72 protein-coding genes, 1 tRNA gene and 2 pseudogenes are annotated in these 91,601 nt (G+C 75.1%); 35 read left to right on the top strand and 40 right to left on the bottom strand.

What is annotated here, in order from left to right; genetic code table 11:
* Window positions 1-517, bottom strand: a pseudogene (locus ABZ249_RS27625) (hypothetical protein); the annotation flags it as partial.
* A 356-nt stretch (window positions 518-873) separates the two neighbouring features.
* Between ABZ249_RS27625 and ABZ249_RS27620 the strand changes: the two are divergent.
* Window positions 874-1,290 carry a hypothetical protein gene (locus tag ABZ249_RS27620; protein WP_355268664.1) on the top strand — a complete coding sequence of 139 codons (417 nt, stop codon included), beginning with the start codon at window positions 874-876 and terminating at the stop codon, window positions 1,288-1,290.
* A gap of 81 nt (window positions 1,291-1,371) precedes the next feature.
* On the top strand, window positions 1,372-3,546 hold the full coding sequence (locus ABZ249_RS27615) for a CRISPR-associated protein (RefSeq protein ID WP_355268662.1): 2,175 nt from the start codon (window positions 1,372-1,374) through the stop codon (window positions 3,544-3,546).
* A gap of 83 nt (window positions 3,547-3,629) precedes the next feature.
* On the opposite strand, the gene ABZ249_RS27610 is transcribed toward ABZ249_RS27615, so the two are convergent.
* The gene (locus ABZ249_RS27610) at window positions 3,630-4,391 is read right to left on the bottom strand and encodes a hypothetical protein (protein WP_355268660.1); all 762 of its coding nucleotides are present in this window, start codon (window positions 4,389-4,391) and stop codon (window positions 3,630-3,632) included.
* A 222-nt stretch (window positions 4,392-4,613) separates the two neighbouring features.
* Between ABZ249_RS27610 and ABZ249_RS27605 the strand changes: the two genes are divergently transcribed.
* The 3 genes from ABZ249_RS27605 (at window position 4,614) to ABZ249_RS27595 (ending at window position 8,845) form a co-directional block, all read left to right on the top strand.
* A complete protein-coding gene (locus ABZ249_RS27605; RefSeq protein WP_355268658.1) occupies window positions 4,614-6,446 on the top strand; it encodes a serine/threonine-protein kinase in 1,833 nt (610 codons plus the stop codon).
* A 129-nt stretch (window positions 6,447-6,575) separates the two neighbouring features.
* Window positions 6,576-8,231, top strand: coding sequence for a serine/threonine-protein kinase (locus ABZ249_RS27600; protein ID WP_355268656.1), 1,656 nt, complete (start codon window positions 6,576-6,578; stop codon window positions 8,229-8,231).
* Window positions 8,228-8,845 (top strand): hypothetical protein, encoded by a 618-nt coding sequence (locus ABZ249_RS27595; RefSeq protein ID WP_355268654.1) that lies wholly within the window; start codon window positions 8,228-8,230, stop codon window positions 8,843-8,845. Before ABZ249_RS27600 ends, ABZ249_RS27595 begins: the two co-directional genes overlap by 4 nt.
* Window positions 8,846-8,848: 3 nt before the next feature.
* Here the strand turns inward: ABZ249_RS27595 and ABZ249_RS27590 are convergent, their stop codons facing one another.
* On the bottom strand, window positions 8,849-9,865 hold the full coding sequence (locus tag ABZ249_RS27590) for an AraC family transcriptional regulator (protein WP_355268652.1): 1,017 nt from the start codon (window positions 9,863-9,865) through the stop codon (window positions 8,849-8,851).
* Window positions 9,866-9,993: 128 nt separating this feature from the next.
* On the opposite strand from ABZ249_RS27590, the gene ABZ249_RS27585 reads away from it, so the two are divergent.
* Window positions 9,994-10,413 carry a DUF6069 family protein gene (locus ABZ249_RS27585; protein ID WP_355268650.1) on the top strand — a complete coding sequence of 140 codons (420 nt, stop codon included), beginning with the start codon at window positions 9,994-9,996 and terminating at the stop codon, window positions 10,411-10,413.
* Window positions 10,414-10,726: 313 nt separating this feature from the next.
* On the opposite strand, the gene ABZ249_RS27580 is transcribed toward ABZ249_RS27585, so the two are convergent.
* From ABZ249_RS27580 to tkt, 6 genes are all read right to left on the bottom strand, one after another.
* Window positions 10,727-12,001, bottom strand: a complete 1,275-nt coding sequence (locus ABZ249_RS27580; protein ID WP_355268648.1) for an MFS transporter — start codon at window positions 11,999-12,001, stop codon at window positions 10,727-10,729.
* A gap of 177 nt (window positions 12,002-12,178) precedes the next feature.
* Complete coding sequence (pgl, locus tag ABZ249_RS27575) at window positions 12,179-12,925, bottom strand: 6-phosphogluconolactonase (protein WP_355268646.1); 747 nt, start codon at window positions 12,923-12,925, stop codon at window positions 12,179-12,181.
* A complete protein-coding gene (locus ABZ249_RS27570) occupies window positions 12,922-13,842 on the bottom strand; it encodes a glucose-6-phosphate dehydrogenase assembly protein OpcA (RefSeq protein WP_220560054.1) in 921 nt (306 codons plus the stop codon). The genes pgl and ABZ249_RS27570 overlap by 4 nt, the downstream gene beginning before the upstream one ends.
* Before the next feature lie 28 nt (window positions 13,843-13,870).
* Window positions 13,871-15,418 (bottom strand): glucose-6-phosphate dehydrogenase, encoded by a 1,548-nt coding sequence (zwf, locus tag ABZ249_RS27565; protein ID WP_355268672.1) that lies wholly within the window; start codon window positions 15,416-15,418, stop codon window positions 13,871-13,873.
* A gap of 112 nt (window positions 15,419-15,530) precedes the next feature.
* Entirely contained in the window at window positions 15,531-16,637 is a 1,107-nt protein-coding gene (gene tal, locus ABZ249_RS27560) for a transaldolase (RefSeq protein WP_355268644.1), read from the bottom strand.
* A gap of 68 nt (window positions 16,638-16,705) precedes the next feature.
* Window positions 16,706-18,799: a transketolase gene (gene tkt / locus ABZ249_RS27555; protein WP_355268642.1), complete on the bottom strand. Its 2,094-nt coding sequence runs from the start codon at window positions 18,797-18,799 to the stop codon at window positions 16,706-16,708.
* Window positions 18,800-19,423: 624 nt separating this feature from the next.
* On the opposite strand from tkt, the gene ABZ249_RS27550 reads away from it, so the two are divergent.
* Complete coding sequence (locus ABZ249_RS27550; protein ID WP_355268640.1) at window positions 19,424-20,386, top strand: heme o synthase; 963 nt, start codon at window positions 19,424-19,426, stop codon at window positions 20,384-20,386.
* 98 nt (window positions 20,387-20,484) lie between these two features.
* Here the strand turns inward: ABZ249_RS27550 and ABZ249_RS27545 are convergent, their stop codons facing one another.
* Entirely contained in the window at window positions 20,485-21,054 is a 570-nt protein-coding gene (locus tag ABZ249_RS27545; RefSeq protein WP_355268638.1) for a DUF1203 domain-containing protein, read from the bottom strand.
* Window positions 21,055-21,184: 130 nt separating this feature from the next.
* Here ABZ249_RS27545 and ABZ249_RS27540 point away from each other — a divergent pair, with 130 nt between their 5' ends.
* From ABZ249_RS27540 to ABZ249_RS27520, 5 genes are all read left to right on the top strand, one after another.
* Complete coding sequence (locus tag ABZ249_RS27540; RefSeq protein WP_355268636.1) at window positions 21,185-22,069, top strand: DUF4132 domain-containing protein; 885 nt, start codon at window positions 21,185-21,187, stop codon at window positions 22,067-22,069.
* A complete protein-coding gene (locus ABZ249_RS27535) occupies window positions 22,066-27,012 on the top strand; it encodes a hypothetical protein (protein ID WP_355268634.1) in 4,947 nt (1,648 codons plus the stop codon). The genes ABZ249_RS27540 and ABZ249_RS27535 overlap by 4 nt, the downstream gene beginning before the upstream one ends.
* Before the next feature lie 94 nt (window positions 27,013-27,106).
* The gene (locus tag ABZ249_RS27530) at window positions 27,107-28,249 is read left to right on the top strand and encodes an AAA family ATPase (RefSeq protein ID WP_355268632.1); all 1,143 of its coding nucleotides are present in this window, start codon (window positions 27,107-27,109) and stop codon (window positions 28,247-28,249) included.
* A 1-nt stretch (window position 28,250) separates the two neighbouring features.
* Window positions 28,251-31,883 carry a DUF5682 family protein gene (locus ABZ249_RS27525; protein ID WP_355268630.1) on the top strand — a complete coding sequence of 1,211 codons (3,633 nt, stop codon included), beginning with the start codon at window positions 28,251-28,253 and terminating at the stop codon, window positions 31,881-31,883.
* Window positions 31,880-33,655 carry a hypothetical protein gene (locus ABZ249_RS27520; protein WP_355268628.1) on the top strand — a complete coding sequence of 592 codons (1,776 nt, stop codon included), beginning with the start codon at window positions 31,880-31,882 and terminating at the stop codon, window positions 33,653-33,655. The genes ABZ249_RS27525 and ABZ249_RS27520 overlap by 4 nt, the downstream gene beginning before the upstream one ends.
* Window positions 33,656-33,718: 63 nt before the next feature.
* Here ABZ249_RS27520 and ABZ249_RS27515 read toward each other — a convergent pair whose 3' ends face one another.
* The gene (locus ABZ249_RS27515; protein WP_355268626.1) at window positions 33,719-34,117 is read right to left on the bottom strand and encodes a hypothetical protein; all 399 of its coding nucleotides are present in this window, start codon (window positions 34,115-34,117) and stop codon (window positions 33,719-33,721) included.
* 153 nt (window positions 34,118-34,270) lie between these two features.
* Between ABZ249_RS27515 and ABZ249_RS27510 the strand changes: the two genes are divergently transcribed.
* Window positions 34,271-35,545: a PrsW family intramembrane metalloprotease gene (locus ABZ249_RS27510; protein WP_355268624.1), complete on the top strand. Its 1,275-nt coding sequence runs from the start codon at window positions 34,271-34,273 to the stop codon at window positions 35,543-35,545.
* Here the strand turns inward: ABZ249_RS27510 and ABZ249_RS27505 are convergent.
* From ABZ249_RS27505 to ABZ249_RS27495, 3 genes are all read right to left on the bottom strand, one after another.
* Window positions 35,493-36,599: a COX15/CtaA family protein gene (locus ABZ249_RS27505; protein ID WP_355268622.1), complete on the bottom strand. Its 1,107-nt coding sequence runs from the start codon at window positions 36,597-36,599 to the stop codon at window positions 35,493-35,495. The genes ABZ249_RS27510 and ABZ249_RS27505 overlap by 53 nt on opposite strands.
* Before the next feature lie 66 nt (window positions 36,600-36,665).
* Window positions 36,666-37,568 carry an EamA family transporter gene (locus ABZ249_RS27500; protein ID WP_355268670.1) on the bottom strand — a complete coding sequence of 301 codons (903 nt, stop codon included), beginning with the start codon at window positions 37,566-37,568 and terminating at the stop codon, window positions 36,666-36,668.
* A gap of 6 nt (window positions 37,569-37,574) precedes the next feature.
* Window positions 37,575-37,943: a hypothetical protein gene (locus ABZ249_RS27495; protein ID WP_355268620.1), complete on the bottom strand. Its 369-nt coding sequence runs from the start codon at window positions 37,941-37,943 to the stop codon at window positions 37,575-37,577.
* Window positions 37,944-38,065: 122 nt separating this feature from the next.
* Between ABZ249_RS27495 and ABZ249_RS27490 the strand changes: the two genes are divergently transcribed.
* Complete coding sequence (locus ABZ249_RS27490; protein WP_355268618.1) at window positions 38,066-38,758, top strand: RICIN domain-containing protein; 693 nt, start codon at window positions 38,066-38,068, stop codon at window positions 38,756-38,758.
* An 18-nt stretch (window positions 38,759-38,776) separates the two neighbouring features.
* On the opposite strand, the gene ABZ249_RS27485 is transcribed toward ABZ249_RS27490, so the two are convergent.
* A complete protein-coding gene (locus ABZ249_RS27485; protein ID WP_355268616.1) occupies window positions 38,777-39,580 on the bottom strand; it encodes an inositol monophosphatase family protein in 804 nt (267 codons plus the stop codon).
* A 169-nt stretch (window positions 39,581-39,749) separates the two neighbouring features.
* Between ABZ249_RS27485 and ABZ249_RS27480 the strand changes: the two are divergent.
* A pseudogene (locus tag ABZ249_RS27480) lies at window positions 39,750-40,817 on the top strand (MFS transporter); the annotation flags it as partial.
* A 121-nt stretch (window positions 40,818-40,938) separates the two neighbouring features.
* Here ABZ249_RS27480 and ABZ249_RS27475 read toward each other — a convergent pair.
* Window positions 40,939-41,775 (bottom strand): ABC transporter permease, encoded by an 837-nt coding sequence (locus tag ABZ249_RS27475; RefSeq protein WP_355268614.1) that lies wholly within the window; start codon window positions 41,773-41,775, stop codon window positions 40,939-40,941.
* On the bottom strand, window positions 41,772-42,716 hold the full coding sequence (locus ABZ249_RS27470) for an ABC transporter ATP-binding protein (protein ID WP_355268612.1): 945 nt from the start codon (window positions 42,714-42,716) through the stop codon (window positions 41,772-41,774). The genes ABZ249_RS27475 and ABZ249_RS27470 overlap by 4 nt, the downstream gene beginning before the upstream one ends.
* 318 nt (window positions 42,717-43,034) lie before the next feature.
* On the opposite strand from ABZ249_RS27470, the gene ABZ249_RS27465 reads away from it, so the two are divergent.
* From ABZ249_RS27465 to ABZ249_RS27430, 8 genes are all read left to right on the top strand, one after another.
* The gene (locus ABZ249_RS27465) at window positions 43,035-43,808 is read left to right on the top strand and encodes a MarR family transcriptional regulator (RefSeq protein WP_220560076.1); all 774 of its coding nucleotides are present in this window, start codon (window positions 43,035-43,037) and stop codon (window positions 43,806-43,808) included.
* Between the two features lie 28 nt (window positions 43,809-43,836).
* Window positions 43,837-45,249, top strand: a complete 1,413-nt coding sequence (sufB, locus tag ABZ249_RS27460) for a Fe-S cluster assembly protein SufB (protein ID WP_355268609.1) — start codon at window positions 43,837-43,839, stop codon at window positions 45,247-45,249.
* A gap of 1 nt (window position 45,250) precedes the next feature.
* A complete protein-coding gene (sufD, locus tag ABZ249_RS27455; RefSeq protein WP_355268607.1) occupies window positions 45,251-46,411 on the top strand; it encodes a Fe-S cluster assembly protein SufD in 1,161 nt (386 codons plus the stop codon).
* Complete coding sequence (locus ABZ249_RS27450; RefSeq protein ID WP_220560080.1) at window positions 46,404-46,739, top strand: non-heme iron oxygenase ferredoxin subunit; 336 nt, start codon at window positions 46,404-46,406, stop codon at window positions 46,737-46,739. The genes sufD and ABZ249_RS27450 overlap by 8 nt, the downstream gene beginning before the upstream one ends.
* A gap of 7 nt (window positions 46,740-46,746) precedes the next feature.
* The gene (gene sufC, locus ABZ249_RS27445; protein ID WP_220560081.1) at window positions 46,747-47,508 is read left to right on the top strand and encodes a Fe-S cluster assembly ATPase SufC; all 762 of its coding nucleotides are present in this window, start codon (window positions 46,747-46,749) and stop codon (window positions 47,506-47,508) included.
* A 3-nt stretch (window positions 47,509-47,511) separates the two neighbouring features.
* Window positions 47,512-48,810, top strand: a complete 1,299-nt coding sequence (locus tag ABZ249_RS27440; protein ID WP_220560082.1) for a cysteine desulfurase — start codon at window positions 47,512-47,514, stop codon at window positions 48,808-48,810.
* Window positions 48,811-48,903: 93 nt separating this feature from the next.
* Window positions 48,904-49,380 carry a Fe-S cluster assembly sulfur transfer protein SufU gene (sufU, locus tag ABZ249_RS27435; RefSeq protein ID WP_220560083.1) on the top strand — a complete coding sequence of 159 codons (477 nt, stop codon included), beginning with the start codon at window positions 48,904-48,906 and terminating at the stop codon, window positions 49,378-49,380.
* Window positions 49,380-49,757 carry a metal-sulfur cluster assembly factor gene (locus tag ABZ249_RS27430; RefSeq protein ID WP_220560084.1) on the top strand — a complete coding sequence of 126 codons (378 nt, stop codon included), beginning with the start codon at window positions 49,380-49,382 and terminating at the stop codon, window positions 49,755-49,757. Before sufU ends, ABZ249_RS27430 begins: the two co-directional genes overlap by 1 nt.
* A 59-nt stretch (window positions 49,758-49,816) precedes the next feature.
* Here ABZ249_RS27430 and ABZ249_RS27425 read toward each other — a convergent pair whose 3' ends face one another.
* A complete protein-coding gene (locus ABZ249_RS27425; protein WP_355268603.1) occupies window positions 49,817-50,710 on the bottom strand; it encodes a DMT family transporter in 894 nt (297 codons plus the stop codon).
* Between ABZ249_RS27425 and ABZ249_RS27420 the strand changes: the two genes are divergently transcribed.
* The gene (locus ABZ249_RS27420) at window positions 50,709-52,148 is read left to right on the top strand and encodes a PLP-dependent aminotransferase family protein (protein WP_355268600.1); all 1,440 of its coding nucleotides are present in this window, start codon (window positions 50,709-50,711) and stop codon (window positions 52,146-52,148) included. The two genes, ABZ249_RS27425 and ABZ249_RS27420, sit on opposite strands and share 2 nt — an antisense overlap.
* Here ABZ249_RS27420 and ABZ249_RS27415 read toward each other — a convergent pair.
* Window positions 52,145-52,906 carry a DUF2470 domain-containing protein gene (locus tag ABZ249_RS27415; RefSeq protein WP_355268597.1) on the bottom strand — a complete coding sequence of 254 codons (762 nt, stop codon included), beginning with the start codon at window positions 52,904-52,906 and terminating at the stop codon, window positions 52,145-52,147. The genes ABZ249_RS27420 and ABZ249_RS27415 overlap by 4 nt on opposite strands.
* A gap of 112 nt (window positions 52,907-53,018) precedes the next feature.
* A complete protein-coding gene (locus ABZ249_RS27410; protein WP_355268594.1) occupies window positions 53,019-55,286 on the bottom strand; it encodes a hypothetical protein in 2,268 nt (755 codons plus the stop codon).
* A gap of 739 nt (window positions 55,287-56,025) precedes the next feature.
* Between ABZ249_RS27410 and ABZ249_RS27405 the strand changes: the two genes are divergently transcribed.
* Complete coding sequence (locus ABZ249_RS27405) at window positions 56,026-56,907, top strand: SGNH/GDSL hydrolase family protein (protein ID WP_355268668.1); 882 nt, start codon at window positions 56,026-56,028, stop codon at window positions 56,905-56,907.
* A gap of 257 nt (window positions 56,908-57,164) precedes the next feature.
* On the opposite strand, the gene ABZ249_RS27400 is transcribed toward ABZ249_RS27405, so the two are convergent.
* The 5 genes from ABZ249_RS27400 to ABZ249_RS27380 form a co-directional block, all read right to left on the bottom strand.
* The gene (locus ABZ249_RS27400) at window positions 57,165-58,310 is read right to left on the bottom strand and encodes an EAL domain-containing protein (protein WP_355268666.1); all 1,146 of its coding nucleotides are present in this window, start codon (window positions 58,308-58,310) and stop codon (window positions 57,165-57,167) included.
* Between the two features lie 188 nt (window positions 58,311-58,498).
* Window positions 58,499-59,734 (bottom strand): beta-ketoacyl-ACP synthase II, encoded by a 1,236-nt coding sequence (gene fabF / locus ABZ249_RS27395; RefSeq protein WP_220560091.1) that lies wholly within the window; start codon window positions 59,732-59,734, stop codon window positions 58,499-58,501.
* A 127-nt stretch (window positions 59,735-59,861) separates the two neighbouring features.
* Window positions 59,862-60,119, bottom strand: coding sequence for an acyl carrier protein (locus tag ABZ249_RS27390; RefSeq protein WP_220560092.1), 258 nt, complete (start codon window positions 60,117-60,119; stop codon window positions 59,862-59,864).
* Between the two features lie 61 nt (window positions 60,120-60,180).
* Complete coding sequence (locus ABZ249_RS27385) at window positions 60,181-61,137, bottom strand: beta-ketoacyl-ACP synthase III (RefSeq protein ID WP_355268590.1); 957 nt, start codon at window positions 61,135-61,137, stop codon at window positions 60,181-60,183.
* A 3-nt stretch (window positions 61,138-61,140) separates the two neighbouring features.
* Complete coding sequence (locus tag ABZ249_RS27380; protein ID WP_355268587.1) at window positions 61,141-62,121, bottom strand: ACP S-malonyltransferase; 981 nt, start codon at window positions 62,119-62,121, stop codon at window positions 61,141-61,143.
* Window positions 62,122-62,376: 255 nt separating this feature from the next.
* On the opposite strand from ABZ249_RS27380, the gene ABZ249_RS27375 reads away from it, so the two are divergent.
* Together ABZ249_RS27375 and ABZ249_RS27370 are read left to right on the top strand one after the other, a co-directional pair.
* Complete coding sequence (locus tag ABZ249_RS27375; protein ID WP_355268584.1) at window positions 62,377-63,591, top strand: helix-turn-helix domain-containing protein; 1,215 nt, start codon at window positions 62,377-62,379, stop codon at window positions 63,589-63,591.
* 312 nt (window positions 63,592-63,903) lie between these two features.
* Complete coding sequence (locus ABZ249_RS27370; protein ID WP_355268581.1) at window positions 63,904-64,965, top strand: hypothetical protein; 1,062 nt, start codon at window positions 63,904-63,906, stop codon at window positions 64,963-64,965.
* 43 nt (window positions 64,966-65,008) lie between these two features.
* Here ABZ249_RS27370 and ABZ249_RS27365 read toward each other — a convergent pair whose 3' ends face one another.
* On the bottom strand, window positions 65,009-66,151 hold the full coding sequence (locus tag ABZ249_RS27365) for a hypothetical protein (protein WP_355268578.1): 1,143 nt from the start codon (window positions 66,149-66,151) through the stop codon (window positions 65,009-65,011).
* Window positions 66,148-67,800 (bottom strand): alkaline phosphatase D family protein, encoded by a 1,653-nt coding sequence (locus tag ABZ249_RS27360; RefSeq protein ID WP_355268575.1) that lies wholly within the window; start codon window positions 67,798-67,800, stop codon window positions 66,148-66,150. The genes ABZ249_RS27365 and ABZ249_RS27360 overlap by 4 nt, the downstream gene beginning before the upstream one ends.
* Window positions 67,801-67,929: 129 nt before the next feature.
* On the opposite strand from ABZ249_RS27360, the gene ABZ249_RS27355 reads away from it, so the two are divergent.
* The 4 genes from ABZ249_RS27355 (at window position 67,930) to ABZ249_RS27340 (ending at window position 69,639) form a co-directional block, all read left to right on the top strand.
* On the top strand, window positions 67,930-68,340 hold the full coding sequence (locus tag ABZ249_RS27355) for a secondary thiamine-phosphate synthase enzyme YjbQ (RefSeq protein WP_220560100.1): 411 nt from the start codon (window positions 67,930-67,932) through the stop codon (window positions 68,338-68,340).
* A 176-nt stretch (window positions 68,341-68,516) separates the two neighbouring features.
* On the top strand, window positions 68,517-68,942 hold the full coding sequence (locus ABZ249_RS27350) for a DUF3052 domain-containing protein (protein WP_220560101.1): 426 nt from the start codon (window positions 68,517-68,519) through the stop codon (window positions 68,940-68,942).
* Window positions 68,943-69,042: 100 nt separating this feature from the next.
* A complete protein-coding gene (locus ABZ249_RS27345) occupies window positions 69,043-69,501 on the top strand; it encodes a redoxin domain-containing protein (protein WP_355268571.1) in 459 nt (152 codons plus the stop codon).
* 64 nt (window positions 69,502-69,565) lie between these two features.
* A tRNA-Val gene (locus tag ABZ249_RS27340) sits at window positions 69,566-69,639 on the top strand.
* Between the two features lie 208 nt (window positions 69,640-69,847).
* Here the strand turns inward: ABZ249_RS27340 and ABZ249_RS27335 are convergent.
* Window positions 69,848-70,963, bottom strand: coding sequence for a PA2928 family protein (locus tag ABZ249_RS27335; protein WP_355268568.1), 1,116 nt, complete (start codon window positions 70,961-70,963; stop codon window positions 69,848-69,850).
* A gap of 196 nt (window positions 70,964-71,159) precedes the next feature.
* Here ABZ249_RS27335 and ABZ249_RS27330 point away from each other — a divergent pair, with 196 nt between their 5' ends.
* Entirely contained in the window at window positions 71,160-71,564 is a 405-nt protein-coding gene (locus ABZ249_RS27330; protein ID WP_355268565.1) for a VOC family protein, read from the top strand.
* 41 nt (window positions 71,565-71,605) lie between these two features.
* Here ABZ249_RS27330 and ABZ249_RS27325 read toward each other — a convergent pair whose 3' ends face one another.
* The 4 genes from ABZ249_RS27325 to ABZ249_RS27310 all read right to left on the bottom strand — a co-directional run bounded on the left by ABZ249_RS27325 (window position 71,606) and on the right by ABZ249_RS27310 (window position 82,013).
* On the bottom strand, window positions 71,606-74,044 hold the full coding sequence (locus ABZ249_RS27325; protein ID WP_355268562.1) for a M14 family metallopeptidase: 2,439 nt from the start codon (window positions 74,042-74,044) through the stop codon (window positions 71,606-71,608).
* A gap of 451 nt (window positions 74,045-74,495) precedes the next feature.
* Window positions 74,496-79,979: a carboxyl transferase domain-containing protein gene (locus ABZ249_RS27320; RefSeq protein ID WP_355268559.1), complete on the bottom strand. Its 5,484-nt coding sequence runs from the start codon at window positions 79,977-79,979 to the stop codon at window positions 74,496-74,498.
* 282 nt (window positions 79,980-80,261) lie between these two features.
* The gene (locus tag ABZ249_RS27315) at window positions 80,262-80,969 is read right to left on the bottom strand and encodes an NAD(P)-binding domain-containing protein (RefSeq protein WP_355268556.1); all 708 of its coding nucleotides are present in this window, start codon (window positions 80,967-80,969) and stop codon (window positions 80,262-80,264) included.
* A gap of 12 nt (window positions 80,970-80,981) precedes the next feature.
* Complete coding sequence (locus ABZ249_RS27310) at window positions 80,982-82,013, bottom strand: LLM class flavin-dependent oxidoreductase (RefSeq protein WP_220560112.1); 1,032 nt, start codon at window positions 82,011-82,013, stop codon at window positions 80,982-80,984.
* Between the two features lie 100 nt (window positions 82,014-82,113).
* Here ABZ249_RS27310 and ABZ249_RS27305 point away from each other — a divergent pair, with 100 nt between their 5' ends.
* Complete coding sequence (locus ABZ249_RS27305) at window positions 82,114-82,599, top strand: MarR family transcriptional regulator (protein ID WP_355268552.1); 486 nt, start codon at window positions 82,114-82,116, stop codon at window positions 82,597-82,599.
* 131 nt (window positions 82,600-82,730) lie between these two features.
* Here the strand turns inward: ABZ249_RS27305 and ABZ249_RS27300 are convergent, their stop codons facing one another.
* The 5 genes from ABZ249_RS27300 to ABZ249_RS27280 form a co-directional block, all read right to left on the bottom strand.
* Window positions 82,731-83,246, bottom strand: coding sequence for an SRPBCC domain-containing protein (locus ABZ249_RS27300; RefSeq protein ID WP_355268549.1), 516 nt, complete (start codon window positions 83,244-83,246; stop codon window positions 82,731-82,733).
* 43 nt (window positions 83,247-83,289) lie between these two features.
* Window positions 83,290-83,655 carry a VOC family protein gene (locus ABZ249_RS27295; RefSeq protein WP_355268546.1) on the bottom strand — a complete coding sequence of 122 codons (366 nt, stop codon included), beginning with the start codon at window positions 83,653-83,655 and terminating at the stop codon, window positions 83,290-83,292.
* A gap of 154 nt (window positions 83,656-83,809) precedes the next feature.
* Window positions 83,810-84,796 carry an aldo/keto reductase gene (locus ABZ249_RS27290; RefSeq protein ID WP_355268543.1) on the bottom strand — a complete coding sequence of 329 codons (987 nt, stop codon included), beginning with the start codon at window positions 84,794-84,796 and terminating at the stop codon, window positions 83,810-83,812.
* Window positions 84,797-84,926: 130 nt separating this feature from the next.
* Window positions 84,927-85,757: an ABC transporter permease gene (locus ABZ249_RS27285; protein WP_355268540.1), complete on the bottom strand. Its 831-nt coding sequence runs from the start codon at window positions 85,755-85,757 to the stop codon at window positions 84,927-84,929.
* Complete coding sequence (locus ABZ249_RS27280; RefSeq protein ID WP_355268537.1) at window positions 85,754-86,713, bottom strand: ATP-binding cassette domain-containing protein; 960 nt, start codon at window positions 86,711-86,713, stop codon at window positions 85,754-85,756. Before ABZ249_RS27280 ends, ABZ249_RS27285 begins: the two co-directional genes overlap by 4 nt.
* Window positions 86,714-86,822: 109 nt before the next feature.
* Between ABZ249_RS27280 and ABZ249_RS27275 the strand changes: the two genes are divergently transcribed.
* Entirely contained in the window at window positions 86,823-87,911 is a 1,089-nt protein-coding gene (locus tag ABZ249_RS27275; RefSeq protein WP_355268534.1) for a TetR/AcrR family transcriptional regulator, read from the top strand.
* 49 nt (window positions 87,912-87,960) lie between these two features.
* Here ABZ249_RS27275 and ABZ249_RS27270 read toward each other — a convergent pair whose 3' ends face one another.
* Genes ABZ249_RS27270 through ABZ249_RS27260 form a run of 3 tightly spaced genes read right to left on the bottom strand, consistent with a single transcriptional unit; the run spans window position 87,961 to window position 91,099 of the window.
* Window positions 87,961-88,713 carry a hypothetical protein gene (locus ABZ249_RS27270; protein WP_355268531.1) on the bottom strand — a complete coding sequence of 251 codons (753 nt, stop codon included), beginning with the start codon at window positions 88,711-88,713 and terminating at the stop codon, window positions 87,961-87,963.
* Window positions 88,714-88,730: 17 nt separating this feature from the next.
* The gene (locus ABZ249_RS27265) at window positions 88,731-89,993 is read right to left on the bottom strand and encodes a VWA-like domain-containing protein (RefSeq protein WP_355268528.1); all 1,263 of its coding nucleotides are present in this window, start codon (window positions 89,991-89,993) and stop codon (window positions 88,731-88,733) included.
* On the bottom strand, window positions 89,990-91,099 hold the full coding sequence (locus tag ABZ249_RS27260) for an ATP-binding protein (RefSeq protein WP_355268525.1): 1,110 nt from the start codon (window positions 91,097-91,099) through the stop codon (window positions 89,990-89,992). The genes ABZ249_RS27265 and ABZ249_RS27260 overlap by 4 nt, the downstream gene beginning before the upstream one ends.
* A 234-nt stretch (window positions 91,100-91,333) precedes the next feature.
* Here ABZ249_RS27260 and ABZ249_RS27255 point away from each other — a divergent pair.
* The coding region (locus ABZ249_RS27255; protein WP_355268522.1) for a ClpX C4-type zinc finger protein at window positions 91,334-91,601 on the top strand (268 nt) is incomplete at its 3' end.

Genomic DNA, 91,601 nt, shown 5'->3' with positions numbered 1-91,601 from the left:
GGGTGTTGCCGGGGGGCTGGGCGGGGGGGGGGTCCCCCCCGCCGGGGGTGAGCACGAGCTGGCCCCGCGCCTCGTGGTCGGGGGGGGGGGGGCCCCCGGGGCCCCCGGGGGGGGGGGGCCCCCCCCCCCGGGGCCGCTCGGAGAACGCGCAGCGCACCCGCCCGTCGGCGGCCGGCTGGGGGTAGACGTGGCGCAGGTTCTTGTACGACCGGTCCCGGCGCACGTCGTCCAGGGCGTCGCGCAGCCGGTGCGCGGCGGTCCGGTCGACCGCCTCTCCGACGGGCGCCGCGCGCCGCATGCGCACGGCGATGACGCCGTCGGGGTCGCCGCCGTGGTCCGGGCACGGGCAGTGCTCGGCGCACAGGTCGACGTAGTCGCAGAACTGTTCGGCGTGGCCCGAGCAGCCCTGCGCGGTTCCGTCCGCGGAGCAGGGCCCGCACCCCAGGACGCGCGTGAAGACGCGCAGGAAGGCGGCGGAGCCGAACAGCTCCCAGGCGGAGCAGTGGTGCGTGCTCACGAACTCTTCTCCCCGGGTGTTCCGGGGCCGGGTCGCTTCCCCAGCCCTCCGGAGAAGCGTGTGCGAGTACGTGAGACCTCAGGTGGCACTCCCGAGTCAACGGGAGACCAACTAACAAACTAGGACTGAGGCGACCAACTGTCAATTATCGGCCCTGGTCCCTAAGGCATATAAAACAATAGAGAAGCCCATTAAACGGACACCAGAAACACGGGTCACTGGAGCCCCAGAGGCGATCGGCGGTATGTCACTCCCGGGCCCTCATCGTCCCTGTCCGAGAGACTGCGGTGAGCCCCCCGGAAGGGGCGGGCGCGGCCGCGGGGGGCGCGCTGTGAGAGAGGAACGGAGGTCGCCGGATGCCGGTGCTCAACCTGACGCCGCATGTGGTGACAGTCGTGGACGACGAGGCGAAGGTCATCGGCACCTGGCCGGGCACGGACGACCCCGCCAGGGTCGAGGCCGAGCGGGTGCCCGTGGGCCACCTGGACGACTCCACCTGCCCGGGTCCGGTGCCGTTGATCGCCGAACGGCGCACCAGGGCCAATCTGCCCGAGCCGAAACCGGGCGTGTGGCTCATCGTCTCGTCCGTGGTCGGCTTCGCCCACCCCGAGCGCGACGACCTGTTGATCCCCTCCGACCTGGTAAGGGACAATAAAGGCGTGGTCACCGCCTGCCGTTCGTTCGTGGTCAGCGGACGGCGGCCGCGGAAACCGACCGTTTCGACCACGAGAAAAGGGGTCGGCCGAATCGACGCAACGGCAAAACGGACGTAACGGGTTCGAGTATCGCCTTCACCTACGGGATAGCGTTGACCCCCGCGAAACGAACAACGCCCCCGTGTGGAGAAGGACGCCGTGGACACTCCCCGCGTCGCCGTCGTGCTGGTCGGCCGGAACCCCACCCCGGCACTGCTGTCCTCGCTCACCCTGCCGGCCGACCGGATCGTCCTGCTGAGCAGCGACGGCACCCGCGCCCTGGCCGAACGCACGGCCGCCGCCCTGGCCAGGCTCGCCCCCGACCGCACCGTGCGGGTGGAGGGGGTGGGCCCCGACCCGCACGACCCGGCCGGGGTCGCCGCCGCCCTGGAGCGGATCCACCGCGAGCACGGCACCGCCCCCCGCCACCTCGACTACACCGGCGGCACCAAGGTCATGAGCGTGGCCGCCGCCCTGTACCGGGACGGCGGCGCGGCCGACCCGGAGGCCGCGGCTCCCCGCTGCCACTACCTCGACCCCGCCTCCGACCTGCTGCGCCCCGTCGACCCCGGCGACCCGCCGCTGCCGCTCTCCGACGACGGCATCGACCTGGGCGTCCTCGCCGGCGTCCACGGAGCGCACTGGCTCTCCGACCGCGACCCCGCGACCGTGGGCACCGCCCTGCGCGGCGGCGCCCGCGCCCTGCGCGAGGCCTTCCCCGGCCTGCACCCCACGGAGGTGCGCGGGGTCGTCGGCGAGGCCGACGTGCTGCGCCACCTGCGGCGCATCACCCGCGGCCGGGAGGGGGTGGAGGTGCTGGGGCCGCGCCGGGTCGCCGACCCGCGCCATCCCGCCGATTCCATCGCCGACTTCGACGCCCTGGTCCGTTTCCGGCACCGGGTGCTGTGCGTGGAGGTCAAGAGCGGAGCGGAGGAGGTGGTCGCCCGCGCGGGGTGGACCGTCGCCAAGGCCCGGCGCGTGTTCGGCAACGTGGCCAAGGTGCTGTTCGTGCACACCGGGCCCGCCGTGCCCGGACTGCGCGACCGCATCGCCGGGCACGGCCCCGCGCTGAGCTCCTCCCAGGTGCAGGTGTGGAGCCTGGACGACCTGCGCGCCCGCCTGACCGACGCGGAGGCGCTGCGCAGGGTGTTCTTCCCCGGACAGGCCGCCTCGGCCGCCGCGGCACCGGCCGCCCCGGCGCGGGGCGCGGAGCCCCCGGCACGGCCGGCGGTGCCCCCGGCGCCTCCCGCGCCGGTGTGCGCGGTGACCGCCGCCTCCGCGGCCCCCATCCTGGTCACCGCGCTGGGCAGCAGCCGTCTGGGCCTGCTGTCGGCCGTGCACGCCCACCGGCCCGAACGGGCGCTGCTGCTCTCCTCCCGACAGGGGGTGCGCGCGGGCGTGCGCGAGGCGGCGGCGCGCGCCCTGTACGCCGCCGAGCACCCCGGAGAGCCCGTCCCGGACGCGGACGGGCTGCGCGCCTCGGGCCACCGCGACCGCATCCGGTTCGCCGCCGACCCCGTGGACGGCTCCAGCGCCGGGGCCGTCGCCGACGCCGCGCACACCTGGATCGCGGGGATGCGCGCCGAGGACCCCGGCCGGCCGGTGGTCGTGGACGTCACCACCGGCACCAAGGCGATGAGCCTGGGCCTGGCCCTGGCCGCCCGCCGCTCGGGGGCGTGCGTCGCCTGCCAGGTGGTGCGCGACCGCAAGGTCGTGTGCCTGACCCACGGCGGCGCCGCCGTACAGGGCCGGGCGGTGGTGGACTGGTCCCTGGTCCTGGACGGGTACACCCCGCTGGCAGGGCCCCTGGCCGACGCGGTGTGCCCGCGGGGCGCCGCGCAGGTGGACGTCCCCCTGGTGGCGGCCGCCGCCGAGCACCTGGTCCGCGCGGCGAGCGGGCCGGTGGGGCTGTGGGTCGACCGCTCCCTGGCGGACCCGGAGACCGCCGACACGGCTCGGGAGCGCCCGGCACTGGTGCTCACCTTCGACGACCGGGCCCTGGGCCTGGCCGCCCCGACCTGGAGCCGCCCCGTCCGATCGGGCGCGGTCCGCAGGGTGAGCCGGGGCGCTTGGGCGCAGAGCGTCTCCGCGGCCACCGGCCACCTCAACCTGCGCTGCGACGTGGCCGGCAAGGTGATGGCGCTGACCCGGCCGGGCGGCGACGTGGGCCGGGCCGCCGAGCTGGTCGCCTGGATCACCCAGGAGGAGCCGGAGGAGGCCGGGGACCACGGCGGGGGCGGCTGGGGTTTCGGCGATCCGCAGCGGCCGGTGCTGGTGGTCGCCGACCCCGCGGCGCCGCCCCGGCTGTGGGACACCGACGCCAGCACCCTGTGAGGGGCGGCGGCCCGGGGCCGGACGTGGAGGAGACCCCGCCGTACGGCCGCTCCGCGCGACGGGGTCCCCCGGTCAGGGGGCTCTCAGGGGAGGGGGCGGCGCGGGGAGGGTACCGCCGGGCGCCGGGCGGGACCCGGCCCCGGGAGGGCCGGGCGCGTTTCGGAGGGCTCCCACAGGACCCCGGCGAAGAACACCGGCAGCCAGGTCCACAGCACCAGTGCCGCGAGCCAGGCCGCGGCGGTGGCGGCCGCGGGCGCGGAGACCGCGACGACCCCGCAGACCACCGAGACCAGGGCGCACGACCACGAGTACAGGACGGCACCGCCCCGGCCGGTGGACCGCAGCCACCCCGAGCCGCCCAGCACCGCGCGGGTCAGGGCGATCGGAGCCGCCCACCCCAGGGCGACGCGCGCCAGCGCCTTCAGCGCCGGGGCCGCCGCCTCGGTGGCCCCCGGCGACGGCGCCGCCATCGGGTCCACCGTCCACACCCCGCTCAGCAGCACGCAGGCCCCGTACACCGCGACCGAGACCGAGGTGGAGCGCTGCGACGCCCGGCCGCGCAGCGCCCGGGCCAGCCCCACCGCGCCGCCGACGGCCAGGGCACCGCACACCAGCACGGCCAGTGCCTGCGTCCAGCCCCCGCCCGAGGCGACGAACGGGTTCGCGGGCGGGGCCGCGGTGCCCGGGCCGCCCCAGGACACCTGGGCCAGCGAGAAGAGCAGCTGCGCGGGCCCCGCGGCCATACCGCAGAGCAGCAGTGAACGGGTGGTGTCCGGCCCCGGCCGGTCGTCGGCGCGCTCCGGCCGGACCGGGGTCCGTTGCGGATTCCGCGTGTTCGCGCCCATGACGGTGTCGCCCCCATCGGGAGAACGGTGTGGGAGTCGCCGGGGAGAGCCCCCGGCCTCGTCGACTGTGATCCCAGTCTCACACCCGCCACCGACAATCCGGGGACCGTCCACCGGGGATCCGGGCGGCGGAACACAGAAAATCCGGTGTACGGGGGCGCTAATGTCCCAGAAGGACACGCGTCCTCGCCGACCACACCCCTGCACACCCCCGGAGCGTCGATGACCACGCCCTCCACCGGCTTCCTCCCCCTCCTGGACGGAGACCCCGACCGCCTGGGCCCCTACCGCCTGGTGGGACGGCTCGGAGCGGGCGGCATGGGCACCGTCTACGCGGCCCTGACCCCCGACGGCACGCGGACCGCGGTCAAGACACTGCACCGCCACTACACCGCCGACCCCGAGTTCCGCGACCGGTTCGCCCGGGAGGTGGACCTGCTCACCCGGGTCCGCTCCGCCTGCGCCGTCCGCGTCCTGGCCGCCGACACCACCGGGGCCCGGCCCTGGCTGGCCACCGAGTACGCGCCCGGACCCACACTGCGCGCGCACGTGGCCGCCCGCGGGCCGCTCGGCGGCGACACCCTGCTGGCGCTGGCCGCCGGGACCGCCGAGGCGCTGCACTCCATCCACTCCGCCGGGATCGTGCACCGCGACCTCAAGCCCGACAACGTGGTGCTGTCCCCCGAGGGGCCGCGCGTGCTGGACTTCGGCATCGCCCGCGCCCTGGACGAGACGGCGCTCACCCGCACCGGCGGCGTGGTGGGCACCCCCGGCTGGCTGGCCCCCGAGCAGTACGACGGGGCGGTGCCCGCGCCCGCCGCCGACATGTTCTCCTGGGGCGCGCTGATCGCCTACGCCGCCACCGGCCGCGAGCCCTTCGGCACCGGGCCCCTCGACACCCTGGTGCACCGCACCCGGCAGGAGGAGCCCGACCTGGCGGGGGTGCCGCCGCAGCTGCTGCCGCTGGTCCGCGGCGCCCTCGACCGCAGCCCGGGGGCCCGCCCCACCGCGGCCCAGGTGATGACCGCCCTGTTGCGCGGTCCGGGAGCGGGCGGCGCGGGCGGACCCGGTCCGGCCGGCCCCGGGCACGAGCAGGAGACCCTGGCGCGGCTGCTGGCCAGCGGCTGGCGGATCGACACGCCCGTCGACCACACCCCGTGGGTCCCGCCCCGGCGCGGACGGCGCGTCTGGCCGCTGGCGGCCGCGGCCGCCGCGGTGCTGGTGCTCGTCGCCGGACTGCTCACCGCGATCGTCCCCCCGCTGCGCCAGGCCACCTGGGGCGCCCTGGCCGCCGCGACCCCGCCGCGGACCGGGACGGGGGAGGAGACCGGGGAGGGGGCCGCCGCGGAACCGGTCCCGTGCGAGCCGGACGGAGAACGGCTGGCGGCCCAGGAGGCCGTGGCCACCTGGCGGCCGTTCTCACCCGACACCATCACGGACGAGGAGTACGAGATGATGCTGGAGGCGGCCGACTCCCCGGACTCCCTCACCGTCACCGACTCCTCCGTCGAGGTGTGGCCGTTCGTCGCGCCCCTGGACCACGACACCGCCGACTTCGGCCTGGGCAACGGCGCCATCGACGGGTTCCCGGTGGCCACCGTGTGCTGGGTGTCGGCCGAGGCCGCCGCCGACGGGGTCGAGATCACCGCGAGGTTCACCTACCACCCGCACGTGGGCTCCTACACCGTCCACGCGGAGGACTTCATGGCCGTGGCGTCGCTGGACCCGGCCACCGACCCCGAGGGCCGCGACAAGGTCATCGTGCACGGCGGGGTCAACGAGGACTGGAGCGGTCCGGTCACCCCGGTCGCCACCCTGAGCCCCGACGAGCCCGTCCAGGAGGCCACCGTGCTCCTGCCCGGCGCCCCCGAGCGGGGCGGCATCGCCTACCGGCCCTCGGCGCTGTTCGGGGCGATGGTGCACGACATCAGCGGCCACTGCTACGACGTCGAGGGCACCACCGGCTGGCGCGACGACGTCCACCAGGGCAACGAGGGCTTCGCGCTGTCCGACTACCGGCCCGAGCAGAGCATGCTCACCGACTGCCCCACCTGATCCGGTCCCCGCGCCGCGGCGCCCCGCCGTCCGGACGCCCCGGTGCTTCACCGGCCCGGGCGTCCGGACGCGCCCGGCACCCGGATACCTTCGTCGTCCATAGCCGTCCCCCGAGACCCCCGAGAATCCATGACACGACTCTTCACCCACGGGCCGGTCCCGCCGGACCTGGGCCCGCTCACCCCCGAGGACCCGCGGCGGCTCGGCCCCTACCGGGTCGCGGGCCTGCTGGGCGCGGGCGGCATGGGAGCCGTCTACGCCGCCGCCGACGAGGTCGGCCGCTGCGTGGCGGTCAAGGTGATCCACGCCCACTTCGCCACCGACCCCGTCTTCCGGGCCCGGTTCGCCCGCGAGGCCGACCTGATGCGCCGGGTCGGCGGGCTGTGCACGGTGGCGGTGCGCGACGCCGACACCGGCGCCGAGAGCCCGTGGATCGCCACCGACTACGTGCCCGGGCCCACGCTGGCCGCCCGGATCCGCGACCGCGGCCCCCTGGACGAGGGCGATCTGGCCGCCTTCGCCGCGGGGACGGCGGAGGCGCTGCACGCGATCCACGGGGCCCGGGTCGTGCACCGCGACCTCAAACCCGGCAACGTGGTGCTGTCCCCCGACGGGCCGAGGGTGCTGGACTTCGGGATCGCCCGGGCGGTGGACGGCACCGCGGTCACCCGGACCGGGATGCTCATGGGCACCCCCGGGTGGACGGCGCCGGAGCTGCTGGAGGGGGCCGACCCCAGCCCCGCCTCGGACGTGTTCGCCTGGGGCGGCATGGTCGCCTACGCGGCCACCGGCCGCCCGCCGTTCGGCCGCGGCGACACCGCGGCCGTGCTGGAGCGCACCCGGAAGGAGCCGCCCGACCTGGCCGGGTTGCCCGGCTGGCTGCACGGCGTGGTGTCGGCCGCCCTGGCCAAGGACCCCGCCGCCCGGCCGAGCGCGCTGGCGGCGCTGCACGCGGTGGGCCGGGGCCGGTACGGGACCGACCCGACCCTGGTGGCGGCCGAGCCCACCGCCCTGGTCACCCGGCTGGTCGAGGGGGAGTGGTCGCCCGGGCGCGAACGGGCACCCGGGCCCGGACGCGGGCGCACCGGCCGCCGTTCGTGGTCGCCCTGGCCCACGCTCGCGGTCGCGGCCGCGGTGCTGCTGGCGGTCCCCGCGGCGGGAACGGCGGGGTACCGGCTGGGCGGCGCGCCCCCGGCGGCGGACGCCGCGCAGGCCGACCCGTCCGCAGCGGGCACCGGGGAGGCGGGAGCCGCCGCCCCGGACCCCTCCGGTGCCGCGGGCGGACAGGATCCCGACGCGGCCACCGCGCCGGTGCCCGACCCCGAGCCGTTCACCCAGGTCACCGCCGAGGACACGGCGGGGCTGGCGGCGGCGGTCGTCGGCGACTCCGCGTTCGTCTCCGAAGCCCTGGTGGTGACCCTGCGGGAGGCCGTCGCCGAGGACGGCGGGGTCCGCATCACGGGCCTGCGCACCCCCCGTTTCGCGGAGGGGCCGGTGGGGCCGATGAGCTCCACCCAGGTGGATCTGACCGCAGGGGCCCGGGGGAGCGAGATCGAGGGCGCCCTCTCCGGCCCGGGGGCCGACGACCTGGCCCCGGCCTCCGTCCCGGCCGTCTTCACCGCGTCGTTCCCCGGGGCCCCGGCGCGCGGCACGGTGGTCTTCCACCAGCGCTACACGTTCGCGCCGGGGGACTCCTACGCCGACCTGCGCCTGTGCTACGACACCGGGGCCGCGGACGGGACCGCGTTCACCGCCCCGGCCGAGGGAGAGGAGTGCCCCGCATGAGCCGAGCCCTGACCAGGTTCGCGTACCGGCTGTGGGCCCGTTCCACGGTCCTGCTGGTCGCCTCCGCGCTCGTCCTGGTGCTGGCCGCGGCGGGCGGCTACGCGGTGGCGGCGGTCGGCGCGGTGTTCACCGACCCGTCCGGCCCGCCGGACGCCGCGCCCTCCGGGGAGCCGGAGGAGGCGGTGCCGCCGAGGGTGGAGCCGGCCGACCCGGCCCTGGAGGGGCTGAACGCGCTGGTGGTGCACGGAGACGACCGGATCGTCCTGCACGTCGGCGGCACGGGGGTGTTCGGGCTGGTCGTCACCGGCGCGGAGGCGGACGCCGACGGGGTCCGGGTCACCGGCACCGCCCGCTACCACCTCGGCGAGGGCGGCTACGGGCTGCGCCCGCACCAGTTCACCCTGGGCGGGACGGCGGCCGACGGGGAGGCCTCGGAACTGCCCGCGCTCACCGCGGACGCGCCCGCGGCGCCGTTCTCCCTGGTCTTCCCGGGAGCCGGACTGCCCGAGGTGCTGGCGGTGTCGGCCCCCGAGGTCGCCACCGGCGGGATCGACGAGGCCATGCTCTGCCTGGCCGCCGACGGCGCCCCCCGGGCCGACGTGTTCGACTGCTGACCCTCACCCCGCCGACGGGGCGGCGGGCGGGGCCGGGAGCGGCGTCCCGGAGCGGTAGCGGCCCGGGGACAGGCCGAACTCGCGCTTGAAGGCGTTGGCGAACGCGAACTGCGAGGAGTAGCCGACCCGCGCGGCGATGGCGGAGATCGGATCGTCGTTCTCCTGGAGCATCCTCCCCGCCGTGGTCAGCCGCCACCAGGTCACGTACGCCAGCGGGGACAGGCCCGCCAGCGCGGTGAACCGCTTGGCGAACGCCGCCCGCGACAGGCCCGCCCGCTCGCCCAGCTCGGCCACCGTCCACGGGTGGGCCGGGTCGCTGTGCACGGCCTGCACCGCCGCGTACACGGCGGGGTCGCGCATCACCCCCAGCCAGCCCCGGGCGGCCGCGCTCCGGTTCTCCTCGATGTAGGTGCGCAGGATGTACACCAGCAGCATCTCCAGCAGGGAGGGCACGATCGCGTCCCCGCCGGGTCGGGGGCGGCCCAGCTCCGCGCCCAGCAGCTCCACCGCCGCGCCCAGCTCCGTACGGGCCCCCACCCGCGCGGGCAGGTGGACCAGCCGGGGCAGTTCCGACAGCATCGGATGCGGCCGCGCCCCGCAGGTGTGGTACGAACCGCCCAGGGTGACGCACGAGGGCCTCCCACGCCCGTCCTCCCCGACCGCGGCCGACCCGAACCGCGGCCCGGCCCCCTGCGGCCCGCACACCAGCTCGGTCACGGGGGCGCCCCGGTCCGCGCCCCGGCCGTGGGGGAGGAGGTCGCACAGGTCCCGCACGGGCGAGGCGGACTCCTCCGCCAGCACGTGCCCCTGGCCGTTGGGCAGGAACGCGATGTCGCCCACCCCCAGGTGGAGCGGCTCCCCGCCCTCCACGGTCAGCACGCAGGAGCCCTGGAGGACCACCTGGAAGCCGACGCCGGAGACCTCCGGGAAGCGCATGCCCCAGGGCGAGTGCCATTCGACGCGGGCCGCGTTGGGGCGCCCGGTCCGTACGGTGCCGATCACGTCGCTGAGCACGTCCATGCCGCCATCGTATCCCCGGAGGGTCCGGCTGTGGACGATGGAGTATAGGAACAAGCTTTTCAGGCATGGGAAGTCTCGCCCGTGCTTCTTAGTGTTGGGTCCGAACCCGAACACGAAGGAGTCCTGCCATGACCGCCGCACCCGTCGCCGCCCCGACCCGTTCCTCCTGGCCGCCCCGCCTGGCGGCCGTCGCCGCCGTGGCCGTCGCCAACGCCCTGCTGGCCCTGGTCGCGCCCCTGCTGGGCGCGGACCTGGTGGTCGCCCCGCCGGGCCAGGACCCCGCGGCGGTCTCCGCCGGCGCCTTCGCGGTGTTCAGCGCGGGCTTCGGGCTCCTGGGCTGGGGTGTGCTGGCCCTGGGCGAGCGCCTCCTGGGGCGCCGGGGGCTGGTGGTCTGGACGGTGGCGGCGGTCCTGGTCACGCTGCTGATGGTGGTGCCGCCGCTGTCCGCGGGGGGCACGGCCGCCACCACCGTCGTGCTGGAGCTGTCCCACCTGGTGGTCGCGGCCGGGGTGATCCCGGTCTTCTGGAAGTCCTCCCCGACCTCCTGAGCGGCCGTCGGGAGGGCCGGCGCCCCCGGCCGCCGGCCCTCCCGGACGTGCCGCGGCGCGGCACGTCCGGCGGAGCCCCCGCCCCGGCGAGGTGGAGCGGGCGCTGACCCCGCCCGTGCCGCGCTCCGGGCAGCGGTGCAGGACGGCTCCTGGCGCGGGCGCCCGGTGGAGCTTCCGGTTTCCGGCGGGTCGGTGGTCGGCCCCGCTTGTGTCACGCTCCGGGGACGGTGCGGGAAGGCTCCTGGTGCGGGTGCCCAGGGGAGCCCCCGCCCCCGGGGACCGGTGGTCGGCCCCGGCGGGGGCCGGCGGCGGTTCAGTCGGGGTCGGGGGACCCACGGCGGGCCCGGCGCTCGGCCAGGTCGGCGCGGGCGGCCGCCCGGCGCAGGTGGCGGAGCACCGCGAGGGTGCTCAGGGTGAACACCACGGCGCCCAGCAGGAGGGGCAGGCGCAGGTCCAGCCGGGCCAGGAGACCGCCGAGCAGGGCGCCCACGGGCACCATTCCCAGGCCGAGCATGCGGCGCACGCTCATCACCCGCCCCAACAGGCCCGACGGGACGATCTGCTGGACGATCCCGCCGGACAGCACCCCCGCCACGGCGCTCGCCCCGGCGAGCACCGCCCAGGCGGCGGCCCCGATCCACGGCGACCCGGTGGCGGCCGCGACCACCACGGCGCACACCGCCTGGAGCAGGTAGCCGCCCGTGACGGCGGCGAACCGGCCGACGCGGGCGGCGAGCCCGGCGGCCAGCAGGGCCCCGGTCAGCGCCCCCACCGCGCCGACCGCCAGGAACACCCCGAACAGCGGCGCCGGCACCCCGAGGTGGTCGCGGACCACCAGTACGAGCACCGCCGCCTGGGCCCCCGCGGCCAGGTTCACCGCCGTGGAGAACACGACGAGCGCCCGCAGCGCCCGGTCGCCGTACACGAACCGCAGCCCCTCGCCGATGTCGGCGCGCAGCGACCCGCGCCCGGCGGCCTCGCGCGCCTGCGCGGCGGCGGGCCGCCGGGCGGCGGAGGGCAGCCCCATCAGGATCAGCGCTCCGAGCAGGTAGGCGCCGGAGTTCACCGCCAGGGGCAGCGCCGCCGCCACCGCGAACAGGAACCCGGCCAGCGGAGCGCCCACGAAGTCCTGCGCGGTCTCCTGGGAGGCCGTCAGCCTCCCGTTGGCCCGGTCCACCGCCCCCGGCGCCAGGGCCGGGAGCATCGCGCGCCCCGACAGGTCGTAGACGATCTCGCAGCACATCACCGTGAACATCACGGCGTAGAGCCAGCCGACACCGGCCCGGTCCAGGGCGACGAGCGCGGCCAGGGCGGCCACGGCCCCCGCCCGGAGCAGGTTGGCGGCGACCATCGCCCGGCCGCGGTCGACCCGGTCCACCAGGGCGCCGCCCACCAGTCCGAACAGCAGCCAGGGCAGGTACCGGGCCGCCGTCAGCCCCGCCACGGCGAGGGGGTCGTCGGTCAGGGCCACGGCCAGCAGCGGGAGGGCGGTCAGCATGACCCCGTCGGCCAGGTTGCTCGCCAGGGAGCCGGCCCAGAAGCGGTGGAAGGCGGCGCTCAGACGGGGCGGGGCCTGGTCGGCGGGCACGGGGGCTCCTCGTCGGGCGGACCGGTCGGCGGGAGCCGGTGCGGGCGTCGGCCGGGCCCGGCCCCCGGGGGCGTGTGCTCAGCGGAGCATAGCCCGCCGACGGGCCCCGGCGCCCCCCGCGGCCGGTTCCGGACACGGCGGAGGGGGCCGGCCGCGCCGGCCCCCTCCGGGTACCTCCTACAGACGGGCGGCGGCCGCCTCGTCGATCCAGAACACGGTCCTGTCGGTGCCGCGGGCCGCGGCGACCGGCGCCTCGTTCGGGTCGGCGCCGGAGAGGCCCAGGCGCACCGCCTCGGCCTTCGACTCGCCGGAGGCCAGGAGCCAGACCTGCCGCGAGCTGTTGATCGACGGCAGGGTCAGGGTGATCCGGGTCGGCGGCGGCTTGGGCGAGTCGTGCACCGGGGCCGTCGCCGCCTCGTCCTCGCCGATCTGCGGCAGGCCGGGGAACAGCGAGGCGATGTGCGCGTCCGGCCCCACGCCCAGCAGGCACACGTCGAAGGCCGGCACCGGGCCTCGGCCGCGGGCCGCCACCGCCAGCTCCCGGGAGTAGCGGGTCGCCGCGTGCGCCGCGTGGTCGCCGTCCATACCGTCGGCGGCGGGCATCGGGTGGACCTGCGTGGCCGGGATGTCGATCGCGTCGATCAGGGCCGCGCAGGCCTGCGTCTCGTTGCGGTCCGGGTGCCCGGCGGGCAGGAACCGCTCGTCGCCCCACCAGAGGTGCACGTGCGACCAGCCGATGCCGGACTCGGCCGCGTGGTCGCGGACGGCTTCGAGGGCGGCGATGCCGATCCCGCCCCCGGTCAGGACGAGGTGGAACGCGCGCCCGTCGGCCTCCGCGCGCACGATCTCGTCGACCAGCCGCAGCGCGACGTCCTCGGCGAGGGCCTTGGCGTCGGCGTGCCGGACGATCTGCGGTGTGCTCATACTGCGCTCCCCGTGGGCAGCGACCCCAGGTGGCGGGCCGCGGCCTCGTAGATCTCGTCGGCGTCCAGGCGGCGCAGCTCCTCGGCCAGGGCCTGGGCCGCGCCGCGCCGGGCCAGAGCCACCGTCTGGTCCGGCTGGCCGAAGCGCGACAGGGTGGCGGTGCGGCCGTCGGCCCGGGAGATCGCGATGTCCCCCTGGTCGGTGATCAACCGCACCTCGGTCAGCCCGGGCCCGTGCGAGGTCTCGCGCTCCACGGGCACCTCCAGCCGCTCCGAGAGCCACGCCGCCAGCAGTTCGGCGCTCGGGTAGTGCGACTCGGCCGTCACCTTGGCCGAGGTGACCCACCCGCACGGCTGGTCCATGGCGCTGGCCAGCAGCGAGCGCCACGGGGTCAGCCGGGTCCAGGTCAGGTCCGTGTCACCCGGACTGTAGTGGGACACCCGCTCCACGAGGTCCCGCAACGGGTCCGGGGCGCGCAAAGCGTCGGTGATCCTTCGTTGGGCCAGGCGGCCGACCGGGTCCTGCGACGGGTCGGCGGGACCGGCGCCCGGCCACCACACGACCACGGGGGCGTCCGGCACCAGGAGCGGGGTGACCACCGAGTCGGGGTGCTCGCCCAGCGGACCGTAGAGCCGCAGCAGCAGCGCCTCACCGGGCCCGGCGGTGCCCGGGCGGCGGATCTCGGCGTCGATGGCGGGCTCGGCCTCCGGGTCGCGGCGGATCAGCGCGATCACCCGGGAGGGGTGTTCGAGCCCGGCCTCGGTGGCGGCCCGCACCGCGTCGTAGTGGTCGGCCTCGTCGGTGACGATGATCAGGGTGAGCACCATGTTCATCGCGCCGCCGCCGACGCTGAGCCGCTCGGACATGAGCGCCTCGGCGATCTGGGCGGTGGTGGTGCGCGGCAGGTAGAGGGTCATCGGTTCCTCCCGACGTGGTCGTTGCCGGTCACGGACGCCGCCACTGGCGGCCGTCGCGGGCGAGGAGGAGCTCGGCCGACTCCGGGCCCCAGGTGCCCGACCCGTACTGCTCGGGGCGGCCCTCCTTGGCCCAGAACTCCTCGACGGGGTCGAGGATCCGCCAGGACAGCTCCACCTCCTCCTGGCGCGGGAACAGCGGCGGGTCGCCGATGAGCACGTCCAGGATGAGGCGCTCGTACGCCTCCGGGCTGGCCTCGGTGAACGACTGGCCGTACGCGAAGTCCATGCTGACGTCGCGCACCTCCATGCTGGCGCCGGGCACCTTGGACCCGAAGCGCAGCGTCACGCCCTCGTCGGGCTGGATGCGCAGCACCAGGGCGTTCTGCCCCAGCTCGCTGATGTCGCTGCGCGGGAACAGCTGCTGGGGCGCGGCCTGGAACACCAGGGCCACCTCCGTGACCCGTCGCCCGAGCCGCTTGCCGGTGCGCAGGTAGAACGGCACCCCCGCCCAGCGGCGGGTGTTGACGGCCAGCTTCAGCGCCGCGTAGGTCTCGGTGACGGAGTCGGCGGGGATGCCGTCCTCCTCCAGGTAGCCGCGCACCGCCGCGCCGCCCTGCCAGCCGGTCGCGTACTGGCCGCGCGCGGTCCCGGTCTCCAGGTCCTCGGGCAGCGACACCGCCGCCAGCACCTTCTCCTTCTCGTTGCGGATGGCGTCGGCGTCGTAGGAGATGGGCTCCTCCATCGCCACCAGCGCCAGCAGCTGGAGCAGGTGGTTCTGGATGACGTCGCGCGCCGCGCCGATGCCGTCGTAGTAGCCCGCGCGGCCGCCCACGCCGATGTCCTCGGCCATGGTGATCTGCACGTGGTCGACGTACCCGCGGTTCCACAGGGGCTCGAACAGGGTGTTGGCGAACCGCAGCGCCAGGATGTTCTGGACGGTCTCCTTGCCCAGGTAGTGGTCGATGCGGAACACCGACGACGGCGGGAACACGTCGTCCACCACCGCGTTGAGCTCCTGGGCGCTGCGCAGGTCGTGGCCGAACGGCTTCTCGATGACCACCCGGCGCCAGGGGCGCACCCCCTCCGGGCCGGCCTCGGGGGGCTCGGCCAGCCCCGACCGCTTGAGCTGCTTGACCACGGTCGGGAACAGCTTGGGCGGCAGGGACAGGTAGAACGCGTAGTTGCCGCCGGTGCCGCGGGCGGCGTCCAGCTCGCGGACGGTGTCGGCGAGCCGGTCGAAGGCGTCGTCGTCGTCCAGTTCGCCCTGGACGAACCGGACGCCCTCGCTCAGTTGGCGCCACACGTCCTCGCGGAACGGGGTGCGCGCGTGCTCGCGCACCGCCTCGTAGGCCTGCACGGCGAAGTCCTGGTGCTCCCAGTCGCGGCGGGCGAAGCCGACCAGGCCGAAGCCCGGCGGCAGCATCCCGCGGTTGGCGAGGTCGTAGATGGCGGGAAGGAGTTTCTTTCGGGCCAGGTCGCCCGTGACGCCGAACAGCACCAGGACGCTGGGCCCGGCGATGCGCGGCAGTCTTCGGTCGAGGACGCTGCGGAGCGGGTTGGGCACCGCTCCCGGCATCACCGGTTCTTTCACGGTTCTCGCTCTTCCTGTCGAGAGTGGCCGGCGGGTTGTGACGCGTACCGCCCGCGCCCCGGCTCGGGGCGCGGGCGGGATGCCGTGGCCGTACGGGTCAGGCGGCCGACTCCAGCTTGGCGGAGAGCCCCTCCAGAAGGCTCTTCCAGGAGTCGATGAACTTGGTCACGCCCTCCTCCTCCAGGAGGCCGAACACCTCGGTGAGGTTCACACCGGCGTCCTCCAGGGCGGCGAAGTCGGCGCGGGCGCGGTCGTAGGTGCCCAGCACCGTGTTGCCGGTGACGTCGGCGTGGTCGGCGGTCGCGTCCAGGGTCGCCTGCGGCATCGTGTTGACGGTGCCGCGCGCCACCAGCTCGGTGACGTAGGCGGTGTCCGGGTAGGCGGGGTCCTTGACGCCGGTGGACGCCCACAGCGGTCGCTGCGGGGTGGCGCCCAGCGCCTCCAGGGCCTTCCACTCGGCGCTGGAGAAGACCTCCTCGTAGGCCTGGTAGGCCAGCCGGGCGTTGGCGATCGCGGCCCTGCCCAGCAGCGCCTTCGCCTCGTCGGTGCCGATGGCCTTGAGACGCTTGTCGACCTCGCTGTCCACCCGGCTGACGAAGAAGGAGGCCACCGACTGGATACGGGTCAGGTCGTGGCCGTTGTCCCTGGCCAGCTCCAGGCCCTCCAGGAAGGCGTCCATCACCTGGCGGTAGCGGGCCAGGGAGAAGATCAGCGTGACGTTGACGCTGATGCCCAGCCCCAGCACGCGGGTGATGGCGGGCAGGCCCTCGGCGGTCGCCGGGATCTTGATCATCAGGTTGGGCCGGTCCACCAGCCACCACAGGGCCTTGGCCTCGGCGACCGTGCGCTCGGTGTCGCGGGCCAGGCGCGGGTCGACCTCCAGGGAGACCCGGCCGTCGACGCGGTCGGTGGCGTCGTAGACGGGGCGCAGGGTGTCGGCGGCCCAGCGGATGTCGTAGGCGGTCAGGAGGCGGACGGCCTCGTCCACGGCCACGCCGCGGCGGGCCAGTTCGGCCACCTGCTCGTCGTAGGCGTCGCCCTCGGCGAGGGCCTTGTCGAAGATGGTCGGGTTGGAGGTGACCCCGGTCACGTTGTGCGTGGACATCAGGGAGGCCAGGTTCCCGGTGCGCAGGCGTTCGCGGCTGATGTCGTCCAGCCACACGGAAACGCCCGCGTCGGCCAGGGCCTCAAGCGGCTTGCTCATGGTGTGTGCGCCTTTCCTCTCGCGGGGAGTGCGGGCCCCGCCGGACGGTTCCGGCGGGGCCCGCGACGTCAGCGTCCGGCCTTGGCGGCGCTGGTACGGACAGCGGCGACGACGGCCTCGGCGGTGATGCCGAACTTCTCGTACAGAGTCTGGTAAGGCGCGGAGGCCCCGAAGTGTTCCAGGGACACCGACTCGCCCGCGTCGCCGACGTAGGCGCGCCAGCCCAGGGCGATCCCGGCCTCCACGGACACGCGGGTGCGCACCGAGGACGGCAGGACCTCCTCGCGGTACTCCGGGCTCTGCTCCTCGAACCACTCCACGCACGGCATCGACACCACGCGGGTGGGGGTGCCGTCGGCCTCCAGCTCGGTGCGGGCGGCCAGGGCCAGCTGCACCTCGCTGCCGGTGGCGATGATGATCGCCGCGGGGGTGCCGCCGGTGGCCTCGGCGAGGATGTAGCCGCCCTTGGCGGCGCCCTCGGCCGGGGCGTACTCGGAGCGGTCCACGACCGGCACGTTCTGGCGGGTCAGCGCCAGGGCGGCCGGGCGGTCGGAGGTCTCCAGGACGCGGCGCCAGACCACGGCGGTCTCGTTGGCGTCGCCCGGGCGGACCACGTCCAGGCCCGGGATGGCGCGCAGCGACCACAGGTGCTCGACCGGCTGGTGGGTGGGGCCGTCCTCGCCCAGGCCGATGGAGTCGTGCGTCCACACGTAGGTGACCGGCAGCTTCATGAGCGCGGCCAGGCGCACCGACGGGCGCATGTAGTCGCTGAAGACCAGGAAGGTGCCGCCGTAGGGGCGGGTCGGGCCGTGCAGGGCGATGCCGTTGAGGATCGAGCCCATGCCGTGCTCGCGGACGCCGAAGTGCAGCACCCGGCCGTACGGGTTGCCCGGGAACATGCTGCTGGACCGGTCGAAGGGCAGGAACGAGGGCTCGCCCTTGGGCGTGGTGTTGTTGGACCCGGCCAGGTCGGCGGAGCCGCCCCACAGCTCGGGCAGCACCGGGGCGACCGCGCTCAGGACCGCGCCGCTGGCGCTGCGGGTGGCCACGCCCTTCTCGCTGGGCTCCCAGGTCGGCAGGGACTCCTCCCAGCCCTCCGGCAGCTTGCCGGACTGGAGCCGGTCGAAGAGCTCGCCGCGCTCGCCCGCGCCGCGCCGCCAGGCCTGGAAGTGGCCCTCCCACTCGGTGCGGGCGGTGCGGCCCCGGTCCAGGGCCTTGCGGGTGTGCTCGATGACGGCCTCGTCGACGTGGAACGGCTCGTCGGTCAGGCCGAGGATCTCCTTGGTGGCGCTGATCTCGTCGGGGCCCATGGCCGCGCCGTGGATCGCGCCGGTGTTCTGCTTGTTGGGCGCGGGCCAGCCGATGACGGTCCGCAGGCGGATGAAGGTCGGGCGCTCGGTTTCGGCGTTGCCCCGCCGGATCGCCTCGAACAGGGCCGGCACGTCCTCGACGTACTCCCCGGTGGCGGTCCAGTCGACCTCCTCGACGTGCCAGCCGTAGGCGCGGTAGCGCTCGGCCACGTCCTCGGTGTGGGCGACGCGGGTGTCGTCCTCGATGGAGATCCGGTTGTCGTCCCAGATCAGGGTGAGGTTGCCCAGCTTCTGGGTGCCGGCCAGGGCGCTGGCCTCGTGGCTCACGCCCTCCTGCACGTCGCCGTCGGAGCAGATGGCGTAGACGTGGTGGTCGAAGGGGCTGGTGCCGGGACCGGCCTCGGGGTTGAACAGGCCGCGCTCGCGGCGGGCCGCCATGGCCATGCCGACGGCGTTGCCGACGCCCTGGCCGAGGGGGCCGGTGGTGGTCTCCACGCCGGGGGTGTGGCCGAACTCGGGGTGCCCCGGCGTGAGGCTGTCCCACTGGCGCAGCGACCGGAGGTCGTCCAGGCCCAGGCCGTAGCCGGCCAGGTAGAGCTGGATGTACAGAGTCAGGCTGGAGTGGCCGGCGGAGAGCACGAAGCGGTCGCGGCCCACCCACTCGGGGGCGGCCGGGTCGTGCCGCATGACCTTCTGGAACAGCAGGTAGGCGGCCGGGGCCAGGCTCATCGCGGTGCCGGGGTGTCCGTTACCCGACTTCTCTACGGCGTCCATCGCCAGGGCGCGGACCGTGTCGACGGCGCGGCGGTCGAGGTCCGACCACTCCAGGGCCTGCGGGGTGTGGGCGTTCACGGACTCTCGTTTCTCCTTCTCGGGCACGTCCCTCGGGCGCGGGCGTGCGGTCGGTGTCGCATCGGTCGCCGGCACCGTCGCCGGGCATCCCCGACGGCCCCCGCCGGGGCGGGGCGTCAGGGGGAGCGCGGGGGTGACGTGCGATTGTGCGCGGCCGCCGGCCGGCGGATCCGGGGTCCCGGCGGGATGCGCCGGGGCGTGCGGGGCCGCTGACCGGTTCGGCCGACTTCGAGCCTATCGCCCGTAACCGGGGATGTCGTTGCCCGACACCGCACATCGCGGCCGGTGGGGCGGCGGGGGAGGGGCGCGTGGCGAGTGGCGGGGCGCGGGGGCGTGTGCGACCCTGCTGTCACCCGGCGCCGCCGCGGAGCGCAGTGAGGGGCCGAAGGACCTGGGACTTTCGCATCCGAGGGGGCTGGTCATCGGGCTCTGCGAACAAGTACTACAGTATGTCGTTGACGGGGTTTCCGCCGATCCTGACGCTTTCGTCGGTCCGCCCGACCCCGCGTGGCGAGCAGTGTCGAAGACCCTAAGAGTTGTCGAGGTATCCGCGTGTCTGAAACCGAGCCGGTGCCCCCCGTGGGAACGCGAGCGAGCCGTCCGGCCGTGAGGACGCGGTGACCCATGGCCCTCGCTGACCCCGCGCCCCGCACCACGTCCGACGCCGCACCGGAGGCCCCCCGCAAGGCCTCCTTCGGCGAGTACGTGCGCGCCTACGTGGCGCTCTCCAAACCCCGCGTCATCGAGCTCCTGCTCATCACGACGATCCCGGTGATGTTCGTCGCCGCCGGCGGCGTCCCCCCGCTGTGGACCGCCGTGTACACGCTGCTGTTCGGCACCATGTCGGCGGCCAGCGCCAACGCGATGAACTGCTACATCGACCGCGACATCGACCGTGAGATGCGTCGCACCCGCCAGCGCCCCGGGGCGATGGCCGTGGTGACCCCGCGTGGCGCCCTCGTGTACGGCCTGGTCCTGGCGGTCGGCTCCACCGTGGGCTTCGCCCTGCTGGTGAACCTGCTGTCGGCGGCCCTGTCGGTCTTCGCGATCCTGTTCTACATCTTCGTGTACACCCTGCTGCTCAAGCGCCGCACCGCGCAGAACGTGGTGTGGGGCGGCATCGCCGGGTGCATGCCGGTCCTGATCGGCTGGTCGGCCGTCACCAACAGCCTGGACTGGGCGCCGTTCGTGCTCTTCCTGGTGGTGTTCTTCTGGACGCCGCCGCACACCTGGACGCTGGCCATGCGCTACCGGGAGGACTACGCGCAGGCCAAGGTCCCGATGCTGCCGGTGGTCGCGGGCGACCGCCGGGTGCTGCTGGAGTGCGTCCTGTACAGCTGGGCCACCGTGATCGTTTCGCTGGTCTTCTGGCCGGTGGCCGGGACCACCTGGTTCTACGGGGCCGTGGCGTCCGTGCTCGGCCTGCTGCTGGTCTTCCAGGCCCACCGCCTGCTCCAGCGCTCCCGCGCCGGGGTGAGCGGGGCCAAGCTCAAGACGATGGGCTTCTTCCACCTCTCCAACGCCTACCTGGCGCTGCTGTTCGCGGCCGTGACGGTGGACCCGCTGATCGCCGGGCTGCTGGCCTGACCGGCCGGTGAGCACCTCCGCGGCGGCGGCGCCCCTCCCGGGGCGCCGCCGCCGTCGCCTTTCCGGCGGCCTCCGGGGCTCCCCGGGCGGCGGGGGCCTCAGCGGAGCGGGCGCGCCTCGGCGAGGAAGCAGCCGAACACCACCGCGCGCACGTGGACCAGGGCCACCCCGGGGTCGGCGAACACCTCCGCCAGCAGCCCGTCGACCTCCCCGGCCCGCTCGACGGGCAGTTCCACCGTGACGCCCCCGCGGATGCGCCCACGGGCGTCGTAGGCGCGCAGCACCCGGAGGGACCCGTGCACGCCCACCGGGTAGCCGCCGCCCTCCGGCCCGCCGCACGGGTCCCCGTGGACGAAGACCGGCCCGACCTCGTCGTAGGCGCCCGGGTCCACGCCCCGCTCCAGGGCCCAGGCCCGCAGCGGCGCGTAGGAGACGAGCATGATGCGCTCCCCGGCCCGGCTGCGGCGCAGGCAGCAGCGCAACGGGGCGCCGCCCTCGGGGTCGGCGAAGATCTCCCGGACGCGGCCGGCGTCGTCGCCGACGCGCAGCCGCTCCAGGACGTCGGGCGCGATCGCCCGGATCTCGAACGACGGGGCCGTCCGGGTGGTCCGGGCCTTCGGCGGCGCGGCCACCGGGATGGTCGGGACATTCGCGTTCATCGTGGTCATGGGTGGAGCATCCCCCGTCCGCGGCCGGGGCACCGGCGGTCATCGGACATCTCATTCGGGCGGACCGCCGTCCGCGCGGGTCCCCCTGACGGCCGGACTCCTGTCACAGGAGCCCGCTATAACCTCAGGCATGTCCACGACTTCCCCACACGTCACGGAGCCGATCTGGACCGAGGGTCCCGACGGTTACTCCCTGGCCATCGAGGGCACGGCCCTCGCCTGCCGCAACGCCAAGGGCAAACGGCTCAAGACGGTCCCCAAGAAGGTGCGCGAGTCCGAGCAGGCCCAGCGCCTGTCCGACGTGCTGCTGTGGCTGGAGCGCCACGAGCGCGACTGCGCGGCCCGCGTCGAGTCCTGGCTGCTGGGCTCCCTCCCCGTCCCGTCCGCCGTGCTGTCGCGGGTATGGGCCGACCCCTCCTGGCAGGGCCTGCTCTCCGACCTGTTCGTCGCCCCCGAGGGCGGCGGCGAGGGCGGGTTCCTGCGCGGCGTCGACGACCGGGGGCGCATCGGCGTGCTCGACCTGGACGCCGAGAGCACCTGGCTGGACGCCGACCGGGTCGTCCCGCTGCACCCCGTCCTCATCGAGGACCTGGACGACGTGCGCGAGTTCGCCCTGGAACTGGGCATCACCCAGCGGCTGCCCCAGCTCACCCGCCAGATCCACCGCCTCCCCGGCACCCTCGACGCCGACGCGACCCGGGTGGACGACTACGCGGGCGGGCGGTTCGAGCAGCTCCGCCACGCCGCCGGGCTGGCCCAGCGCCACGGCTTCCCCGTCCGCGGCGGCTACGCCACCTGCCGCGTCGTCGAGGGCGGGCGGCCGGTGCAGGCCCGGTACTGGATCGGCTCCGACGCCCCCGACTGGGAGACCGAGACCGGCCCCCTGGTGTGGGTGGACGACGACGAGCGCGTCCTGAAGCTCACCGAGATCGGCCCCGTCGCCTGGTCCGAGGGCGTGCGGATGGCCGAACTCGTCCACGCCGGCCGCAAGAACACCGAGGAGGAGAAGAAGTGACCGCCCCCAGTGAAGCCCTCCTCGACGCCGCCCTGGCCCCCCTGGACGCCGCCGTCGACGGACACACCGACACCGTCTCCGCCCGGGTGTACACCCACACCGCCCTGGGCGACCGCGCGGTCGTGCGCCTGGTGCCCGACGCCCTGGCCCCCGCAGAGGACTCCGCCATGGACTTCCTCGGGTTCGCCGGCGGCGGGCACTCCGAGCCCCTGGCCCTGACCCGCCCGCGCGGCCTGGGCTACCCCGAGTGGGCGCTCATCCACGACCCCGACCGGCGGGCGCGGGCGCTGGCCCTGGTCCGCCCGATGGAGAAGGCCGCCCGGCTGGCCGGGACCCGGCCCGGGCCCGCCTCCGACGAGTTCGCGCGCATCGCCGCCGAGGTGCCCATCCCGCACCTGCCCGCCTACTGGGAGCAGGCCGGGAGGGCCTTCCTGGCCGCGGGGAACGCCCGCACCGCCGCCGTCATGTTCGGCCGGGCCCGTGAGGCCGAGCAGGTGTACAGTCTGCCCGTGGACGAGGCCACCCGGCGCGAGTCGTTCCTGGAGTTCGCGTTCGCCGGGGCCCTCACCGTCAAGGCCCTGACCGCCCACGCCGCCGAGCTGTCCGGCCGGTACACCGCCGACCGCGCCTACACCGAGTTCCGCGAGCTGGCCGTGCGCCGCACCCTGGGCGGGCTGCCGCCGTGGACCGGCCTGCTCAAGCAGATGCGCTCCCTGGCCAAGGCCGCCGGGATCGACCAGGTGGAGCAGGAGCGGGAGCTGCTGCGGGAGCTGCTGGCCGTGCCCGCCACCTCCTCCGCCCCGGAGGGGTTCTGGAAGTCCGCCCGCGCCACCCTGGCGGCCCTGGGCCGGGATGACGCCGAGGTGGCCCGCGCCCTGCTGGGCATGTTCGTCGACTCCAGCGGCTACGAGGACACCGGCTTCCACGCCTGGTGGCTGGAGCTGCTGTCCGACGCCGGCTCCGTGGACCTGCTCGCCGACCCGGCCCAGGCCGTGCCCGGCGGTGCCGCCGGATGGCTGAGCCGCATGATCTCCCACACCCGCGGCTGGCGCCGGTCGCTGCCCGCCGGGTTCCTGGACCTGACCGCGCGCATCGCCGACCGGCTGCGCGCCGACGGGATCCCCGTCGACCTCACCCGCACCGTCGGGTACTACACGGGGAACATCCCCGCCGACCTGCTCGACCTGTGCCTGGAACTGGGCGTCCCGGTCACCGCGGACACCGACCAGCGCGGCCTGGACCTGGAGACCTGGGTCGACCACCCGCGCGGCGGCCCCCGCCGCGACCTGCGCTTCCTGCGGGCGGACCCCGCCTGGGAGCCGCTGGTGGGCCGGGCCGTCGCCGCCTACAGCGGCGGGTACGCCCGGGTGCACGGCGGCCGCCGGGTGCTGGAGGACCTCCTGCCCTACGAGTACCTGCACCCCTACATCGGGAAGCGGCTGGACATCCTCACCGGAGCGCTGGGCGGCGGGCTCCTCCAGGTGAAGGAGGGCCTCCAGAGCCTGCGCAACGAGTGCGGGGGCGGGGTGTTCCGGGCCTTCCCCGAACACCTGGACCGGCTCGCCTCCCTCGACGTCGCCGACCTGCTGGCCGACACCCTCAACGCGGGGATCATCGACGAGTACGCCTGGCCCGCACTGGAGGAGGCCGCCCTCGAACTGGGCGCCCACGCGGGCGGGGGCGCCCGGCTGGCGGGGACCGCCAGCTGGCCGTACTACACGCTCACCTCGCAGGAGCGGACCATCGCGGTGGGACCACAGGGCCGTGTCGCCGAGCACACCCTGGACCTGCCCAAGGGAGCGCACGAACCCATCGCGTTCTACGTCCAGGACCGGTTCCTGGTCGCGTACTCGCAGAACCACGACCGGTACGGCTACTGGTCCGACGCCCCCGGTGAGCGGCTCTCCTTCGACTACTCGTCGGTGGTCGACAGCCACACCTCGGTGTCCCGCGGCAACGGGTGGCGCTACACCCTGCCCAGCGCCGCCCAGCTGACCGCGGACGGCGCCCGCATGAACGGCGAGCGCGCGCTGCGCGCCGGGGACCCCGACGGCCCCCGGGACCGGCACGTGCTCTCCGACGGCCGGACCTACTGGGCCGAGCGGGATCTCCGGGACGGGCTGGTCGAGGTCGACCCCGCCACCGGGGCCCAGGGGCGCGTCAGCCTGCCGTCCTTCCTGGAGGACCTGCGGCTCGGGGCCGGCGAGTGGCTGCAGACGGGGCTGTCCAGCCTGGCGCCGCTGCCCGGGCCCGTCACCGGCGGGCCGCTGGGAGAGGCCGCGGGAGCGGCCGGGTTCGCGGTGGTGCGGGGCGACGGCTCCTACCGCGTCGTCTCCACCGGCGGCGACGAGCTCACGGTCCGGTTCGCCGGGGAGGCCCGGGGCCGCCCCCCGGCGGCCATCGGCCTGTTCACCGTGCCCGGCGGCGACACCCGCATGCTGGCCTCCGACAACGGCATCGCCCTCCTGGACTCCACGGGCGGCCAGATGTGGAACTGCCACACCGGCGGGGCCTGCGAGTGCACCGCCAAGTGGGGCACGCCGCACCTGCCACCCCTGCAGTACTGGTACTTCATGGGTCCGCGCGACGCCGGGGCCTCGGCCCGCCTGCGCACCGTGCGCGGCGCCGACCTCAAGGACCTGGTCGCCGCCGCCACCGCCGAGCACGGCGCCGCCGCCGCGGCCCCGGTCCGCAGCCGGCGGGTCGTCGGGGCGAACCCCTCCCCGGCGCCGACGACCGTGTTCACCGTGGAGCAGAAGATGCCCCGCAGCCGGGAGGCGGCCCTGTCCGTCCTCTCCGGCGGCGACCGGAGCCCCGACACGGGCGTGGCCGACGGGGTCGTGGGCCTGACCGTCGCCGCCGTCCGGCTCCGCCGCGACCTGGACGGGTACCTCGAGGCGATCCGGAAGGTCCGGGAGGTCGTCCCCTCCGGTCCCGAGCCCGAAGCGCTCGTCGGCGGGCTCTGCCGGTTCCTGCCGAATCTGCGGCACGTGGGCGGCGACGTGCGCGGCCACATCGAGGCCACCTCCCGCTTCCTGCGGGGGGAGACCGGCCCCGAGGCGCTGGCCGCGCGGCCGCCCGCCGGTATCGACTGGTCCGGGCTGCCCGGGGCGATCGGGCTGCTGGCCTGGTCCGCGGCCTCACCGCTGACCGGTGAGGAGGAGCGCGCCGCCCTGGTGGACTTCCTCGCCCGGTGGGCGGGCACCGTGTTCGCCGACCCCGCCGTCGAACTCGACCTGGGGACCGCGGTCTCCGCGGACGAGCGCGACCCCGTCGCGGTGGGCGCCGACGGCGGCCGCCGGGTCGGCCTCGCCCTGGTCCCCGACCTCTCCGGCCGGCCCCGCGGCATGGAGGAGAAGCACGCCCAGTGGTTCGCCGAGGTCCGGACCGGGGACCCCCTCCCCCTGCCGGAGGGCCTGCGCGAGGTGGACCGCACCCGGACCGCCCCCGGCTGGGGCACCGCCGCGGCGATCACGGCGTTCCTGGCGGCCCTGGCCGAACACGGCCCGCTGACCTGGGACGAGGAGGCGGTCGAGGTGCTGGCCGAGCGCACCGGGCTGCCGCGGGAGGCCGCGACCCTGCTGCTGCACCAGCGCTTCAACGAGCTCGGGCTGCCCGCCGACCAGCGCAAGGCCATGGGGCTGACCGAGGCCCAGGTCTCGATCGGCGCCGAGGAACTCGCGGCGGGCGACGACCGCGACCTGTGGTGCGCGCTCTACCACGAAGCCCTGCCCGCCCCCGAGGAGACCGCCGGCCTGTGGTCCCCGGCGGGGGCGCGCGCCGCCGCCGAGCGGCTCGCGGACGCCTGGAACCGCCTCAGGGGCGCGCGCACGCCCCTGCCGCGGACCGTGCTGGACGCCCTCAACGCCCCCTGGCGCCCCGTCGGCACCACCACGGTGCGACTGCTGGCGGACCCCACCGGGCACCCCGCCCTGACCGAGGACGCGAGCAGCCACCTGGAGGTCGGGGAGAGGTACGGGCGCGTCGACGTCGCGCTCCGCCAGGAGCCCGAGCAGGCGGCGAGGCTGCACGACCTGCTCCGGGAGTTCGCCCTGCTGATCCCCTGGGCGTACGCCGAACTGCCCGCGGGCGACCCCGTCCGGGAGTCCGTCCCCGCCCTGCTCGAGGCGGTGCGCGCCCGCCTGGACGCCCCCGAACTGCTGCTGAGCGCGTTCACCACCTGGGGGGAGGACCACGACGGGCTCCTCGAACGGATCGGCGGCGAGGAGCGCCCGGTGCCCGGCAAGGCCGGGGCCTCGGCTCAGGCCCGCGACAACGGGACCGTGCTCGCCGTCCAGGCGCACTACTCGCTGCACCTGTTCTTCCGCCCGGCCCGGTTCGACGACGGGGTGGACGCCCGCACCCTGCGGGCCCTGATCAACAGCGGCGAGTACACCGTGTACGGCCACAACCAGACCGGGATCGTGGACCTGCTGCGCAGCCCCGGGTACACGGCGATCGCCGAGCGCATCGCCGCCGGCGCCCTGCCCGCGGGCGCACGCGAGTACGACCCGGCGGCCTGTGCGCCGGAGCTGCTGACCGAGGCGGCCGCGACGCTCGGGCTGTCCGACGACGCGGCCCGGCTGTACCTCCAGCTGCTCGCGGTCCTGGAACCCACCGACAAGAAGGTCCGCGCCTGCAACGGGTGGACCCCCGCCCGGCACAAGAAGGCCCAGGCCGAGCTGCTCGAACACGGCCTGGTCATGACCGCCAAGCGCGCCCGCGCCGGCCGCACGGTCTTCCTGCCCGGAGCGTGGACCGACATCAAGTCGGGGGCCGACCTGCCCTTCGAGACCTGGAAGGCGCCGCTGTACGGTCTCACCCGGGGCGAGCACGGTGTGTCGGGGCCGGTCCCCGGCCGCCACCTGCCCCCGCGCCCGGTCCCGGAGATCTTCGCCGAGGCGTGGCGGCGCACCCGTGAGGGCGACGCACCCGCCCTGTGAGCCGCGCCCCGGCCCCGGCGCGACCCGCCGGGGCCGGGGCGCCCTCCGCCCCTCCCCTCCGACCCCCGAACCGCAGACCTTTGAGGAGCCCGTGGTGCCCGAGCCCGCCACCGATGTGCAGATCGAACCCGCCGAGCGCAGCCACGCCGGCGAACTGGCCTTCCTGGCCGCCCACGACACCGGGCCGCGCCCGCCCGGGTGGGCGCTCACACCCCGCTCCGTGGTGACCTTCATCGCCGGCAGCGGCGGCGAGCGGCTGCGGCTGCCCGGACCCGTGGAGGGCCTGCCCGACGCGCTGGAGATCCCCGCCAAGTTCGTCGGCGACCGCTCCCTGGTCGAACGCTGCGTCGTCACCCTGGCCGGAGAGCGCGGGCTGCTCCTGGTCGGCGAACCCGGCACCGCCAAGTCCATGCTGTCGGAACTGCTGGCCGCCGCGGTCTGCGGCACCGGCGCGCTCACCGTGCAGGGCACCGCGGGCACCAGCGAGGAGCACCTGCGCTACGGCTGGAACTACGCGCTGCTGCTCGCCAAGGGCCCCGTCCCCGAGGCGCTGGCCCCCTCCCCGGTGCTCACCGCGATGCGCACCGGCCGCGTCGCCCGGGTCGAGGAGGTCACCCGCTGCCTGCCCGAGGTGCAGGACGCCCTGGTGTCGATCCTGTCCGACCGGCGCATGGCGGTCCCCGAACTGGGCGACGAGGGCACCTTCCACGCCCGGCCCGGGTTCAACGTCATCGCCACCGCCAACCTGCGCGACCGCGGGGTGTCGGAGATGAGCGCCGCCCTCAAACGCCGGTTCAACTTCGAGGTGGTGCCCCCCATCGCGGACCCCGCCGCCGAGGTGGCGCTGGTGCGCGACCGGGCCGGGGCCGCCCTGGCCCGCCACGGGCACTCGCTGCCCGTGGACGACGCCGTGCTGGAGGCGCTGGTCACCGCGTTCCGCGACCTGCGCTCGGGCACCTCGGCGGAGGGGTGGCCCGTGGAGCGGCCCACCACCGTGATGAGCACGGCGGAGGCGGTCGGCGTCACCACCTCCCTCGGGCTGCAGAGCGCCTACCTGGGCGTGACCGACCCGCTGTCGCTGCTGCCCGGCTACCTGCTGGGCGCCGTCCGCAAGGACGACCCGGAGGACCAGGGGCGGCTGCTCGCCTACTGGGACTCCACCATCCGCCACCGCGCGGAGAACGGCGCCCGCATGTGGCGCCGCCTGTACGAACTGCGCCACGTGCTGGGGGAGTGAGTTGACCACCTCCGCCGAGGCGCCCGGGGTCGTGCTGGAGGCGCTGGCCGGGTGCGCCGACCCCTTCCTGGTGGGAGTGCGCCACCACTCGCCGGTGCTGGCCGCGGCGGTGCCCGCGCTGCTGGACGCCGCCGACCCCGACGCGCTGTTCGTCGAGCTGCCCTGGGAGGCCGGGCCGTGGCTGGAGTGGCTCGCCCACCCGGACACCGAGGCGCCCGTCGCCCTGGTGTTCGGCGCCGCCGACGGGGGCGGGCACGCCTTCTACCCGTTCGCGGACTTCTCCCCGGAGCTGGCCGCCCTGCGCTGGGCCCGTGACCGCGGCGTCCCGGTCCACGCCGTCGACCTGCCGGTCGCGGTGCCCGTCCCCGGGGAGGGGCCGGGCGCCGACACCGGGCTGTCGGGGGCGCTGCTGCGCGCCGCCGGGGTCGACGACGGCGAGGAACTGTGGGACCGCCTGGTGGAGTCCCGCTCCTACGGCGCCGACCCCGAGCGGGTCCGCCGGGCCGCGCTGGCCCTGGGCTGGGCCCACCGGGCCGCCGACCCCGGCGGCCCGGGCCCGCGCGACCGCGCCCGCGAGGCGTGGATGCGCCGCCGCATCGCGGAGGTGGGCGCCGCCCGCCCGGCCGCCGTCGTGGGCTCCTACCACGCCGCCGCCCTCCTGCCCGACCCCGCCCGGGACGCCCTGCGCCGCCTCCTCGCCGCCGGCTCCGCGGACCCCGGCGCCCCCTCCCCGTCCCCGGCGGCCGTGACGTCGGCCTCGCTGGCGGTGCCGGAGAGCCCCGTCGGGCTGCCCGACTCCGGAGAGGTGCCCCTCCCCGCGCCCGGGGAGCAGACCGGCGGTGTCGTCAGCGCCCTCATCCCCTACACCTTCGCCCTCCTGGACTCCCGGTCCGGCTACCCCGCCGGCATCCGCGACCCCGAGTGGCAGCAGGACGTGTACGCGGCGGGCGGCGCGCCCCGGCGGGTGGAGGAGGCCGCGATCCGCCGCCTGGCGGGGATCGGCGCCCGGCTGCGCACCGCCGGCCACGTGTGCGGCGTCCCCGACACCACGGCCGCCTACCGCCTGGCGCGCGACCTCGCGGCTCTGCGCGGCCTGCCCGCGCCGGGCCGCCGCGAGCTGATCGAGGCGCTCACCACCGCGCTGGCCCAGGGCGAGCCGCTGGGGCGCGCCCGCGCCCTGGCCCGCGCCGCCCGCGGCGAGCTCATCGGCCTCCGCCGCGGCCGAGCGGCCCCGGACGCCCCCGCCTCCGGGCTCGGCGTGCACGTCGCCGCCCTGGTCGCCCGGCTGCGCCTGCCCGGCCCCGCCGACGACCGGCGCGAGCTGCGCCTGGACCCCGAGCGCTCCCCGCTGGACCGCGAGCGGCACATCGCCCTACAGCGCGCGTCCGCCGCGGGCGTCGCCTACGCCGACCCGGTGCAGGGCGCCGGCCCCACCACCGACGGCGAGACCCTGGGCCGCACGTGGGAGGCCCGCTGGACCCCCTCCACCGAGGCCACGCTGGAACTGGCCGCCTGCTACGGCACCACCCTGGAGCAGGCCGCCCGCGGCCGCATCGCCGCCCGGCTGCGCGAACACGAGGGCGACCTCACCCCCGGGCTCGCCGGGGACCTGCTCACCCGGGCCGCCGAGTGCGCCCTGCCCGACCTGGTCACCGAACTGGGCGCCCGGATCCTCGACGAGGTGCTGCCCCGGGCCGGCCTGACCGACGCCGTCGCCCTGCACGACCGCGTCCAGCGGATCGCCGCCGGACGCGTCCCCGGCCTGCCCGAGGCCCCCGAGTCCCTGGTGCGGCTGGGCTCGCGGCTGGCCGAGGCCGCCATCGCCTCCGTGCCGGGGATGGCGGGGGCCACCGGCAGGGACGACGCCGTGTCCCTGCTGCGGGTGGTGCGGATGGTCCAGGACCAGGCCGCCCTGCCCGGCGCGGTCGGCCCCCACCGGCTGCTGTGGCAGCTGCGGACGCTGCTCGCCGAGGGCGGTCCGCTGGCCCAGGGCGCGGCCTCGGCCGCCCTGCTCCTGCTCGAGGCCGCCGGGCCCGGGGAGACCGCCGCCCGCCTGGCCGGGTGGGCCGACGACGCCTCCGACGGCACGGCCCTGGCCCGCCGGCTCACCGGCGCCCTGGTGGTGGCCGCCCCGGTGCTGGAGGCCGACCCCGCGCTGCTGGACACCCTCACCGAACGCGTGGAGGGCTGGGACGACGCGGGCTTCCTCGCCCGCCTGCCCGCGCTGCGCGAGGGGTTCGACGCCCTGTCCACCGCGGCCCGCGGCCGTTTCCTGGACGCGGTCACCGAACGCCTGGGCGAGGTGGACACCGACCTTTCCGTGCCCGCGGCCCTGGCCGCCGCCCTGACCGACGCGGACGGTGTCGCCCGCGCCGCCGTAGGCGCCCTCCTCCCGGCCCTCCTCCCCGGCCTCGCCGCCGCGGAGCCCCCCGCCGCCGCGGCGGCCCCGGACCCCCGCCCGCGGGCGGGGACCGGTTCCGGACCGGGCGCCCCGGCCGCGGGGGCGGACGGAGCCCCCGCGGCCGGAACGGCCCCCGGGCCCCGCGCCATCGGCGCCGCCGACCGCTGGCGGCTCGTGCTCGGCCGCGAACCGCACGGCGGGGGCGCCCCCGCGCGGCGGGCGGCCCGCGCCCTGGACGAGCTCTACGGCCACGGCCACGGCGAGGGGTCCCAGGACCCCACCGGCGGCCGCGGCCGCTCCGTGCCCGCCGCCCGGGAGTGGTCCGACGAACTGGAGGCCCTCTTCGGGGCCACCGTGCGCGAGGAGGTCCTGGGCCGGGCGGCCGAACGCGGCCGCACCGACGTCCTCGACCACCTGGACCCCGACACCGTCACCCCCTCGGTCGACCTCCTCGAACAGGTCCTCTCCCTGGCCGGGGCCCTGCCCGAGGCACGCCTGGCCCGGCTGCGCCCCCTGGTCGAACGCATCACCGGCCGGCTCACCGCCGAGCTCGCCCGCCGCCTGCGCCCCGCCCTGACCGGCCTGTCCGTGCCCCGGCCCACCCGCCGCCGGGGCGGCCGCCTGGACCTGGGCCGCACCGTCCGCGCCAACCTGCACACCGTCCGCCCCGGACCGGACGGGCCGCTGCTGCTCCCCGAACGGCCGGTGTTCGCCACCCGGGCCCGGCGCAGCGCCGACTGGCACGTGCACATCGTCGTGGACGTCTCCGGGTCCATGGAGCGCTCGACGATCCACGCCGCCCTGGTCGCCGCGATCCTGCACGGCCTGCCCGCGCTGAGCGTCTCCCTGACCGCGTTCTCCACCGAGGTCATCGACCTCACCGACCGGGTCCACGACCCCCTGGCCCTGCTGCTGGAGGTCTCGGTGGGCGGCGGCACCGACATCGGCGCGGCCCTGGCGCACACCCGCTCCGCGGTGCGCGTTCCCGGCCGCACCATCGTCGCCCTCATCACCGACTTCGAGGAGGGCGGGAGCCTCGGCCGCACCCTGGGCGAGGTCCGGGCCCTGGCCTCCAGCGGGGTCCACCTGCTGGGCCTGGCCGCCCTCGACCACGGCGGCGCGCCCGTGTACAACCGCGCGATCGCCTCCTCCTTCGCCGACGCCGGGATGCCGGTGGCGGCGCTGGGCCCGGAGGAGCTGGCGGCGTGGATCGGTGAGAAGGTGCGCGGTTGACCACCCTGGAAGGACCCACGATGACCGACCGGCCCCGGATCGCCCCCGAACTGCTCGCCGCCCTGGTGGAGGCGGCGCCCGCACGGGTGCGCCGCAAGCTCGACGCCGCGCCCCGCGCCGCAGGGGAGTGGACCTGGACCCGCGGGGACGGGACGTGGACCGTCGCCGCGGGCGGCGAGACCGTCACCCTCACCGGCGCCGACCTCACCGACCCCGGCCAGGCCGTGTGCACCTGCCTGCTCTCCCCGCGCTGCCTGCACCTGCTGTCGGCGGTGTCCCTGCTCGACACCACGGCCGACGACGGACCCGCCGACCCACCGGACGCCTCCGACGGGGAGCCCTCCGGGCCGTCCGCCGGCCACGACCCCCTGGCCGAACCCGTCGAGCCGGACGCCGCCGCCCGCGCCGCCGCCCGCGCGGCCTGGGACGCCGCGGCCCGCGCCCTGGCCCGCGGGGTGCGCGCCACCGGGGCCTCCGGCCGCGCCGAACTGCTGCGCGCCTCCGCCCTGGCGCGCGCCGCCCGCCTGCCCCGCCTGTCCGCCTCCTGCGTCGCCGTGGCGGCCGGACCGCGCGACCACCCCACCCCCGACTTCGACCTGTCCGCCTACACCGCCTCCCTCGCGGCACTGCTCGACCTGGCCTGGCGGCTGGGCGGGGGGCCCGAGGGGGAGCGGCCGGCCCCCACCCGGGCCGACGTCGGGGTCGGCCGGCGCGCCTACACGGAGATCGGGTCGCTGCGCCTGTACGGCCTGGGCTGCGAGCGCGTCGTCACGGCCTCGGGGTACGCGGGCGTGGTCACCCACCTGGTGTCGGTCGCCGACGGAGCGCCCCGGACGTGGAGCGTCTCCGACATCGCGCCCGGAGGCCCCGAACGGGCGGCCGCCGCGCACGGCGCCCGGGTCTCCTTCGGCGGGACCGCGCTGAGCCACCGGGACCTGGGGCGGGCCGCCCTCGTCGCGCAGCGCGTGGGCGCCAGCGCCGACGGCCGGCTCAGCGGGATGTCGGCCACCACGGCCGCCACCGCCGACGCCCCGCCCTGGGACGAGGGGCCCCTCGCGGCACTGTGGGAGCGCCCGGCGGCCGAGCAGATCGCGGACGCGCTGGCGGCCCTGGCCGCGCCCACCCGCCGCAGCGGCGCCGACCTGGTCTTCACCGAGTTCACCGTGGTCGGGCCGCACCCGGAGGGCGCCGAGGCGACCGCGGGCGGCCGCACCCTCGTCCTGGCCGCCGACGGGGCCCGGGACCCGCTGCGCGCCCGCAACCTGGCCAGGCTCGCCCGGCAGCCGGGAACGGTGCTGCGGGTCATGGCCCGCCCGGTCCTGGAACGCCCGGGCCGCCTGGTGCCGATCACCGCCGACGGCCTGCCGGACCTGCCGCGGGCCCGCCGCGGCCGTGCCGACCTGTCGCTGGACACCCTGCGCTGGGCGGACCCGGAGCCGGCCCCGGACACGGTCCCGGCCGCGCCGGCGCCCCCGCCGCCGACCGCCTCCGACCCGGGGACGGCGGTGCTGGCCCGCGTGCTGAGCCGCCTGGCCGAGGCCGGCCGGGAGGCCGTCCCCGCCGACCCCGGGACGCGGCTGCGCGAGCGCCACCTGCGGACCGGCGCCGACCTGCTCACCGCGCTGGCGGCGGCCGCGCGCGAACGGGTGCGCACGGCGACGGGGGAGTCGGCGGCCCCGCCCCCGGACCGGCTCGCGCTGGCCTGGCTGGCCGCCTCGACCTACCTCACCGCGGTCCGCCACCGCCTGCACACCCTCGCCTGGGACCTGTGACCGGTGCCCGGCCCGGCGGCGCCACCGCCGGGCCGCGGGGGCGGTCGCAGGTCCGCGCCGGGGTCAGGGGCGGCGCCAGGCCAGCGCGGCGGCCCAGACGGCGGTGCCGGTCAGGACCAGCGCCAGGGGCACGTGCACCTGGAGGGGGCCGTAGGTGCCCAGCGCCGCCTGGGGGAAGCCCAACAGCAGCGCCAGCCCGCTGACCAGCGCCAGCGTCCGGGGGACCCCGCCGCCCCGGCCCGCCGAGTTCCAGTACCAGAGCGCCGCCGCCAGCTGGAGCACCGCCATCGTGTGCACCCCGAACGCCCCGTAGTAGTGCAGCGGCAGGGCGGCCGCGTTGAACGTCACCAGCTGGCCCGCCGTCGCCCCCTCCCACAGGATCGCGGCCAGGTGGGCCAGGGCGGCGACGCGCACCGCCCACAGCGGTGCCGGTGTCGCGGTGGTCGTGGTGGTCCTGTCCATGGCGGGCCTCTTCGTCTGTGCTCGGTACGGCCGACCCGCCCATTGTCCCCCCGCAGGGCCCCGCTTCCCCGCCCGGAGACGACACGGACGCCACACGTCCCCGGCCGGGTCCGGCCGCTTCCCGGGCCGCGAATCCCGCTACGATCGGTGCCCATGTCCCGTCTCGACAGCAAGGCCGTGCTCCAGGGCCGCCGCTCCCGCCATTCGATCACCCTGATCCTGGGGATCACCGTCAGCCTCGTCTGCATGGCGGGCATGCTCGTCTACCTGTGGCTCCTGGCCCTGGCGGGCGGCGCGGCCGCGGGCATCGACGGCGCCACCGGGTTCGTCGTCGCGCTCGTCGCCGCGGTCATCCCGGCCGGCATCCTGGTCCCGCTCATCCTCATGCTCGACCGCCTGGAGCCCGAGCCCGGCTGGGTGCTCTTCTTCGCGTTCGTCTGGGGCGCGGGCGTGGCCGTGGTGGCGGCCCTGCTGCTCAACACCTGGGGGTTCGCGGCGATCACCGTCCCGCTGTTCGGCCAGGAGGTGGGCGACTTCCTGGGCACCTCGGCGGTGGCCCCCCTGGTCGAGGAGAGCGCCAAGGGCGTGGTGCTGCTGATCCTGCTGTGGCGGCGCCGCAACGAGATCGACACGTTCACCGACGGCGTCGTCTACGCGGGCATGGTGGCGACCGGGTTCGCCTTCACCGAGAACATCCTGTACTTCCTCAGCGCCTTCTTCGACGGGACCCTGGTCGCCACGTTCGCGATCCGCGGCATCGTCGCCCCGTTCGGGCACCCGCTCTACACCGCGATGATCGGCATCGGCGTCGCCTACGCGGCCATGCGGCCGGGCTTCCTGCGCCTGCTCGCGCCGGTCGTGGGCTGGGTGTTCGCGGTCCTGCTGCACGGCATGTGGAACGCCTCCACCTACTTCGGCTGGACCGGGCTGGGCCTGGCCTACCTCGTGCTGTTCGCCGTGCTGGTGGGGGTCCTGGCGCTGGCCGCCCACGACCGCCGCGGCCAGGTCCAGGCGATCGCCCACTACCTGCCGCCCTACATCCCCACCGGGCTGGTCACCCCGGCCGACATCTCCATGCTCAGCACCCTCAAGGGGCGCCGCCAGGCCCGCGAGTGGGCGGCGCGCAACGCGGGGGCCAAGGGCCGCGAGGCGATGCGCGAGTACCAGCTCGCGGCGACGGAGCTGGCGCTGCTGCACAAGAAGCTGGACGCGGGGCTGCGCCGGGAGGACTGGAAGGTGCGCCGGGACGCGTTCCTGGCCCTCATGCACGTGTCCCGGGACGCGTTCCTGGGCCGCCTTCCCCAGCCGGTGGCGCCGGGCTGGGCGGAGCGGCCCACGGACTCGGGCTTCCTACGCCGCGCGGACTTCGCCCACGTCATCGCCCAGGCGCGGGCTCAGCAGGAGTACTCTCCCCGGCACGGTCGGTGAGGGCGTCCGCCCCGTCCGCCGGGGTCAGGCGGGTGGTGGCGAAGTACAGCCGGGAGATCGCGATCCAGGTCAGCGCCGAGCCCAGCACGTGCAGGACGACCAGGCCCTCGGGCAGGGCCAGCGCGTACTGGACGTAGCCCACGACCCCCTGGCCGACCACCACGGCGATCAGCAGCAGGGAGGCGGTCCTCGCGGGGCGGCCCGCCCCGGTGCGGAACGCCAGCACGGCGGCCAGGACGGCGCAGGCCAGGGTGAGCCAGGCCAGCGCCGAGTGGAGCTTGGTGACGGCCTCCAGCGCGAAGCCCCAGCGCGGCGCGGCGGCGTCGCCGCCGTGCGGGCCGGTGCCGGTGACCACGGTCCCGGCGATCAGCAGCAGGAAGCCGATGACGACCAGGCCGATGCTCAGGGTGTGCAGTATCGGGTTCACGCAGACACGCGGCGTGCCCTCGGGCTCGCGGGAGCGCACGTACAGCGCCACTGTGATGAAGACCATCACCATGGACAGCAGGAAGTGCGCGCCCACGGACGCGGGGTGCAGGTCGGTCCACACGGTGATGCCGCCGACCACGCCCTGGCCCAGGACGCCGAAGGGGACGATCGCGGCCAGGCGCACCAGGTCGCGGCGGCGCTGCGGGGCCCGCAGGAACGCCACGAACGTGATGACGGCCACCGCCAGCACGACGAAGGTCAGCGTCCGGTTGCCGAACTCGATGGCGGCGTTGAGCGCGGCGTGCCCGGTGTCGATCGGCACGAAGCTGTCGGGCGTGCACTTGGGCCACTCCGAGCAGCCCAGCCCCGAGGAGGTCACGCGCACGGTCGCGCCGGTGACGGCGATGCCCGCGTTGGCGGCGATGTTGCCCAGCGACCACAGGCGCAGGGACTTCGCGGTGGGCTCCCAGATGCTGCGGGCCAGCAGGACCAGGGCCAGCACGCCGGCGGCCGCGACGGCGATCTGCCATCCCCACAGGGGGACGCCGAGCAGGGCGATGTCCTCCGCCGCGAGCGGGGCGGGGGTGATCACGGCGGACGCCGCGGAAGCCGGGGAATCAGACATACGACAGAGCGTAGTACACGGCTCCGGGAGTCGTGACGCGCCCCCGCCGACGTGCGCGACCTGCGCCTACGGCGACTGCTCGGAGGTTCCGGAGGAGGCGGAGGTGCGGGTGGAGCCCGCGCTGGCGAGGATGACGCAGCCCACCGCCAGCCACTGCCAGACGGTGAGCATCTCGCCCAGCAGGACCAGGCCGACCAGGGCGGCGGCGGCCGGCTGCAGGCTCATCAGCACGCCGAACACCCGCGGCGGCATCCGGCGCAGGGCGTTGAGCTCCAGGGTGTAGGGGACCACCGACGAGAGCACGCCCACCGCCAGGCCGAACAGCAGCACCCGCCAGTCCAGCAGCGCGGCCCCGCCCTGGGCGATGCCCGCCGGGGCCATCAGCAGCGCGCCCACCACGCCGGCGATCGCCAGCCCCGACGCCCCGTCGAACCGCCGGCCGGTGGCGGCGCTGAGCAGGATGTACCCGGCCCACGACACCGCGGCCAGCACCGCGAACAGGATGCCGAGCGGGTCGAGGGAACCCGACTCCAGGCCCAGGGCCGCCACGCCCAGCCCGGCCAGGCCCGCCCACAGCAGGTCGACGCGGCGGCGCGAGCCCAGGACCGCGATGGCCAGCGGGCCCAGGTACTCGATGGTCACCGCGATGCCCAGGGGGATGCGCGCGAACGCCTGGTAGATGAAGAAGTTCATCGTGGCCAGCGCAACGCCGTAGCCGACCACCACCAGCCAGTCGCCGCGCGTGTACGCCTTCCAGGCGGGGCGCACCACCAGGCCGAGCAGCACGGCGGCGGTCAGCAGCCGCAGCCAGACCACGGCGGCGGGCGGCAGCACCTCGAACAGGTTCTTGGCCACCCCGGCGCCGGTCTGCACCGAGACGATGCCGATGAGCACCAGCCACACGGGCGGCACCGCATCCGCCGCGGTGCGCAGGGAGAACGGTGCCTTCGGTGTGGTCGGGGTGCCCATGGTCATTCATCCTATGTTTTGTGACTCGCGCTCCGGGCGCCCGCCCTCCCGTGCGGCCGCCGCGCCGTCCGGGGCGCGGGCCGGGAAGACCGCCGCCCACAGCAGCAGGCCCCAGGCCACCAGGGACACCGACGGCTGGAGCAGCGTCATCACCAGCCCGTACACCGTCCGCTCCGCCTGGTCGGTGACGGCCTGCGCCCCGATCCACAGGAACGGCAGCGCCGCCGCCAGCAGGTTCACCGCCAGCGCCGCCCAGACCGCTTTCGAGCGGCCCGGCCGCCGCCACAGCAGCAGCGCCCCGCCGACCACGAGCAGGAGCAGGGGCGGCCCGAGCAGGCGCACGGACATGAACCACGGGACTCCGAGGGCTTCCATGCGGGGACCCTACCGAGAACGCCCCGTGTTCCCCGATTCCAGGGGGAACACGAACGAAGGGAGCGAAACGGTATGACATGCTTCCTGATGGACCGTACCCCGCCCACTGGAGCCTGTTCCCCATGTCCCGATCCCGCCGCAGCGACGCCCCCCGAGCCGCAACGGAACGGTACATACCCCACTGGCCGGTGCTGGCCGGCGCCACCGCCCTGGTCCTCATCGCCGCCATCCTCGGCTACGTGGGCGGACTGTTCGCCTCCGACGGCGCGCGCGCCGAGGAGGGGGTGATCGCCGTCTCGGGCGTCCTGGTCCAGCCCGCGGAGCCGGAGGAGTCCCCCGAGCCCTCTCCGGAGCCCTCCGAGGAGCCCACCCACCCTGCGGGCATCGACCCCGAGACCGTCTACGTCCTCCAGAACGTGCACGGCGGCCGCGTCCTGGACGTCGCCCAGGCCGCCACCGGCAACGGCGCCGCGGTCCACCTGTGGGACCGGCACGACCAGGCCAACCAGCAATGGCGGTTCGCGCCGGTCGAGGGCGGGTTCTACGAGATCACGGGCGTGGGCAGCGGGAAGGTCCTGGAGGTCCCCGCCGACGCGGCCGCCCAGGCCGCGGCCACCCTGCTCACCAGCACCGGGGCGACCAACCAGCACTGGACCGTCGTCGACGCGGGCGGCGGCGTCGTCCGCCTGGTCAACCGGGCCACCGGCCAGGCCCTGGAGGGCCAGGGCGGCGCCCCGGACAACGGGACCCCCGTGGTCCAGGCCCCCGACGGAGGGCACGCCTTCCAGCAGTGGCGGCTCGTCCCCCTGGGCTGAGCACGGCCCCTCCGCCGGTCAGGGCAGCAGCAGCCCGCGCACCGTCTTCCAGCAGGTCTCGTCGGCGGCGTTCAGCAGCCCCAGCACGTCCGGGCCCTGGTCGGGCCGGTAGGGCGTCCCGTCCGGCCGCCGCGACACCCCGCCCGCCTCGGCCAGCAGCAGCGCGCCGGGGGCGTGGTCCCAGGGCAGGGTCCGGTGGAACAGCAGGAAGTCCCGGGAGCCCTCGCACAGCAGCGGGTAGTCGACGGCGGAGCAGTGCGCGCCGCCGTCCACCCCGGCGAACCGCGGCACCGACGCCTCCACGTGCCGCCTGGCCTCCGGGGCCAGGAAGCGGGTGAGCACCGAGCCGCGCAGCCGCCCGGGGTCGGTCGGCGCCGGATCGCGGCGCAGCCGCGTCCCGTCGCGCCAGGCGCCCGCCCCGCGTTCGGCGGCGTAGGCGCGGTCCCACTCGGGCTGCACGATCCACGCCGCGACGGTCTCCCCGGCGTGCACCAGGGCCGCCATCACCCCGTACTCGCGGCGGCCCTCGACGAAGTTGCGGGTCCCGTCCAGCGGGTCCACCAGCCACACCACCGGTTCGGTGCGCAGCGCCTCCACCAGCGAGGGGTCGGCGGCCACCGCCTCCTCGCCCACCACCGGGGCGTCCACCAGCCCCCGCAGCCGGGCCGTGATGACCCGCTCCGCCTCCTGATCGACGACGGTGACCAGCTCGCCGGGGCTCTTCTCCATGACCTCGCCCTCGGACAGCGAGCGGGCCCGGGGCAGGATCACCTCGCGGGCCGCATCGCGCAGGATTCCGGTCACCGCGTCCATGTCGATCATGCCCGCCATCCTAGGACCGGGCCCCGACACGCCTGGTAGCCTGGCCCCGTGTTCCACCCCCGTGCGTAGACCGACACCGGACCGCCGCGCCCTCCGCGCCCGCGGTCCCTCCGGTGTCCACGCACGCCCGCGGCGCCCGCGCGCCGCCGCCCCCTGAGGGAACACACCCATGTCCTCGCCCCACGGGGCCGACTCCTACCGTGCCGTCCTGCGCACGCCCGGAGCGGTCCGCTTCTTCGCGCCCGCCATGCTCGGGCGCCTGTCCTTCGGCCTGCTGGGCCCGGCCCTGATCCTGTCCGTCACCGCCGCGGCCGACTCCTACGCGGTGGTCGGCGCGGCCACCGCCGCCTACGGCGCCGCCGCCACGGCCCTGGCGCCGGCCCGGGCCCGTCTCATCGACCGCCACGGCATGCCGCGCGCCCTGGTCCCGATGGCGGTCCTGGCCGCCGCCGGCCTGCTCGCCCTGGCGTTCCTGACCTGGCGGCCGGGCGCCCCCGCCTGGGCCCTGATCGCCCTGCCCGCGCTCATCGGAGCGGTGATCCCGCCGCTGGGGCCGGTCACCCGCACCCTGTGGAGCCGCCTCTTCCACGACCGCGACGGCCTGCGCCAGCGGGCCTACAGCCTGGACTCGGTCGTGGAGGAGGCGGTCTTCCTCGCCGGTCCGCTGCTGCTGGGCGCGCTGCTGCCGTTCGCGCCGCCCGCGGCCGGCCTGGCCGGGGCCGCCCTCCTGCTGGTGGCCGGGGCCGTCCCGCTGGCGGGCGCGCCCCTGGCCCGGCGGCGGCCGCGGGAGGAGGGGGACCCGGCCCCGGACGGCGGCCCGCCGCCCTGGCGGGCCCTGCTGCCCGTGATGGCGACGGCGGCCGCGCTGGGCCTGACCCTGGGCGCGGCCGGGCTGGTGCACGTCGCCTTCGCCGAGCGCCACGGCGGCGCCGCGCTGCTGGTGTGGTTCGAGGCGGCCCAGACCGCGGGCGGGGTCGTCGGCGGCCTGGCCTACGGGGCCGTGCTGTGGCGGCGGGGGCCGCAGGCCCGTCTCGCCGGACTCGGACTGGGCGTCGGGGCGGCGACGCTCCTGGCCGCGACCGCGTCCGGGCCGCTCACGCTGTGCGCCGTGCTCTTCGCCGCGAGCGTCCTGGCCACCCCGGCGATCACCACCGCCTACCTGGCGGCCGACGCGGCGGCGGGACCGGGGCGGGCGGTCCGGGCGGGCACGTGGGTCAACACCGCCTACAACGCCGGGGCGTCCGCGGGCGGCGCGGCGGCGGGCGTGCTCGTCTCCCTGGTCGCACCCGCCCAGGGCTACCTGGTCGCGGCCCTGCCCCTGGTGGCCGTGCCCCTGCTCGTGGCCGGGGCCGCGGTGCTCACTCCCAGCGGAAGAGGCGGGCGGCCAGCGCCCCGCCGGCGACGGCCCACACCAGGAGGACCGCGAACGAGCCCGCCGAGGGAAGGGAGCCGTCCGCCAGCACCGCCCGCAGCCCCTCGCTCAGAGCGGTGATCGGCAGCGCCGAGGACACCGCCTCCAGCGGGCCGGGGAACGCGCTGACGGGGAAGAGCACCCCGCCCAGCCCCAGCAGCAGGATGTAGACCAGGTTGGCCCCGGCCAGCGTGGCCTCGGCCCGCAGCGTCCCGGCCATCAGCAGCGCCAGCGAGCTGAACGCGGCGGTCGCCAGCAGCACCAGGGCGGCCGCCGCGGCCGCGCCGCCGAACGACACCGCCGGGGTCCAGCCCAGCGCCAGCGCCACGGCGCACAGCACCGCGACCTGGATGACCTGCACGCCCAGCACGGCCAGCGTCTTGGCGGCCAGCAGCCCGAACCGGGACAGCGGGGTGGCGCCCAGCCGCTTGAGCACCCCGTACCGGCGCTCGAACCCGGTGCCGATGGCCAGCCCGGTGAACGACGTCGACATGATCGCCAGCGCCAGGACGCCCGGGGTGAGCGCGTCCACCCGGGGGCCCTCGCCGACGTCCAGGACGGAGGTGAGGCTGAAGCCGACCAGCAGCAGCACGGGGATGACCATGGTCAGCAGGAACTGCTCGCCGTGGCGCAGCATCACCCGCAGTTCCATCCCGGCCTGCGCGGCGACCATCCGCCACATCGGCGCGGCGCCGGGGGCGGGGGCGAACGGGGACGCGGCCCCGTCCGCCGGGCGCGCGGCGCCCGGCGCGGGCGCGGCGGTGCTGGAGATGTGCTCGCTCATGATTCGCGCAGTTCCCTGCCGGTGAGTTCGAGGAAGACGTCTTCGAGGGTACGCCGTCGCACGCGCAGGTCCTCGGCCAGGACGCCGGCGGACGCGCACCAGGCGGTCACCGTGGCGAGGAACTCCGGGCCCAGCGCCCCGGGGTCGTCGGTGCCGATCACGTACTCGCTCCGGCCGCCCGCGCCGCGCGCGGAGGAGATCCGGGTCCCGGCGGGCAGTGCCTCCCGCAGGGCGTCGGCGTCGACGGGGGTGTCGGTGGAGAAGCACACCTCGCGGCGGCCCCCGGCCAGTTCGGCGGGGGTGCCCTCGGCCACGACGGCACCGCGGTCGATGATGACCACGTGGTCGGCGAGGCGCTCGGCCTCCTCCATGTGGTGCGTGGTGAGGATGACGGCCACGCCCGCCTCGCGCAGTTCGGCGACCAGGTCCCAGGTGGCCATCCGCGCCTGGGGGTCCAGCCCCGCGGTGGGCTCGTCGAGGAAGACCAGTTCGGGGCGGCCGACCACGGCGCAGGCCAGCGACAGGCGCTGCTGCTGCCCGCCGGACAGGCGGCGGAACGGGGTGCGCGACACCGAGGTCAGGCCCAGCCGCTCCAGCAGCAGGTCCGGGGACACGGGGGAGGCGTGGAAGGAGGCCATCAGGCGCAGCCACTCGGCCGCGCGGGCCCCGGTGGGCACGCCGCCGGACTGGGGCATGACCCCGACGCGGGGCTTGAGCGCGTCGGCGTCGGAGACCGGGTCCAGGCCCAGCACCCGCACGCTTCCGCCGTCGGCGCGGCGGAAGCCCTCGCAGATCTCGATGGTGCTGGTCTTGCCCGCACCGTTGGGTCCGAGCAGGGCGGTCACCGCGCCCCGGCGCGCCCGGAAGGTGAGGCCGGAGACGGCGGTGGTGGCGCCGTAGCGCTTGACCAGGTCGACGACCTCGACGGCGGCTGTGTCCATGGGCCCAGAGTCTACGTGCGCCCGCGCGAGGCCCTTCACCGCCCCGCGCGCACCGGGGCGGCGGGGCGGCGGCGCGCCCCGCGGGAGGAGCGGAGGGGGTGTCCGCATGATGGGATGGTGGTCTCATTCAGAGAGACGAACGGTCGGAGGTGGGATGACCTGCACTTTTCCCGGGCGGGCCCCGCTGCGGCGAACTCCCAGTTAGGCAAGCCTGACCTTGGTGACGAAGGGCATGAAAGCGGGTTTGCCACGACGGACTGATTTACGCCACACTGATGTTGTCAAAACCAGGAGCAGTCGTCGAGGGGAGGGATCGTCGTGCCCGACGCCGCCAACGTACCCCGCCCCCTGACCGGGCCCGAACGCGGGGCCGAGACCGGCACCCGCGCGCGCGTGGCCCGGCTCATCCTGGAGCAGGGGCCGATCACCGCCTCCGCCCTGGGCGAGCGGCTCGGCCTGACCCCGGCGGCCATCCGCCGCCACCTCGACAACCTGACCGGCGAGGGCATGGTCGAGGCACGCGACGCCCGGCCCCCGGGCGGCCGACGCGGCAGGGGGCGCCCCGCGCGCGTCTTCGCCATCACCGAGGCCGGTCGCGACGCCTTCGTCCACGCCTACGACGACCTCGCCACCAGCGCGCTCCGCTTCCTCGCGGAGACCGCCGGCCCCGAGGCCGTCGGGGAGTTCGCCCGCAGTCAGGTCGCCGACCTGGAGAGGCGCTACGAGCCGCTGCTCGACGCCGTTCCACCCGAACAGCGCGTCCGGCTGCTGGCCGAGGCCCTGTCCAACGACGGCTACGCCGCCACCGCCGGCCGGGCGCCGGCCCCCGGAGGCGGCGACCAGCTGTGCCAGCACCACTGCCCTGTCGCCCACGTCGCAGCCGAGTTCCCGCAACTCTGCGAGGCCGAGATCGAGGCCTTCGCGCGGCTTCTGGGCACCCCGGTGCGCAGGTTGGCCACCATCGCCCACGGCGACGGTGTGTGCACCACGCACGTCACCCCCAGGGGTGACGACGGGGCGGGCGGGGACGACCACGCCCCCGCGCCCACCAGCGCCCGCCGCACGGCGGGCGGAGGATTGCAACACCACTAGGACGTCTGAGTCCAGGAGGAGTCCGCGCATGACGTCTATCGCGCATCCCGAACTCGAAGGGATCGGTAACTATGAGTACGGCTGGGCCGACTCCGACCAGGCCGGTGCCTCGGCCCGCCGCGGTCTGAACGAAGAGGTCGTCCGCGACATCTCCGCCAAGAAGGACGAGCCGGAGTGGATGACCAAACTCCGCCTCAAGTCGCTGAAGCTCTTCGACAAGAAGCCCATGCCCAACTGGGGCGCGGACCTGTCCAAGATCGACTTCGACAACATCAAGTACTTCGTGCGGTCCACGGAGAAGCAGGCCACCTCCTGGGAGGAGCTGCCCGAGGACATCAAGAACACCTACGACAAGCTGGGCATCCCCGAGGCGGAGAAGCAGCGCCTGGTCGCCGGTGTGGCCGCGCAGTACGAGTCCGAGGTCGTCTACCACCAGATCCGCGAGGACCTGGAGGAGCAGGGCGTCATCTTCCTGGACACCGACACCGCTCTCAAGGAGCACCCGGAGCTGTTCCAGGAGTACTTCGGCACGGTGATCCCGGCCGGCGACAACAAGTTCGCCGCGCTCAACACCGCCGTGTGGAGCGGCGGCTCCTTCATCTACGTGCCCAAGAACGTGCACGTGGAGATCCCGCTCCAGGCCTACTTCCGGATCAACACCGAGAACATGGGCCAGTTCGAGCGGACGCTGATCATCGTCGACGAGGGCGCCTACGTCCACTACGTCGAGGGCTGCACCGCGCCGATCTACAAGTCGGACTCGCTGCACTCCGCGGTCGTCGAGATCATCGTCAAGAAGAACGCCCGCTGCCGGTACACGACCATCCAGAACTGGTCGAACAACGTCTTCAACCTGGTCACCAAGCGCGCCATCGCCGAAGAGGGCGCGACCATGGAGTGGATCGACGGCAACATCGGCTCCCAGGTGACCATGAAGTACCCGGCCGTCTACCTGATGGGCGAGCACGCCAAGGGCGAGACCCTGTCCATCGCCTTCGCGGGCGAGGGCCAGCACCAGGACACCGGTTCCAAGATGGTGCACTGCGCGCCCAACACCTCCTCCACCATCATCTCCAAGTCGGTGGCCCGCGGCGGGGGCCGCGCCTCCTACCGGGGCCTGGTGCAGGTGCAGGAGGGCGCCCACAACGCCAAGTCCTCCGTCAAGTGCGACGCGCTGCTGATCGACACCATCAGCCGCTCGGACACCTACCCCTACAACGACCTGCGCGAGGACGACGCCGAGCTCGCGCACGAGGCGACCGTCTCCAAGGTCAGCGAGGACCAGCTCTTCTACCTGATGAGCCGGGGCATGGACGAGGACGAGGCCATGGCCATGATCGTGCGCGGGTTCGTCGAGCCCATCGCGCGCGAGCTGCCCATGGAGTACGCGCTGGAACTGAACCGGCTGATCGAGCTTCAGATGGAAGGAGCGGTTGGTTAAGTTGACCGGCCCGAGCATCGAACCCAAGGCCCACAGCCACGGCCTCGGGGACATCCCGTTCTCCAAGCTCGCGACCCACGGGTCCTTCGACGTGAACGACTTCCCCGTCCCCAACGGCCGCGAGGAGGAGTGGCGGTTCACCCCGCTGCGCCGCCTCAAGGGCCTGCACGACGGCAGCGCCGTCGCCGACGGCACCGACAAGGTCGACATCGACGCCCCCGAGGGCGTCACCGTCGAGACCGTCGGCCGTGACGACGCCCGTCTGGGCACCGCCGGCATGCCGGCCGACCGCGTCATCGCCCAGGCCTACTCGTCCTTCGAGCAGGCCACGGTGGTGACCGTCGCCCGGGGCGCCGCGCTGGAGCGCCCGGTCACGATCAGGCGCGAGGCCCAGGGGGGCACCCGCTACGACCAGTTCGTCATCGACGTCCAGCCGCTGGCCGAGGCGATCGTCGTCCTGGAGCAGACCGGCACCGGCGTGCGCGCCGGCAGCGTGGACGTCCACGTCGGCGAGGGCGCCCGGCTGACCCTGGTCAGCCTCCAGGACTGGGACCGCGACGCCGTCGACGTCACCCAGCACAACGCCCAGGTCGAGAAGGACGCCACGTTCAAGTCGATCGTCGTCACGCTCGGCGGCGACCTGGTCCGGCTCTCCCCGAAGGTGGCCTACAAGGGGCGCGGCGGCAACGCCGAGCTGCACGGCCTGTACTTCACCGGCGACGACCAGCACCACGAGCACCGCTCGCTCATCGACCACAACATCTCCAACACGCGCTCGCGGGTGGAGTACAAGGGTGCGCTGAGCGGCAAGGGCGCCCACGGTGTGTGGATCGGCGACGTCATCATCGGCGAGGGCACCACCGGCACGGACTCCTACGAGCACAACCGCAACCTCCAGCTCACCGACGACACCCGCGTGGACTCGGTACCTAACCTGGAGATCTTCACCGGTGAGGTGGAGGGCGCCGGCCACGCCGCCGCCAGCGGTCGCCTCGACGACATCCACCTGTTCTACCTGCGTTCGCGCGGCATCCCGGAGGACGAGGCGCGCCGCCTGGTCATCCGCGGCTACTTCCTGGAGCTCATCAACCGCATCCCGGTCGAGGAGCTCGCCGAGGAGATCATGGCCAAGGTCGAGCGGAAGCTGGCCGCGCATGAGTGACGCCGGTCGCTGGGTGAAGGTCGCCGAGCTCGCCGAGATCCCCGAGGAGGGGGTCCTCGGGGTCGAGACCGACGACGAGACGCCCATCGCACTGGTCCGGTCCGAGGGCGAGGTGTTCGCGCTGCGGGACGTGTGCTCGCACGCGGAGGTCCGCCTGTCCGAGGGCGAGGTCGAGGACGGCACCATCGAGTGCTGGCTGCACGGCTCCTGCTTCGACCTGCGCTCGGGGGCGCCGATCAACCCGCCCGCCACCCGGCCGGTCCCCACCTACGACGTGAAGATCGACGGCGACGACGTGCTCGTGTCGTTGGACGAGAAGAATTCCTGAGGCTGAAATGACGAAGTTCGAAATCCGCGGTCTGCGCGCCGACGTCCTGATCGGCGAGGACGAGCGCCGAGAGATCCTCAAGGGCGTCGACCTCACCATCAACTCCGGTGAGACCCACGCCATCATGGGCCCCAACGGCTCGGGCAAGTCCACGCTGGCCTACGCCATCGCCGGGCACCCGCGCTACGAGATCACCGACGGCGAGGTCCTCCTCGACGGTGAGAACATCCTCGACATGAGCGTGGACGAGCGCGCCCGCGCCGGCGTCTTCCTGGCCATGCAGTACCCGGTCGAGGTCCCGGGCGTGTCCATGTCCAACTTCCTGCGCAGCTCCGTCACCGCGGTGCGCGGCGAGGCCCCCAAGCTCCGCCAGTTCTCCAAGGAGCTGCAGGGCGCGATGAAGGACCTGTCCATCGACCCGGCGTTCGCCGCCCGCGGCGTCAACGAGGGCTTCTCCGGCGGCGAGAAGAAGCGCCACGAGATCCTCCAGCTGGAGCTGCTCAAGCCGAAGGTCGCGATCCTGGACGAGACCGACTCCGGCCTGGACGTCGACGCGCTCAAGGTCGTCTCCGAGGGCGTCAACCGCGCCAAGGAGAACAACGACCTGGGCGTCATGCTCATCACGCACTACACCCGGATCCTCAACTACGTGAAGCCGGACCACGTCCACGTCTTCGCCAACGGCCGCATCGCCGAGTCCGGCGGCTCCGAGCTGGCCGACACCCTGGAGGCCGAGGGCTACGAGCGTTTCGTGAAGGCGGGCGCATAACCCATGACCACGGTCCGCGAGTTCGGTGGGGCCCCAGGCCCGCTCGACGTCGCGGCGATCCGGAAGGATTTCCCGATCCTGTCCCGGACCGTCCGCGACGGGCGTCCGCTGGTGTACCTGGATTCCGGGGCGACCTCGCAGAAGCCCCGCCAGGTGCTGGACGCCGAACGTGAGTTCTACGAACGCCACAACGCGGCGGTGCACCGCGGTGCGCACCAGCTCGCGGAGGAGGCGACCGACGCCTACGAGGCGGCGCGGGAGACCATCGCCCGCTTCATCGGCGCCGACGCCGGAGAGGTGGTGTTCACCAAGAACGCCACCGAGGCGGTCAACCTCGTCGCGTACGCGATGGGCAACGCCGCCACGGCGGACGAGGGCCTGCGCCGCTTCCAGGTGGGGCCCGGCGACGAGATCGTCGTGACCGAGATGGAGCACCACGCCAACCTGGTGCCCTGGCAGGAGCTGTGCCGTCGCACCGGGGCCACCCTCCGGTGGTTCCCGGTGACGGACCAGGGCCGGCTGGACCTCTCGGACCTCGACACCCTCGTCGGCGAGCGCACCAGGGTGGTCGCCTTCACGCACCAGTCCAACGTGCTGGGCACCGTCAACCCGGTGGCCGACATCGTCGCCCGGGCCCGCGAGGTGGGGGCCCTGACGGTGCTGGACGCCTGCCAGTCGGTGCCGCACATGCCGGTGGACGTGGCGGAGCTGGGTGTGGACTTCCTGGCCTTCTCCGGGCACAAGATGCTCGGGCCCAACGGCATCGGCGTCCTGTGGGGGCGCCGGGAGCTGCTGGAGGCCATGCCGCCGTTCATCACCGGCGGGTCCATGATCGGCGTGGTCCACATGGAGTACTCCACCTGGGCCGAGCCGCCGCAGCGGTTCGAGGCCGGGGTGCCGATGGCGCCGCAGGCGGTGGCCCTGGCCGCGGCCTGCGACTACCTGTCGGCCGTGGGCATGGACCGCATCGCCGCCCACGAGCACACGCTGGTGGAGTACGCGCTCAAGGCGCTCTCCGACGTCGAGGGGCTGCGCCTCATCGGCCCCGCGGACGCCGTGGACCGCGGCGGCGCGGTGTCCTTCGAGGTGGAGGGCATCCACCCGCACGACCTCGGGCAGGTGCTCGACGACCGCGGGGTGGAGGTCCGGGTGGGGCACCACTGCGCCTGGCCGCTGCACCGCGCCCTGGGCGTGCACTCCACCACGCGCGCGTCGTTCTACCTCTACAACACCACGGAGGACGTGGACGCTCTCGTGGCGGCCGTCAGGGCCGCGCAGGAGTTCTTCGGAACCCGGGGCTAGGGCCCGCGTCCCGCGGACGGGTCCGGGCCCCGCAGACCCCGGACCCGCCCGCGACGGAACGCAGGGCGGAAGAACGACGAGGAAGACCCGCACATGCAGCTGGACGCGATGTACCAGGAGATCATCCTGGACCACTACCGGAACCCGCACCACAAGGGGCTGCGGGATCCGCACAACGCCGAGGCGCACCACATCAACCCCACCTGCGGGGACGAGGTGACGCTCCGGGTGGCGCTGACCCCGGCGCAGGGGGACGGAACGCTGGACGACCGGGCACTGGTCAGCGACGTCTCCTACGAGGGCATGGGCTGCTCGATCAGCCAGGCCAGCACGTCGGTGCTGACCGACCTGCTGATCGGGCGCACGGTGGCCGAGGGGATGCGGACCCTGGAGGCCTTCAACGAGCTCATGCACTCCAAGGGCAAGGGCGAACCCGACGAGGAGGTCCTGGAGGACGCGGTCGCGTTCGCCGGGGTGTCCAAGTACCCGGCCCGGATCAAGTGCGCCCTCCTCGGATGGATGGCGTGGAAGGACGCGGTAGCGCAGTCCCTGGAGAAGGAAGGCGTCTGATGTCAGCGAGCGAGAACGAGACCACGACGACCGAGGCCGCACCGGCCGAGGTCCCGCTGTCCCCCGAGGCCGAGGCGCTCGTCGAGGAGATCGGTGAGGCCCTCAAGGACGTCATCGACCCCGAGCTCGGCGTCAACGTCGTCGACCTGGGGCTGCTGTACGGGGTGAACGCCGACGACTCGGTGATCACCCTGGACATGACCCTCACCAGCGCCGCCTGCCCGCTCACGGACGTGATCGAGGACCAGGCCACCAGCGCGCTGGAGGAGTTCGAGCGCGAGGTCAAGATCAACTGGGTCTGGATGCCGCCGTGGGGTCCGGACAAGATCACGGACGACGGGCGGGACCAGCTGCGCATGCTGGGCTTCAACGTCTGATCCGTCCGACGGCCGAACGGGCCGGGCACCCCTCGCGGGGTGCCCGGCCCGTCGCCGTGTCAGCGCGCCTTCTGGGTGACGGCCACACAGGCCAGGACCACGAGGACGGTGGGCAGGGCGCCGGCGCCGGGCCGCTCGCCCAGGAGCAGCACCGCCCAGGTCAGGGTGAGCAGGGGCTGGACCAGCTGGATCTGTCCGGCCCGCGCGACGCCGATCAGGCCCATGCCCCGGTACCACGGGACGAACCCGCCGAACTGGCTGACCAGCGAGAGGTAGACCAGCCCGGCCACCGCCGAGGGGGTCGGCGCGGCCGGCTCCAGGACCAGGGCGGCTGCGGTGGCGGGCAGGCTGAGGGGCAGGGTGAGCACCAGGCCCCAGGCGATCACCCGCCAGCCGGGCATCGAGGCCGCCAGGCGGCCGCCTTCGGCGTACCCGTAGGCGCAGGCGAGCAGGGCGCCCGCCAGGAACAGGTCCCCGAGGCCGGGGGAGCCCCCGGTGCGGGCGAGGGTGAACCCGGCCACGGCCGCGGCGCCGATCCCGGCGGCGATCCAGAACGCGGGGGAGTGGCGGGTGCCGCCCAGGAGGGTGGCCAGGACGGCGGTGGTCACCGGGAGCAGGCCGACGACCACGGCGGCGTCGCCCGCGCCCGTGCTCCCCAGCGCCAGTGAGGTCAGCAGCGGGAAGCCCACCACGCAGCCCGCGCCGACCGCCGCCAGGGCGGGCAGCTGCGCGCGGGTGGGCAGCGGCGCGCGGACGGCGGCCAGGCATCCGGCCGCGATCAGCCCGGCGACCGAGGCCCGCAGCACGGCGGTGGTCCACGGGCCGAAGCCCTCCAGAGCCAGGGCGGTGGAGGGGAGGGTGAAGGAGAAGGCGACCACTCCGAGGAGGGCCAGGACGGCGCCGTGCGGAACCGCTACCGAAGAACGGGTGGTAGCGCTATCGTGTGCTTTCATGAACAAGGGTAGCAATGGCCGGGATCTGGCCGAGACCCTGCGTCGGGAGTTCGAGCGCTACGCTCCCGGGGAACGGCTGCCCGCCAGCCGGACCCTGGTGGAGCGGCACGGGGTGGGGCCCGTGACCCTCTCCCGGGCGATGGCCCGCCTGGTCGCCGAGGGGCTCGTGGTCACCCGCCCCGGCGCGGGCTCCTTCCGGGCCGGCGAGCCCGTGCGCCGGCCCGTGCGGGACACCTCCTGGCAGGAGGTCGCCCTGGACGCGGTGCCCGAGGCGGGCGGGGTCCCGCGCGGCCCGGACGACTCCGGGTTCCTCGCCACCCTCGCCCCCGCCCCGGCCGGGGTCGTCCCGCTGAACGGCGGCTACCCGCACGCCTCGCTGCGGCCGGACCGGGAGCTGGCCGCCGCCGCGGCCCGGGCCGCCCGCCGCCCCGGCGTGTGGGGGAGCCCGCCGCTGGAGGGGGTGGCGGAGCTGCGCGACTGGTTCGCCCGGGAGATCGACGGGACCTCGCTGGACGCCTCGCACGTGCTGGTCACGGCGGGCGGGCAGAGCGCCCTGTCCACCGCGCTGCGGGCGCTGGCCCGGCCCGGGGCGCCGGTCCTGGTGGAGTCGCCGACCTACCCGGGCCTGCTGGCCATCGCCCGGTCCCTGGGCATGCGCCCGGTGCCGGTCCCGGTGGACCGGGACGGGGTGCGGGTGGAACTGCTGGTCGAGGCGTTCGCCGCCACCGGTGCCCGGGTGCTGGTGTGCCAGCCCCTGTTCCACAACCCGACAGGGGCGGTGCTGGCGCCCGAGCGCCGCGCCGGGGTGCTGCGCGCCGCCCGGGAGGCGGGCGCGTTCGTGGTGGAGGACGACTACGCCCGGCGGCTGGCGCACACCGACGCCCCGCCCCTGCCGCCGCCCCTGATCGCCGACGACCGGCACGGGACGGTGGTGCACGTCCACTCGCTGACCAAGGCGTCCTCGCCCGGGCTGCGGGTGGGAGCCCTGGCGGCGCGCGGGCCGGTGCTGCGCCGGCTGCGCGCCGTCCAGGTGGTGGAGTCCCTCTTCGTCCCCCGGGTCCTCCAGGAGACGGCCCTGGAACTGGTGGGCTCCCCGGCCTGGGGGCGGCACCTGCGGGCGCTGGCCGAGGGGCTGACCCGGCGGCGCACGGCGGTGGCGGCCGCCCTGCTGGAGCGGGCACCGGCCGTGGAGCAGGAGTTCCGGCCGGGCGGCTACCAGGTGTGGGCGCGCCTGCCCGACGGCACCGACGAGGACGCCGTCGCGGAGGCCGCGCAGCGGACCGGGGTGAAGGCGGCGTCCGGCAGGCCGTTCTTCCCCGGGGAGCCGCCCGCGCCGTACCTGCGCCTGGCCTACGCCGGCACCTCGGGGCCGGAAGAGGCCGCCGAGGGGGCGGTCCGGCTGGCGGCGGCCCTGGACACCGCCCGGGGCCCGGCCTAGAAGGGGCGGCGGGCGCCGGCCGGGTCAGCCAGGGCGTGCACCTCGGCGGCGACCTCCTCGGGGCCCTCGACGGTGCGGCCGAAGGGCAGCCGGACGTCGTGGTCGCCGTCGGGGCCCTCGAAGCGCAGGGTCAGGCCGTAGCGGTCCACGCCCAGGGGGCGGGGCGGGACCGGGGGGACGTCCCCGGGGCAGACCTCGGCCAGCGCGGCGAGCAGGTCCGGGTGGTCCTCCTCCAGGTGGCGCAGCCAGGGGCCCTCCCAGCGGCCCAGCGGGTCCGGCCGGGCCCGGAGGAACTCGTCGTTGCCGAGCAGGTGGCAGCCCTCGGCGTCGGAGTGCACCACCAGGTAGGGGTCCATGGCGACCATGGTGCGGCCGTGGCCGATGTCGAGCAGGCGCTCGTCGGGGTCGTCGCGGATCAGCCGCAGGGCCCGCATGCGCGCCGTCGCCTCGTCCAGCGCGGTGAGGGTGCCGCTGATCCACAGCAGCGAGCGCGTGGGGTCGCGCAGCGCCACCGCGCTGGTGTCCGTGAACTCGACGGTGGCCGCGGTGCGCCCGCGGGACATCTCGTCCAGCAGGTGGTGGCGGTCGGGGAGTAGCAGGCTCACCGTGCCGCCGGGGTGTACGTGGCAGGCCGGGTCGACGAGGTGGAGGGTGCCGCTCTGGGTCGTGACGGTGGCCGGATTGGGCCGGGCCAGGACCGCTCTGGCGCGTTCGGCCGGGGAGGGGGCCGGGTGCCGGGAAGTATGCAGGGGAACCACCTCAACTAGGCTTAGGTAAGGCTAACCTACAAGAACGGTGAGGCGGGAGGAAAGTCCCGGAGGGTAAAAAACCAGGCCCCCGGTCGGGTGACCGGGGGCCTGGGCGGTGGTTCTAGTGGGCGGCGAACAGGCCGGCGCGCAGCTCGCCCGCGATGTCGTTGTCGCCCCGCCGGGTGAGCAGCTCCACCAGGGACTGCGGATCGGTCGGGGCCCGCTCGTCGCTGTCGGTGATCCGGCGGGAGAGGATCTTGAGCGCCTCCTCGGTGGAGGACGGCGCCGTGTAGCCGCTCAGGTGCAGCGCCCGCGCGGTCGGCGAGTAGTTGCTCAGGTCGGTCGCCGGCAGTTTGCGCGCGTCCAGCCGGTCGCCCGACACGGTGATGAAGACGCGGTCGCCGGGCTGGGCGGCCTGGCGGCGCAGCAGCGGCCGCAGCGAGTCGAACGCGGGCTGGTCGCGCCAGACCAGGACCAGCAGGTCCGCGCCGGGCGCGGTGAGGCACAGGAGCCGTCCCGGCTGCAGGCCCAGGTGGGTGGCGTACCCGGCGGGCACCGCCACCGGGGCGCCGTTGAGGTGGTCGGCGGTGATGTCGATGCGGTGCCACCACCGGCCGTCGGGCGCCCGGAAGCAGCGGGCCGCCATGGCCGGGCCGCCCGGGACCGGCCGCGCCGGGGCGACGGGCGGTGCCATCGGGGCCGGGGCGGGCGGCGGCTGCTCCGGCGGCGCCGGCATCCGCAGGCCCGCGGGGGCCGCGAACGGGGCGGGCGCGGGGCGTACGGGCTCCGGGGCCGGGCCCGGGCCGTCGGGGCGGCGGCGGATCGGCAGCCCGTTCTCCGTGGTGGCCCCCGAGTCGTCCGCGGTGTGCCCGGGCTGGCCGCCGGGCGCCTCCATCGGGACCGACGGGTCCACGAGCACGCGCCCGTCCTGCAGGCTCACCCCGGGGGTGCTGAGCAGCCAGGCGCGCAGCTCCTGCTGGCGGATGCCGATCCGGCCCAGCCGGATGCCCGCCTCGGTCAGGCCCGGCCCGTCGGCCAGCAGCTCGCGGGTCTGCCAGCGCAGCCGGCCCGGGTCGTCGGCGATGAGCCAGCCGTTGTGCATGCGCCGGTCGGTGAACAGGGTGATGACCACCCGCCACAGCGGCGTGCTCAGGGTGGGCACCTCCACCGGGTGGTCGGGGTGGGCGTTGATCAGCCGGTCGATCGTGGTGGCCGTGCCCAGCTGCTCCGACAGGTCCCGCAGGTGCTTGGTGATGGGTGCGCCCTCGGGCGAGTTCAGCCAGCGCAGCAGCCGCTCCTCGACCTTGCGCTGGGCGGCGCGGATGTCGGTGACGTCCACGGCGATCTGCTCCGACAGCACCCGGATGCTGATGGGGTCGGTGGCGAACAGGCGCTCGGCGGCCACCGTCCGCTCCAGGTCGGGCCAAGAGCGGAACATCTCCTCGACCATGTCCACCAGGGGGTGCTCGCCCAGGGCCGGGGCGGCCGGGCGCTCCTCCTGCTCGGGGCGGTGCTTGGGCGGCCCGAAGCTGGGTCTGCGCAGGGTCCGCCCGGGACCCAGCAGCGAACTGCGGAACTGCGAGCGCAGATCGCCCACGCCGTTCCCGGCCGAGACCTCGGCCTCCAGCGCCGCCCCCGGGATCATCGCGGCGGAGCTCACCATGGCCATCGGCACCGGTTCGTGCCCGCCGACGGCGACCGGCAGGGGGACCTCCTGGTGCTCCTCGTCGCGCTGGGCGCGCAGCGCCCGCAGCGTGCGGATGGCCCGGGTGGCCGGGGTCTGCGGCGGAGTCGGGTCGCCTCCGGCGCCCCCGGAGGCCGAGGCCTGGTCGGAGCCGGTGGCGGTGGTCAAGTAGTCCAGGGCGCTGCGCACGTGCTCGGGCGCGGTGTCGGGCAGCCAGTGCGCGATGGTGCGCACCGCCTCCAGCATCAGCGCGGGCGAGGGGGCGGGGCCGCCGGGCAGGTCGCCGCAGGGCTGCAGGGCCCGCCAGGCCACGGTGCTCACCACGTCCATCACGCGGCAGTCGCCCAGGGGCCAGGAGCCGATCTCCTGGGGAGGGCTGGAGATGAGGTGGTCCCAGTCGCCGGCCGTCGACAGCACGACGCTGCGCACCGGCTCGGCGAGGTCCTCGCAGTGCACTTCCTGGGAGCGCAGGTTCGGCAGGAACTCGGCCAGGGGCACGTGCGCCCACTGCTCCACGGCCAGGCGCGCGATCCCGTGCGCCAGCCAGGGCGGACCGGCGATCTCCAGGACCCTGGCGACCGGCAGCGAGTGCCACCAGCCGTCGATCAACCGGTCATGGTGGAGTAGTGGAGCCACGTCCGGCGACCTCGACCACCGCAGCGCGGGTGCGAGGTCGACGAGGCAGATCGGAGAGACGGCGTTCATCCGCTGGGGACCTCGACCTCCTGGTGTCTGCACGTGAATTGGGGAGGAACCGCACGGGCCTTCGGTTCGATGCACCACAGTACGCGCCCTTCACCCGCTGGGGGGACCCGTCCGGAGGACGGGCGGGGATGCCAGGGGTGGGCACGGCGGCCGGGGGACAGGGGTGCCGTGAGCACTTCTCGGAGATCGTACGTCCCTTGACGCCACATGGGTACCCCCAGGCCGTCCCGGTCCGGGCGGAGGGCGCCCCGGCGGCGGGCCGACCGTCTCCCCGGTACGGGAACGGCGGTACATGCGGCTGCAAGAATATGTGATCCACCTCATAAAGGACATTCGGCTCTTCCGCCGGTGTGCGGCCGTTGTTGTTCACGGAGCCTTCACGCCTGCTCCCCGTTCCCGCAACGGGGGAGGACTACCGGAGACGGAGGATGCAGGCGCGCCCCACCAGCGCGTTCGGTGACCGGCACGCCTTCGTCGGTCCCGGGTATGCTGGATGGGCACTGTCCTCGCCCGAACGACCTTCGAGCCGGGTGGCCGCCCCGCGGCCGCAGGGGTCGACGGTGTTTCGGAGACGGGGGGCGACCCACCGCGACCCGTACCAGGATTCCGTACCCGCGCACCCTACGGCGCCCAGTCGGCGTGGGACGGTCGAGCCGGATGATTGGTTGACGTGACAGACCTTGAGATGAATCCCCCCGTGACCGCTCCCGCGCGCAGACCGGAGCCCATCCGGTCCTATGTGGCGATCGGTGACAGCATCACCGAGGGGATGGAGGACGACAGCGGTCCCGGCGGCCAGTACCGCGGTTTCGCGGACCGGCTCGCCGAGCACCTGGGCCAGGTGACCGCGGACTTCCGCTACGCCAACCTGGGTGTGCGCGGCCGCCGTATGAAGCACATCTTCGGCGAGCAGCTCGACCGGACCCTGGAGTGGAAGCCCGACCTGGTCACCGTGCTGGCGGGCGGCAACGACGTGCTGCGCCCGGGCACCCACCTGGACGACCTGGCCGAGGAGTTCGAGCGGGGCATCCGCCGCCTGCGCGACGCGGGCATCCGCACCGTGATCCTGTCCGGTCACGACACCGGGTGGATCCCCGTGCTGCGCTACTACCGCGGCCGCATCGCCGTGTTCAGCATGCACATGCGCGCGATCGCCGAGCGCACCGGGACCGAGATCGTCGACATGTGGGCGCTCAACGCCCTCACCGACCCCCGGGCCTGGAGCGAGGACCGGCTCCACCTCAACGGCACCGGCCACCAGATCGTCGCGGCCCGCATCGCCGACCTGCTGGGCTTCCCGATGGGGCCGCGCGAGTCGTGGACCGACCCCTGGACCACCCCGCCCCGGCAGCTGCCCGCCATCCTGCGCCGCCGGGAGAACCGCCGCTGGGCCCGCCAGTACCTGGTGCCGTGGCTGCGCCGCCGGGCCATGGGCCGCTCCTCGGGCGACGGCCTGCTGCCCAAGCGCCCCGAGCTGGACTACCTCAACGACGAGGCGTCCCGCGAGCGCATCGCCCGCGCCATCGCCGAGGGCCGCTCCCCGCTGCCCCAGGTGGAGGAGGCCTCCGAGCAGCCGACCAACAGCCCCTCCGGCGTCAAGGGCCCCGAGCCCCTGCGCTGAACCCGGCCGTACACGCCCCGCCCCGGACCCCGGCGCGGGGCGCCGCCGTCCCCGGGCCCGTCCGCGCCCCTGCCCCCGTCTTCGGGCGGACCGGCGGGGTTCCGGAGGCCCGGAGGAGACGGTCGGGAGGAAGGGCCGCGGCCGCGGGCCGTCCGTCGAGGACACCGACGCGGGACCGAAGGGCCCTGCCTCTGAAGGGCGCCGGGTGAGGCGGCGGTGCTTCGGACACCGGGCCCGCGGGTCCGAAGGGAGACGGCCTAGCTGCGGGAGAGGGACTGGATGAGGTCGCTGATGTGGACCACGCCCAGGCACTGCCCGTAGGTGTTGACCACCACGAGGTCGTCGTAGACGCGTTCGGTGTCCTGGCCGGCGACGCGCAGCGCGGCGATCGCCGACATCCACGCCGGGACCGTGCGCGGCGACTCCGCCAGCCGGATCGCGGGGCGCTTGGCGTGCAGGGCGTGCCCGTAGCGCCCGGTCACCGACAGCAGGAACCGGGTCCGGTCGATCACGCCCACCGGCCGCTCCCGGTGGTCGATGAGGATCGCGCTGTTGAGGGCCTTGTCGTCGGTGAAGGCCTCAAGGATCTGCTCGGCCGTGGTGTCGGCGTCGAACCCCACCGGCGGGACCATGAACTCGGTGACCCGCGGGCCCTCGTCCCCCGCCCGCTCCTGCCCGGCGGTCGGCTCCGGCACCGGGGTCACCCGCTCCCCGGGCCGCCAGGCGGCGTCGGCGAAGAACGGGCCGGTGCCCACCTTCACGCCGCAGCGGCGCAGCCGCACCACGTCCTCGGCGGTGTCCACCCCCGCGGCCATGGCGTACACCCCGCTGCCGCGGCCGATCCGGGCCAGGCCCTCCACCACGGTGGCGTGCCGCTGGTCGGCCGCCACACCCGAGACCACGCCCGGGTCGATCCGCATCAGGAACGGCGCCGCCTCGACGACCAGGTCCGGGCGCACCATCGCGGTGCCGAAACCGCACCGGAAGCCCGCGCTGCGCAGCCGCGCCACCCCCGAAACGACGATCTTGCGGGGCAGGTCGGCCAGCTCGGCCCCGAGCATGAACGTGATGTCGCGGGGCCGCCGCCCGGCCCGGCGCAGCAGGCTGTCCACCAGGTCGACGAACCCGTTGCGGGCCATCAGGGTCCGCGCGGGCAGCGGCAGCACCAGCGGGAGCAGGCTCTCGGTCCCGGCGGACTCGCGCACCAGGGACAGCAGCCACTCCGCGATGGCCTCCATCTCCTCCGGAGGCATCTCCAACGGGCCGGCCCCGGTTCCGGCGGGGGCGGGGGAGATGATCTCGACGGCCACGATGGCGCCCGAGTCCAGGTCGACGATCGGCTGGAAGCCGAACGGCGTCCGGTCCGGACGGGGAGCCGGTCCGGCCGTCCGGGGAGCTGTCACCGTGGGGGCCCGGTGCGAGTGCGCTGTGGTCACCTCTCCATGGTGACGATACGCCCTGCGTACCTGAAGGCGTTTTCGCGGCTGTTCAGCTCACCTTCACGGGCCGTTGGTCGGGTCCTCCCCCGACAAGGAGAAGGGCCCCGCCGGCAGGCGGGGCCCCGTGCGTCCGCGGACGCGGTGTCACCGGGTCAGGCCCGGCGGAACACCAGCGCGACGTTGTGGCCGCCGAACCCGAAGGACTCGTTGATCGCGGCGACATCGCCGGAGGGCATGTCCCGGGGCTTGTCGCGGACGATGTCCACCGCCACCTCCGGGTCCAGCTCCTGGATGTTGATGGTCGGCGGGATGCGCCCGTCGTGCAGCGCCAGGATCGTGGCGATCGACTCCACCGCGCCCGCGCCGCCCAGCAGGTGGCCGGTCATGGACTTGGTGGAGGTCACCGCGACCCGGTCGGCGGCCGCACCCAGCGCGGCGCGGATGGCGCGGGTCTCGCCCACGTCGCCCGCCGGGGTGGAGGTGGCGTGCGCGTTGACGTGCACGATGTCCTCGGGCGCCAGGTCGGCGTCGGCCAGCGCCTGGGTGATGGCGCGGGACTGGCCGGCGCCCTCCGGGTCGGGCTGGACGATGTCGTAGGCGTCGTTGGTGTAGCCGACACCGGAGGCGTGCGCGTACACGCGGGCGCCGCGCTTGGCGGCGTGCTCGGCCGACTCCAGGATGACGATGCCCGCGCCCTCGCCCATGACGAAGCCGTCGCGGTCCTTGTCCCAGGGGCGCGACGCCGTCTGCGGGTCGTCGTTGCGGGTGGACAGGGCGCGCATCGACGCGAACGAGGCGATGTTGAGCGGGTGGATCGCGGCCTCGGTGCCGCCCGCGATGACGATGTCGGCGCGGCCGGCGCGGATCATGTCGACACCGTTGGCGATCGCCTCGGCGCTGGAGGCGCAGGCGCTGACCGGGACGTGCGAGCCGGCGCGGGCGGTGTACTCCAGGCTGATGGCGGCGGCCGGGCTGTTGGGCATGAGCATGGGCACGGTGAACGGGGAGACCCGCCGCCAGCCCTTCTCACGGAAGGTGTCGTACTGCTCCAGGATGGTCAGGATGCCGCCGATGCCGCTGGAGACCACCACGCCCAGGCGCAGCGGGTCCACCTCCGGGGAGCCGGCGTCGGCCCAGGCCTCGCCGGCGGCGATGAGCGCGAACTGCTGTGTGCGGTCCAGCCGGCGCAGCCGGGGCTTGGGGAGTTTCTCCGAGGGTTCCTGCGCGATGCGCCCGGCGAAGTGCACCGGGAGGCTCTCGTGCCACTCCTCGGGCAGCGTGCTGATGCCGGAACGGCCGTCGAGGAGCGCGGACCATGTGGTCGCGACGTCCCCCCCGAGCGGGGTGGTGGCGCCGAGGCCGGTGACGACGACATCGGTCTTTGCCATGATCCGATCGCCCTTCGTGGGTCGGTCCCGGCTGCGGGGCCGGGCGTGGCGGATGACTGGGGTGGTCCGGCGGAGTGGGCCGGTCGGGTCGCCGGGCCGGGTCATCGGTCCCCGGCGACCCGGACGATCACTTCTGGATGAAGGTGACGACGTCCTGGACCGTCTTGAGGTCCTTGAGCTGCTCGTCGGGGATCTCCACGCCGAACTTGTCCTGGGCGGCGACGGCGATCTCCACCATGGACAGCGAGTCGATGTCGAGGTCGTCCACGAAGCTCTTCTCCGGGGTGACCTCGGAGGGGTCGGTGCCGACGATCTCCTCGATGATCTCGCCGAGGCCTTCCAGGATCTCCTGCTCGCTGAAAGTCTTCTGCTCGCTGGAAGCCATGTTCTTCTCCTTGCGTGTGTTCTGTGAACGGGGATGCGGTCCGGATCTTCGGCCGCGTGCCTCAGGGGATGCGGATCACCTGTGCGGCATAGACCAGCCCCGCGCCGAAGCCCAGGGTGAGGACGGTGCTCCCCGACGGGAGCTCCCCGCGTCCGATCATGCGCGACAGCGCGAGCGGGACGGACGCGGAGGAGGTGTTGCCAGCGGTGACGATATCGCGGGCCACGAGTGCCTGGGGCGCGCCCAGCTTCTTGGCGATCGACTCGACGATCCGCAGGTTGGCCTGGTGCGGGACGAAGGCGGTGAGCTCCTCGGGGGCCACCCCGGCGCGCTCCAGCGCCTCCAGCGCGGTCTTGTAGAGCTCGGTGGTGGTCCAGCGGAAGACCGCCTGGCCCTCCTGCCAGAGGTACTTGTGTTCGCGCAGGTGGATCTTGTCGGCGCGCTCGCCGGAGGAGCCCCACACCACCGGGCCGATGGCGTTGTCCTCCGAGGCGGAGACCACGGCCGCGCCGGCGCCGTCGGCGAAGATCACACAGGTGGAGCGGTCCTCCCAGTCCACCCAGTCGGAGAGCTTCTCCGACCCGATGACCAGGACGTTGCGGGAGCTGCCGCCGCGCACCATGTCGGCGGCCACGCCCAGGGCGTAGCAGAACCCGGCGCAGGCGGCGTTGAGGTCGAACGCGCCGGGGGCGACGATGCCCAGCCGGGCGGCGACGGTCGCCGCGGTGTTGGGGATCTGGTCCTGCGGGGTGCAGGTGGCCACGATCACCAGGTCGATGTCCTCCGGGGACAGCCCGCCGGCGGCCAGGGCCTTGCCGCCCGCGGCCACGGCCATGCTCGCCACGGTGTCCTCGGGCCCGGCGATGCGCCGCTCCTTGATGCCGACGCGGCTCTGGATCCACTCGTCGCTGGTGTCGACCCGTTTCTCCAGGTCGGCGTTGGTGACCACCTGGGCCGGCTGGTACTCGCCGAAGGAGCGGATGGCCGCGCCGCCGGGGATGCTCGGGGTGGGGAACATGGGTCAGCCTTCCTGGTCGGTGCCCGCGGCGGAGGTCCCCGCGTGCTCCTTGATGAGGACGCCCGCGCGCTCGATGTCCTCGGGCGTCTTCACCGCGAGGAGGTCGACGCCGCGCAGGGCGCGCTTGGCCAGACCGGTGAGCGTGCCCGCGGGGGTCAGCTCGATGAGGGCGGTGACGCCCAGATCCGCCAGGGTCCGCGTGCAGGCGTCCCAGCGCACGGGGGAGGAGATCTGGGTGACCAGCCGGTCCAGGTACTCCTTGCCGCCCTCGACCACCGCGCCGTCGGCGTTGGACAGGATCGGCACCACCGGGTCGGAGGGCGACAGCAGGCCCGCGGCCGCGCGCACCCGCTCCACGGCCGGGGCCATGTGCTCGGTGTGGAAGGCGCCCGCCACCGACAGGGGGCGCAGCCGCGCCTTCTCCGGCGGGTTCTCGGCGAAGGCCGCCAGCTGCGAGGTGGTGCCCGCGGCGACGATCTGGCCCGAGCCGTTGTCGTTGGCCGGGGTGAGCCCCGCGGCGGCGATGGCCGCCAGCACCTGCTCGCGGTCACCGCCCAGGACGGCGGTCATACCGGTCTCGGTGCGGGCGGCGGCGTCGGCCATGCCGCGGCCGCGCTCGGCGACCAGGGACAGGGCGTCCTTGGGGGAGAGCACACCGGCCACCGCGGCGGCGGTGAACTCGCCGACGCTGTGGCCGGCGACGGCGTCCACCAGGGAGGCCTCCGCCGGCAGGGCGGGGGAGGGCGAGGTCAGCGGGCTCAGGACCGCCGACGCCGCGACCAGGCCCGCGGCGACCAGCAGCGGCTGGGCGACGGCCGTGTCGCGGATCTCGTCGGCGTCCGCGGTGGTGCCGTAGCGCACCAGGTCGAGCCCGACGACCTCCGACCACGCGGAGAGCTGGTCGGCGACGCCGGGCAGCTCGAGCCACGGGGAGAGGAATCCGGGAACCTGGGCACCTTGGCCGGGAGCAACGATTACAAGCACGACATCCACCTTGCCCTGTAGGAGATCACCGGTTGGAGGGGGAGGCACACGAAGTTCCCTCGGGGGTGCTTGTGGGAACCCCACAAACCCGTGTTCGACGTGTGTCCACAAGCCCGCAGGCCGGTGAGAGGGGTCACCCTCCGACCGTACATCCCCGCAGCCCGGGGGCTCTCCCGCCGCGGTCCGGAGGGCTTCAGCCCCGGAGCGCCGGGGTGGACCGCAGCCCCCGGGGGCGGGGGATGCGAACCTAGAGGGGTGAACACCGATGAGAACGCCGGGACCGACGAGCAGGAGCGCGTCCGCGCCGAAACGGTCCGCCGCCTGGAGCGCTCCATGGGCGCCCTGGGCACCGCCGCCGTCGCCCGCATGGAGGAACGCCTCGGCTGGTTCCGCCGGATGTCGGCCCAGGACCGGTCCTGGGTGGGCCTGGTCGCCCAGTCCGGCGTGGCGGCGTTCGTCGACTGGTTCCGCAACCCCAGGCGCGGGCGCCCCGCCATCACCGTCGAGGTCTTCGGCACCGCTCCGCGGGAGCTGACCCGGTCGGTGTCCCTGCAGCAGACCGTCGACATGATCCGCGTCGTCATCGACGTCGTCGAGGGCCAGGTCGACGAGCTGGCCGCGCCCGGCGGCGCCCAGCAGCTGCGCGAGGCCGTGCTGCGCTACACGCGCGAGGTGGCGTTCAGCTCCGCCAAGGTCTACGCCCGCGCCGCCGAGGCCCGCGGGGCGTGGGACGCCCGGCTGGAGGCGCTCATCGTCGACGCCCTGCTGCACGGCGACCGGGAGGACGGGCTCCAGACCTGGGGGTCGGCGCTGGGCTGGTCGCTCACGCCGGTGATCACGGTGGCCGGGGAGATCGCCGAGGGCGACGACGCGACCAAGGTCCTGGACGACCTGCGCGCCGCCGCGCGCCGCCTGGGGCACGACGTCCTGGCCGGCACGCAGGGCCGCCGCGTGGTCGTGGTGGTGGGCGTGGGGGAGCGCTACCCGGCCGAGGACCTGCCCGGCGCCGCCGCCGAGCCGCTGACCGGGCTGTTCGGCCCGGGGCCGGTGGTGGTCGGCCCGGTCGTACCCGACCTGCGCTCGGCCGGGGCGTCGGCGCGGGCCGCCGTCAGCGGGCTGCGGGCCGCGGTGGCCTGGCCGGACGCGCCGCGCCCGGTGTCGGCCGCCGACCTGCTGCCCGAACGGGCGTTCCAGGGGGACGCCGAGGCGCGCGCCCAGCTGGTCCGGGAGGTGTACCTGCCGCTGGCCGGGGCCGGGTCACCGCTGCTGGACACCCTGTCGGTGTACCTGGAGCACGCGTCGTCGCTGGAGGCCACGGCCCGCATGCTGTTCGTCCACCCCAACACGGTGCGCTACAGGCTCAGCCGGATCGCCGAGCTGACCGGGCACACGCCCTCCGACGGGCGGGGCTCGTTCGTGCTGCGGGTCGCCGTCGCGCTGGGACGACTCTCCGAGGCCGCCGACGGTTGACATGGGATGTGTCATTCATCCCTGATCGGCCGCGACCCTGTCCTCCGGGGAACCCGGGACGTAACCTGATCGTTAGTCCGCCATGCGTGCGCCCTTATCCGAGTTTCACCTGCGCCGGGTATGTCTATTACTGCCCGTGTGCGTCCGGGGACCGCATGAAAAGGGATAGCTTTGTAACGGTGAAGCGCGAGGTCCTCCCGGTCTGAGGGCACTCCCGGGCGGGGACCCGCGCACACCGTCGGGTCACGACGTTCTTGGGGGGTCAACGCTGTGGTCGAACGGCCGAGGAAGTGGTCCTGGACCGACAATCCTGTGACCGAGTTCGTGCTCCAACCGACGCAGGAGGGCGAGCTGCGCAGACGGGTGCTCTTCTGGCTGCCCGCACCGCTCCTCGCGGTCGGCCTGGTCGCCCTGTTCGTGGGCGGCTCGTTCTCGGCCGCGGGGTGGACGATCCTGCTGGCGACGAGTGTGGGCGTGGGCACGCTGCTGATGTCCCTCATCGTCCAGCCCACGCCGCTGCCCGAGGGCCTGGCCCCGCCGGTGTCCGCCCGCCGGGCGCTGCACCGGTTCCGCCAGTTCACCGGGCTGCGCATCGCGCTGGCCCTGTCCACGACGGCGATCGGCGCCGCCGCGGCGCTGGTGGGCGGCGGGCTGTACCCGCTGCTGGCCGCCCTGGCCCTGGCGCTGCCGCAGATGCTGCTGGCGATGCCCACCTTCTTCACCATCACCCGTGCCCGCCGCGCCATGGAGGCGTGGGGCACCACCGCCTACCTGTGGCACGCGCTCTCGCGTCCGGCCAAGGTCACCTGGCCGATCGCCACCCCGGCGTACAGGGCCTGGCGCTCCCGCCGGGCCGAGCGCTCCCGCGAGTCCATGCGGCAGAAGCTCGCCGAGCGGGCCTGGCGCAAGGCCGTCCGCGAGGAGACCGAGAACGCCGAGGAGCCGGAGGTGCGGGCCGCCAACGAGCGCACCGACCTGCTGCGCCCGGTGGTCCCGCCGACGGCCCCGCCGGCGGCCGGAGCGGACGAGCCCACCGAGGTCGTCCCGCACCTGGGCGCCGACACGGCCGGGGACGCCCCCCGGGCTACCGAGGAGGACGGCGAGGAGCCCACCGCGGCCCTGCCGCACCTGACCGAGGTCGAGCCGACCGCGGTCCTCCCGCACCTGGGCGGCGACTCCGCCGCGGAGGACGGGGAGCCCGGCGCCGGGACCGAGGACGAGGCCGAGGAGAAGCGCGGGGCCTCCGGGCCGCGCGCCACCGTCAACCGGGCCGCCCGGCAGTTCATCGAACGCGGCAGCGGGGCCCTGGGCCTGGCCGTCCGCAAGACCCGCCGCGGCCACTCCGCCACCCGGCCCCACCCGCACAAGCCCTGACCCGTTCCGGAGCCGCCGCCCCGACCCCGCGGCCCGCTCCGGATCACGGCCCCGTCCCGCCTCCCGCCGCCCCGCCCCGCGGCAGCACCCCCGGCGCGGGCCAGCGCCCCCGGACCAGCCGCCACAGCCGGTTGCCGCTGTCGGCGGCGGGCAGCTCCGACCAGGGGCCGCGCGGACGCAGGACCACCACCTGCCGCACCGCCCGCAGCAGGGAGTACAGGCGCAGCCGGTCGGTCAGCCGCGGGTGCGCGAACAGCTCCGGGTAGTGCAGGGCCAGCCCCTCCAGGAGTTCGGGCCGCCCCGGTTCCCTGGCGAGCGCCGCGGTGTCGGCCCGCTCCACCGGGGCCCGCAGCTCCAGGTCGGGCGGGCCAGCCCGGACCCGCTCCCAGCCCAGCAGCGTCGGCGCCCCCTCGTGCCACCACAGGTCGGCGGGGCGGGCGCAGCCGTGCACCGGGCCGTGCGCGGCAGGATCGTCCACCACCGGGGCCGCGTCGGCCAGGGCGGTGACCATGTCCCGTGCGGCCGCCAGCACGCCCCTGTCGACACCCGGCAGTTCCAGTGCGTGGTCCACCAGGGCCAGGCCCCGCTCCACCGGCAGCGGGACGGTGTCCGCGCCGACGGGCGGCGCCGGGCCGCCGGGGGAGGGCTCCGGGCGGGCGGCGAGCACCGCGGCGACCTCGGCCGGGGGCGACCAGGTGTGCAGGGCGCGCAGGGCGGCGGCGTACCCCCGCACCGCGGAGCGCCGTCGGGCCGCGTCCAGGGACGGCCAGGCCTCGTGCAGCGGGCGGCCCGGCGGCCGCCGCGTCACCGAGTAGGCCAGCGGCGGGCCGCCGTCCGCCGCGCGGCCGTGGCCCAGCGGTTCCGGGTGGGGCACCTCCGCCGGCAGGTGCCGCAGGACCAGCGCCTCCCGGTCGACCCGGTCGAGGCCGCCGCCCCATGCCACCCGCAGGACGACCGGGCCGAGGAACAGGTCGTCGAACGCCCACACGTCCTGGGAGCCGCCGCCCAGCCGCCGCGGCGGGGCGTGGAAGGCGAAGCGCAGTCCGCCGGCCTCGGCGGCGCGCGCGAGCCGGTCGATCCGGTCGGTCCATTCGGGGGAGGGCGGGGGCACAGGGGGCCTCTCGTGGTCGGGGGCCCCGGTGCCGGGGGCCGGGCCGGGGCGCGCCGCGGGTCGTCCCCGGGTCACACGTCCACGGTGGAGTGCACCTCGGGCAGAGCGTCGGGCCCGCCCTGGACCACGTGGTACCAGCGGGCCCGCGCGGTGCGTCCCTCGAAGGACACCTCGCCGATGGTGTTGCCGAAGTAGAGCCCCGAGGAAAGCCGCCAGCGCAGCGGTGAGGACGGCACCCGCGCCAGCCACGTCATGATCCGCCCCGCCAGGTGCACGGGCGCGCTCGCCGACAACCGGGCCATCCGGCGGAAGTTCGACGGCAGCCGGTTGCACAGCGGGGAGGACACCAGCTGGAGGATCCTCGACCCGCCCTCCCCCACGTCCCGGTGCCGGGCCGGCGCGGTGTAGGAGAAGTGGACGTCGCCGCTGAGCAGCAGCACCGACGCCGGGGCCGGACCGCGCTCGCCGCGCGCCACCCGGCCCACGGTGTCCGCCAGCCGCTCGAACGAGTACCGGAAGGCCCCCCAGTGTTCGAGGTCCAGGGCCTGGCGCAGCCGCTCGGCGGGTCCGCGCAGCCACCCGCCCCAGGCGCCCGCGCACACCGCCTCGTTCCAGGACTCCAGATGGTGCACCGCCGGGGGCAGCAGCACCGGGACCGTGGAGGCCACCACCACGTGGTCGGGCCCGCCGGTCAGGTGCTCGTCCAGCCAGGCGTGCCCCGAGGCCCCCAGGATGGACCGGGAGCCGTCCGACGGGTCGCCCTCGCCCAGGGCCCGGCCGCACCGGGTGTCCAGCATCAGCACCCGCACCCCGCCGATGTCGTGGCGGTGGCTCCACCGGTAGGACTCCGGCTCCTCGTACGCCCGCAGCGCGAACGCGTCCACCTCCTCCCCGGCGTCGACCCGGGCGGCGCGCACCCGCGCCCACAGCGGGTCCTTGTCCCTCTCCGCGGGGGAGAGGTTGCCCAGGTGCTGGTAGACCCAGTAGGCGCCCAGCCCCGACGTGATCCGGGTGCGCCACCAGGGGCGGCCGTCCATCGTGCGCCGCCAGGCCGCCGAGGTGTTCCAGTCGTCGCGGATGTCGTGGTCGTCGAACACCATCAGGGCCGGCACCGTCGACAGCAGCCACCGCACCTGCGGGTCGCTCCACGCCTGCCGGTACAGCTCGGCGTACTCGTCGAAGTGGACGACCTCGTCCTCGGGGCCGTCGCCGCCCTCCCCCCGGCGCCCGCGCAGGAACGCGCGCATCGGCTCCTGGACCTCGTCGGCGTACACCTGGTCGCCGATGAGCAGCATCACCAGGTTGCCCTCCACCGGCTCCGCGGCCAGCCGCCGGGCCGTCGCCCGCAGCAGGTCCGGCCCGTAGCGGACCACCCCCTCGGGGGTGTCGCCGGTGGGCGTGCGGCACGAGCCGTACAGCAGCCGGGTCGGGGCGTCCGGGTCGAGGGTGCGCAGCGTGCTCGGCGGGAACGCCGACCCCGGCTCCGGCCACACCCGCTCCTCGCCCAGGAAGACCTCGTAGGGCGTCGCGGAGCCCGGTTCCAGGCCCGTGACCTCGCACACCGCGAAGTGGTGGCCGTGCACGGTGAACGTGTCCGCGACCGCCGTGACCCCGCAGTCCGCCACCACCCGGACCCGGCCGGGCGCGGACGTCTGCACCCACACGGTCGCGGTGGTCGTGCCGACATGCCGCAGCACGGGTCCCAGCGGTAAAGAGGCGGTCACCGTTCTCCCTCGTTTCGGGCGGGTTGGCACACGTAGTGGACGAGTATGGCCCCTCCCGGACCGTATCGCCATCCACAGGCCGAAAACGGGATGGTTGCACGACGGCCCCGCCTGCGCGAAGGTGGCGCTATGCGGACACAGATCCTGGAGTTGCACACCGGCGGATCGGAGAGCATCACCGACATCACCCGCCAGTGCGACGAGTTCGTCGCCGACCACGGAGGCGACGGCCTGCTCAACGTCTTCGTGCCGCACTCCACCGCGGGTGTGGCGATCATCGAACTCGGAGCGGGCTCCGACGACGACCTCCTGGCCAACCTCGACGACCTGCTCCCCGCCGACGACCGGTGGCGGCACGAGCACGGGACGCGGGGACACGGCAGGTCGCACGTGATGCCGGCCTACATCGCACCGCAGACCACCGTTCCGGTGTTCTCGGGCCGCCTCGGACTGGGAACATGGCAGTCCATCGCGGTGGTCGACCTCAACGTGGACAACCCCGACCGCACGGTCCGGCTGTCCTTCCTCTCCTCCGGGTGAGCCGAGGGGCCGGCCGTCGGCGGGAACACGTTGACGGACGGGCCCGCTAGCGTGTGAACTAGGCCATCAGCGATGGTCGCGGCACACGTGACGGGCGGGGGAAAGGCCCGGCATCGTTGTGACAACTGCTTCGTGCAGGCAAGATTGAGAAAAACCATCTGTGGAGGAGAACTTTCGTGAGCGCGACCGCGGGCCAGGCACAGAGCGAGCGTGGCTTGGCTGACCGACTCGGATTCAAGCCGGGTCAGGTGGTGCAGGAATTCGGCTTCGACGACGACGTCGACGAGGGCCTGCGCGCATCCATCGCCGAGCTCACCGGTGAGGAGCTGGTCGACGAGGATTACGACGGAGACGTCGATGCGGCGCTGCTGTGGTGGCGGTCCGACGAGGAGGGCGACCTGACCGACGTCCTCGTGGACGTGGTGACCACCATCGCGGACGGCGGCACGATCCTGGTCCTGACCCCCAAGGCGGGCCGTGAGCTGCACGTGTCCCCCAACGACGTCGCCGAGGCGGCCACCACCTCCGGTCTGTCCCAGACCAGCGCGGTGAGCGTCGGAGCGGACTGGTCGGGAACGCGCCTGGTCGTGCCCAAGCGGTGACGGACATCACCCGTACGGGGTGACGCATCCGGTGCCGCGCGTCCCGACCACGGGCGCGCGGCGCTGACGGACGCCCGCACACGACCGAACGAACGAGTAGATGACGGACATCGTTCCGGGGGCCGCCGCCCCCGACTTCACCCTCCAGGACCAGTACGGACGGGACACCGCGCTCTCCGCGCTGCGCGGTCGGCCGGTCCTGGCGGTGTTCTACCCGCTGGCGTTCTCCGGCGTGTGCTCCGGCGAGCTCGCCGAGCTGAGCGCCCGCCACGCCGAACTCGCCGAACTGGGCACGGTACTGGCCATCTCGGTGGACTCGGTCTTCGCCCTGCGGACCTGGTCGGACCGGGAGGCGTTCCCGTTCGCGCTGCTGTCGGACTTCTGGCCGCACGGGGCCGTCGCCGACGCCTACGGCGTCCTCGACCACGGCCGGGGGACCGCCCGCCGCGGCACCTTCCTCATCGACGCCGCGGGCGTCGTCCGCTGGAGCACGCTCGTCCCGGTCTCCGAGCCCCGCGACACGGACGCCTACCTCGAACAGATGCGCGCCCTGGCCTGAACCGGGGCGCCGAAAACGGCGCGCGGGCCGCCGTCCCGAAGCGGTATGATCGCCTGCGACGCAAGGGCGCGTAGCTCAGCTGGTCAGAGCAATTGCCTTACAAGCAATAGGTCAGGGGTTCGAGTCCCTTCGCGCCCACTCCACTCTCACACGACCCTGCTCGGGGGCCTCCGGCCGCCTCGCAGGGTCGTTCCGTCCCGCCTACCGGGGGGAGACCCCCCGAACCCCCCGAGGCACCCCCCTGCGGCCGGGGCCGCGCGGATCGGCGGGGTGGGTAGCGATCCCTTACATGGGGCCTTGCCCCGGGGTCGTGGTCGGCTGCTCGGGGGCTTCGCCGCCGGGGCGGTCATGTTCCCAGCCATCCCCGCTCGCCGATCACCGACGTGCGGATCGAGTCGGCCGTGGCGACGACGAGGAGCCCCTGGCCCTCTTCGTTCGGAACCGTCATGACGACGTATCCGGCCGGGTCGACCGTGACCGTCGTGATCCCTGCCCCCGACCGGACCTCGAGGCCCGCCCGGGCCTCGCCGGTGGTGAGATCGGCGACCTGGTAGGTGTAACCGCCGCCGTCGTACGCCTCGGACACGGCGAATCCGAACTCGGAGCCCGCCGCGTACCCGGTGGCGGGGTCGAGGACGACGTTCGCGCTCCAGGCGTCCTCCGGCGCCCAGGAGGCCCGCAGCATGTCGGTCTTCGGGACGATGCCGGTCAGCGGGTCGGGTTCGGGCTCGGGTCCGGGCAGCCGGGCCTCGTGGTTCGTCGTGTCGTCCATGGTCTCGGAATACAGGAACGGATCGGGTTCGGTGGCGGCGAGGTCCTCCTCCCAGCGGCGGGCCACGTCCGGGGGCACGGGGCCGGCCGTATCGGAGCCGAGCGGTATGCCCAGGACGGTGCCGTCCCCGTCCTTCAGGACGACCAGTCGCATCCCCGGGTCGTAGCCGTAGGAGGTGAGCGAGGCGACGCGGTCCTCGCCCAGGCCGCGGATCCGGTCGTCACGGGCGACGATGTCGCCGGTGGCGGCGTCGAGGATCACGAGCCCGTCGTCGGTGCGGACGTAGGCGTGGTCCCCGCCGACCGCGAGGGCCTGGGCCCCGACCGAGGGATGGTCGTTGGACAGCATCGTGTCCCACAGGCGCTCCCCGGTGTCGAGGTCGAACGCGGTGGCCTGCACGCTGTACCCGATCGACCGGATCCGGAAGAGGTCGAGGCTGGGGAACGTGTCGGTCTCGTACGCCACGACGGCGACCCGGCGCCCGTCGGCGGTCTGACCGGTGGCGATCGCGTTCGACGGACGTGTCAAGGCCGGACCGTGCGTCTTCTCGACGGTCGTGGCGACCACGGTGACGAACAGCAGCGGGGCCAGGACCCACACGGCGGCGACCGGCCACCGGCGGCGCCCCTTCCCGGCGCCCGCCGTGCCGGCGGATGACGGCACGGTCGTCGCCCGTTCACGATCGCTCATCGCCGAACCTCCACGTTCCGAGGAAGGGGAACCCCGTCCGGGAGGGGCGGGTCCTCGCGGGGTTCCGGCCGCAACGCACCGGATCATCATGGGCGACGGCCGCGCGGGCCCGACGGCCGGGGTGGCGGAAGACGCGGCCGGAGGCGGTCCGCACGGCCGTCCCGCCGCGGAGAGCCCCGGCGGCTAGGCTGCCGGTATGCGGATGCTGCACCTGGGGCTGCGGGTCACCGACCCGGAGCGCTCGCTCGCCTTCTACACCGCGCTCGGGTACCTGGAGGTCGGCCGGGTGCCCGAGACGGAGTTCGGCGCCCTGACCATGCTCCGGCTGCCCGACGACCCGTTCGTCAGCCTCGAACTCGTGCACGACCCCGCCCGGCCGGTCCGGGGCACCGGCTCCGTGAACCACCTCGTCGTGCAGGTGGAGGACCTGGACGCCGTCATCGCCCGCCTCGCCGCGAAGGGCGTGGCGGCCGAGCCGCCGACCGACCCGGGGCGGGGGATGCGGACCGCCTGGCTCACCGACCCCGACGGCCACCGGATCGAGCTGGTGCAGTGGCCGCCCGGCCATCCCGCCGGGATGACGGAGGCCGACTTCGCCTGAGCCGGGCGGCCCGGGGAGGGTGTCCCCGGGCCGCCCCGGGGTCAGTCGGTGACGGTCCAGGTGCCGCGGCGGTGGTTGCGGGCGCTGCCGTCGGGGTCGTAGCCCCCCTCGACGTTGCCCGCGATGTCCACCGCGAACCAGTGGACGGTGGTCGTCTCCTCCAGGGTCAGGGTCTCCAGCCCGCCGCGCACGCCCGTCAGGTTCAGCCGGGGGGAGTCGTAGTCCGGGCGGCCGCCGTCGAGCGTGTAGTAGATCTCCGCGGGTTCGTTGGTGCTGAAGGCGACCTCCACGGGCCCGGTGTGCGCGCCCGCGCGGGGGGAGGCGCTGGAGCGCGGCTTGTACCGGTCCCGCTGGTACTCGAGCGCCACCCCGAGCATGGCGTACAGGCCGTTGGCGTACTCCATGCCCTGGGCGTGGGCCTCGTCCCACGGCGGCTGGAAGCCCGCCTGGCCCAGCTCGAAGTTCCAGGCGAAGATCCCGTTCTCGTACCAGAGGTGGTCGCCGGAGTTGCCCGCCGCGGAGTACAGCACGTCGATGATCGGGCCGGTGCGGGCCGGGGTCACCACGGTGCCGCGGTGCTCCTTGATCGCGCCCAGGATGTCCGCCGACGACTCCCAGAAGTACGCCTCCTGCATCGCGGTCGGCCGGGGCGTGGGAACGCGCCCCTCGGCGATGTAGGCGCCCGGGGACCACATGAAGTAGTCGCCGGAGGAGTGGATGTTCATGGAGAAGTCGATGTTGTCGTGGGTGTCGACCAGCCACACCAGGTTCCGGTTCTCCGGCTGCGACAGCGGCCCCAGCTCCCGTGGCCCGGCGAAGCTGCCGCCGGTGCAGCTGAAGGAGGCCCCGGAGTAGCCGTCCCACAGGGTGTAGGCGCCGTAGTTGCGGTTGTTGTCCACACCCCACTGCGCGCCCTGCTCCACGGCCCACTGGTCGCGGGCCCCGTCGGTGGGGCAGTAGTTGGTCATGTTCTTGCGGTGCAGCGGCACGTCGTAGAAGGAGTAGTTCGCGCCGTCGGGGTTGAACGAGGGCATCAGGAAGATGTCCAGCTCGTCCACCAGCTCGGTGGTCGTGTCGTGGATGCCGTAGTTGCGCACCAGCCGCTCAGCGGTCTCGATGGTCACCAGCGGGGTCTGCCACTCGCGGGCGTGCTCCTGGGCGTAGCCCAGCACACCGGTCTTGGAGCCGTCCCGGGTGGCGCCGATGCGCAGCGCGTAGACCGGTGCCGGTTCGCGGGGGACGGCGTCCTCGGGAGCACTGAGGAAGTCGTCGGCCCGCACGCGTTCGGCCCGCACGGTCCCGGCACCGGCGTCGCCCCGGTAGGTGAAGGCCCGGACCAGGTCGCCGGCCCCGGCGTTGATCGCCGCCACCGCCTCCGCCGCGGTCGTGGTGACCGCGCCGCCGCCGTCGGTGGCCAGGGAGACGGTGATCTCGTCGCCGTCCACGGCGACCGACAGCGCCGAGTCGGGGGCGGCGGGGTCGACCAGGTCCACGACGAGGTCGTTGCCGCCCTCGTGCCCGTAGGCGAGCGATTCCACGATGACGCCGCGGTCGGCGTTCCGGCCGTCGGCGCCCACCCCGAGGATCGCCTGCGCGTGGCGCCGGTAGCCGTTGGTGCGGTGGGGCAGCTCGATGACCTCGGCGATGTCCGGGTACTCCTCGGCGATCTGGTGGATCCGGTCGTAGAGTTCGCCCGGGGTCATGTAGGCGTTGAGGAAGTCGGTGTAGGGCAGCGGGTCGCCGGGCCCGCGGGGGTCGGGCAGCCATTCGGTGACCTCCGCGACGGCGGTGCCGCCGTGGGGGCCGGTCACCCGGATGCGGTCCGGCCGCTCCTGCACCTGGGCCTGGCCGCGGTGGTACATGTACACCCCGACGTCGACGAACCGGCCCAGCGTCTGGGTGCCGCCGTCGCCGAACTCGGTGCCCGGCCCGGCGTCGCGTTCCACGGTCAGCCGGAAGTCCTCGGCCTGCCCGAAGTCGGAGCGCACCTCCACGGACAGGAAGGCGCCGTTGCGGCCCTCGAAGTAGTCCGCCCGCAGGACCTCCAGCCGGTCGGTGGAGGACAGCGCGCGCGGGGTGTCGGCGGGCCCGTTCTCGGCCTGCAGCCGCTCGATGGTCTCCTCCCGCTCATCGATGCGGTCCTGCGCGTCGGACTCGGTGTAGAGGACTTCGCCGAAGGTGAACCCGGCCTCCTCGTAGACCTCCGCGTCGAAGGGCCCGATCACGGTCTGGGCGACGAACCCGCCCCCGTCCGCCGGGTCCAGCCGGGCGATGTCGCCGCCCAGCTCCACGAGCCGGTCGAGGTCGTCGCGGCCGTCCAGGAGGACCTCCACCACCGACGGCCCGTCCAGTTCCGGAACCGCCGTACCGGGTGCGGCCGACGCGGGCACCGCCGTCGGCAGCAGCAGCGCGGCGGCCGCCCCTGCGGCGAGCCCGGCGCGACCCGCGCGCCTCGGCCCGCTCCATGTCCTGTGTCCCATGGTGTCCTTCTCGCTCGGCGCGGAGCGGGCGGATGGCCCGGTGCCCGCGGCAAGTGGCGCCACCGCCGGTCGGGCGGGGCGGACGGGCGAGACGGGATCGGCCGCGGGACCACGGGGACGGCACTCACACCGGAGGGGGTCGACGTGTTCGCAATCGGGGGAGGGGGATGGGGACATGGGGGAGGCGTCCGGATGGACGGCGCGGCCACCGTCGTGCACCCGAATCGGCTGTCGCTCAGAGGCTTCCGTGACTCCGGGGGGACGTCAAGGACGGTAAGGCGAAAAATCCGCGGACGGCCTCGGATCCGGCGCGGGATCCCCGCGGGCCGAACGTCCTCGCGTACACCCCGGACCCTCCTCGCGAGCGGGCCGTTCCCGGCGCCCGTACCGCCTGCCCGTTCCAACGGGAGGGGCCCGGCGGAGATCCCGCCGGGCCCCTCTCACACCCGGGTCAGCGCTTGAGGCCGTGCTCGATGGCCTCGATGATCCGCGGCCGCAGCTCCGCCGCGCCGATGATCGCGTCCACCGAGCCCACCTCGACCGCGCGCTGGATGCTGTGCACCCGGTCGAACTCCGCGGCCACCTCGCCGAGCTTCTCGGCCCGCACCGAGGCGCGGACCTCGGCCAGGCTGGTGTTGAGCTCGGCGCGCTCGGCACCGCTGGTCTCGGCCACGCGGTTCTGCAGCTCCACCACGCGCGGGTCGCGCGCGGTGCGGTTGTCGACCTCGCCGGAGAACACCACGGCCGCCGCGGGGGCGCCGCCGAGCACCGAGGCGAACGAGCCCTCCAGGGCCAGCACCGTCATGTTCGGGTTCAGGGCCTTGGAGAACACCACGAACGCGCCGCCGTGGTAGCGGGAGATCACGCAGAACACGATCGGGCCGTCGAAGTTGACGATCGCCCGGCCGATCTCCGCGCCGTACTCCAGCTGCAGGGCCCGCATCGACTCCGGCGAGCCGTCGAACCCGGACAGGTTCGCCAGCACCACCAGCGGCCGGTTCCCCGACGCCGCGTTGATCGCCCGGGCGACCTTCTTGGACGACTTGGGGAACAGCGTGCCCGCGGTGTAGGTGTCCGGGCCGTCGGCCGGCGGGAAGCCGCGCCGCGGCACCGCCCGCGACTCGATGCCGACCAGGCAGACCGGCTGCCCGCCCAGGTGCGCGTCCTGCACCACCGCGGTGTCGGCGTCGGCCATGCCCGCCCAGCGCTCCAGCACCGGGTGGTCCAGGTCCGACAGGGCGCGCATCACCGTGCGGATGTCGAAGGGCTTCTTGCGGTCCGGGTTGTGCTCCGCGGAGAAGATCTCCCCGACCGTGGTGAAGTCGCTGCCCTCGACCCGGTGCGGGTAGACGGACACGTCGCGGTCGACGGGGTCCTCGGTCCGCGCCCGCCGCGGCCGGTCCTCGCCCGGGGCGACGTAGGTGTGCTCGTAGTGCGCCATCAGCACGTCGCGGGCGGCCGGCAGGTCCGGCGCCCAGTACTGCGCCTGGCCGTTGGGGCCCATGACCCGGTCGTGGCCGCCGATGCCGAAGTTGTCCTCGGCGGACACGCCGCCGGAGAAGTCCAGCGACTGCTTGCCGGTGAGCACCATCGCCGAGTCCGGCGTCATCACCAGGATGCCCCGGGTGTGCATGAGCATCGTCGCCTCGGCGTTCCAGTACGGCTGGGCGCCGACGTTGATGCCCGCGACCACGATGTTGATCTCACCGCCGGCCTGGGTGAACTCGACGATGCGCCGGAGCGCGGCCGCCACCCAGTCCATGTTCTCGGTGCCCGAGGACATGGAGATCCGGGCGCCCGCGGACAGGGCGAACCACTCCAGCGGCACCCCCATCCGCTCGGCCAGGTCCAGCGCGGCGATCACCCGCGAGCACTCGGGCTCGGACAGGGCGCCCAGCGCCTTGGTCGGGTCGCCGAACAGCACCACCCGGGTGACGCCCTGCGGGTGCAGCGGGGTGGGGGTGGTGACGACACCGGCCACGATCGCCGCGGTGTTGCCGCCCTTGGGGCGGTCCACCGGGACCAGGTTCCCCTCGGCGTCGAGGTCGTGCTCGACGAAGGTGCCCTCGGGGCCGGTGAGCATGCCGGTCAGCTCGTAGGGGTAGACGGTGCCGCGGCGGGCCGCGCGCAGCACCTTCTGGCGGTAGTCGTCCAGGACCGGCACCGGCTCGGTGGAGGGCCGGTCGATGTGCACCTGCGGACCCCGCGCGGGGTCGAGGGTGATCCGCACCGCGACCTCGGCCAGCTCGCCCGCGGCGTTGCGCTGGCGGGCCACGAACTGGACCTCCTCCAGCCCGGCGCCCTCGGTGGTGGGCAGGATGCGCTGCACCAGGGTGTCGAGCTCCTCCAGGTCGAGCTCGGCCGACGGCCAGACGTACATGAGGATGCGGTTGGTGTCGAACCGCTTGTGCTGGGGCCGCCGAGCCTGGACGTTGCGGATGGCCTCCAGGCAGCCGCTGAGGGTGTCCTCCACCGCGGGCAGTGCGATGAGCCTGCCGTCGGAGTCGCGCAGCGGGGTGAGGTCGCGGACCTGGCTCATCGCGATGAGCCGCTCATCGGCCGGGTTGCTGCGGGCCACGGCCTGGAACAGGTAGATCTCCTCGTCGGCCGAGGGCAGCCGGGTGAGGTCGAACTCCTGGAGCCGCTGCAGCTGGAGCCGCCGGGCCAGCTGGGGGTGCAGGCCGCGGATCAACCGGTCCTCGGCCAGGCCGCCGTCGGTCGGGCGGAACGTGAAGTGGTGGTGCATCACGGTGCCGCCCGCACCGGCCACGGTGGTGGTGATGCGGCGCACGCCCGCCGGGAGCTCCCGGGCGGCCAGCAGCTCGCCCAGGCGCACGGCCATCGCGTCCACGTCCGGCTGGTCCTCCCAGCCGATGTACAGGTCGGCGACCAGGCCCCGCTCGGGCGCCCCGGCCGCGGCCTCGGCGACGGCCTCCAGCGCGGAGGGCAGGGCGGAGATGTCCACCGCGGTGGTGAACAGGCGGGTGGTGCCCCGCGGGTCGGCGTGGTCGGCGGTGACCGTGCGGCAGCCCGCGGTCTCGCCGACCGAGACCGCGGACAGGCCGCGGTTGCCGTAGTAGCGGCGGGTCAGCACCTCCAGCAGCGGCGCGTGGTCGCGGCCCGGCCGCCCGATCCGCTGCCCGATGAGCCGGACCAGCGGCTCGGACCCGGCGACCATGGCCTGGATGCGCTCGGCGCGGTCCGGGGCGTCGGGGTCGCGGTCCAGGTGGCGCAGGTCGTCGCGGACCGCCGCGTACACCTTGGCGCGGTTGCGGCGCAGCAGCGGCTGGGTGAACCAGCGGAACACGACGCCGCGGGCCAGGTCGGACACGGCCGGGAAGCGGACCTGGGTGGCGGCCACCAGGTGCTCCAGCGTGAGCCCGAACCTCTCGGTGAGGGCCTGGGCGGGCACGTTCCCGGCCAGCCAGGCGCGCAGCAGGCCGGACACGGTCTCGACGTGCGCGGCCATCCGCTGCTGGGTGAGGAAGATCCGGAAGACCGCGTCCTCCAGCTCGGGGGTGCGGTCCAGGCCGGTGACGCCGTAGCGGGCCAGGACGGCGGTGAGGGTGGCCTCGAAGGCCGGGGTGACCGCGGAACGCTCCACGTCCAGGCTCTGCAGGTAGCCGTGGAACAGCTCGCGGGGGCTGTGCACCTGGGCGTCGCGCTCGGCGTCGGACGCCCCGGCGGGCCGGTTGCGGCTCAGCTCGGACAGGTCGGCGAACAGCGCGACCAGCTCCAGCTCGCCCTCGGAGGGACGGTCGCCCAGCTCGGCGCGGGCGGCCAGGTAGCCGGCCAGCGCCCGGTCGGCCTCGGCGCGGTCGAAGTCGTAGCCCAGCAGCGCGGCGCGCAGGTCCCGCAGCCCGCGCTCGGCGCGTTCGGCGGCGGTGGGGGCGACGGCCTCGGCGGGCAGGTCGATCTCGACGGCGGAGCCGGAGCCCTGTACGGCGTCCTCGTCCCCGTCGGCCAGGGGCTCCAGGCGCATCAGCGCGGCGCCGGTCTCCACCTGGGCGCCCACGGACACCGGGCACTCGCGGACGCGGGCGCGGAACGGCGCGCGCAGCACCGTCTCCATCTTCATGCTCTCCAGCACCAGGATCGGGGCGCCCGCCTCGACCTCGTCGCCGACCGCCAGCGGGGTGGCGACCACCAGGGCGGGGGCGGGGGAGCGGACCACGCCGCCCTCGTCGAGGCTGATCCGGTGGGTGACGCCGTCGATCTCCACCAGGTGGACCGGGCCGTGCACGGCCGACACCATCCGGTACCGGTGGCCGTTGACCGTGATCCGGCCGCTGTACGCGTCGAAGCGCTCCACCGAGACGTCGGCGGGGTGGACCTCGCCGCCGCCGGAGACGCCGACGCGGAAGCGGTCCGGGCCGGTCCGGGCGACGTGCACCCGGTAGCCGACCCCGCGGAGCTTGAGGTCCAGGGGGCGGCCCGGGTCGTGCTGCACCTGCGGGCGGCCGCCGTGCGCCGTGGACAGCAGCCTGCGGCGGCTCACCTCCTCGGTGTCCAGGTAGGCCTCGATGGCGGCCGCCGCCAGGGCGACCGCGGAGTGCCGGTGGTCGACCAGGCGGCCCTGGGCGCGCACCCGGTCGATCCAGCCGGTGTCGGCGCTCGCGTCGATGACCTCGGGCTGGTCGAGGAGTTCGAGCACGAAGCCCTTGTTGGTGGCGCCGCCCTCGATGACGACGGTGGTCTCGGCCATCGCGCGGCGCAGCCGGGCCAGCGCCTGCTCGCGGTCGCTGCCGTAGGCGATGACCTTGGCGATCATCGAGTCGAAGTCGGCGGGGATCTCGTCGCCCTCCCGCACGCCGGTGTCCACGCGGATGCCGGGGCCGACGGGGAAGCGCAGGTGGGTGATGCGGCCGGGGGAGGGGGCGAAGTCGCGGTCGGGGTCCTCGGCGTTGAGGCGGGCCTCGACGGCGTGGCCCTCCTCGCGGGGCGGGGCGCCCTCGAGGCGGCCGCCGGAGGCCACGTGCAGCTGCAGCCGGACCAGGTCGGTGTCGGTGGTGACCTCGGTGATGGGGTGCTCGACCTGGAGGCGGGTGTTGACCTCCAGGAACGCGAACAGCTTCTCCCCGGGGTGGTACAGGAACTCCACCGTGCAGGCGCCGCGGTAGCCGACGGCGACGGCGAGCCGCTCGGCCGAGGCCTTGAGGTCGGCGATCTGGTCGGGGGCCAGGACGGGGGAGGCGGACTCCTCGATGATCTTCTGGTTGCGGCGCTGCACGGAGCAGTCGCGCACGCCCAGCGCCCAGGCGGTGCCCTGGCCGTCGGCGATGACCTGGACCTCGACGTGGCGGGCGCCGGTGACCAGGCGTTCCAGGAAGACGACACCGGAGCCGAACGCGCGCAGCGCCTCCTGGCCGGTGCGCTCGTAGGCCTCGGCCAGCTCCTCGCCGGAGGACACCTTGCGGATGCCGCGCCCGCCGCCGCCCGCGGTGGCCTTGAGCATCAGCGGGTAGCCGATCTCCTCGCCCGCGCGCAGCGCGTCCTCCAGGGTGGCGACCTCGCCGCGGCTCCACGGGGCGACCGGGACGCCGACCTCCTCGGCGATCAGCTTGGCGCCGATCTTGTCGCCCAGGCGGCGCATCGCGTCCGCGCTGGGGCCGATGAAGGTGACGCCGATCTTCTCGCACAGCTCGGCGAAGGCGGGGTCCTCGGCGACGAAGCCCCAGCCGACCCAGGCGGCGTCGGCGCCGGTCTCCACCAGCGCGCGTTCGAGGACGGCGTGGTCGAGGTAGGGGCGGGCCGCGGCCGGTCCCAGGGAGTAGGCGATGTCGGCCTCGCGCACGAAGGTGGCGTTGCGGTCGGCGTCGGTGTAGAGGGCGACCGTTTCGATCCGTGCCCCCGTTTCGGCGGAAAGCTCCCGGACGGCGTGGATGAGCCGCATCGCGGCCTCTCCACGGTTGACGATGGCGACACGACCGAACACCGGCCGACCTCCCCGATTGTTTGACGACAGAAGGCGACCTCCGGGGTGTGGAGGCCGCCTTTCCTAGCTTGTGCATCTACTCTGCTGGATCGCTCACGGGCATGCGATATTCCGAACCACTCACAGCTGAGGCCGAACCTTGTGGGAACTCCACAAAAGGAACTCCGGTCCCTCTGCTCCACGTGACCGATCCCACCCGGGGGCGTGTCCCGCGCATCGAAGCGGGCGCACGGGCGCCCCGGTGCGGGCGGCGCAGGCCCCCGACCGCCGGGCGCGCCGGCCTCAGGCCGGGACGCCCCCGCGTGCGGAGACCACCGCCCGGCCGCGTTCGGACTCGGGGAAGCGGGCGATCATCGCGCGCAGCTCCCCGGCGCCCACGTTCGCGCCGAAGGGCGGGGTGCCCGGCTCCAGGCGCACGCCCGCGGCCAGCGGGCCCGCCACCACCGGGTCGAACCCCAGCGCGTCCACGATGCCCGACACCAGCTCGACGTCGGCCGGGTCGTCCCCGGCGACCGCGATCGCCCGGCGGCCGGGCGTCCCCGCGGGCAGCGCTCCGTCCTCCAGGTCGTGGTAGCCCATGTGGTTGAACGCCTTGACCACCCGGGACCCCGTCAGGAAGCCCTGGACGATCTCGCTGGAGGAGGTGCGCGGGTCCAGCAGGTCCTCGCGGACCCCGTCCACCTCCCACCAGTAGTTCATCGCGTCGATGACCGGCTTGCCCGCCAGCGCTCCGGCCGGGATCGACCGGTACTTGCCCAGGGGCAGCGCCAGCACGGCCACGTCGGCCCGGCCGGCGGCCTCCTCCGCGGTCACCGCCTCGGCGCCCGGTGCCAGCACGGACACCGTCAGCGCGATTTCGGCGGGGTCGCCCGAACCGGCGATCAGCACCCGGTACCCGGCGGCCAGGGCGAGCCGGGCCAGCACCGTGCCGACCTTGCCCGCGCCCAGGACTCCCAGGACGGGGGCGCCCGTCCGCTCCGTCGTGCCCATGTTCTCCGCCTCTCAGCCTGCGAGGATGTCGCGGACCATCGGGATGACCCGGGTCCCGTACAGCTCGACCGCGCGCATGCGGTCCTTCGCCGGGGTGGACCCGGAGGAGTAGATCAGGTCGAACCGGCCCACGCCCAGGGCCCGGACGGCCGCGGCCACCTTGCGGGCCACGGTCTCGGGCGAGCCGACGTACATCGACCCGTGGGCGATCTCGGACTCGAACTCCTCCGGGCGCAGCGGCGGCCAGCCGCGCTGGGCGCCGATCCGGTCGCGGATGACCTTGTACCGCGGGTAGAAGATCTCCCTGGCCTGCTCGTCGGTGTCGGCGATGAACCCGGGCGAGTGCATCCCCACCGGGTGGGCGGGGGTGCCGAACTGCGCCGCGGCGCGCTCGTACAGCTCGGTGTAGGGCTTGAACCGGGTCGGGGACCCGCCGATGATGGCCAGCATCAGCGGCAGCCCGTGCCGCGCGGTGCGGATGACCGACTGCGGGGACCCGCCGACGCCGACCCAGGTGGGCAGCCTCCCGGACTCGGTCTTGGGGAACACGTCGGCGTTCTCCAGGGGCGCGCGGACGGTGCCGCTCCAGGTCACCGGCTTCTCGTCGAGCAGCTTGACGAAGAGGTCGAGCTTCTCCTCGAACAGCGCGTCGTAGTCGCGCAGGTCGTAGCCGAACAGCGGGAAGGACTCGGTGAACGAGCCGCGGCCCAGGATGACCTCGGCCCGCCCCTGGGACAGGGCGTCCACGGTGGCGAAGCGCTGGAAGACCCGCACCGGGTCGTCGGAGCTGAGCACGGTCACGCCGGAGCCGAGCCTGATCCGGGAGGTGCGCCCGGCGATCCCGGCCAGCACGGTCTCCGGTGTGGAGATGGCGTACTCGGGCCGGTGGTGCTCGCCCAGGGCGATCGCGTCGACGCCGATCTCGTCGGCCAGCACGGCCTCGTCGACGACCTGGCGGATGGCCGCCCCGTAGGAGAGCGGTTCCCCGTTGCCGTCCTCGGGGACGTCGCCGAAGGTGTCGAGTCCGAACAGCAGGTCAGACATGGTTCTCCTCCTCGGCGGGAGGCTTCGGCCCCCGGCCGCATCTTGATTGACGCGTCAATTATGCGATCATATGATTGACGTGTCAATAAGGAGGCCGTGGATGAGCGACGACACACCGGTGCGGCGGCGCAGGCGCCTGCCCACCCGCGAGGAGCTGCGCGACTGGCGCGTGTTCACCGAGACCTCGGACGCCCTGCGCGCCGAGCTGTCCGCGCGCCTGCAGAACGAGACGGGGCTCTCGCCGTCCGACTACCGGGTCCTGCTCGCCCTCTCCGAGGCCGAGGGCGGGCGGCTGCGCTCCTCGGAGCTGGCCGACGCCGTCGAGTGGGAGCGCAGCCGCCTGTCCCACCACCTCAAGCGCATGGAGCGGCGCGGGCTGATCCGCAGGGAGGACTGCGCGGTGGACAACCGGGGCGCCGAGATCGTCCTGGAGGAGGAGGGGGCGAGGGCCTTCCACGGTGCGACCGTCCCGCACCTGACCGCCGTCCGCGAGCTCTTCGTCGACGCCCTCACCCCGGAGCAGGTCGCCGCCGCCGGGGAGATCGCCCGCGCCCTGCGCGCCCACCTGGACGCGCGCCCCGCCTGACCCCTTCTGCGGCCGGGCGGGAGGGCGCGTGCGCCAGGGCCGCCGCCTCCCGCCGGGGGGCGGGGCACGGGAGGCGGCGGGAACGCGTCCGCTCCCCGGGGCCGTCGGCCCCGGGGAGCGGACGGCCCGGTTCAGCCCGCCGCCGCGACGGCCCCGCCGTAGAGTTTCCGCAGCGGGGCGGGGTCGGGTTCCACCACGTGGTCGGTGGTGCCGGTGTCCAGGAGCGCCTCCAGGTACTCCAGGCAGACGTGGTACCCGGTGGCGGTGCGCGCGGCCGCGTCGGGGTCGGGACCGAGCAGGGTGGTGAACGTCAGCAGCGTCCCCCCGTCGGCCTCCGCCGCCTCCCACCGCAGGACGTCGCCGTCCCAGGTCCACTCGAACACCGACGGCGGATCCCACACCCGGATCTCGCCGTGCAGGGGGGCGTCGTCCTCCTCCCCGGCCCCCGTCGGCCAGAAGGGCAGCTCGATCGCGGCCCCCGCGCGGCGCTCGCCGACGATGTCGCAGGGCAGCCAGTGGGCGAGGTGCCCGGACTCGGTGATCGCCTCCCAGACCTTCGGGCGGCCGTGCGCGAACCCGCGCCGGAAGCGCAGCTCCCAGCCGTCGTCCGTCCGGCGCACGGCGGCGGCCCGCTCGTCGGTGTCCATTGCTTCCTCCCCGGTGTCGCGTGTTCTCGGAACGCCTCGGTCCCTACCGCCCGAGCTGCTGGACCAGCCCGAGGAGGTGGCCCTCCGGGCTCTCGAAGTCGGACCAGGCCGGCGCGCCCCCGATCTCCTGACGCTCGCCGGTCCCGATGCCCGCGTCCGCGAGGCGGCTCCGCTCGGCGTCCAGGTCCCCGACCCCGAGCAGGACCTTGGCCCCGGCCCGTTCGGCGTCCTCGTCGCCCGTGGTCAGCAGCAGGCTCACCCCGTCGCGCAGGTCGAACTCGACGTCGGTGGGGGAGGGGTCGCCGGACGGGCCGTGCCCCAGGACACGGGTGTACCAGGCGGTGGCCGCCTGGAGGTCCCCGACCGGAAGGTCGACGATCACCAGGGCGGGCTTCAGGCCGTCGGCCATGGGTGCCTCGTTTCCGTTCGGTTCGTCGGGGGGCGGAGCCGGGCTCCGTGTCTTCAAACTAACATTCTTCGTACATCCATTCGAAGGATTCCCGGGGGGACGGAGTGTCGCCGGCCGGGCCGGGACCGGCACCGCGGCCCCGCCCGGGGCCGGTTCAGGCGGCGGCGTCGAGGCGGGCGCGCTGGTCCTCGGTGAGTTCCAGGTCGAGGGCGCCCAGGCTCTCCTCCAGCTGCTCCACGGAGGAGGCGCCCACCAGCGGGATGACGGGCAGCTCGTGGCCGATCTGCCAGGCCAGGACCACCTGGTTGGGGGTGGCGCCGGTCTCGGCCGCGACCTCCCCCAGGACCGCGAGCCGGGCCGCGGTGCCCGGGTGGTCGTAGTCGCGGGGCAGCGGCTTGTCGGCGCGGGTGTAGGCGCCGCTGAGCAGCGGGGTGTAGGCGACCAGGGTCAGGCCCGGCTCGGCCTCCAGGTAGGTGAGCAGGTCCGGGCCCGCGCCGCCGATGTTGCCGTACCGGCACAGCGGGTCGCCGATGTCGGTGCGCGGCCGCAGGTAGCTGTGCTGGTACTGGAGCACCTCGTAGCCGGGCAGGCCCGCGGCGGCGGCCAGGGCGCGGGCGCGCTCCACACGCCAGACGGAGTGGTTGCTCACCCCCAGCATCCCCACCGAGCCCTCCTTCACCAGCTCGGCGAAGCCCTCGACGGTCTCCTCCAGCGGCGTGCCCCGGTCCTCGATGTGTGCGTACAGCAGGTCGATCCGCTCCAGGCCCAGGCGCTCGCGGCTGGCCTCGGAGGATTCGCGGATGGTCCGGGCCGACAGCCCCTCGGCGTTGTCGGTGTAGCTCGTCCCCGGGGCGAGCGGGCGGGCGCCGAGCTTGGTGGCGATGAAGAGCTCGTCGCCGACGCCTCGGCTGCGCCGCCAGCGGCCGATCAGCTCCTCGCTCTGGCCGCCCTGGTCCCCGTTCTCCCAGAACGCGTAGTTGTTCGAGGTGTCCAGGAAGGTGCCGCCGGCCTCGGCGTAGCGGTCCAGGATGGCGAAGGACGTCTTCTCGTCGGTGCGCGTTCCCATGAGCATGGTGCCCAGGGCGAGGGCGCTCACCTCGCGCCGGGTGTCGGGGCCGGTGCCGATGGTGCGCTGACGCATGGGGGTTCCTCCCGTTCGCGGCCCGCTCTCCGCGGGCCCTGGAACAGGAGTCTGCGACCTGGAGCGCACTCCAGGTCAAGCCCCCGGGCCGATGTCACCCGGCGCGAGGAGGCGGCCGGTCCGAGCGCCTTCAGCGCTCGCGGCCGTGGGCGGCCACCGCCAGCGGGCAGAACACCGCCACCAGTCCCGCGGACCAGGCCAGGGAGGCGGCGATCGACGACCCGGCCGGGGTGCCGGTGAGCAGCGCCCGGCAGGCGTCCATCACCCGGGTCACCGGGTTGACCTCCGCCCAGGCCCGCAGCCAGTCCGGCAGGGTGTCCACCGGCGCGGCCAGGCTGGTGCCCAGCAGCAGCGGCAGGAACGCGACGAACGCGATCGCCAGCACGGTCCCCTCGCCGCGCACCAGCACGCCCAGGAACACCGTCACCCAGCTCAGCGCGAACCCGAACCCCATGGCCAGCGCGGCCGCCGCCAGCGCCGAGCCGGCGTCGGTGGTGACCCGGAACCCCAGGAGGGCCCCGATCGCGAACAGCAGCGCCACCGCCAGCGCGTACCGCACCACGTCCGCCAGCACCGACCCCCACAGCGGGGCGGAGCGCCCGATGGGCAGGCTGCGGAACCGGTCGTACACGCCCTTGCGGCGGTCGACGTTGATGCTCACCCCGCTGGCGAGCATCCCCGACAGGCCCGCGCCCATCACCAGCACCCCGGGGAAGAGGTACTGGAGGTAGGCACCGGTGGACCCGGACACCGAACCGCCGAAGAGGTACACGAACAGCACCATGAACAGCGACGGGGTGACGACCCCGTTGACGATCGCCCCCGGGTCGCGGACGGACCGGGCCAGGCCGCGCCGGGCCAGCAGCAGGCTGTGCCGGACCAGGGCGCCGGGCCGCGGGGGTGCCGCGGTGGGCGCGGCCGCCGGAGGGACGGCCGAAGGGGTGAGGGAAGGGGTGTTCATGCGGCGGGCTCCTCGTCCCGGTGGCGGGCGTCCCCGGTCAGGGCGAAGAACACCTCGTCCAGGCTCGGCAGGTGCAGGGAGAACTCGACCACGGGCACGTTCCGGGCGCGCAGCCCCTCGGCCACCCGCCAGGCGGTGTCGGCGTCCTCCACGGGCGCAGACAGGGCGGTCCGCCCGGTCCGCTCGGGGGCGCGGCCGGTGACGGAGGCCAGGACCGCGGCGGCCGCGTCCATGTGGTCCGGGCCGCCCGGGCGCACGGACACCGCCTGGCCACCCACCACGCGCTTGAGCTCGGCGGGCGTGCCCTGGGCGATCACCCGGCCGCGGTCGATGATGCGGATGTCATCGGCCAGCGCGTCGGCCTCCTCCAGGTACTGCGTGGTCAGCAGCACCGTCGCCCCCTCGGCGGTGACCTCGCGGACCATCCGCCACAGCTCCTCGCGCCGCCCCGGGTCGAGCCCGGTGGTGGGCTCGTCCAGGAACACCACCCGCGGCCGGCCCACCAGGCTCGCGGCCAGGTCCAGCCGCCGCCGCATCCCGCCGGAGTAGCCGGAGACGGGCCGGTCGGCGTCCCCGGCCAGGCCGAACCGGTCCAGCAGTTCGGCGGCGCGGGCCCGGGCCGCGCCCCGGCGCAGGTCGAGCAGGCGGCCGATGAGCTCCAGGTTGCCCCGCCCGGTGAGCTCCTCGTCCACGGTGGCGCTCTGCCCGGCCAGGCCGATGAGCCGCCGCACCCGGGCGGCCTCGCGCACCACGTCGAACCCGCCCACGCGGGCGCTCCCCGCGTCCGGGCGGGCGAGGGTGGCCAGGATGCGCACGGCGGTGGTCTTGCCCGCGCCGTTGGGACCGAGCACGGCCAGCACCGTGCCCGGGGCGGCGGACAGGTCCACGCCGTCCAGGGCGACGGTCTTCCCGAAGCGTTTGACCAGGCCCTCGGCCTGGAACGCGGGTTCCTCCACGGCTCCGCCTCCTTTCAGATGATGACAACATTCGGATGATGAGAGTATCTGAATGCTGCGGGCATCTCAACGTAGGATGGGTGGACGCCACCAGACACGGGGGAGGGGCATGGTCCGGCTCACGAGGGCGCAGCAGCAGGCCCGCAACCGCGCGCGGGTGCTGGCCGCCGCCGCGGAGGAGTTCGCCGAGAGGGGGTTCCACGACGCCAGGATCGACGGCATCGCCGCCCGGGCCGACCTCACCCGCGGGGCGGTGTACTCCAACTTCCCGGGCAAGCGCGCCCTGTACTTCTCGGTGCTGGCCGACGCCGCCGAACGCTCCGACCCCGCCCGCGACCCGTCCCGGCCCCCCGCGGACGCCCCCGGCCCCGCCGACCCGGCGGCCGCGCTGGGGGCCTTCGCCCGGGCCCGGCTCGCCCGCGTCCCGCTCACCGGGTCCGACGAGCCGCTGGGCACCGCGGCCGGGCTCACCCCGGAAGTGCTCTCCGACGCCCCGGTGCGCGGCCTCTTCGCGCAGCTGGTCAGGGTGGAGGCCGTCCTGCTCGCCCTGTCCCTGGAGGCCCTGGCCGGTGACGGCCGCCGCCGGGTCCGGCAGGCGCGGGCCGTCCTCACCGTGCTCCACGGCGCCGAGCGCACCGCCGCCGTCGCCCCGGGCACGGTGGACCCCTTCACCGTCATCCGGACCTGTGAGCACCTGGCGGGGCTGGACCTGGACGACCCCGAGCCGCCCCACCTGGCCCACATCGGCCCGGCCGAGCCCGCCGACGACCCCTGGGAGCCCCCCGAGGCGGTCGACCCGGCCACCGGCGAGCGGGTCGGGGTCGGCGCCGACGGCGTGGTGGCCGTCCTGGGGCCGGGCCGCCTGGAGGCCGTCGAGGACGCGCTGCGCGCCGCAGCCGACACCGACGCGGTCACCGCGGTCCTGGCCACCGACGACCCCGCCGAGCACGGGCCGCTGCTGCACGCCTTCCTGGCGGACCTGTACCGCCACCTGGCCGCGGCCTTCCCCGCCCGCGCCGTCCCCCGGGCGCGGCTGGTCCTGGACGCCGCCGGCGCCGTGGCGGCCGCGGTCGGGACGGCCGCGGCGGAGGACACCGAGGCCGCGGTGCGCGTCGGCGGCGGCCGGATCACCGCCCGCGCAGCCGGCCGCGGCGCGGCCCACGCCGTGGCCGCCGCCCGCACCCCGGCCGGGTCCTGACCGCCCGGGGCGGCGGCCCCGCCCGGGACCGCCGCCCCGGAGGCGCCGCTCACCCCCGCCCTGTGTCGCCGCCCAGGGCCCGCAGGACGCGGGCGCGTTCGGGGTCCACGCCGCGGGCGCGCAGGCGGGCGGCCTCGGCGGGGGCGAACCCCGCCACCGCCCACGCGGCGACCTCGCCGCGCGGGACGCCCGCGTCCCACCACGCGCGCAGCAGCTCCACCGCGTCGGCACCGAGGGAGCGGGCCTCGGCGGCCGTGAACCCCAGCTCGCGCAGGATCAGCGCCCGCGCCGGGTCGATCCCGGCCCGGGCCCAGGGCACCGCTTCCGGCCCGGCCCAGCCGGTGTCGGCGAAGGGGCGCGCGGCGGCCGGACCGATCCCGGCGGCCAGCAGCGCCCCCATCGCCTCGGCGCCCCCGTCCTCGGGGGAGGGGGCCGGGGAACCGCGCAGTAGCCGGCGCAGCAGCCGGCGCACCGCACTCCGCGGGTGCGGGCGCTCGCCCGCCAGGTGCCGCTCGGCCGCCTCCGCGTGCGAGTACCCCAGCTCGTGCCAGCGCACCGCCTCCCGCGGTGCCATCCCGGCCCGCAGCAGGGGCCGCACCGTGTACGGGGTCAGCCCGGCCGTACGCCAGGACAGGGCGGGGCCGGGCCGGTACACCCCCGCGGTCCGCCACCGGTCGGCGTCGGCCAGCGCGAACCCGGCGCCGATCCACCGCCGGGCCTCGCCCACCTCGTAGCCGCGCGCGGTCCACTCGTGCAGGTCCTCCGGCCGTTCCGGGCCGTCGGGGTCGGACAACGTCTCCACGGGATGTCCCCTCTCTTCTAGTCCACGTCCCCGGGCAGCGGCACCACGTGCGCCCACGCGGGCGGTTCCGGAGCCGCGTCCCCGCCGACCAGGCCGACGACCACCGGCATCCGGGGCGGCGCGTCCGGCCACGGCGTGTCCCCGTCCGTGAGCACCAGCACCAGGTCCGGGCGCAGGCCCGCGGCCGCGGCGATCCCCTCGCGCAGATCGGTGCCGCCCCCGCCGACCAGCCGCACCTCCTCCACCCGGCGCACCGTCTGCACCGGGTGGGCGTGCCGGTCGCAGCAGATCACCCGCAGCCGCCGGCGGCCGCAGGCGCGCTCCAGCACCCCGGCGACCTCCGACACAAGCAGCCGCAGCACCGCGTCGCCGACGCTGCCCGAGGTGTCCACCACGACCGCCACGTCGGGGGCGGGCGCGGCCGTCGCGGGCAGCAGCACCCGGCCGTGCGGCCCCGGCGGCCCCTGCCTGCGCGCGGGCCTGCGGTAGGTGAAGTCCACCCGCCCCACGCCGTGGTACACCCCGCGCCGCAGGACCGCCCCCAGCCGGGCCCGCCAGTCCACCGCGGGCCGCATCCGCTCCCGCGCCCAGCGCTCCCAGCCGCCCGGGACGTCCGAACGCGCGGCGGCCCGCGCGACGATGTCGCGGGCCAGCGCCGCTTCCAGCACCGCGCGTTCCACATCGGACAGGGCGCCGCCGCCGGGGAGCTCGTAGGACCTCGCCAGTCCGTCCGCCGAACGGCCGCAGTCCACCAGCGCGGCCACCGGCCGTCCGCCGCGCGCCTGTGCCTCGTCCAGCACCTCGATCTCCGACAGGTACTCCTCGGCCAGCCGCCCCGGGGGCAGGCCCAGGGCCCGGGGCGAGACCACGCCGGCGGGGGCCTCCAGCCCGGCCGCCTCCAGGTCGTCGTTGACCTCGGCGTCGGCGGCCCGGTTCCACCGCCGGGCCGCCGGATCGCCGGGACCCGCGGCCCCCTCCGGGGCGCGGTCGGCGTGGCGGCGCACCAGGTGACCCACACCGTGCAGCAGCCACCACCCGAACTCCCGCACCGGCACGGCCAGCGCGGTCCCGGGGTCGATGTGGACCCGCCAGCCCGTGTCGGTCGGAAAGGCGCGGAAGTCGGGGTCGGGGACGGGCTCCCCTGTCTCCTCGTCCCGGCGCGGCTCCAGCACGACCGGGGTGAGCGAGAACAGGGCGTGGGCCAGGTAGGGCGCCTGGGCGGCCGCCCACAGGCGGGCCGCGGCGAACCGGTCGGCGGTCCGCGCCGCGTGGTCGTTCACGCCGCCTCCCCGGGCATGAGCCCGGCCGCGCGCAGCACCGGGGCCAGTTCCAGCAGCGCCGCGGGCGGGACCGCCCCCGCCGGCCTGCGGGCCGCCAGGTCGCGCGCGGCCGCGGCCGCCACGTCCGGCACGTCCCGGGAGACGCGGGCGACCACCTCCCAGGCCCGCTCCCAGGCGGGGGCGCCGCCGTCGGCCGCCACGTGGGCGACCAGGGCGCCCAGCAGGGCGTGCAGCCGGTCGGCCCGGTCCGGCAGCGGCAGGCCGGGGTCGGCCAGGAGGCTCTCGGGCGAGGGCAGGTCCAGGGTGCGCAGCCACGACAGCACCTCGAACCCGGCGGCCTCGCCCACCGCGCCCGTCACCAGGGCGGCCACCGCCGCCTCCACCTCCGGTGCCCCGGGGTTGGCCCGTCCGGCGGCCAGCGCCAGCGCGGCCGCCTCCCAGCTGCGCGGGCTGGGCCATCCCCGGCCCGCGGCGGCCGGGTCGCCGGGAACGGCGAGCACCAGCTCGGGGCGCACCCGCAGGAACGCCCCCACCGCCGAGCGGGCCGCCGCGGCCTGCTCCGCGCTCGGCGCCACCGCGTCCCCGGCGCCGGAGGCGGGGAACCCGTGCGCGAACCCCGCGGCGATCTCGGCGGCGGACACCTCCCGGTCCAGGTGGACCAGGCGGTTGGCCAGCGGGGCCGACAGCTCCCAGCCGTCGGCGGCCAGACCGGGCGGGTTGGCCGCGGCCACGATCCGCACCCCGGCGGGCAGCACGAGGTCGCCGACGGTGCGCTCCAGCAGGACGCGCAGCATCGCGGCCTGCACGGCGGGCGGCGCGGTGGTCAGCTCGTCCAGGAAGAGCAGGCCCTCCCCGGCCGCGGCCAGCCGCTCGGCCCAGCGGGGCGGGGCGAACCGGGTGCCGCCCTCGTGCACCACGGGCAGGCCGGAGAAGTCCCCCGGCTCGCGGACGGAGCCGACGACCACCTCCACGGGCAGGTCCAGCTCGCGCCCCAGGGCGAGCACGGACGCGGTCTTGCCGGTGCCGGGGGCGCCCCACAGCAGGACCGGCAGGTTCGCGCGCACGGCCAGGGCGAGCGCGGTGCGGGTGCGGGCGGTGTCCTTCACGGGGTCCTCCGGGGCCGGGTGCGGATGCGTGGCGGGGGCCGCGGACGGCCCCGACATGAGTCAACTTAGGTTGACTCCCCGGACAAGTCAACCCCGGTTGACTTCCGTCGGGCGGCCGCGCCCCCGCTCACGGCCCCGGCGGCTGGATTGCGCGGTCTCCGAACCGGGGTAGCGTGGAGGGCGGAGGCGTCCCCCGCGACGGGGCCTGCGCCCCAGCCCGTGAGGAGACGTTCAGTGACACGCACCGGTGCCGACGGGCCCCTGCTCAAGTGCTCGTTCTGCGGCAAGGACCAGAGTGAGGTCCGCAGGCTCATCGCGGGCCCCGGCCATATCTGCATCTGCGATGAGTGCGTCGGCCTGTGCAACGAGATCATGGAGGAGGAGGACGCCGTCCTCCCCGCCGAGGACTCCTGGGATGCGTTGCCCAAGCCGCGGGAGATCTACGAGTTCCTGGATTCGTATGTGATCGGGCAGGAGCAGGCGAAGAAGGCGTTGTCGGTGG

This window comes from Nocardiopsis sp. NPDC006139, from assembly GCF_040614155.1.
Classification (GTDB): Bacteria; Actinomycetota; Actinomycetes; order Streptosporangiales; family Streptosporangiaceae; genus Nocardiopsis; species Nocardiopsis changdeensis.
Note: the sequence above shows the minus strand (reverse complement) of the source record. Positions and strands in the feature narration are given on the sequence as shown.

Excerpts from the sequence above, each read along its gene's own strand:
- fabF (WP_220560091.1), bottom strand. The coding sequence starts at position 59,734 with ATGGCAAAGACCGATGTCGTCGTCACCGGCCTCGGCGCCACCACCCCG.
- ABZ249_RS27430 (WP_220560084.1), top strand. The coding sequence starts at position 49,380 with ATGTCAGCGAGCGAGAACGAGACCACGACGACCGAGGCCGCACCGGCC.
- ABZ249_RS27470 (WP_355268612.1), bottom strand. The coding sequence starts at position 42,716 with ATGGACACAGCCGCCGTCGAGGTCGTCGACCTGGTCAAGCGCTACGGC.
- ABZ249_RS27325 (WP_355268562.1), bottom strand. The coding sequence starts at position 74,044 with ATGGGACACAGGACATGGAGCGGGCCGAGGCGCGCGGGTCGCGCCGGG.
- ABZ249_RS27610 (WP_355268660.1), bottom strand. The coding sequence starts at position 4,391 with ATGGGCGCGAACACGCGGAATCCGCAACGGACCCCGGTCCGGCCGGAG.
- ABZ249_RS27490 (WP_355268618.1), top strand. The coding sequence starts at position 38,066 with ATGTCCCGATCCCGCCGCAGCGACGCCCCCCGAGCCGCAACGGAACGG.
- ABZ249_RS27410 (WP_355268594.1), bottom strand. The coding sequence starts at position 55,286 with ATGAACGCCGTCTCTCCGATCTGCCTCGTCGACCTCGCACCCGCGCTG.
- pgl (WP_355268646.1), bottom strand. The coding sequence starts at position 12,925 with ATGAGCACACCGCAGATCGTCCGGCACGCCGACGCCAAGGCCCTCGCC.
- ABZ249_RS27385 (WP_355268590.1), bottom strand. The coding sequence starts at position 61,137 with ATGTTCCCCACCCCGAGCATCCCCGGCGGCGCGGCCATCCGCTCCTTC.
- ABZ249_RS27570 (WP_220560054.1), bottom strand. The coding sequence starts at position 13,842 with ATGACCCTCTACCTGCCGCGCACCACCACCGCCCAGATCGCCGAGGCG.
- sufC (WP_220560081.1), top strand. The coding sequence starts at position 46,747 with ATGACGAAGTTCGAAATCCGCGGTCTGCGCGCCGACGTCCTGATCGGC.
- ABZ249_RS27505 (WP_355268622.1), bottom strand. The coding sequence starts at position 36,599 with ATGTCTGATTCCCCGGCTTCCGCGGCGTCCGCCGTGATCACCCCCGCC.
- ABZ249_RS27275 (WP_355268534.1), top strand. The coding sequence starts at position 86,823 with ATGGTCCGGCTCACGAGGGCGCAGCAGCAGGCCCGCAACCGCGCGCGG.
- zwf (WP_355268672.1), bottom strand. The coding sequence starts at position 15,418 with ATGCCGGGAGCGGTGCCCAACCCGCTCCGCAGCGTCCTCGACCGAAGA.
- ABZ249_RS27510 (WP_355268624.1), top strand. The coding sequence starts at position 34,271 with ATGTCCCGTCTCGACAGCAAGGCCGTGCTCCAGGGCCGCCGCTCCCGC.
- ABZ249_RS27420 (WP_355268600.1), top strand. The coding sequence starts at position 50,709 with ATGAACAAGGGTAGCAATGGCCGGGATCTGGCCGAGACCCTGCGTCGG.
- ABZ249_RS27330 (WP_355268565.1), top strand. The coding sequence starts at position 71,160 with ATGCGGATGCTGCACCTGGGGCTGCGGGTCACCGACCCGGAGCGCTCG.
- ABZ249_RS27315 (WP_355268556.1), bottom strand. The coding sequence starts at position 80,969 with ATGGGCACGACGGAGCGGACGGGCGCCCCCGTCCTGGGAGTCCTGGGC.
- ABZ249_RS27285 (WP_355268540.1), bottom strand. The coding sequence starts at position 85,757 with ATGAACACCCCTTCCCTCACCCCTTCGGCCGTCCCTCCGGCGGCCGCG.
- tal (WP_355268644.1), bottom strand. The coding sequence starts at position 16,637 with ATGAGCAAGCCGCTTGAGGCCCTGGCCGACGCGGGCGTTTCCGTGTGG.
- ABZ249_RS27300 (WP_355268549.1), bottom strand. The coding sequence starts at position 83,246 with ATGGACACCGACGAGCGGGCCGCCGCCGTGCGCCGGACGGACGACGGC.
- ABZ249_RS27495 (WP_355268620.1), bottom strand. The coding sequence starts at position 37,943 with ATGGAAGCCCTCGGAGTCCCGTGGTTCATGTCCGTGCGCCTGCTCGGG.
- ABZ249_RS27550 (WP_355268640.1), top strand. The coding sequence starts at position 19,424 with ATGGCCCTCGCTGACCCCGCGCCCCGCACCACGTCCGACGCCGCACCG.
- sufU (WP_220560083.1), top strand. The coding sequence starts at position 48,904 with ATGCAGCTGGACGCGATGTACCAGGAGATCATCCTGGACCACTACCGG.
- ABZ249_RS27500 (WP_355268670.1), bottom strand. The coding sequence starts at position 37,568 with ATGGGCACCCCGACCACACCGAAGGCACCGTTCTCCCTGCGCACCGCG.
- ABZ249_RS27475 (WP_355268614.1), bottom strand. The coding sequence starts at position 41,775 with ATGAGCGAGCACATCTCCAGCACCGCCGCGCCCGCGCCGGGCGCCGCG.
- ABZ249_RS27440 (WP_220560082.1), top strand. The coding sequence starts at position 47,512 with ATGACCACGGTCCGCGAGTTCGGTGGGGCCCCAGGCCCGCTCGACGTC.
- ABZ249_RS27335 (WP_355268568.1), bottom strand. The coding sequence starts at position 70,963 with ATGAGCGATCGTGAACGGGCGACGACCGTGCCGTCATCCGCCGGCACG.
- ABZ249_RS27540 (WP_355268636.1), top strand. The coding sequence starts at position 21,185 with ATGTCCACGACTTCCCCACACGTCACGGAGCCGATCTGGACCGAGGGT.
- ABZ249_RS27425 (WP_355268603.1), bottom strand. The coding sequence starts at position 50,710 with ATGAAAGCACACGATAGCGCTACCACCCGTTCTTCGGTAGCGGTTCCG.
- ABZ249_RS27295 (WP_355268546.1), bottom strand. The coding sequence starts at position 83,655 with ATGGCCGACGGCCTGAAGCCCGCCCTGGTGATCGTCGACCTTCCGGTC.
- ABZ249_RS27590 (WP_355268652.1), bottom strand. The coding sequence starts at position 9,865 with ATGGACGTGCTCAGCGACGTGATCGGCACCGTACGGACCGGGCGCCCC.
- ABZ249_RS27305 (WP_355268552.1), top strand. The coding sequence starts at position 82,114 with ATGAGCGACGACACACCGGTGCGGCGGCGCAGGCGCCTGCCCACCCGC.
- sufB (WP_355268609.1), top strand. The coding sequence starts at position 43,837 with ATGACGTCTATCGCGCATCCCGAACTCGAAGGGATCGGTAACTATGAG.
- ABZ249_RS27345 (WP_355268571.1), top strand. The coding sequence starts at position 69,043 with ATGACGGACATCGTTCCGGGGGCCGCCGCCCCCGACTTCACCCTCCAG.
- ABZ249_RS27585 (WP_355268650.1), top strand. The coding sequence starts at position 9,994 with ATGACCGCCGCACCCGTCGCCGCCCCGACCCGTTCCTCCTGGCCGCCC.
- ABZ249_RS27355 (WP_220560100.1), top strand. The coding sequence starts at position 67,930 with ATGCGGACACAGATCCTGGAGTTGCACACCGGCGGATCGGAGAGCATC.
- ABZ249_RS27600 (WP_355268656.1), top strand. The coding sequence starts at position 6,576 with ATGACACGACTCTTCACCCACGGGCCGGTCCCGCCGGACCTGGGCCCG.
- ABZ249_RS27290 (WP_355268543.1), bottom strand. The coding sequence starts at position 84,796 with ATGCGTCAGCGCACCATCGGCACCGGCCCCGACACCCGGCGCGAGGTG.
- ABZ249_RS27545 (WP_355268638.1), bottom strand. The coding sequence starts at position 21,054 with ATGACCACGATGAACGCGAATGTCCCGACCATCCCGGTGGCCGCGCCG.
- ABZ249_RS27595 (WP_355268654.1), top strand. The coding sequence starts at position 8,228 with ATGAGCCGAGCCCTGACCAGGTTCGCGTACCGGCTGTGGGCCCGTTCC.
- ABZ249_RS27310 (WP_220560112.1), bottom strand. The coding sequence starts at position 82,013 with ATGTCTGACCTGCTGTTCGGACTCGACACCTTCGGCGACGTCCCCGAG.
- ABZ249_RS27605 (WP_355268658.1), top strand. The coding sequence starts at position 4,614 with ATGACCACGCCCTCCACCGGCTTCCTCCCCCTCCTGGACGGAGACCCC.
- ABZ249_RS27515 (WP_355268626.1), bottom strand. The coding sequence starts at position 34,117 with ATGGACAGGACCACCACGACCACCGCGACACCGGCACCGCTGTGGGCG.
- ABZ249_RS27390 (WP_220560092.1), bottom strand. The coding sequence starts at position 60,119 with ATGGCTTCCAGCGAGCAGAAGACTTTCAGCGAGCAGGAGATCCTGGAA.
- ABZ249_RS27620 (WP_355268664.1), top strand. The coding sequence starts at position 874 with ATGCCGGTGCTCAACCTGACGCCGCATGTGGTGACAGTCGTGGACGAC.
- ABZ249_RS27485 (WP_355268616.1), bottom strand. The coding sequence starts at position 39,580 with ATGATCGACATGGACGCGGTGACCGGAATCCTGCGCGATGCGGCCCGC.
- ABZ249_RS27450 (WP_220560080.1), top strand. The coding sequence starts at position 46,404 with ATGAGTGACGCCGGTCGCTGGGTGAAGGTCGCCGAGCTCGCCGAGATC.